At 70.5% G+C, this 110,388-nt stretch carries 103 protein-coding genes, 2 tRNA genes and 1 pseudogene (2 of these 106 running past the window's edge); 49 read left to right on the plus strand and 57 right to left on the minus strand.

All coding sequences use genetic code 11. The features are described 5' to 3' along the window. Nucleotides 1-405, minus strand: the 5' portion of a protein-coding gene (gene queG / locus GNT64_RS07880) for a tRNA epoxyqueuosine(34) reductase QueG (RefSeq protein ID WP_156679032.1). 744 nt of this gene lie to the left of the window's left edge; 405 of the gene's 1,149 nt are visible here — the first part of the coding sequence; the start codon lies at nucleotides 403-405; its stop codon lies off the left edge, out of view. Nucleotides 406-442: 37 nt separating this feature from the next. On the opposite strand from queG, the gene GNT64_RS07885 reads away from it, so the two are divergent. Genes GNT64_RS07885 through msrB form a run of 3 tightly spaced genes read left to right on the plus strand, consistent with a single transcriptional unit; the run spans nucleotide 443 to nucleotide 3,141 of the window. After that, on the plus strand, nucleotides 443-1,381 hold the full coding sequence (locus tag GNT64_RS07885; protein WP_422396625.1) for an ABC transporter ATP-binding protein: 939 nt from the start codon (nucleotides 443-445) through the stop codon (nucleotides 1,379-1,381). Further along, the gene (locus GNT64_RS07890) at nucleotides 1,378-2,586 is read left to right on the plus strand and encodes an ABC transporter permease (protein WP_156679034.1); all 1,209 of its coding nucleotides are present in this window, start codon (nucleotides 1,378-1,380) and stop codon (nucleotides 2,584-2,586) included. Before GNT64_RS07885 ends, GNT64_RS07890 begins: the two co-directional genes overlap by 4 nt. Before the next feature lie 51 nt (nucleotides 2,587-2,637). Continuing rightward, nucleotides 2,638-3,141, plus strand: coding sequence for a peptide-methionine (R)-S-oxide reductase MsrB (gene msrB, locus GNT64_RS07895; RefSeq protein ID WP_156679035.1), 504 nt, complete (start codon nucleotides 2,638-2,640; stop codon nucleotides 3,139-3,141). 58 nt (nucleotides 3,142-3,199) lie between these two features. Here the strand turns inward: msrB and GNT64_RS07900 are convergent, their stop codons facing one another. From GNT64_RS07900 to GNT64_RS07910, 3 genes are all read right to left on the minus strand, one after another. Further along, entirely contained in the window at nucleotides 3,200-4,003 is an 804-nt protein-coding gene (locus tag GNT64_RS07900) for a LytR/AlgR family response regulator transcription factor (RefSeq protein ID WP_156679036.1), read from the minus strand. Further along, complete coding sequence (locus tag GNT64_RS07905; RefSeq protein ID WP_156679037.1) at nucleotides 4,000-5,094, minus strand: sensor histidine kinase; 1,095 nt, start codon at nucleotides 5,092-5,094, stop codon at nucleotides 4,000-4,002. The genes GNT64_RS07900 and GNT64_RS07905 overlap by 4 nt, the downstream gene beginning before the upstream one ends. Before the next feature lie 65 nt (nucleotides 5,095-5,159). Beyond that, nucleotides 5,160-7,469, minus strand: coding sequence for a putative bifunctional diguanylate cyclase/phosphodiesterase (locus GNT64_RS07910; protein WP_156679038.1), 2,310 nt, complete (start codon nucleotides 7,467-7,469; stop codon nucleotides 5,160-5,162). Nucleotides 7,470-7,644: 175 nt separating this feature from the next. Here GNT64_RS07910 and GNT64_RS07915 point away from each other — a divergent pair, with 175 nt between their 5' ends. After that, on the plus strand, nucleotides 7,645-8,331 hold the full coding sequence (locus tag GNT64_RS07915; protein ID WP_156679039.1) for a Crp/Fnr family transcriptional regulator: 687 nt from the start codon (nucleotides 7,645-7,647) through the stop codon (nucleotides 8,329-8,331). A gap of 248 nt (nucleotides 8,332-8,579) precedes the next feature. Here GNT64_RS07915 and GNT64_RS07920 read toward each other — a convergent pair whose 3' ends face one another. From GNT64_RS07920 to GNT64_RS07950, 7 genes are all read right to left on the minus strand, one after another. Then, nucleotides 8,580-11,207 (minus strand): EAL domain-containing protein, encoded by a 2,628-nt coding sequence (locus GNT64_RS07920; RefSeq protein ID WP_156679040.1) that lies wholly within the window; start codon nucleotides 11,205-11,207, stop codon nucleotides 8,580-8,582. A 53-nt stretch (nucleotides 11,208-11,260) separates the two neighbouring features. Then, on the minus strand, nucleotides 11,261-12,124 hold the full coding sequence (locus tag GNT64_RS07925; RefSeq protein WP_156679041.1) for a class I SAM-dependent methyltransferase: 864 nt from the start codon (nucleotides 12,122-12,124) through the stop codon (nucleotides 11,261-11,263). Between the two features lie 212 nt (nucleotides 12,125-12,336). Next, nucleotides 12,337-14,367 carry a TonB-dependent receptor gene (locus tag GNT64_RS07930; RefSeq protein WP_156679042.1) on the minus strand — a complete coding sequence of 677 codons (2,031 nt, stop codon included), beginning with the start codon at nucleotides 14,365-14,367 and terminating at the stop codon, nucleotides 12,337-12,339. A 57-nt stretch (nucleotides 14,368-14,424) separates the two neighbouring features. Continuing rightward, a complete protein-coding gene (locus tag GNT64_RS07935; RefSeq protein WP_156679043.1) occupies nucleotides 14,425-15,177 on the minus strand; it encodes a molybdopterin-dependent oxidoreductase in 753 nt (250 codons plus the stop codon). Beyond that, complete coding sequence (locus GNT64_RS07940; protein WP_156679044.1) at nucleotides 15,174-16,013, minus strand: cytochrome b/b6 domain-containing protein; 840 nt, start codon at nucleotides 16,011-16,013, stop codon at nucleotides 15,174-15,176. Before GNT64_RS07940 ends, GNT64_RS07935 begins: the two co-directional genes overlap by 4 nt. A gap of 59 nt (nucleotides 16,014-16,072) precedes the next feature. Continuing rightward, nucleotides 16,073-16,720: a maleylacetoacetate isomerase gene (gene maiA, locus GNT64_RS07945; protein ID WP_156679045.1), complete on the minus strand. Its 648-nt coding sequence runs from the start codon at nucleotides 16,718-16,720 to the stop codon at nucleotides 16,073-16,075. A gap of 105 nt (nucleotides 16,721-16,825) precedes the next feature. Next, nucleotides 16,826-17,059, minus strand: a complete 234-nt coding sequence (locus GNT64_RS07950) for a ubiquitin-conjugating enzyme family protein (RefSeq protein ID WP_156679046.1) — start codon at nucleotides 17,057-17,059, stop codon at nucleotides 16,826-16,828. Between the two features lie 177 nt (nucleotides 17,060-17,236). Here GNT64_RS07950 and GNT64_RS07955 point away from each other — a divergent pair, with 177 nt between their 5' ends. After that, entirely contained in the window at nucleotides 17,237-18,865 is a 1,629-nt protein-coding gene (locus tag GNT64_RS07955) for an alpha-D-glucose phosphate-specific phosphoglucomutase (protein ID WP_156679047.1), read from the plus strand. A gap of 233 nt (nucleotides 18,866-19,098) precedes the next feature. Here the strand turns inward: GNT64_RS07955 and rpoZ are convergent, their stop codons facing one another. After that, nucleotides 19,099-19,440, minus strand: a complete 342-nt coding sequence (rpoZ, locus tag GNT64_RS07960) for a DNA-directed RNA polymerase subunit omega (protein WP_156679048.1) — start codon at nucleotides 19,438-19,440, stop codon at nucleotides 19,099-19,101. Between the two features lie 116 nt (nucleotides 19,441-19,556). On the opposite strand from rpoZ, the gene GNT64_RS07965 reads away from it, so the two are divergent. From GNT64_RS07965 to GNT64_RS07975, 3 genes are all read left to right on the plus strand, one after another. Continuing rightward, a complete protein-coding gene (locus tag GNT64_RS07965) occupies nucleotides 19,557-20,714 on the plus strand; it encodes a phospholipase D-like domain-containing protein (protein ID WP_156679049.1) in 1,158 nt (385 codons plus the stop codon). 96 nt (nucleotides 20,715-20,810) lie between these two features. Further along, entirely contained in the window at nucleotides 20,811-20,996 is a 186-nt protein-coding gene (locus GNT64_RS07970) for a hypothetical protein (RefSeq protein WP_156679050.1), read from the plus strand. A 228-nt stretch (nucleotides 20,997-21,224) separates the two neighbouring features. After that, the gene (locus tag GNT64_RS07975) at nucleotides 21,225-22,490 is read left to right on the plus strand and encodes a peroxiredoxin family protein (protein ID WP_156679051.1); all 1,266 of its coding nucleotides are present in this window, start codon (nucleotides 21,225-21,227) and stop codon (nucleotides 22,488-22,490) included. 13 nt (nucleotides 22,491-22,503) lie between these two features. Here GNT64_RS07975 and GNT64_RS07980 read toward each other — a convergent pair whose 3' ends face one another. Both GNT64_RS07980 and GNT64_RS07985 read right to left on the minus strand, forming a co-directional pair. Continuing rightward, entirely contained in the window at nucleotides 22,504-23,667 is a 1,164-nt protein-coding gene (locus GNT64_RS07980; RefSeq protein ID WP_156679052.1) for a glycosyltransferase, read from the minus strand. 8 nt (nucleotides 23,668-23,675) lie between these two features. Continuing rightward, complete coding sequence (locus GNT64_RS07985; protein WP_422396626.1) at nucleotides 23,676-24,434, minus strand: competence/damage-inducible protein A; 759 nt, start codon at nucleotides 24,432-24,434, stop codon at nucleotides 23,676-23,678. 65 nt (nucleotides 24,435-24,499) lie between these two features. Here GNT64_RS07985 and map point away from each other — a divergent pair, with 65 nt between their 5' ends. The 5 genes from map to GNT64_RS08010 all read left to right on the plus strand — a co-directional run bounded on the left by map (nucleotide 24,500) and on the right by GNT64_RS08010 (nucleotide 29,333). Further along, entirely contained in the window at nucleotides 24,500-25,327 is an 828-nt protein-coding gene (gene map, locus GNT64_RS07990; protein WP_156679054.1) for a type I methionyl aminopeptidase, read from the plus strand. Nucleotides 25,328-25,399: 72 nt separating this feature from the next. Further along, entirely contained in the window at nucleotides 25,400-25,861 is a 462-nt protein-coding gene (locus tag GNT64_RS07995; protein ID WP_156679055.1) for a hypothetical protein, read from the plus strand. Between the two features lie 196 nt (nucleotides 25,862-26,057). Continuing rightward, on the plus strand, nucleotides 26,058-26,396 hold the full coding sequence (locus GNT64_RS08000) for a P-II family nitrogen regulator (RefSeq protein ID WP_156679056.1): 339 nt from the start codon (nucleotides 26,058-26,060) through the stop codon (nucleotides 26,394-26,396). A gap of 103 nt (nucleotides 26,397-26,499) precedes the next feature. Then, nucleotides 26,500-27,912 (plus strand): type I glutamate--ammonia ligase, encoded by a 1,413-nt coding sequence (gene glnA / locus GNT64_RS08005; RefSeq protein ID WP_156679057.1) that lies wholly within the window; start codon nucleotides 26,500-26,502, stop codon nucleotides 27,910-27,912. A 143-nt stretch (nucleotides 27,913-28,055) separates the two neighbouring features. Beyond that, on the plus strand, nucleotides 28,056-29,333 hold the full coding sequence (locus GNT64_RS08010) for a multidrug effflux MFS transporter (RefSeq protein WP_156679058.1): 1,278 nt from the start codon (nucleotides 28,056-28,058) through the stop codon (nucleotides 29,331-29,333). 52 nt (nucleotides 29,334-29,385) lie between these two features. On the opposite strand, the gene GNT64_RS08015 is transcribed toward GNT64_RS08010, so the two are convergent. Genes GNT64_RS08015 through hslV form a run of 3 tightly spaced genes read right to left on the minus strand, consistent with a single transcriptional unit; the run spans nucleotide 29,386 to nucleotide 31,997 of the window. Further along, the gene (locus GNT64_RS08015; protein WP_156679059.1) at nucleotides 29,386-30,099 is read right to left on the minus strand and encodes an alpha/beta fold hydrolase; all 714 of its coding nucleotides are present in this window, start codon (nucleotides 30,097-30,099) and stop codon (nucleotides 29,386-29,388) included. Between the two features lie 26 nt (nucleotides 30,100-30,125). Then, the gene (hslU, locus tag GNT64_RS08020; RefSeq protein ID WP_156679060.1) at nucleotides 30,126-31,424 is read right to left on the minus strand and encodes an ATP-dependent protease ATPase subunit HslU; all 1,299 of its coding nucleotides are present in this window, start codon (nucleotides 31,422-31,424) and stop codon (nucleotides 30,126-30,128) included. A 21-nt stretch (nucleotides 31,425-31,445) separates the two neighbouring features. Next, entirely contained in the window at nucleotides 31,446-31,997 is a 552-nt protein-coding gene (gene hslV / locus GNT64_RS08025) for an ATP-dependent protease subunit HslV (RefSeq protein WP_156679061.1), read from the minus strand. A 334-nt stretch (nucleotides 31,998-32,331) separates the two neighbouring features. On the opposite strand from hslV, the gene GNT64_RS08030 reads away from it, so the two are divergent. Next, nucleotides 32,332-32,964, plus strand: a complete 633-nt coding sequence (locus GNT64_RS08030; protein ID WP_156679062.1) for an outer membrane protein — start codon at nucleotides 32,332-32,334, stop codon at nucleotides 32,962-32,964. A 154-nt stretch (nucleotides 32,965-33,118) separates the two neighbouring features. On the opposite strand, the gene GNT64_RS08035 is transcribed toward GNT64_RS08030, so the two are convergent. Then, nucleotides 33,119-33,195 (minus strand) — tRNA-Pro (locus GNT64_RS08035). Between the two features lie 164 nt (nucleotides 33,196-33,359). On the opposite strand from GNT64_RS08035, the gene yajC reads away from it, so the two are divergent. The 5 genes from yajC to GNT64_RS08060 all read left to right on the plus strand — a co-directional run bounded on the left by yajC (nucleotide 33,360) and on the right by GNT64_RS08060 (nucleotide 37,548). Continuing rightward, nucleotides 33,360-33,701, plus strand: coding sequence for a preprotein translocase subunit YajC (gene yajC / locus GNT64_RS08040; RefSeq protein ID WP_156679063.1), 342 nt, complete (start codon nucleotides 33,360-33,362; stop codon nucleotides 33,699-33,701). Between the two features lie 8 nt (nucleotides 33,702-33,709). Beyond that, nucleotides 33,710-35,311: a protein translocase subunit SecD gene (secD, locus tag GNT64_RS08045; RefSeq protein WP_156679064.1), complete on the plus strand. Its 1,602-nt coding sequence runs from the start codon at nucleotides 33,710-33,712 to the stop codon at nucleotides 35,309-35,311. A 10-nt stretch (nucleotides 35,312-35,321) separates the two neighbouring features. Continuing rightward, the gene (secF, locus tag GNT64_RS08050; RefSeq protein WP_156679065.1) at nucleotides 35,322-36,299 is read left to right on the plus strand and encodes a protein translocase subunit SecF; all 978 of its coding nucleotides are present in this window, start codon (nucleotides 35,322-35,324) and stop codon (nucleotides 36,297-36,299) included. Next, a complete protein-coding gene (locus tag GNT64_RS08055; RefSeq protein WP_156679066.1) occupies nucleotides 36,299-36,673 on the plus strand; it encodes an Mth938-like domain-containing protein in 375 nt (124 codons plus the stop codon). The genes secF and GNT64_RS08055 overlap by 1 nt, the downstream gene beginning before the upstream one ends. A 242-nt stretch (nucleotides 36,674-36,915) precedes the next feature. Then, nucleotides 36,916-37,548: a trimeric intracellular cation channel family protein gene (locus GNT64_RS08060; protein ID WP_156679067.1), complete on the plus strand. Its 633-nt coding sequence runs from the start codon at nucleotides 36,916-36,918 to the stop codon at nucleotides 37,546-37,548. 20 nt (nucleotides 37,549-37,568) lie between these two features. Here the strand turns inward: GNT64_RS08060 and GNT64_RS08065 are convergent, their stop codons facing one another. Continuing rightward, a complete protein-coding gene (locus tag GNT64_RS08065; RefSeq protein ID WP_156679068.1) occupies nucleotides 37,569-38,735 on the minus strand; it encodes a glycosyltransferase in 1,167 nt (388 codons plus the stop codon). A 118-nt stretch (nucleotides 38,736-38,853) separates the two neighbouring features. On the opposite strand from GNT64_RS08065, the gene GNT64_RS08070 reads away from it, so the two are divergent. From GNT64_RS08070 to GNT64_RS08090, 5 genes are all read left to right on the plus strand, one after another. Continuing rightward, entirely contained in the window at nucleotides 38,854-39,621 is a 768-nt protein-coding gene (locus GNT64_RS08070) for an outer membrane protein assembly factor BamD (RefSeq protein ID WP_156681501.1), read from the plus strand. Nucleotides 39,622-39,755: 134 nt separating this feature from the next. Beyond that, nucleotides 39,756-41,417 carry a DNA repair protein RecN gene (recN, locus tag GNT64_RS08075; RefSeq protein ID WP_156679069.1) on the plus strand — a complete coding sequence of 554 codons (1,662 nt, stop codon included), beginning with the start codon at nucleotides 39,756-39,758 and terminating at the stop codon, nucleotides 41,415-41,417. Between the two features lie 107 nt (nucleotides 41,418-41,524). Continuing rightward, nucleotides 41,525-42,142 (plus strand): hypothetical protein, encoded by a 618-nt coding sequence (locus GNT64_RS08080; RefSeq protein ID WP_156679070.1) that lies wholly within the window; start codon nucleotides 41,525-41,527, stop codon nucleotides 42,140-42,142. A gap of 47 nt (nucleotides 42,143-42,189) precedes the next feature. Then, nucleotides 42,190-44,313, plus strand: coding sequence for an NAD-dependent DNA ligase LigA (gene ligA, locus GNT64_RS08085; protein WP_156679071.1), 2,124 nt, complete (start codon nucleotides 42,190-42,192; stop codon nucleotides 44,311-44,313). Between the two features lie 69 nt (nucleotides 44,314-44,382). After that, nucleotides 44,383-46,239, plus strand: a complete 1,857-nt coding sequence (locus tag GNT64_RS08090) for a CHASE3 domain-containing protein (RefSeq protein WP_231639368.1) — start codon at nucleotides 44,383-44,385, stop codon at nucleotides 46,237-46,239. Between the two features lie 198 nt (nucleotides 46,240-46,437). On the opposite strand, the gene GNT64_RS08095 is transcribed toward GNT64_RS08090, so the two are convergent. Further along, nucleotides 46,438-47,352 carry a DUF6065 family protein gene (locus GNT64_RS08095; protein ID WP_197277317.1) on the minus strand — a complete coding sequence of 305 codons (915 nt, stop codon included), beginning with the start codon at nucleotides 47,350-47,352 and terminating at the stop codon, nucleotides 46,438-46,440. Nucleotides 47,353-47,540: 188 nt separating this feature from the next. On the opposite strand from GNT64_RS08095, the gene GNT64_RS08100 reads away from it, so the two are divergent. Then, a complete protein-coding gene (locus GNT64_RS08100; RefSeq protein WP_156679073.1) occupies nucleotides 47,541-47,996 on the plus strand; it encodes a vgr related protein in 456 nt (151 codons plus the stop codon). 21 nt (nucleotides 47,997-48,017) lie between these two features. On the opposite strand, the gene GNT64_RS08105 is transcribed toward GNT64_RS08100, so the two are convergent. After that, nucleotides 48,018-48,725 carry a hypothetical protein gene (locus tag GNT64_RS08105; protein ID WP_156679074.1) on the minus strand — a complete coding sequence of 236 codons (708 nt, stop codon included), beginning with the start codon at nucleotides 48,723-48,725 and terminating at the stop codon, nucleotides 48,018-48,020. Between the two features lie 140 nt (nucleotides 48,726-48,865). After that, nucleotides 48,866-49,957, minus strand: a complete 1,092-nt coding sequence (locus tag GNT64_RS08110; protein ID WP_156679075.1) for a Gfo/Idh/MocA family protein — start codon at nucleotides 49,955-49,957, stop codon at nucleotides 48,866-48,868. Nucleotides 49,958-50,079: 122 nt separating this feature from the next. Between GNT64_RS08110 and GNT64_RS08115 the strand changes: the two genes are divergently transcribed. Together GNT64_RS08115 and trpD are read left to right on the plus strand one after the other, a co-directional pair. Beyond that, nucleotides 50,080-50,673, plus strand: coding sequence for an anthranilate synthase component II (locus GNT64_RS08115; RefSeq protein ID WP_156679076.1), 594 nt, complete (start codon nucleotides 50,080-50,082; stop codon nucleotides 50,671-50,673). Next, complete coding sequence (gene trpD, locus GNT64_RS08120; protein ID WP_156679077.1) at nucleotides 50,670-51,665, plus strand: anthranilate phosphoribosyltransferase; 996 nt, start codon at nucleotides 50,670-50,672, stop codon at nucleotides 51,663-51,665. The genes GNT64_RS08115 and trpD overlap by 4 nt, the downstream gene beginning before the upstream one ends. A gap of 194 nt (nucleotides 51,666-51,859) precedes the next feature. Here trpD and GNT64_RS08125 read toward each other — a convergent pair whose 3' ends face one another. The 5 genes from GNT64_RS08125 to GNT64_RS08145 all read right to left on the minus strand — a co-directional run bounded on the left by GNT64_RS08125 (nucleotide 51,860) and on the right by GNT64_RS08145 (nucleotide 56,511). Next, a complete protein-coding gene (locus tag GNT64_RS08125) occupies nucleotides 51,860-52,900 on the minus strand; it encodes a glycosyltransferase family 2 protein (RefSeq protein WP_156679078.1) in 1,041 nt (346 codons plus the stop codon). A 108-nt stretch (nucleotides 52,901-53,008) separates the two neighbouring features. Continuing rightward, a complete protein-coding gene (gene hppD, locus GNT64_RS08130) occupies nucleotides 53,009-54,085 on the minus strand; it encodes a 4-hydroxyphenylpyruvate dioxygenase (protein ID WP_156679079.1) in 1,077 nt (358 codons plus the stop codon). Further along, nucleotides 54,082-54,942, minus strand: a complete 861-nt coding sequence (gene phhA, locus GNT64_RS08135) for a phenylalanine 4-monooxygenase (RefSeq protein WP_422396636.1) — start codon at nucleotides 54,940-54,942, stop codon at nucleotides 54,082-54,084. The genes hppD and phhA overlap by 4 nt, the downstream gene beginning before the upstream one ends. A gap of 64 nt (nucleotides 54,943-55,006) precedes the next feature. After that, entirely contained in the window at nucleotides 55,007-55,843 is an 837-nt protein-coding gene (dapD, locus tag GNT64_RS08140; protein WP_156679081.1) for a 2,3,4,5-tetrahydropyridine-2,6-dicarboxylate N-succinyltransferase, read from the minus strand. Continuing rightward, nucleotides 55,840-56,511, minus strand: a complete 672-nt coding sequence (locus GNT64_RS08145) for a pyrimidine 5'-nucleotidase (protein ID WP_156679082.1) — start codon at nucleotides 56,509-56,511, stop codon at nucleotides 55,840-55,842. Before GNT64_RS08145 ends, dapD begins: the two co-directional genes overlap by 4 nt. 104 nt (nucleotides 56,512-56,615) lie before the next feature. Here GNT64_RS08145 and GNT64_RS08150 point away from each other — a divergent pair, with 104 nt between their 5' ends. After that, nucleotides 56,616-58,970 carry a S8 family peptidase gene (locus GNT64_RS08150; protein WP_156679083.1) on the plus strand — a complete coding sequence of 785 codons (2,355 nt, stop codon included), beginning with the start codon at nucleotides 56,616-56,618 and terminating at the stop codon, nucleotides 58,968-58,970. Nucleotides 58,971-58,979: 9 nt separating this feature from the next. Here the strand turns inward: GNT64_RS08150 and GNT64_RS21830 are convergent, their stop codons facing one another. Together GNT64_RS21830 and GNT64_RS08155 are read right to left on the minus strand one after the other, a co-directional pair. Next, nucleotides 58,980-59,222 (minus strand): hypothetical protein, encoded by a 243-nt coding sequence (locus tag GNT64_RS21830; RefSeq protein WP_231639370.1) that lies wholly within the window; start codon nucleotides 59,220-59,222, stop codon nucleotides 58,980-58,982. A 12-nt stretch (nucleotides 59,223-59,234) separates the two neighbouring features. Next, on the minus strand, nucleotides 59,235-59,948 hold the full coding sequence (locus tag GNT64_RS08155; RefSeq protein ID WP_231639372.1) for a class I SAM-dependent methyltransferase: 714 nt from the start codon (nucleotides 59,946-59,948) through the stop codon (nucleotides 59,235-59,237). Nucleotides 59,949-60,206: 258 nt separating this feature from the next. Between GNT64_RS08155 and rfbD the strand changes: the two genes are divergently transcribed. From rfbD to GNT64_RS08185, 6 genes are all read left to right on the plus strand, one after another. Continuing rightward, nucleotides 60,207-61,100 carry a dTDP-4-dehydrorhamnose reductase gene (rfbD, locus tag GNT64_RS08160; protein ID WP_156679084.1) on the plus strand — a complete coding sequence of 298 codons (894 nt, stop codon included), beginning with the start codon at nucleotides 60,207-60,209 and terminating at the stop codon, nucleotides 61,098-61,100. A 51-nt stretch (nucleotides 61,101-61,151) separates the two neighbouring features. Next, complete coding sequence (locus GNT64_RS08165; protein WP_156679085.1) at nucleotides 61,152-65,591, plus strand: rhamnan synthesis F family protein; 4,440 nt, start codon at nucleotides 61,152-61,154, stop codon at nucleotides 65,589-65,591. A gap of 109 nt (nucleotides 65,592-65,700) precedes the next feature. Continuing rightward, nucleotides 65,701-66,477: a glutathione S-transferase family protein gene (locus GNT64_RS08170; RefSeq protein ID WP_231639374.1), complete on the plus strand. Its 777-nt coding sequence runs from the start codon at nucleotides 65,701-65,703 to the stop codon at nucleotides 66,475-66,477. Nucleotide 66,478: 1 nt separating this feature from the next. Next, nucleotides 66,479-67,171 carry a glutathione S-transferase family protein gene (locus tag GNT64_RS08175; protein WP_156679087.1) on the plus strand — a complete coding sequence of 231 codons (693 nt, stop codon included), beginning with the start codon at nucleotides 66,479-66,481 and terminating at the stop codon, nucleotides 67,169-67,171. Between the two features lie 15 nt (nucleotides 67,172-67,186). Continuing rightward, nucleotides 67,187-67,378: a hypothetical protein gene (locus GNT64_RS08180; RefSeq protein ID WP_156679088.1), complete on the plus strand. Its 192-nt coding sequence runs from the start codon at nucleotides 67,187-67,189 to the stop codon at nucleotides 67,376-67,378. Nucleotides 67,379-67,479: 101 nt separating this feature from the next. Then, nucleotides 67,480-67,782 (plus strand): hypothetical protein, encoded by a 303-nt coding sequence (locus tag GNT64_RS08185; protein ID WP_156679089.1) that lies wholly within the window; start codon nucleotides 67,480-67,482, stop codon nucleotides 67,780-67,782. A gap of 10 nt (nucleotides 67,783-67,792) precedes the next feature. Here the strand turns inward: GNT64_RS08185 and GNT64_RS08190 are convergent, their stop codons facing one another. The 3 genes from GNT64_RS08190 to GNT64_RS08200 are packed head-to-tail and all read right to left on the minus strand — an operon-like array spanning nucleotide 67,793 to nucleotide 68,772. Continuing rightward, complete coding sequence (locus tag GNT64_RS08190; RefSeq protein ID WP_156679090.1) at nucleotides 67,793-68,245, minus strand: nucleoside deaminase; 453 nt, start codon at nucleotides 68,243-68,245, stop codon at nucleotides 67,793-67,795. A gap of 52 nt (nucleotides 68,246-68,297) precedes the next feature. Beyond that, the gene (locus tag GNT64_RS08195) at nucleotides 68,298-68,513 is read right to left on the minus strand and encodes a YqaE/Pmp3 family membrane protein (RefSeq protein ID WP_156679091.1); all 216 of its coding nucleotides are present in this window, start codon (nucleotides 68,511-68,513) and stop codon (nucleotides 68,298-68,300) included. Continuing rightward, complete coding sequence (locus GNT64_RS08200) at nucleotides 68,503-68,772, minus strand: hypothetical protein (protein ID WP_156679092.1); 270 nt, start codon at nucleotides 68,770-68,772, stop codon at nucleotides 68,503-68,505. Before GNT64_RS08200 ends, GNT64_RS08195 begins: the two co-directional genes overlap by 11 nt. Before the next feature lie 152 nt (nucleotides 68,773-68,924). Between GNT64_RS08200 and rpmB the strand changes: the two genes are divergently transcribed. Then, nucleotides 68,925-69,209, plus strand: a complete 285-nt coding sequence (rpmB, locus tag GNT64_RS08205; RefSeq protein ID WP_156679093.1) for a 50S ribosomal protein L28 — start codon at nucleotides 68,925-68,927, stop codon at nucleotides 69,207-69,209. A 91-nt stretch (nucleotides 69,210-69,300) separates the two neighbouring features. Here rpmB and GNT64_RS08210 read toward each other — a convergent pair whose 3' ends face one another. Continuing rightward, the gene (locus tag GNT64_RS08210) at nucleotides 69,301-70,287 is read right to left on the minus strand and encodes an esterase-like activity of phytase family protein (protein WP_156679094.1); all 987 of its coding nucleotides are present in this window, start codon (nucleotides 70,285-70,287) and stop codon (nucleotides 69,301-69,303) included. Nucleotides 70,288-70,485: 198 nt separating this feature from the next. Here GNT64_RS08210 and GNT64_RS08215 point away from each other — a divergent pair, with 198 nt between their 5' ends. From GNT64_RS08215 to GNT64_RS08230, 4 genes are all read left to right on the plus strand, one after another. Then, nucleotides 70,486-70,989 carry a glycine zipper 2TM domain-containing protein gene (locus GNT64_RS08215; RefSeq protein ID WP_422396627.1) on the plus strand — a complete coding sequence of 168 codons (504 nt, stop codon included), beginning with the start codon at nucleotides 70,486-70,488 and terminating at the stop codon, nucleotides 70,987-70,989. A gap of 209 nt (nucleotides 70,990-71,198) precedes the next feature. Then, a complete protein-coding gene (locus GNT64_RS08220; protein ID WP_231639376.1) occupies nucleotides 71,199-71,897 on the plus strand; it encodes an ABC transporter ATP-binding protein in 699 nt (232 codons plus the stop codon). Beyond that, the gene (locus GNT64_RS08225) at nucleotides 71,887-74,406 is read left to right on the plus strand and encodes an ABC transporter permease (protein ID WP_156679096.1); all 2,520 of its coding nucleotides are present in this window, start codon (nucleotides 71,887-71,889) and stop codon (nucleotides 74,404-74,406) included. The genes GNT64_RS08220 and GNT64_RS08225 overlap by 11 nt, the downstream gene beginning before the upstream one ends. Further along, entirely contained in the window at nucleotides 74,406-75,482 is a 1,077-nt protein-coding gene (locus tag GNT64_RS08230; RefSeq protein WP_156679097.1) for a lipocalin-like domain-containing protein, read from the plus strand. The genes GNT64_RS08225 and GNT64_RS08230 overlap by 1 nt, the downstream gene beginning before the upstream one ends. A gap of 177 nt (nucleotides 75,483-75,659) precedes the next feature. On the opposite strand, the gene GNT64_RS08235 is transcribed toward GNT64_RS08230, so the two are convergent. Further along, nucleotides 75,660-76,877 carry a polyhydroxyalkanoate depolymerase gene (locus tag GNT64_RS08235; protein WP_156679098.1) on the minus strand — a complete coding sequence of 406 codons (1,218 nt, stop codon included), beginning with the start codon at nucleotides 76,875-76,877 and terminating at the stop codon, nucleotides 75,660-75,662. 118 nt (nucleotides 76,878-76,995) lie between these two features. On the opposite strand from GNT64_RS08235, the gene GNT64_RS08240 reads away from it, so the two are divergent. Beyond that, nucleotides 76,996-77,652 (plus strand): glutathione S-transferase, encoded by a 657-nt coding sequence (locus tag GNT64_RS08240; protein WP_156679099.1) that lies wholly within the window; start codon nucleotides 76,996-76,998, stop codon nucleotides 77,650-77,652. A 21-nt stretch (nucleotides 77,653-77,673) separates the two neighbouring features. On the opposite strand, the gene GNT64_RS08245 is transcribed toward GNT64_RS08240, so the two are convergent. The 8 genes and pseudogenes from GNT64_RS08245 to argH form a co-directional block, all read right to left on the minus strand. Further along, on the minus strand, nucleotides 77,674-78,453 hold the full coding sequence (locus GNT64_RS08245; protein ID WP_197277318.1) for a glycosyltransferase family 2 protein: 780 nt from the start codon (nucleotides 78,451-78,453) through the stop codon (nucleotides 77,674-77,676). A gap of 46 nt (nucleotides 78,454-78,499) precedes the next feature. Next, nucleotides 78,500-79,747, minus strand: a complete 1,248-nt coding sequence (locus tag GNT64_RS08250) for an FAD-dependent monooxygenase (RefSeq protein ID WP_231639378.1) — start codon at nucleotides 79,745-79,747, stop codon at nucleotides 78,500-78,502. 31 nt (nucleotides 79,748-79,778) lie between these two features. Further along, a complete protein-coding gene (locus GNT64_RS08255) occupies nucleotides 79,779-80,744 on the minus strand; it encodes a zinc transporter ZntB (protein WP_156679101.1) in 966 nt (321 codons plus the stop codon). Next, nucleotides 80,741-81,492: pseudogene (locus GNT64_RS08260) on the minus strand (precorrin-2 dehydrogenase/sirohydrochlorin ferrochelatase family protein). Before GNT64_RS08260 ends, GNT64_RS08255 begins: the two are co-directional and overlap by 4 nt. Nucleotides 81,493-81,590: 98 nt before the next feature. Continuing rightward, nucleotides 81,591-82,454, minus strand: a complete 864-nt coding sequence (gene galU / locus GNT64_RS08265) for a UTP--glucose-1-phosphate uridylyltransferase GalU (protein ID WP_156679102.1) — start codon at nucleotides 82,452-82,454, stop codon at nucleotides 81,591-81,593. Beyond that, nucleotides 82,451-83,731, minus strand: a complete 1,281-nt coding sequence (gene lysA / locus GNT64_RS08270) for a diaminopimelate decarboxylase (RefSeq protein WP_156679103.1) — start codon at nucleotides 83,729-83,731, stop codon at nucleotides 82,451-82,453. Before lysA ends, galU begins: the two co-directional genes overlap by 4 nt. Before the next feature lie 6 nt (nucleotides 83,732-83,737). Next, nucleotides 83,738-83,989, minus strand: coding sequence for a lipoprotein (locus GNT64_RS08275; protein ID WP_156679104.1), 252 nt, complete (start codon nucleotides 83,987-83,989; stop codon nucleotides 83,738-83,740). Next, entirely contained in the window at nucleotides 83,986-85,362 is a 1,377-nt protein-coding gene (argH, locus tag GNT64_RS08280) for an argininosuccinate lyase (RefSeq protein WP_156679105.1), read from the minus strand. Before argH ends, GNT64_RS08275 begins: the two co-directional genes overlap by 4 nt. Before the next feature lie 16 nt (nucleotides 85,363-85,378). Between argH and GNT64_RS08285 the strand changes: the two genes are divergently transcribed. The 4 genes from GNT64_RS08285 (at nucleotide 85,379) to leuB (ending at nucleotide 90,353) form a co-directional block, all read left to right on the plus strand. After that, nucleotides 85,379-85,945 (plus strand): TlpA family protein disulfide reductase, encoded by a 567-nt coding sequence (locus GNT64_RS08285; RefSeq protein WP_231639380.1) that lies wholly within the window; start codon nucleotides 85,379-85,381, stop codon nucleotides 85,943-85,945. Beyond that, nucleotides 85,945-86,376, plus strand: coding sequence for a VOC family protein (locus GNT64_RS08290; RefSeq protein ID WP_156679107.1), 432 nt, complete (start codon nucleotides 85,945-85,947; stop codon nucleotides 86,374-86,376). Before GNT64_RS08285 ends, GNT64_RS08290 begins: the two co-directional genes overlap by 1 nt. A gap of 255 nt (nucleotides 86,377-86,631) precedes the next feature. Further along, nucleotides 86,632-89,079 carry a TonB-dependent receptor gene (locus tag GNT64_RS08295; RefSeq protein ID WP_156681504.1) on the plus strand — a complete coding sequence of 816 codons (2,448 nt, stop codon included), beginning with the start codon at nucleotides 86,632-86,634 and terminating at the stop codon, nucleotides 89,077-89,079. A gap of 200 nt (nucleotides 89,080-89,279) precedes the next feature. Next, nucleotides 89,280-90,353, plus strand: coding sequence for a 3-isopropylmalate dehydrogenase (gene leuB / locus GNT64_RS08300; RefSeq protein WP_156679108.1), 1,074 nt, complete (start codon nucleotides 89,280-89,282; stop codon nucleotides 90,351-90,353). Between the two features lie 84 nt (nucleotides 90,354-90,437). On the opposite strand, the gene GNT64_RS08305 is transcribed toward leuB, so the two are convergent. The 6 genes from GNT64_RS08305 to GNT64_RS08330 form a co-directional block, all read right to left on the minus strand. Continuing rightward, a complete protein-coding gene (locus GNT64_RS08305; protein ID WP_197277319.1) occupies nucleotides 90,438-91,196 on the minus strand; it encodes a 3'(2'),5'-bisphosphate nucleotidase CysQ in 759 nt (252 codons plus the stop codon). Continuing rightward, nucleotides 91,193-93,106 (minus strand): sulfate adenylyltransferase subunit CysN, encoded by a 1,914-nt coding sequence (gene cysN / locus GNT64_RS08310; protein ID WP_156679109.1) that lies wholly within the window; start codon nucleotides 93,104-93,106, stop codon nucleotides 91,193-91,195. Before cysN ends, GNT64_RS08305 begins: the two co-directional genes overlap by 4 nt. A 1-nt stretch (nucleotide 93,107) precedes the next feature. Beyond that, complete coding sequence (locus GNT64_RS08315) at nucleotides 93,108-93,302, minus strand: hypothetical protein (protein WP_156679110.1); 195 nt, start codon at nucleotides 93,300-93,302, stop codon at nucleotides 93,108-93,110. After that, complete coding sequence (gene cysD, locus GNT64_RS08320) at nucleotides 93,302-94,240, minus strand: sulfate adenylyltransferase subunit CysD (RefSeq protein ID WP_156679111.1); 939 nt, start codon at nucleotides 94,238-94,240, stop codon at nucleotides 93,302-93,304. Before cysD ends, GNT64_RS08315 begins: the two co-directional genes overlap by 1 nt. Before the next feature lie 108 nt (nucleotides 94,241-94,348). After that, a complete protein-coding gene (locus GNT64_RS08325) occupies nucleotides 94,349-95,899 on the minus strand; it encodes an amidase (RefSeq protein WP_156679112.1) in 1,551 nt (516 codons plus the stop codon). A 23-nt stretch (nucleotides 95,900-95,922) separates the two neighbouring features. Further along, nucleotides 95,923-96,414, minus strand: coding sequence for a flavin reductase family protein (locus tag GNT64_RS08330; RefSeq protein ID WP_156679113.1), 492 nt, complete (start codon nucleotides 96,412-96,414; stop codon nucleotides 95,923-95,925). Between the two features lie 110 nt (nucleotides 96,415-96,524). On the opposite strand from GNT64_RS08330, the gene GNT64_RS08335 reads away from it, so the two are divergent. After that, entirely contained in the window at nucleotides 96,525-96,686 is a 162-nt protein-coding gene (locus GNT64_RS08335; RefSeq protein ID WP_156679114.1) for a Flp family type IVb pilin, read from the plus strand. Between the two features lie 20 nt (nucleotides 96,687-96,706). On the opposite strand, the gene GNT64_RS08340 is transcribed toward GNT64_RS08335, so the two are convergent. Then, the gene (locus tag GNT64_RS08340; RefSeq protein ID WP_156679115.1) at nucleotides 96,707-98,353 is read right to left on the minus strand and encodes a M28 family metallopeptidase; all 1,647 of its coding nucleotides are present in this window, start codon (nucleotides 98,351-98,353) and stop codon (nucleotides 96,707-96,709) included. 221 nt (nucleotides 98,354-98,574) lie between these two features. On the opposite strand from GNT64_RS08340, the gene GNT64_RS08345 reads away from it, so the two are divergent. Further along, the gene (locus tag GNT64_RS08345; RefSeq protein WP_197277320.1) at nucleotides 98,575-98,955 is read left to right on the plus strand and encodes a UrcA family protein; all 381 of its coding nucleotides are present in this window, start codon (nucleotides 98,575-98,577) and stop codon (nucleotides 98,953-98,955) included. Between the two features lie 45 nt (nucleotides 98,956-99,000). Here the strand turns inward: GNT64_RS08345 and GNT64_RS08350 are convergent, their stop codons facing one another. The 5 genes from GNT64_RS08350 to GNT64_RS08370 all read right to left on the minus strand — a co-directional run bounded on the left by GNT64_RS08350 (nucleotide 99,001) and on the right by GNT64_RS08370 (nucleotide 104,984). Next, a complete protein-coding gene (locus tag GNT64_RS08350; RefSeq protein WP_156679117.1) occupies nucleotides 99,001-99,531 on the minus strand; it encodes a RidA family protein in 531 nt (176 codons plus the stop codon). 62 nt (nucleotides 99,532-99,593) lie between these two features. After that, the gene (locus tag GNT64_RS08355; protein ID WP_231639382.1) at nucleotides 99,594-102,158 is read right to left on the minus strand and encodes a TonB-dependent receptor plug domain-containing protein; all 2,565 of its coding nucleotides are present in this window, start codon (nucleotides 102,156-102,158) and stop codon (nucleotides 99,594-99,596) included. Nucleotides 102,159-102,431: 273 nt separating this feature from the next. Further along, nucleotides 102,432-104,036, minus strand: coding sequence for a flavin monoamine oxidase family protein (locus GNT64_RS08360; protein ID WP_156679118.1), 1,605 nt, complete (start codon nucleotides 104,034-104,036; stop codon nucleotides 102,432-102,434). A gap of 251 nt (nucleotides 104,037-104,287) precedes the next feature. Continuing rightward, nucleotides 104,288-104,818 carry a GNAT family N-acetyltransferase gene (locus GNT64_RS08365; protein ID WP_156679119.1) on the minus strand — a complete coding sequence of 177 codons (531 nt, stop codon included), beginning with the start codon at nucleotides 104,816-104,818 and terminating at the stop codon, nucleotides 104,288-104,290. An 80-nt stretch (nucleotides 104,819-104,898) separates the two neighbouring features. Continuing rightward, nucleotides 104,899-104,984: transfer RNA gene (locus GNT64_RS08370), tRNA-Tyr, on the minus strand. An 82-nt stretch (nucleotides 104,985-105,066) separates the two neighbouring features. On the opposite strand from GNT64_RS08370, the gene GNT64_RS08375 reads away from it, so the two are divergent. After that, entirely contained in the window at nucleotides 105,067-105,819 is a 753-nt protein-coding gene (locus GNT64_RS08375; protein ID WP_156679120.1) for a TrmH family RNA methyltransferase, read from the plus strand. A 10-nt stretch (nucleotides 105,820-105,829) separates the two neighbouring features. On the opposite strand, the gene GNT64_RS21835 is transcribed toward GNT64_RS08375, so the two are convergent. Next, nucleotides 105,830-106,396, minus strand: a complete 567-nt coding sequence (locus GNT64_RS21835; protein WP_231639384.1) for a PEPxxWA-CTERM sorting domain-containing protein — start codon at nucleotides 106,394-106,396, stop codon at nucleotides 105,830-105,832. Between the two features lie 91 nt (nucleotides 106,397-106,487). Further along, nucleotides 106,488-108,977: an ATP-dependent helicase HrpB gene (hrpB, locus tag GNT64_RS08385; RefSeq protein ID WP_156679121.1), complete on the minus strand. Its 2,490-nt coding sequence runs from the start codon at nucleotides 108,975-108,977 to the stop codon at nucleotides 106,488-106,490. A gap of 114 nt (nucleotides 108,978-109,091) precedes the next feature. Here hrpB and GNT64_RS21525 point away from each other — a divergent pair, with 114 nt between their 5' ends. Both GNT64_RS21525 and GNT64_RS08390 read left to right on the plus strand, forming a co-directional pair. Continuing rightward, complete coding sequence (locus GNT64_RS21525; RefSeq protein WP_197277321.1) at nucleotides 109,092-109,262, plus strand: hypothetical protein; 171 nt, start codon at nucleotides 109,092-109,094, stop codon at nucleotides 109,260-109,262. A 91-nt stretch (nucleotides 109,263-109,353) separates the two neighbouring features. After that, complete coding sequence (locus GNT64_RS08390; RefSeq protein ID WP_156679122.1) at nucleotides 109,354-109,848, plus strand: hypothetical protein; 495 nt, start codon at nucleotides 109,354-109,356, stop codon at nucleotides 109,846-109,848. 15 nt (nucleotides 109,849-109,863) lie between these two features. On the opposite strand, the gene GNT64_RS08395 is transcribed toward GNT64_RS08390, so the two are convergent. Then, on the minus strand, nucleotides 109,864-110,388 hold the 3' portion of the coding sequence (locus GNT64_RS08395; RefSeq protein WP_156679123.1) for a polyprenyl synthetase family protein. Its footprint extends 489 nt past the window's final position; the window shows 525 of its 1,014 coding nt (coding positions 490-1,014); its start codon lies beyond the right edge, outside the window; it ends in the stop codon at nucleotides 109,864-109,866.

Genomic DNA, 110,388 nt, shown 5'->3' on the forward strand with positions numbered 1-110,388 from the left:
GTCGCCGCCGCCATGATCCACCAGCCAGCGGGCGAGCGCCTTCAGCGCTTTCTTGACGACGTCGTGATAGTCCTGCCCCTGCGCGTAGGTGGAGATGCGGCCTATATCGTGCGCCGCCGCCAGCCGCAGCGGATCCTCCCTCGGCGCGTAGCTCATGCCGAGCATCACCACGCTGCGCGCCTCCGGCCACAGATCGGCGGGCGAGCGGCGCTGGTCGGCCCGCGCCGCCATCCAGCCCATCTCGCCGTGCGCGCCGCTCTCCAGCCACTCGGCCAGGCGGGCGCCGGCCTGCGGTATGGCGTCCACCCGCGCCACGCCGCACGCGGCGAAGCCCAGCGCCGCCGCCTGCGCCTTCAGGGCGCGCGTCAACGCTTCGTTGGGGCTGGCGTGCGATGGCGGGATCATGGCATCGCCCGTCTAGGCGATCGCGCGAAGGATGAGAATGAGCGGACTGGCGATCGAGGCGGTGGGGCTGGTCAAGGATTTCGGCGCCACCCGCGCGGTGGAAGGGATCGATCTCGCCGTGCCGGCGGGCGCGATCTACGGCGTGCTCGGCCCCAACGGCGCCGGCAAGACGACCACCCTGCGCATGCTGCTGGGCATCATCGATCCCGATGCCGGCCACCGCACCCTGCTGGGCGAGGCGCAGCCGCTGCGCGCGGCCCCGCGCGTGGGCTACCTGCCGGAGGAGCGCGGGCTCTACCCGGCGATGAACCCGCGCGAGGCGATCGCCTTCATGGGCGCGCTGCGCGGCCTGCCCCTGGCCGAGGGCCGCGCCCGCGCCGACGCGTTGCTGGCCGCACACGATCTGGCGCATGCGGCCAAGCGGCCGATCCGCACTCTCTCCAAGGGCATGGCGCAGACGGTGCAGCTGCTCGGCACCCTCGTCCACCACCCGCGCCTGATCGTGCTGGACGAGCCCTTTTCCGGCCTGGACGCGCTGAACCAGCAGCGGCTGGAGGGGCTGATCCGGGCGCAGGCGGCGGACGGCGTGACGATCCTGTTCTCCACCCACGTGATCGCCCATGCCGAGCGGCTGTGCGAGCGGATCGCGATCATCGCCGGCGGCCGGGTGCGGTTCGAAGGCGCGGTGGAGGCGGCACGCAACCGCCTGCGCCCGCAGGTGCGGCTGGGCACGCGGCGGCAGACGGGCGCGTGGCGGGCGGCGCTGCCGGGCGATGCGCGGCTGGACGGCGGCGTCTGGCGTTTCGAGCTGCCGGAGGGCGGGGTGGAGCCGCTGCTGAAGGGGCTGATCGATGGCGGCGCCGGCATCGACACGCTCTCGATCGAGCGGCCCGGCCTGCACGACGCGTTCGTCGCGATCGCCGGCGAGGCGGCCGCGCGCGAGATGGCGAAACCCGATGCGGAGCCGGCGGCGTGAACCAGATCCTGCGCGCCGCCCTCGTCATCGCCCGGCGGGACTATGTCGCGAGCGTCTGGTCCAGAACGTTCCTGCTGTTCCTCGTCGGCCCGCTGCTGCCGATCGCCGCCGGGCTGTTCTTCGGCACGATCGGGTCGGGCAGCGATCGCCAGGCGACCCACCCGCGCGTCGCCGTGATCGCGGCGGGACAGGATGCGCGGTTGATCGGCACCGCCCGCCACGCGCTTGCCGCGCGGCTGGGGGCGGATGCGCTGCCCGATCTCAGCTTCGCCTCACCCGAACGCGATGCGGAGCGCCAGACGCGCGCGCTGCTGCGCGAGGGCGGCGCTTTCGCCGTGCTCCGCGGCGGGCTCGATAAGCCGCTGCTGCTCGGCCCGCGCGGGCAGCTCGCCGAGAATGGCCGCACCGTGGCGCTGATCCTCGATCAGGCGCGGATGCTGCGCGCGCTGGGCGCCGCCGCGCCGCCGCCGGTGCCGCTGATGGCGCGGGCGATCGGCGCCGCCCCGCGCGACGACGCGCAGGCGCGCATGCTCACCGCGCGCATGGGGCAGTTGCTGCTGATGCTGCTGACGATGATCCTGGCCGGCATGCTGCTCTCCAACCTGATCGAGGAGAAATCGAACAAGGTGATCGAGGTGCTGGCCGCCGCCGTGCCGGTGGACGCGATCTTCATCGGCAAGCTGCTGGCGATGCTGGCGATGTCGCTGACCGGCATCGCCGTGTGGGGCGGCGCGGCGACGGTGGCGCTGTTCGCCTTCGCGCCGCAGGCCGCCGCCGCGCTGCCGGCCCCGGCGGTGGGCTGGCCGGCCTTCCTGATGCTCGGCACGCTCTACTTCGTGATGTGCTACCTGCTGCTCGGTTCCCTGTTCCTCGGCATCGGCGCGCAGGCCGCCACCGTGCGGGAGGTGCAGACGCTCTCGATGCCGGTGACGATGGCGCAGATGGGCGTGGTCGGCCTCGCCTCCACCGCCGTGGCGGATCCCGGCGGCACGCTGGCGATGACGGCGATGGCCTTTCCGTGGAGCTCTCCCTTCGCGATGCTGGCGCGCGCCGCGCAGGCGCCGCAGCTGTGGCCGCACCTGCTGGCGTTCGGCTGGCAGGCCCTGTGGGTGGCGGCGATCATCCGCATCGCCGCCGGCCGCTTCCGCCGGCTGGTGCTGAAATCCGGCGCCCCGCGAAAGCGACTCTTCGCGCGCGGCCGCTGAAACCGCTAGGCTGCGGCCCGCGTATCTGCGGAACTGGAGACGGAGAGCGAGATGGGGTTCACACGACGCGAGATCATCGGCACCGGCACCGGCGTGGCGGGCATCGCCTTGCTCGGCGGCCTCGGCATGGCGTGGCCGGCGACGGCGGCGGAGGGCAAGTTCCCGCTCACCCTCACCGATGCGCAGTGGCGCAAGAAGCTGGGCACCGGCGACACCTATGCCGTGCTGCGCCACGAGGCGACCGAGACGCCGGGATCGAGCAAGCTGCTGAAGGAGCATCGCGCCGGCATCTTCGCCTGCGCCGGCTGCGCCCAGCCCGCTTTCTCGTCCAAGACCAAATATGACAGCGGCACCGGCTGGCCGAGTTTCTGGGCGCCGCTGCCGAACGCCGTCGGCACCAGCAGCGACAGCACCATCGGTTACGTCCGCACGGAGGTGCATTGCAGCCGCTGCGGCGGCCATCTGGGCCACGTGTTCGATGACGGGCCAAAGCCCACCGGCAAGCGCTACTGCATGAACGGCGTGGCCCTGCGCTTCACGCCCGGCGCGGCGTGACGCCGCACCCGGCGGCGATCGCCGCCGGGTGCGGCACGCCGCTAGGATGTCCCGTCGCTCAGTGGACGAAGCGGGCCACCACGTCGCGGTAGCTGCGGCTCACCTTCACCTGCGCGCCCGAATCGAGCACCAGAAAGCACTCGCCGTTGGTGTGCGGCTTCACCTGCTTGACCAGATCGAGGTTCACGATCGTGGAGCGGTGGACGCGTTGGAAGCGGCGCGGATCGAGCCGCTTCTCCAGATCCTTCATCGTCTCGCGCAGGATCAGCGTGTTGTCGCCGGTGTAGATGCACATATAGTCGCCGGCGGCGTCGATCCGCTCGATGGTATCAACGTCCACGCGGAAGATCTGGCCGCGATCCTTGATGTTGATGAGCTTCTCGAAGCGGTTGGAGGCGGGCGCGTCGCTCATCCCGTCGGGCATCGCGCCGGCGGCCTCGGGCGCATGCTCGGCCAGCACCTCCTTCAGCCGGCCCGCTTCCTCGGCGCCGCGCTTCTCGGCCAGGCGCTGGCGCACGCGATCCAGCGTCTCGGCCAGCCGCTCCGGCTCCACCGGCTTCATCAGATAGTCGAGCGCGTCGGCCTGGAAGGCGCGCACGGCATGATCCATGTAGGCGGTGACGAACACGATCAGCGGCGGCTCCACCTCCATCAGCCCCTGCACGACGGAGAAGCCGTCGAAGCCGGGCATCTGGATGTCGAGGAAAACGAGGTCGGGCTTGTGGGTCTTGATCGCGCGGATGGCCTCGCGGCCGTTCGTGCAGGTCTCGATGATGTCGACGTCCTCGTGCGGTTCGAGCCTCAGCTGCAATCCCTGGATCGCGAGCGACTCGTCGTCGACGAGGATGGTACGGATGGTCATGCGGGCTCCCTGGCCTCTTCGGTCTGGAATGGTATTTCGATCATGACACCGAACCCGCCCCCGCGGCTCGACTGGATCTCGAACCGCTGCTCGTTGCCATAGGCCTGGGACAATCGCTCACGTATGTTGGCGAGCCCCACGCCCGTGGATGAAGTGGACCTCGGGCCGGCTTCGTTCAAGCCCGGTCCGTTGTCCGACACGGTGATCTGCACCCGGTCCCCGGCCAGCCGCGCCTCCACCACGATCTCGGCCCCCTCCTCCTGCGGCGTGACGGCATATTTGATCGCATTCTCGACCAGCGGCTGCAGCAGCAGCGACGGCATCCGCGCCATCGCCGCGGCCGGATCCACCTCGAACCGCGTCTGCAGGCGATCCTCGAAGCGCATTTTCTCGATCTCCAGATACAGCTTCAGCGTCTCCACTTCCTGCGTCACAGACACCTGGCCGGAAGGCTCGTTGACCAGCGTGTAGCGCAGGAAGGACGACAGGCGGGAGAGCATCGCGTTCGCCCGGTCGGTCTGCTTCAGCAGCACCAGGGTGGAGATGGAGTTCAGCGTGTTGAACAGGAAGTGCGGGTTCAGCTGGTAGCGCAGCATGGCCAGCTGGGCGGAGGACGCCTGATGCTCCAGCCGCTGGAGCTGATCGGCCTGCTCCTCCAGCAGCAGGTAGAAGTTGATGCCGTAGTAGAGGCCGGACCACGCCGCCAGCACCGCGAAATCGAGCAGGATCGCGCCGAGGAACTCGATTCCGCTCGGCATGGCGCCCGGCCGGTAGAAGGTGGCGTGGCTCCACACCTCGATCGTCGAGAACACGGCCGAGGACATGATGAGGATCACGATCGAGCTGCCCCAGGTGAGCAGCGGCGCCCGGTGGATCAGCCGGCGGAAGATCGACGCCATCAGAAGGGTGAGCGAGTAGCCCGTCGCCGTGGAGAGCGCCGTCGGCACGATGAACAGCAGGCCCATCGCGTTGGCCAGGCCGCCCAGCGAGCGCAGCACGAAATAGCCGGCCCAGCCGGCCGACTGGAGCATCCAGAAGGCGCGGTTCTTGTCCTCGAAGAACGGTTTCGCCTGCGGTCCGAACATCGCCATGCCGGCGCCTTACCGGATAAGCGCCGCCGGATGAAGCCGTGGCGGCGGCTCGGCCCGCGCCGGGACTACTCCGCCGCCCGCGTGTCGGCCGGCAGCAGCAGCGCCGTCGCCTGCGCACGCGGCGCCGGGCGGCCGAACAGATAGCCCTGCACCCGCTTGCAGCCGAGGTCCTTCATCCGCGCGAAATCCTCGAACGACTCGATGCCCTCGGCCGTCACGTCCATGCGGAACGTCTTGGCGAGCGCCACGATCGCGCGGATCACCGCCAGCGTCTCGCTCTTGTGCGCGGCATCGCGGACGAACGATCCGTCCAGCTTTAGCGTGTGGAAGATCGTGCGGTTGAGATAGCCGAGCGAGGAATAGCCGCTGCCGAAATCGTCGAGCGCGATGCCCACGCCCAGCGCGCGGAGCCGGCGCAGCACGTCCAGCGGCCCGGCGCTCTCGCCCTGGAACACGTTCTCCGTCACCTCCAGCTCCAGCCGCGCCGGTTGCAGCCGGGTCGCCACCAGCGCCTCGCCCACCACCGATGGCAGGCCCGGCAGCTCCAGCTGCACGCGGCTGACGTTCACCGAGACGAAGATCGATCCGGGCCAGCTCGCCGCATCGGTGCAGGCGGTGCGGATCACCCACTCGCCGATGCCGGCGATCAGGCCGCACTCCTCCGCGATCGGCACGAAGATCGCCGGCGGCACCAGCCCGCGCTCCGGATGCGCCCAGCGGATCAGCGCCTCGAAGCCCACGATCGCCTGCGTCTCCACGTCGATCACCGGCTGATATTCGATCTTCAGCTGGTCGCGTGCCAGCGCCTGGCGCAGGTCGCGCTCCAGCAGCACCCGCTCCTCGGCGTCGCGCTGCATCGTCTTGTCGAACAGGGTCAGCCGCCCGCGCCCGCGCGATTTGGCCTGGTAGAGCGCGATGTCGGCCTTCACCAGCAGCTCGTCCACGCTGCCGCCGTCGGTCGGCGCGAACACGCAGCCGATGCTGAGGCCCACCTGCAGGGCGCCGCTGCCGAAGTCCACCGGCTCCGCCACCGCCTTGATGAGCCTGTGGCCGAGCGCCTCGGCCATCTCGCGCGAATCGCACTGCGCCATCACGATGGCGAACTCGTCGCCGCCCAGCCGGCCCACCTGCCCCTGCGTGCCCGCCACCCGGGCCAGCCGCTCCGCCACCGCGCGCAGCGCCGCATCGCCGGCGGCGTGGCCGAAGCGGTCGTTCACCGCCTTGAACCCGTCGAGATCGGCGAACAGCAGCGCGGCGCGGCTGCCGCGCCGCTCGGCATAGGCAATCGCTTCCGTCACCAGCCCACGGACCTGCTGGCGGTTCGGCAGGCCGGTGAGATCGTCCATCAGGGCGACGCGGCGGATCCGGTCCTGCGCGCGGCGCACCTCGGTCACGTCCGATCCCAGGCCGCGAAACCCCTCGAACTCGCCGCCCACGCCGAAGATCGGACTGGCGGAGAGCGACATCCAGCACTCCCCCATGGCGGCGGCGATGGGCAGCTCCACGCCGGCGAACGGCACGCGCGCGGCCAGCGCCTGGCCCAGCTTCGCGTCGCAGCCGAGCAGCACCGGCAGCGAGTGGCCGAGCAGCTGCGCCGTCGATCGGCCCAGCCGGTCGCAGATGCGCGGCGACACGTAGGTCAGCTGATGATGCGCATCCGTCTGCCACAGCCAGCCGGCGCCCTGTTCCTCATATTCGCGCAGCAGCAGGCCGATCGCCTCGCCCCGCTCCCGCTCGTCGTGCGCCACGCCCACCTGCCGGGCAAGCAGCCGCTCAATCGTGAGGCAGCCGGCGATCACCACGGCGGAGAAGACGGAGAGCAGCACGATGCCGCTCGCCAGCGTCTCGCCGCCCTGCGCGTGCAGCGCCCAGACGAAGGCGATCGCGATGGCGAGCACCCAGGCGGTGGCGGCCAGCGGCACGATCGCCAGCAGGAAGGCGCCCGCCATCATCGTGCCCATCGCAGCACCCAGCAGCGCCTGCGTGGCGGCCGGCTGGCCGGCGAACACGGCGGCGGGCAGCGTGCTCCACAGCGCGGCATGGCCGGCGGCTTCGGCGATCGGCCGCCAGCCCGACCGGGCGGGGCCGGATGCGGTGGGATCGGCGGCGCGGCGGCGCGCCCGCAGCATCGCCGCATTCACCGCCACCACCAGCACCCCCCACCCGCCGAGCAGCGGCGCCGGCACCCGCCCGACGAGCGACCACAAAGCGACGAGCGCGCAGCACAGGCTGAGCCCGGCGAGGAACGGCGCCGTCCGCCAGAGCGCCTCAGCGCGATGATCCACGGCCCCGCGCGCGCGCAGCAGCGCGGAAGGATGCCTGCCGGCGGTGGAGGTGGCCGCCGGGACCGGCGCCTTGATCGACATATGGAGCATGGTGCATCCGAGAGCAGGAATGACTGCCGATCCGTAGCGAGGGCTGGTAAGCGTCCGGTTAACCTCGCCGCGCACCGACAGAAAAACGTCGCCTCGCGCGCGGGCTTGGCGCTATGAAGCGCTGCACGATCGCAGCCCGGCGCGCGCCGGAACGTCGCAGATGGGGGTTGTTCCGATGACTGCCGAAGAACTCGCAGCGCTTCTCACGCCCAAGTCGATCCTGTCCGTCTGCACGCCGGAGGAGCTGACCGACCTGCTCTCCATCGCCTCCGTCTGCAAGATGAAGAGCGGCGAGGAGGTGCTGGCCCAGGGCGAGGAAGGCAACGCCCTGGTCGTGGTGCTCCAGGGCGTCATGCGGGTCAGCATGATCGCGCCGAACGGGCACGAGATCGTGCTCGATTATGCCGAGCCCGGCGCCGTGCTGGGCGAGATCGCGATGCTGGACGGGCGGCCGCGCACCGCCTCCGCCACCGCGATGTACGCCGGCCGCTACCTGAAGGTGAGCCGCACCGCGACCGAGGGCTTCATCGAGCGGCACCCCAAGGTGGCGCTGGCGATGATGCGCGATCTCGCCCGCCGCCTGCGCGAGACGGACACCACGATCGAGAGCGACCGCGCCTTTGCCGCCGGCCCCCGCCTCGCCCGCTTTCTGAAGCGGCTGACCGAGCAGAAGACGGCCGGGCACAAGCTGGCCGGCGATCTCAGCCAGGGCGAGCTCGGCAACTTCGTTGGCATGAGCCGGGAGAATATCAACCGCCAGCTCGCCTCCTGGTCCGAACAGGGCGTGATCGAGCTGGCCCACGGCAAGATCCGGATCATCGACAGCCAGTATCTCGCCAGCATCGCCGAATCCGCCGACTGAGGGCGCACGAGGCCGGATCGTCACCGTCGTCCCAGGTCGGATCTACATTCAGCTCGACATTCGGCTTATGCATGTCCGCTCATCCTGAGGATGGGCTGAGCGGAGGCGAAGACCCGTCTCGAAGGATCCTTCGAGACGCCATTTCGACAGGCTCAATGGCTCCTCAGGATGAGCGGTGTGCACAAACGCCAAGTCAAACCGGCTTCATTCGCTCAAGGTCGATATGTCCTGATTCGACGGCGAGCGGCCTATCCCAGCCTCGCCGCGCGCGGCACCGTGGCGATGCGCGTGCTCAGCGCGTCAAGATCGATCGCGCGGTCGAAGGTCATGCCGATGCGGCCGTCGCGGGTCCACTTGACAGTGCCGCCGTGGCGGCGGCCGTCCGGCAGCTCGATGTCCACCGGCGTGCCCGGATCGATGAGGCTGGCGCTCTCCACCATCGCGCCGCCGGCGGAGATGTTGCGCAGCCGCGCCGAATGGGGCCGCTCGCCCACCCGCACCACCGTGGATCGCAGCATCTGCACGCGCGGCGAACGGCTGGCGAGGAAGCCGGAGGGGTTCAGCGTCGCCGTGCCCTTCACCTGCTCCATCGTCTCCTCCAGCGGCATCGGCCGGCCGAAGACATAGCCCTGGATGTGACTGCAGCCGAGCGAGCGGATCAGCTCCAGTTCGTCCAGCGTCTCGGCGCCCTCGGCTGTGGTGTCCATGTCCAGGCTGGTCGCCAGCGCGACGATCGCGCGCACGATCGCGGCGTTGCGGTTGCCGGGGATGGCCGCGCCGCGCACGAAGCTCTGGTCGATCTTGATCTTGTTGAACGGTGCCTTCTTCAGATAGCCGAGCGACGAGTAGCCGGTGCCGAAATCGTCCAGAGCGAAGCGGACGCCAATCTTCTTCAGGCGCTCGAACATCGCATCGGTGGCGGCGCCGTCACCCATGAACACGCCTTCGGTGATCTCCAGCTCCAGCCGGTTGGCCGGCAGGTCCGCCGCCGCCAGCGCATTCAGCACGATGCCGGGCAGCGCCGGGCTGGCGAACTGGATCGGCGAGACGTTGACGGCGACGCGGATATGCTCCGGCCACTTGGCGGCGGCGAGGCAAGCGGTGCGGATCACCCACTCGCCGATCTGCGGGATCAGCCCGATCTCCTCGGCGATGGGGATGAAGAAGTCCGGCCGCACCGGCCCGCGGGTCGGGTGGTTCCAGCGGATCAGCGCCTCGAAGCCGACGATCCGCTCGTCCCCGGCGTTCACCACCGGCTGGTAGACGAGGTGGAGGCCGCCGTCCGACAGCACCGTGCGCAGGTCCATCTCCAGCAGGCGACGGTCCTTGGCGTTGGCGTGCATCTCCTGCTCGTAGAAGCGGTGGATGCCCTTGCCGTCCGCCTTGGCGGCGTAGAGCGCCAGATCGGCGTTGCGCACCAGCGCCTCGGCCGTCGCGCCGTCCTCGGGCGCCACGGCGATGCCGATCGAGGCGCCGATCGAAACGTGATGGCCCTCGATCGTATAGGGCGCGGACAGCCGCTCGATCACGTGGCGCGCCAGCGTCGCCAGGCGCTGGCGGTCGCTCGCGTCGGGCAGCACCACCTTGAACTCGTCGCCGCCCAGCCGGCCCACCTGCCCGCCGTCGCCGATCGCGCCGCGCAGCCGCTCCGCCACCTGACGCAGCAGCACGTCGCCGATCGGGTGGCCGAGCGTGTCGTTGACCGACTTGAAGCGATCGAGATCGAGCAGGAACACCGCGCACGGCTTGATCCGCTCGCCCACGCCCGCCAGCGCCGCCTCCAGCGTCTGGTTCATCACCGTGCGGTTCGGCAGGCCGGTGAGCGCATCGGATTTGGCGAGCGTGCTGATCTCGCGCTCGCTGCGGCGGCGTTCCGTCAGATCGGTGCCGTTGCCGCGAAAGCCCAGGAAATTGCCGAAATCGTCGTTCGCCGGCCGGCCGGAGAGCGACCACCAGCGATCCCCCTCCACCGCCGCGCGCACCTGCACCTCGCTGAACGGCAGGCGGGTGGACAGATGAAAGCCCAGCGTCCGCTGCTCGCGCGGGCCGGGATGGCTGTCGTCGCCCTCGTTGCGCACGAGATCGGCGAAGGGGCGGCCGAGCAGATCGGCCGGATCGCGCCCGATCGCCTCGGCCAGCTGGCGCGATATGTAGGTGAGGCAGCCGCGCGGGTCGGTCTCCCAGAACCAGCCGCGGCGATTCTCCTCGAACTCGGCGAGCAGTTGCCCGGCCTTGCGCATCGATCGCTCGGCGGCGATGCGCCCGGCGGCGGCGCTGCGGCCGCGTCGGGCGGCCGCCAGCAGCGAGGTGCCGACGCAGGCGGCGGTCGCCACCAGCACGGCGCCGAGCAGCGGATCCTGCCCGCGCACCCCGATCGCCGCCAGCACCGGCAACGCGGCCAGGATGGTGGCCGCCGGGATCGGCGCCAGCATCAGCGCCAGCGCCGTCATGCCGCCGATCTGCGCGGCCACCGCCACGCCGGAGGGCGGCAGCAATGCGGCGAAGGCGGCGAAGACCATGCCGCAGCCGAGACCATAGGCGGCCGTCACGCGCGCCAGCAGCACGGGCGAGGTGGTGTCGGCGAAGGCGAGCAGCGCGAACAGGGCGGCGTCCAGCACCAGCAGCACAGCGCCCGGCGCCAGCAGCAGCAGCCCGGAAGCCCCCTCGCCCGCGCCCGCCAGCATCAGCGCGGCCAGCGCGACGATGTGGGCAAGGCCGGTCCACACCAGCGCGCGGCGGATCTCGCGCAACTTCTCGGCCGTGGCCTGCAGGTCCGCCGGGACGAGCGTGTCGCGCAGGCCGAACGCATCGAGCCAGGTGGCGTTCGGCGCCGGTGTGTCCACCTGTGCCGGCCGTCGCAGTCGTCGCTCGCCCATGTCGTCCCCGTGATCGCCCACGACCGCGATACGGCCGAGCGCTTTAGCCGAGGTTAAGACGCCCCCGGAATGTCGGGCCGGACGAGGGTGAAGATGCCGTAGCGCATCGCCCCGGTGCGATAGGCGATCGCCAGGCGCGGCAGGGTGGCGACGAAGATGCGGTTGCCCGCCCGCGCATCGCGCAGGAAGGCGCGGTAGCGGGCGGAGGTCGCCACCCGGCGGGCGACATCGGCGACGATGATGTCCCACGTCCGCCGCACCTGCCGGCTGACGTCGGCGAAGCCGGCCACGGTGAAGCCGGCGGCCTCGGCCATCGCGCGATACTCGCTCTCGCTGCCCATCGAGGGCAGCCGCCCCTCGCGGCAGATCGGCTCCAGCAGGTGGCGCACCGCCCAGCCGCTCGACCGTTCCGCCGCCAGCCAGGCGCACACCACCAGCCGCCCGCCGGGCCGCAGGGTGCGCCACGCCTCGGCGAAGAAGCGCTGCTTGTCGACCATGTGCTCCGAGCTCTCGATCGCATAGGCGCCGTCGAACGCGGCGTCGGGCAGCCCGTTCGCCAGCCAGTCGCGGTGCAGAATCGTCACGTGTCCCGCCGCGCCCGCCGCCGTGCCGGCATGGTCCGCCTGCGCCTTCGCCACGGTGAAGCCCGTCACCGCCGCGCCGAAGCGGCCGGCGAACAGCCGCGCCGTCGCGCCATAGCCGCAGCCGATGTCGATCAGCCGCGCGCCCGCCCGCAACGCCAGCCGGTCGGCCACCGCCAGCGACAGCGCCTCCACCGCCTGCGCCCGCGTCTCCCGGCCGCTGGTCCACAGGCCGTGGTGGACATGCTCGCCCCACACCTCGCGGTAGAAGGGATCGAGTTCGTCATAATGATCGGCGACGGCGCGCGCGTCCTGCGGGATGTCCGGCAGGATCATGCGGGCGCGATCAGCTCTTGAGCAGGGTGCCCTTGGTCGAAGGATTGGCGGCGATCACCTTCTTCACCTCCTTCTTCGGCTTCTTGGCTTCCTTGTTGCTCTTCATCTGACCCTTGGCCACGGCGCTCTCCCTTCGGCGGTTCGCGAGACGGCATAGCAGTTCCTCTCCCGCACGGGGAGTGGCACCGTCCGCAGGATGGTGGCGCAGCAGGTCAACCGCCGAAGCGCACGCCGATCCACAGGGTGCGCGGGGCGGCCCGCTCGTACACGCCGTTCGACACGGCCGTCTCGATCCGCCGGTCGCCGAGATTCTCGGCCCGCGCCTCCACGCTGATGCCGTGACGCACGGGCAGGCTGACGGTGGCGTCCACCGTCAGCGCGTCGGCCAGCGTGCGCATATTCTGGTCGTCCTCATACTGGCCGGAGACGTAGCGCATGGTGGCGGAGGCGCGGAACGCATCCGCCCGGCCGTAGGCCAGCGTGGCGGATGCCTGGTGCTTGGGCGTCTGCGCCGGCCGCAGCCCGTCCAGCGGCGCCGCCTGCCCCTCCGCGCGCACCCGCGCATCGACATAGGCGTAGGAGCCGGTGAGGCTCCACGCGCCATAGGTCAGCCCCGCCTCCACCTCCGCCCCCTTGGCGACGATCGCGTCGAGATTGCGGCGGACGCGGGTGGCGGCGCCGGTGGCCGACACGCTGGTCGTCACGTTGGCGATCGCATCGTCCAGCCGGTTGTAGAACAGGGTCGCGCTCAGCCGCACCGCCGGCAGGGGGCGGAAATCGACGCCGCCGTCCACGCCGCGCAGCCGCTCCGGCTTCAGCAGCGGGTTGGCCTGCGTCAGGTCCGCGCCGACCCGGAACGGGCGGTAGAGCTCGTTCAGGGTCGGCAGACGCCAGCCGAGATAGCCCGCGCCGCGCACGGTGACGGCGCCCGCCGGCTTCCACGCGATGCCGGCGCGGCCGGTCGGCTCCCAGCCGGCGCGATCGGCGAAGCGGGTGTTGGTGATCGCGCCGGCGCCGCTCAGCGGCCGCTCCACCAGCCGGCCGTCGACGATCCGCCAGCGGTCGATCCGCGCGCCGCCGGTCAGCGTCAGCACATCGCTCGCGGTCAGCGTCGCCTCGGCGAAGGCGCCGTAGGTCTCGTTGCGGCCGCCCGCCTCGCGCCCGCGCGTGGGCCGGGCGTTGGCGAAGCTGAACAGCTCGCGCGTCTCGCCATCGGTGATGCGCGTGTCGGCGCCCAGCCGCAGCTCGATCGCCTCGGCCAGCGGCGGCCGCACCTCGATGCGGCCGCCCGCCCCCGTCGCCGGCACGGCATATTGATCGAGCGTGGCGGTGGCGAGCGTGCGGCCCGCGTTCACGCTGGCGAAACCGGACGAGAATTGCCGCATCTGCAGATACGCCAGCGCCTCCCACCCCCAGCGGCCGCGGCCGACGAGGCGCAGGCTAGCATCGCCGCCGATGTTGCGGTTGGGCGTGAAGGCCAGCCCGCGCGTCCTGCGGTCCAGCAGCAGCAGGCTGCCGGCCTGCAATTCCGTATCCTCGCCCACCGGGATCACGGCGCGGGCGGCGAGGCTGGCCTGCTCGTAGCGGGCGGGCATGTCGGCTGTGCCGCGATCCTCCTTCACGATCGGCGTGAAGCCGTCGCCGCGCGCGTAGGCGGCCGAGAGACTGGCGAAGCCGCCGCCCAGCGAGCCGGAGAGGCCGGCATCCGCATCCACCGAGTCGCGGCTGCCATAGGCGATCCCGGCCGAGACCGGCTTCAGCTCGCCCGGCCCGGCGCTCATCAGCTCGATCGTGCCGGCCAGCGCGCCCGGTCCGTAGGCGCCGGTGCCGCCGCCGCGCGTCACCCGCACCAGCCCCAGCCGGCGCGGATCGAAGGCAGCGAAGCTCACCCAGCCGCCGAACGGATCGATCTGCGGTACGCCATCGAGCAGGATCAGCGCCCGGCTGGAGGCATTGCCGCCGAGCCCGCGCAGGGTGGCGCCCTGCGCGGTGGGGTGGGCGGAGCGGGAATCGGCGCGGCGAAACTGCTGGAAGCCCGCGGCATCGCGCAGCACATCCTCCAGCCGCCCGCTGGCGACGCTCGCCAGGCGATCCCGATCGATCGTGGTGACGTCGTAGGCGGCATCGCCCGCACCCGCGCCCAGCCCGTTGCCGGTCACGACGATATCCGCCTGCGGCGCCTCCGCTTGCGCGGTGGTGGCGAGCAGCAGGGCGAGCAGGGCGGCGGGCGCGAAGCGGGTCATGCCCGCTCCATAGAACAGGATCGCCCCCGGCGAACCGGATCTTTCGCTCAGCGGGCGCTAAACCCCCGCATACCATTCATAATCGTTGGTATCCTCCCAGTAGCCGCCGCGCCCGCCGCCCACGCCGGCCAGGCTCGCCACCGCCTCGATCCGCTCGACATATTTGGCGTGCTTGTAGCCCAGCATCCGCTCCACCCGCAGGCGCAGCGGCGCGCCATTCTCCACCGGCAGGCGACGGCCGTTCAGCCCCCACGCCAGGATCGTCTGCGGATGGAAGGCATCGACGAGGTCGATCGACTCATAGTAGCGGCCGGCGCCGTAATCGTCGGCGCAGTGGAACACGATGTAGCGCGCGTCCGGCCGCAGCCCCGCCTGATCGAGCAGCAGCTTCAGCGGCACGCCGGTCCACTGGCCGATCGCGCTCCACCCCTCGACGCAATCGTGGCGGGTGATCTGCGTGCGTGCGGGCATCGTGCCGATCTGCGCCAGCGAGAAATTCTGCGGCCGGGCGACGCGGCCGTCCACCGCCAGCCGCCAGTCGGCGAAGTTCGCGGCGGCGTGGGCGGCATAGGCCGGCGATGACGGGCGCCGCGTGCCGTTGGCGCGAAACACCGGCGATCGTTGCGCGGCATCGAACTCCGGCGCCAGCGCGCCCCGGTTCGTCACCAGCCGCTGCGCCCGCATCGTCAGCGCCTCGCCGGCGCGCAGCCCGTCGCGGAAGGTGGGGCTGGCGGTCAGCCGGTCGCAGCCGGAGAGCATCAGCCCGCCGGCGCCGGCGCCCATGCCGATCAGCGCGCGGCGCGAGATCATGGCCGGTCCTCCGGTACGCGGTAGCGGCCCGTCAGCATCGATCGCACCTCGTTGATCGGCCCGGCCAGCACCACCATGACGAGATGGACGACGATGAAGGCCACGAAGCCCGCCATGCACAGGAAGTGGATCGACCGGGCGGACTGGCGCCCGCCGAACAGCTCCAGCAGCCACGGCCACGTCGCGTCGAGCGCCGGCGACATGGCGAAGCCGGTCATCACCGCCAGCGGCAGCAGCACAAACAGCACGCCCAGATAAGCGAGCTTCTGGAGGATGTTGTAGCGCGTCGCCGCGTCTCCGGTGGGGAAGCGCAGGCGGGCATGATCCTTGATGTCGTGCCACAGATGGCGCGGCCGCAACTCCTCGCGCGTGGGCGCCAGGTCACGCTGCACGTGGCGGTTGGCGAAGCTCCACAGCCAGTAGAGCAGCCCCGGCACAACCAGCGCCCAGGCGAAGGCCAGATGCCAGCGGCGCGCGGCGGAGAGGCTGTACCCGCTCGGGATCGTCGCCCACCATGGGAAGGCGCGGGTGGAGACGCTGCCGTCCGGCGCCGTCCAGCGGCCGAGCACACCCGTTGTCGGGATCGTCAGCCCGCCCACGCGCAGCAGCCCCTGCGTCGGCGTGGATCCGATCTCCAGCCAGGCATGGTCCAGGTTGGCGCCGTAGCGCCCCCAGTAGAGGCGCGGATGGGCGTTGAAGATCATCAGCCCGCTCATGATCATCACGAAGATCACCAGGGCATTGAACCAGTGCCACAGCCGCGTGGACAGGCGGTGGCGGAAGATGGTGCGCGGGGCGCCGGCACCGGGCCGGCCTTCGATCGGAACGCTCGCCATCCATGCCTCTCCCGCCAGATGCCGGGATCATAGCCGACTTGGCAACATTCGCGAAACGCCTAGACCGCCACGGCATCCGGCTGGACCGCGGGATGGGCGGCGGCGAAGGCCGGCAGCGCCGCCGCCGCTTCCGCCGCCGCGCGCACGTGCGGAAAGCGGGAGAGATCGACGTCGAACCGGCCGGCCGTGTAGATTTGCGGCGCCAGATAGCAATCGGCCAGGGTCGGCGTGTCGCCGAAGGCGAAGCCGCGGCCGTGCCGGGCGATCATGTCGTCCATCGCGGTCAGCCCCTCGGCGATCCAGTGCGCCGCCCAGTCGTCCCGCTGCTCCTGCGTGGCGCCGAACGCCTGCTTCAGCTGCCGGAACACGCGCAGATTGTGCAGCGGGTGGATGTCGCAGCCGATCGCCGCCGCCATGCCGCGCACGATCGCCCGGCCGGTCGCGTCGGCGGGCAGCAGCGGGGGCTCCGGCCAGGTCTCCTCGATCCATTCCAGGATCGCCGGGCTCTGGACCAGCACCGTCCCGTCCAGCTCCAGCGCCGGCACCAGCCCCTGCGGCTGCAACGCGCGATAGCCGGCCTCGTGCTGGCCGCCGGCGAGCAGATCGACGGGCACCGGCTCCCACGCCACGCCCTTCAGGTTCAGCGCGATGCGCACGCGATAGGTGGTGCCGGAGCGCCAGTAGCCGTGGAGGAGGAGCTTGCTCATGCCCCGATCCTACCGCCGCCGCCAACGCCGGCAAGCATGATCGGCGCGGGGGGCAGTGGCGACGGCGGGCAGTGGCGACAGCGGACGGACGCGACGCCGGCGAGGTCAGCCGATCGCCAGCTCCGCGAGCGTGCCGATGCCGATCCACAGCCAGGCGGAGGCGAGCAGGATCACGGCGATCCGCCAGCGCGGGCTCCACTTGGCGCCGTCCGCCGGCGCGAGCGCTATCTCGCCGATCAGCCGCTCGGGCCGGCCGTCGATGCGGGGATGGATCGGAGGATGGATGGGCCGGTGGATCGTCACCCGCGGATCATAAGCGGCCGTCCACCGCCGCCGCACCGCGCATCCGATCGGTTCCGGAGGAATCGCCCGGTAATCCGATCGCGAGCGGATGATTAGCGCGGCTTTATCAATCCTCGCTCCCTCACGAGGCGATTCGCGGTCGCGCGGCGGCGCGCGCTATGCCAACCTGTCCCGGCACCTGACTGAACCCAGCACCGACAGAAGCGAGGCCCGATGATCCGGACGGTCGAGACGACGCCCTATGCCGACCAGAAGCCCGGCACATCCGGCCTGCGCAAGAAGGTACGGGTGTTCACCCAGCCGAACTATCTGGAGAATTTCGTCCAGTCGATCTTCGACAGCCTGGAGGGGTTCGCCGGCCGGGCGCTGGTGGTGGGCGGAGACGGCCGCTACTGGAACCGCCAGGCGATCCAGACGGTGCTGAAGATGGCGGCGGCCGCCGGCTTCGGCCGCGTGATCGTCGGTCGCGGCGGCATCCTCTCCACCCCGGCCGCCTCGCACCTGATCCGGCTGAACCGGGCCTATGGCGGAATCATCCTCTCCGCCAGCCACAATCCCGGCGGGCCGGACGAGGATTTCGGCATCAAGTACAATATCGGCAATGGCGGCCCCGCGCCGGAGCGGATCACCGACGCGATCCACGCCCGCACCAAGGCGATCGACGCCTACCGCATCGCCGATGCGCCCGACGCGGATCTCGACACGGACGGCGAGCAGTCGATCGGCGACATGGTGGTGCAGGTGGTCGATCCGGTGGCGGACTATGCCGCGCTGATGGAGGGGCTGTTCGATTTCGCCGCCATCCGCGCGCTGTTCGCCGGCGGCTTCCGCATCTCGTTCGACGCGATGCACGCCGTCACCGGCCCCTATGCCACGGAAATCCTCGAACGGCGGCTCGGCGCGCCGGCGGGATCGGTGGTGAACGGCAGCCCCAGCGAGGATTTTGGCGGCCATCATCCGGACCCCAACCTCGTCCACGCGCACGAGCTGCACGGCCGCATGATGGCGGCGAACGCGCCCGATTTCGGCGCCGCGTCCGACGGCGACGGCGACCGCAACCTCATCATCGGGCGCGGCTGCTTCGTCACGCCTTCCGATTCGCTGGCGGTGCTGGCGGCCAATGCCCATCTCGCGCCCGGCTATGCCGGCGGCCTCAACGGCATCGCCCGATCGATGCCGACCAGCGGCGCGGCCGATCGCGTCGCCGAGGCGCTCGGCATCGCCCTGTTCGAGACGCCGACCGGGTGGAAGTTCTTCGGCAACCTGCTCGATGCCGGCCGCGCGACGATCTGCGGCGAGGAGAGCGCCGGCACCGGATCCGATCACGTCCGCGAGAAGGACGGGCTGTGGGCCGTGCTGCTGTGGCTCAACATCCTGGCGGTGCGCCGGCAGAGCGTGATGGAGATCATGAGCGACCACTGGTCCCGCTACGGCCGCAATTATTATGCGCGACACGATTATGAGGGAGTGGAGAGCGCCGCCGCCGACGCGCTGATCGCCGCGTTGCGCGTGCGCATTCCCGGCCTGCCGGGGCTGAGCATCGGCGGCCAGCGCATCGTGGCGGCGGACGACTTCTCCTACCACGATCCGATCGACGACAGCAGCAGCCACGGCCAGGGCGTGCGCATCCTGTTCGATGGCGGATCGCGCATCGTGTTCCGCCTCTCCGGCACCGGCACCAGCGGCGCCACCCTGCGCGTGTACCTGGAACGCTACGAGGCCCCGGACGGCGAGCTGAACCGGACGACCGCCGATGCCCTCGCCCGCCTGATCGCGGCGGCGGAGGCGGTCGCCGGCATCACCGAGCGCACCGGACGGGATGAGCCGAGCGTGGTGACGTGAGCGCGTCGACCGACCGCTGCGTCGTCGCGCCTCGTTAGCGGACTACATGTTCGGGCGGAATGTCTGCCCGATTATCTTACGGCCCACAGTCTTCGGCGGCCAGACGCTCAGACCAACCAGCCGCCGCGCCGACATCCTATGTCGCGCGAGGTGGATGCTGGAACGCGTTCAGCATGACGATGCCTATCGGCGGAAACGAGCCGCGAACACGCTTCCGCAAACGTCGCGACTGACTACTCGTAGTCGCCGCCGACATTCTGGTTGCGCGGCGGGGCGGCTGCGGTGAGGCGCAGCGCCTCGGCGGACGCCGCCAGCGAGCCGATCTCGTCCGGCGCGTCGTCGTCGTCCACCCGCACCTTCTGCAGGTTGGAGACGGCCGCTTCCTGCAGGCCGGCGGGCGTGACGGTCTCGTCGGCGATCTCGCGCAGGGCGACGACGGGGTTCTTGTCGCGATCGCGATCGATCGTCAGCTCGGCTCCGCCCGATATCTGGCGCGCGCGCTGGGCCGCCAGCAGCACCAGATCGAAGCGGTTGGGGATCTTGTCGACGCAATCTTCGACGGTGACGCGCGCCATATGAACGCTCCGTTCTCTTGGAACATGGATCGGGAAAGCGGGGCGGCTAGCAGCGGGCGCCCGATCTGTCAACGAAACGACGCCGCTTGCCACGGCGCGCGCCAGCCCCGAAAGGGATGCGGGTGGACGGGCAGGACAGTTTCACGGTCGCGGGCAACCGCCTGTCTCTCCTGGTCGAGGGGCCGGAGCGGCTCGACGCGCTGATCGCGCTGATCGACGGCGCCGGCCGCACCCTGCGGCTGCTCTTCTACATCTACGCCGACGATGCGTCGGGCGTGCGCGTGCGCGACGCGCTGGATCGCGCCGTGCGTCGCGGCGTGGCCGTCACCCTCGTCATCGACGCGTTCGGCAGCACGGCGGACGACGAATTCTTCGCCGGACTGGTGGCGCACGGCGCGGTCGTCTGCCGCTTCCGCCCGCGCTTCGGCCGCCGCTACCTGCTGCGCAACCACCAGAAGCTGGCCCTGGCGGACGAGGCGCGGGTAATGATCGGCGGCTTCAACGTGGAGGACGATTATTTCGGCACCGCCGAGGATCAGGCGTGGCGCGACCTGGGCCTGCTGGTGGAGGGCGAGGCGGCCGGCCGACTGGTCGGCTATTTCGACGCGCTCGCGGCCTGGACGACGAGCCGCAAGGTGCGCAGCCGCCCCCTGCGCGGCGCACTGGATCGCTGGAGCGAGACGACGGGGCCGGTCCGCTGGCTGCTCGGCGGGCCGGCGCGGCGGCTGAGCCCCTGGGCGGAAAGCGTGCGGGCGGACATGAAGCGGGCGCGGCGGCTGGACATGATCGCCGCCTATTTCGCCCCCAATCCGCGCATGCTCCGCCGCCTCGAATCGATCCCCCGGCGCGGTGGCGCGGCGCGCGTGCTGACGGCTGCCAAGTCGGACAACACCGCCACGATCGGCGCCGCCCGCCACTGCTACCGCCGGCTTCTGCGCCGGGGCGTGGCGGTGTTCGAATATCAGCCGACCAAGCTTCACACCAAATTGTACGTGGTGGACGATGTCGTCCACATCGGCTCGGCCAATTTCGACATGCGCAGCCTCTATCTGAACCTGGAGCTGATGCTGCGGATCGAGGATGCCGCCTTCGCCGCCCGGATGCGCGCCTATGTGGCGGGCGAACTGGCGCGATCGGCCGAGATCACGCGAGAGGCGCACCGCGCGCGCAGCACCGTGCTGGAGCGGATCCGCTGGGGGCTGGCCTATTTCGTCGTCGCCATCGTCGATTACGGCGTCAGCCGCCGGCTGAACTTCGGCATCGAGGTCGATTGAGCCCGGCGGGGTCGCGTCGGCTGAACGCCGCTTAAACACGCGCTCAAGCCACCGTTAACCAGTGCGGGCGCAGGGTTGCGCGGCTGGAGGTGTGGCATGATCCTGATCCCTGTGGACGCGAGCGAGCGGGCGATGACGATCGACTGGTTCCTCGAGGCGATGAACCACGGCCGCCTGACGATCTTCGACGCGGACGACATGCTCGGCCAGCTGCGGCTGGCGGGTGACGTGGTCAACCTCGAACGCCTTTCCCGCGCTCTCGCCGCCCGCGGCTGCGCCTGATCGCACGCGCGCGATCCCGTCCCCCACGCTTTTCGGGCGGGGGTTGAAGGATGAGAAGAGATTATCTACTTACTTGGTAGTGTTACCGCACGTCCGGCAGACTCCCCCTGTGGGCCGGCCGCGCGGCAGGATCGCGGATGGCGATCCCCTCTGCTGGGCCCGGCCGCTTCCCCCCGGCGGCCGGGCTCTCTTTGACTCCGGCGCCGCGCGGCGCGAGACAGGAGCGTGATGATGCGCAGGCCCGCCCCGCTCCTTCTCCTCGGCATCGCCGCCGTCGCCATTTTGCTGGCGGCGACGATCTGGTGGCTGCGCCCGCCGCATCGCGCGGCCGGCGGCGACGTGGCGTTCGGCACCTATCGGCTGGAGCTGACGAACTTCCCCGGCGGCGGCCTGCCGCTGGGGCTGGAGATCGTGCGCGAGGCCGGCGGGCCGGCCGCCTATCTCGTGAACGGCGCCAACCGGGTGCGCGCGGAGCGGACGACGATCGCCGGGCGCAACCTGACCATGGCCTTCCCATCCTACGAATCGAGCCTGATCGCGGAGGCGCTGCCCGACGGATCGCTGAGCGGCATCGCCCGCCTGCGCCGCCGCACCGGCCCGGTCGAGCTCGGCCTGCGCGCCGTGCCGGGGCCGATGTGGCGCTTCCACCAGAGGCCCGCCGCACCCGCCGCGAACCTCTCCGGCGAGTGGCTGCTGGAAACGAAGGGCGAGGATGGCGAACGCGGCCTCGCCCTGATCCGCCAGAACGGCAACGTGCTGGAGGGTACGGTGCAATTCCCCACCGGCGACGTGCGCTTCCTGGCCGGCGACATCTCCGGCGGGGAGTTCGCACTCTCCACCTTCGACGGCAATCAGGGATCGGTGTGGCGCGGGCGGCGGCTGGCGGACGGCACGCTGGCCGGCGAGAGCTTCGGCGCCACCTCGAAGGCGGGCACGCCGTTCGTCGCCCGGCCCAGGGCGGCCGGCGATGCCGTGGTCGTGATCGCCGAGGAGAAGCCGCCAGTCGATCGCATCGCCTTCACCTTCCCCGACACCGCCGGCACGCCGGTGTCGCTGTCCGACCCGCGCTTCGCCGGCAAGGTGGTGGTGATCGCCATCGGCGGCACCTGGTGCCCGAACTGCCACGACGAGGCGGCCTTCCTCGCCCCCTACGCGAAGAAGCGGCGGCCGGAGGGGCTGGAGGTGATCGGCCTCCAGTTCGAATATGGCGACGATGCCGCCCGCGCCGCCCGCCAGAGCCAGCGTTTCGCCGCCCGCTACGGCATCGACTATCCGATGCTGATCGCCGGCTCCGCCACGCCGGAGGGCAGCAGGAAGGCGCTGCCGCAGATCGGCGGCGTGAAGATCTATCCGACGACATTGTTCGTCGATCGCAAGGGCAGGCTGCGCGCGATCCACACCGGCTATGCCGGCCCGGCCACCGGCGCGCTGAACCGGGCGGCGATCGCGGAGTTCGACGCGCTCGTCTCGAAGCTGCTGGCGGAGCCGGCCTGAGCCGGGCGCGGCGCTAGCCCAGCATCTCCTCGATCGTGTCGGCGGTCTGCTGCTCGCAGCTGCGTGTCATGCGGGCGCGGAAGCCGGGGGCGGCGGCGCGGGCGCGTGCGCCAAGGGCGGCGTCGTGGAACGTCTCGCGCAGCGCGGCGGCCAGGCGAGGCGCGTCGACACGCTCGAAATCCAGCCGCACGCCGAGACCGATCTCGGCAACCGAGGCCGAGACCATGCGCTTCTCGATGTCGAACGGCACCAGCACGGTGGGCAGGCCGGCCAGCAGCGCCGAGGCGGCCATGCCGAGCCCGCCGTGCGACATCGCGATGCGCGATCGCGCGACGATGCGATCGAACGGCACCGGCCCGCGCTCCACGATCATGCCGTGCGCCTCCAGCGTGCGGGCGTCCGCCTCGATCAGGCGCGGATCGTAGACGCGCGCCTTCAGCCCGGAATCGAGGATGCCCTGCCAGAAGCCGTTCGGCCAGTGCTTCAGCCCGTTCATGTAGACGAACAGCTCGTCGCCGGTGCCGTCCGATATTTCCGGCACCGGCATGACGGAGGGTGCGCCGTGCATCGATCGGCGCCACTCGCGATAGGGATCGATCTCCCGGAACACGGCGGCGATCTCCCGATCGGCGAGGAAGATCTGCGGCAGGCGATCGAGCGGCTGGCGGCCGTTGGCGGCGAGCGCGGCGTTCACCCCTTCCAGCAGGCGCTGCTCGTCATGCGCCGCCGGCTTGCCGGTGAGGCTGGCGAAGCGCGGCAGGTGCGCCGGCGGCAGCGAGAAGCCGGTGCCGAGCGACAGCACCGGCACCCGCCCCCGCGCGGCCATCATCAGCCCCGGCGCATATTCGGCCAGCACCAGATCGGGGCGGACGGCGGCGAGGATGGCATCCCACGCCGCCAGCATCGCCCGCATCGCGGCCACGTCGTCCAGCCCCAGCACGGCCAGGATGTCGCCTAGGGTGGCCGGCGCCGTCTCCGCCGTGCGCGCCAGGGTGGCGAGCTGGGCGGGCCAGAGCGGCGCCTGCCACACGGGGTGGCCGGGCGGCGCCGGTGCGATCTGCTGGAGCGCGAAGACCGGCTGGTGCCCGCGGGCGACCAGCTCGCGCGCGATATCGCGCAGCTTCACCGTATGTCCGGTATTGGCGCCGAGTTCCCAGCCGATCAGGATCCGCGCCATGCCGCGCGTCAGATGCCGTCCGCCACCACGGCATGCCCCATCGCCTCCAGCTGACGGACGAGATCCGCCACGCAGGCATCGACCACGGCTACATCGGTGGAGCGGACGACGAAGTTCGCGCCCACCCGCCCCTCGCGAAAGAAGGGATAGCTGCCGATCTGCGCGCCCTCGTGCGCGCGCTCGGTGGCGCCCAGCATGTCGGCGATCTCGCTCTCGGGCACCCAGCAGCCGATGGTGCGGGAGACGACCGGCAGGCCGCCCTCCAGCGTGCCGGTCAGCGCATCCAGCATCAGCGCGGCGATGTGCGGCACGCCGGCGAGGATGAACACGTTGCCCAGGCGGATGCCCGGCGCGCCGGACATCGCATTCTCGATCAGGTCCGCGCCATCCGGCACGCGCGCCATGCGCAGCCGCGCCTCCGTCACGCCGCCGCGAGTCGCATAGTGGCGCTCCAGCATGGCCCGCGCGGTCGGGTGGATCACCACGGGCACACCGTGCGCCGCGGCGATCGCATCCACGGTGATGTCGTCGTGCGTCGGGCCGATGCCGCCGGTGGTGAACAGATAGTCGTTGCGTGCGCGGAGAGCGTTCACCGCCTCCACGATCGTGGCCTGCACGTCCGCCACCACGCGCACCTCGGCCAGGCGGATGCCCTGCACGTTCAGCCACGCGGCGGTCTGCGCGATGTTGCGGTCCTGCGTGCGGCCGGAGAGGATTTCGTCGCCGATCACCAGCAGGGCGGCGGTCCATGTGCGGGAAGATGCCATCATCGCCCCGCATAGAACATCATCGCCCCGCTCGCAAAGCCGGTGCGGCATGCTATATTGCGGCCATGGATACCTACGTCACGGTCGCCGAGGGCGACAGCGTCGCCCGCACCGGCGCGATCAAGCTCTACGGCCCCGATGGTTTCGCGGGCATGCGCCGCGCCGGCCGGCTGGCGGCGGAGGCGCTGGACGAGCTGGTGCCCCATGTCGTGCCTGGCGTCGAGACGCAGGAGCTGGACCGCATCGCGCGCGAGGCGATGCTGCGCGGTGGCGGCATACCGGCGACGCTCAACTATCGCGGCTTCACCCACAGCTGCTGCACCTCGATCAACCATGTCGTGTGCCACGGCATCCCCGGCCCGAAGACGCTGAAGTCCGGCGACATCGTCAATATCGACGTGACGGTGATCCTGGATGGCTGGCATGGCGACACCAGCCGCATGTTCCTGGTCGGCGACGTGCCGATCAAGGCGCGGCGACTGGTGGACGTGACGTACGAGGCGATGATGCTGGGCATAGCGCAGGCGAAGCCCGGCAACCGGCTGGGCGACGTGGCCCATGCGATCCAGAGCTTCGCCGAGAGGCATCGCTACGGCGTGGTGCGCGATTTCTGCGGCCACGGCCTCGGCCGCGTGTTCCACGATGCGCCGGAGGTCGTCCACGTCGGGCGGCCGGGCACCGGGCCGGAGTTGCGGCCGGGCATGTTCATGACGATCGAGCCGATGATCAACATCGGCCGGCCCGATGTGAAGATGCTGGACGACGGCTGGACGGCAGTGACGCGCGACCGCTCCCTCTCCGCCCAGTTCGAACACTCGGTGGGGATTACCGAGACCGGGTGCGAGATCTTCACCGCCAGCCCGCGGGGTCTCGATCGTCCGCCCTATAGCTGAGCGCCGGCGATATTGACTTGTAAAGCGTGACGAAAGCATGCCTTCTCCGCCTGCTAACAGGGGAGACATGCCATGCGATCTTTCGTCACCGCCTCGATCGCGATCGCGATCGCTGCCGCCGCGTTCGTCGGCCCGGCGGCCCAGGCCGAACAGTATAAGGACTATACGCCGCAGAAGGGCGCGTGGAGCATCCAGGCGATCGAGGTCGATCCCAACCACATCGACGATTACCTCACCGGCATCCGCAAGTCGCTGATCGTGGGCTTCGACCTGATAAAGAAGCGCGGCATGATCGACGATTACTGGGTGATGACGCGGATGGGCTATGTGAAGGACAGCCCGACCGTGCTGATCGGCGTCCACTATCCCAGCCTCGCCACGCTGGAGCCCGACAAGGCCCGCGACGAGGCGCTGAACAAGGAGGTCTTCGCCGTGTTCAGCAAGGAGATGGGCGAGAAGGCGGTGAAGGGGTACGAGACGTACCGCAAGTTCATCGACGACGCCCTCTACAACGTCGTCGATTTCGCGAAGTGAGCCGGATGGGGCGCCGGCCGCACAGGCGCTCCATCGCACCGCCTGCCTCTTTTTCGCGCACTCGTTCACCGTCTGCCAACTTTTGCGGCACCGCAGCGTGAATGTGCGCGGCGCCCCGCCTGCCGCCTTGCGCCCGCTCGCTTGGCACGCTTATTGAAGCACGCGCGACAAGCGTTCGGCGGAGGGAGCGCGACACATGAAGAAAATCGAAGCGATCATCAAACCGTTCAAGCTCGACGAGGTGAAGGAGGCGCTGCACGACGTCGGTGCCTCGGGCATCACCGTCACCGAGGCGAAGGGCTTCGGCCGGCAGAAGGGCCATACGGAGCTCTATCGCGGCGCCGAATATGTCGTGGACTTCCTGCCGAAGGTGAAGCTGGAGGTCGTCGTGGACGACGCGCTGGCGGATCGGGTGGTGGAGGCGATCCAGGCGGCGGCGCAGACGGGGCGGATCGGCGACGGCAAGATCTTCGTCATCCCGGTCGAGACCGCCCTGCGCATCCGCACCGGAGAGCGCGGATCGGACGCGATCTGATGGCGCGGCTCCAGTGACCGGAGCCGGATGACACGGGCGTAGGTGGCGGCTTGCGGGGAAGTCGCCTTGGTTTTTGCGGATTACTCACGGGGAAGGCTTCAACATGGCCAACAAGGCGTCAGACGTTCTCAAGCTGATCAAGGACAAGGAGATCGAGTGGGTCGATCTCCGCTTCACCGATCCCAAGGGTGTCTGGCAGCACCTGACGATGTGCCAGAACGTCGTCGGCGAGGACGAGCTTTCGGACGGCTTCATGTTCGACGGCTCCTCGATCGAGGGCTGGAAGGCGATCAACGAGAGCGACATGATCCTGAAGCCGGATCTGGACGCGGTCTACGTCGATCCCTTCTCGGCGACGCCGATGCTGATCCTGTTCTGCGACATCGTCGATCCGGTCTCCGGTGAGCTCTACGCGCGCGATCCGCGCTCCACCGGCAAGCGGGCCGAGGCCTATGTCAAGAGCCTGGGCATCGGCGACACCGTATATGTCGGCCCAGAGGCCGAGTTCTTCATGTTCGACGACGTGAGGTTCGACAACACCTACTCGTCCAGCTACTACATGCTCGACGATATCGAGCTGCCGACCAACACCGGCAAGGAATATGAAGGCGGCAATCTGGGCCACCGCCCGCGCGCCAAGGGCGGCTACTTCCCGGTCGCCCCGGTCGATGCCTGCGTCGACATCCGCGGCGAGATGGTGTCGACCATGCTCGAGATGGGCCTACCGATGGACAAGCACCACCATGAGGTGGCGGCCGCCCAGCACGAGTTGGGCCTCACCTTCGGTACGCTGACGACCACCGCCGATCGCATGCAGATCTACAAATATGTCGTCCGCCAGGTGGCGCAGGCCTATGGCAAGTCGGCCACCTTCATGCCCAAGCCGATCAAGATGGACAATGGCTCCGGCATGCACACCCACCTGTCGATCTGGAACGGCAAGGAGCCGCTGTTCGCCGGCAACGGCTATGCCGGCCTCTCCGATCTGGCGCTCTACTTCATCGGCGGCATCATCAAGCACGCCAAGGCCTGCAACGCCTTCACCAACCCCTCCACCAACAGCTACAAGCGGCTGGTGCCGGGCTATGAGGCGCCGGTGCTGCTCGCTTATTCCGCGCGCAACCGCTCGGCCTCCTGCCGCATTCCCTATGGCGCGGGCTCCAAGGCCAAGCGGGTCGAGGTGCGCTTCCCCGATGCGACGGCGAACCCCTATCTCTGCTACGCGGCGCTGCTGATGGCGGGGCTGGACGGGATCGAGAACAAGATCCACCCGGGCGAGGCCATGGACAAGAACCTGTACGACCTGCCGCCCGAGGAGCTGAAGGAAGTGCCCACCGTCTGCGGCTCGCTGCGCGAGGCGCTGGAGTCGCTGGACAAGGGCCGCGCCTTCCTCACCAAGGGCGGCGTGTTCACCGACGACCAGATCGACAGCTATATCGAGCTGAAATATGCCGACGTCGCCCGCTGGGAGATGACGCCGAGCCCGGTCGAGTTCGACATGTACTATTCGATCTGATCCCTGCTCCGATCGCGGCGCGGGCGCCGGAGGCGAGAGCTTCGGGCGCCCGTTTCGTTCGCGCGAGGCTGGACTTCCGGCACCTGCCCGCCCATGTTGCAGCGCAACCAGAACGCCGGTCGCGCGTTCGGCGGACAAGGTTCATGATGCACGCACCCCTCTCCCCTGCGGCCGCGCGGCCGGAGTTCGCGATCGGCTTCCGGGAGTTCGTCGGCATCGTGGCGGCGCTGATGGCGGTGAATGCGCTTGGCATCGACATGATGCTGCCCGCTCTGCCCGCGATGGGCCACTCGCTGGGCATCGCCGAGGAGAATCAGCGGCAGTGGATCATCGCCGCCTACGTGCTGGGCTTCGGCTCCTGCCAGCTCGTCTACGGTCCGCTCGTCGATCGCTTCGGCCGCAAGCCGGTGCTCACGATCAGCCTCACGCTCTCCGCCCTCGCCTGCGTCGCGGCGGCAGCGCTGGCGCATGATTTCACCACCGTCGTCGCGGCCCGCCTGCTGCAGGGCATGACGGCGGCGGGATCTCGCGTGCTGGCCGTCTCGATCGTGCGCGATCGCTATTCGGGGCGGCAGATGGCGCGGGTGATGTCGCTGTCGTTCATCGTCTTCCTCGCGGTGCCGATCCTGGCTCCGAGCCTCGGTCAGCTCGTCATGCTGGTCATGCCATGGCCGGGTATCTTCTACAGCCTCGCCGCGTTCGCGATGGCGGTCGTGCTGTGGGCCAATCTGCGCCTGCCGGAAACGCTGCGCCCGCAGGATCGGCGGCCGATCTCGCCGCGCTCGATCATGGCCGCCACGCGGATGGTGCTCACCACCCCAATGTCGATCGGCTACACCGTCGCCGCGACCCTGCTGTTCGGCGGGCTGATGGGCTATATCAACTCGGCCCAGCAGATCTTCACCGACGTGTTTCACGAGGAGCGACTGTTCACCATCGCCTTTGCCGGCTGCGCGGCCGCCATGGGCTTCTCCTCGCTGCTGAACTCGCGGATCGTCGAGCGGCTGGGCACCCGGCTCGTCTCGCACAGCGCGCTTGTCGCCTATGTGGCGATCACCGGCGTGCACGCGCTTACCGCCGGCCGTGGACATGAGGACATCTGGACCTTCTGCGCTTTCCAGGCGGCGACGATGGCGACGTTCAGCCTCGCCAGCTCCAACTTCAACGCGATGGCGATGGAGCCGGTCGGCCACATCGCCGGCACGGCCGCCTCGGTGCAGGGCACGATCTCCACGCTGGGCGGCGCGCTGCTGGGCATCCTGATCGGCCAGGCGTTCGATGGATCGACCGCGCCAGTGGCGATCGGCCTGTTCCTGCTGGGGCTGATCGCCCTGGCGATCGTGCTGCTGACGGAGCGCGGCCGGCTGTTCCGGCCGCAGCATGCCGCGCCGATCGTGGCGCCGCTCACCCCGGCGGACTGATCGGTTCCGACGTCGGCAGCCGATCGCGCCGGCCTCGGCACATGCCGTGCGCCTAAGCGCGCTCCAGCGCCGCCACGTCGCCGATGAAGCCGGCGGTCGCGGTGGCGATGTCGTCCAGCGGGGTCTGGTGGAACGGGTGCGCGCTTCCCTCGAACAGGCCCAGCCGCCATGTGGGAAACAAGGCGGCCAGCGCCCGCGTCTCCTCCTCCGGCACCAGCGGATCGGCAGTGCCGTTCAGCACCAGCACCGGCACGGCGATCGCGCGCAGGTCCGCCTCGCTGAGCGGCGGCGCCTCGCCCAGCCGGGCGAACAGCATCCGGTTGGCGGCGTTCACCCGCCGCCAGTCGGTCGGATGGTGGATCGCCGCCAGCTCCGCCGCGCGCGGGTTGCCCGGCCGCATCAGCCGCTCCGGCGTGGCGAGATGGACCAGGTGGGCGACACCGCGGGCGTGCCACAGGTGCCGCGTCGCCAGCGTGACGATGCCGCGTACCCGCTCCGGATAGCGATGCGCCAGCACCAGAGCGGCGTAACCGCCGATGCTGTAGCCGAACAGGAAGCAGCGATCGATCCGCCGGCGATCCAGCGACAGGGCGAGATCGTCGACGATCGCGTCCATGCCGTAATCCTCGTCGGGAGCCGGCCGGCCGCCATGGCCCAGCCAGTCCGGCGCGAACGTATCGATGCCCGGCGGCAGGCGCCGCGCCAGCGGCTCCGTCTCCGCACCGGAGCCGTTGGTGCCGTGGATCAGGACGAGGGTCTCGGCCATCCGCCCCGCCCGAAGTTCAGCGAACCTCAGAGCACATATTTGCTGAGATCGGTGTTGCGCGCGATCGCCTGCAACTGCGCCTCCACATAGGCGCGGTCGACCGTCAGCGCCTCGCCGCCGCGATCCTCGGCGTCGAAGCTCACCTCTTCCAGCAGTTTCTCCATCACCGTGGACAGGCGGCGGGCGCCGATATTCTCCACCTGCCCGTTCACCTCGGCGGCGATGCGGGCGATGGCGGCGATGCCGTCCTCGGTGAACGTCACCGTCACGCCCTCGGTGCCGATCAGCGCGCGATACTGTTCCGTCAGGCTGGCCCGCGTGGCGGAGAGGATGCGGACGAAATCGGCTTCGGTCAGCGCCTTCAGTTCCACCCGGATCGGCAGGCGGCCCTGCAGTTCCGGCAGCAGATCGGATGGCTTGGCGACGTGGAAGGCGCCGCTGGCGATGAACAGGATATGGTCCGTCTTCATCGGGCCGTATTTGGTGGCGACGGTGGTGCCCTCGATCAGCGGCAGCAGATCGCGCTGCACACCCTCCCGGCTCACCGATCCGCCACGCACGTCGGACACGGCGATCTTGTCGATCTCGTCCAGGAAGACGATGCCGTTCGCCTCGGCGTCGGCCAGCGCGGTGCGGCTCACCTCGTCCTGGTCCAGCCGCTTGTCCGCTTCCTCCTCGGTCAGCTTGGCCCAGGCGGCGGGCACCGGCAGCCGGCGCCGCTTGGTGCGTCCGCCGGCCAGCTTGCCCATCATGTCGCCCAGGTTGATCATGCCCACCTGGCCGCCCATGCCGGGGATCTCCAGCGGCATGCCGCCGCTCTCCTCAACCTCGATCTCCACCTCCTTGTCGTCGAGGTGGCCGTCGCGGAACCGCTGGCGGAAGGCGCTGCGCGTCGCCTCGCTCGCATCCTTGCCGGTCAGCGCGTCCAGCAGGCGCGCCATCGCCGCCTCCTCCGCCTTGTCGCGCACGGCGGCGCGGCGGCGCTCCTTCTCCAGCCGCACCGCCTCCTCCACCAGATCGCGGGCGATCTGCTCGACGTCGCGGCCGACATAGCCCACCTCCGTGAACTTCGTCGCCTCCACCTTCACGAACGGCGCGTCGGCCAGCTTGGCCAGGCGACGGCTGATCTCCGTCTTGCCGCAGCCTGTCGGCCCGATCATCAGGATGTTCTTGGGCGTCACCTCCTCGCGCAGGCCCTCCGGCAGTTTCTGCCGGCGCCAGCGATTGCGCAGCGCCACCGCGACGGCGCGCTTGGCATCGGTCTGCCCGATGATGTGCGCGTCCAGCGCGGCCACGATGGCCTTGGGGGTCAGGGCGTCGTTCATCTGCATCTCTCTCGGAACAGGTCAGTTGGTCGCGTCGAGCGCCTCGACGGTCAGGTTGCCGTTGGTGAACACGCACACCTCCGCCGCGATCGCCATCGCCTTGCGCGCGATCGTCTCGGCATCGGCCTCATAGTCCACCAGCGCGCGGGCGGCGGCCAGCGCGTAATTGCCGCCGGAGCCGATCGCAGCGATACCGGCCTCCGGCTCCAGCACGTCGCCATTGCCGGTCAGGATCAGGGTGGCGTCCTTGTCGGCGACGATCATCATCGCCTCCAGGTTGCGCAAATACTTGTCGGTGCGCCAGTCCTTGGCCAGCTCCACAGCCGATCGCAGCAGCTGGCCGTTATGCTGCTCCAGCTTGCGCTCCAGCCGCTCGAACAGGGTGAAGGCGTCTGCCGTGGCGCCGGCGAAGCCGCCGATCACCGATCCGTCACCCAGCCGGCGCACCTTGCGCGCATTGGGCTTGATCACCGTGTTGCCGAGCGAGACCTGCCCGTCCCCGGCCACGATCACCCGGTTGTTCCTGCGCACGGACAATATCGTCGTGCCGTGCCATCCGATCTTGTCGCTCATTCTTTCCCCGCTCATCCGTGCGGCCGATATGGGGAGCAGGCACGGGCGCTGCAATCGCCGCCCGGCCGGACAGAATTTGATCCATGAAAAATCACGGCTGCAATATTACGGTTTGTTAATCAAGTTGTTCTGAATGTGACGGCCGTCATGTCATGAAACCCGATGCGTTTAGATCGTTCATGAGCCATTCATTGGCCGAACACGTATGAACCGCCGCGCCGGTGATGCAGCTTCGACACAGTATATCGCATTCAGCATTGACGCAGACGGCCCCGGAACCTCCCGCGCGCCCGTCTATTCAGCCGGTGCTTTCGAGCCGATAGGGAATAGTAGCATGAAGAAGATCCTCCTCACCGCCGTCACCGCCGCCCTCGCCGCGACCGCCGCCCAGGCCCAGACCGACAGCGTCGGCACCGCCGCCACCAGCCCGACCAGCGGCACCAGCTTTCGCGGCTTCCGCGCCGAGGGGCAGGTCGGCCTCGATCGCTTCCAGTCGCAGGGCCAGCACAACGACAAGCTCGGCTATGGCGGCGCTATCGGCTTCGACGGCCAGATCGGCGACCGCATCGTGATCGGCCCGGAGGCGAGCTACTGGCGCGCCAACGAGTGGAACTCGAACCAGACGGCCGGCGTGCGCGGCGGCCTGATCGACCACAAGTCTTTCGAGGAATGGGGTGCGGCGGTGCGCGCGGGCTATCTGGTGACGCCGCAGATCCTCGTCTACGGCAAGGCCGGCTATGTCAGCAACGAGTTCCGCAAGAGCTTCGTGCCCGCCGCCGGCACCGGCGAGACCGGCTACTACAATCACGGCCGCAGCGACGGCTATCAGGTGGGCGGCGGCGTCGAATATTCGCTGACCGACCGCTTCTACGTGAACGGCGAGTATAAATATTCGAACTACGCCAACGACACCGCCCGCCAGCGCGCGCTGATCGGCTTCGGCGTCCGCCTCAACCCGGGCCTGTAAGCCCGATCGCATCGGCCCGACGGCCGGCCTTCCTGTACGGAGGGCCGGCCGTCGGCATGTCCGAAGAAGATGACGGCCAGCCGCATGACGACCGCACGCGCGAGAGAGGCCGGTAGCCGAACCGTTCCGTGACGCTGGGGGAGATGGGTCTAGCTGGTCGGGGCGACAGGATTCGAACCTGCGACCCCCAGACCCCCAGTCTGATGCGCTACCAGGCTGCGCTACGCCCCGACCTAGACGGCGGCCTTTAGGCGGCCATCCCACACTTGGCAAGCGGCGCCGGCGTCGCCGCCGGCCGCGGCGCAGCAGCGCCATTGCGCGAGGCGGACCGATCGTGATAGGCGCCCGCGATCTTCGGCCACCCGGTCAGCCGCTTCCAGGAAGCTCTTTTTCCCATGTTCATCACTCCCGCATTCGCCCAGGCCGCCGGCGCAGCCCAGCCGGGCGGCTTCTCCGCGATCATCATGCAGATGGCGCCGCTGCTGCTGATCTTCGTCGGCTTCTACTTCCTGATCCTCCGCCCGCAGCAGCAGCGCGCCAAGGCGCATCGCGAGAAGCTGCTGGCGGTGAAGAAGGGCGATCAGGTCGTCACCGGCGGCGGCCTGCTCGGCAAGGTGACGCGTGTGGAAGAGGATGCGGTTGAGGTTGAGCTCGCCCCCAACGTCCGCGTCAAGGCGCTCAAGTCGACGCTCAGCGACGTGAGCGGCGTCGGCACGTCCAAGCCCGCGAACGACTGAGCGCGGCGATGCTCGATTTCCCGCGCTGGAAGATCTGGTCGATCTGCCTCACGCTGCTCCTGGGCGTGCTGTTCGCCATCCCCAGCTTCCTGCCGGAAGCGACGGTGGCGCGGTTCCCGCCTGGCGTGCCCAGCGCGCGGTTCAACCTGGGCCTCGATCTCTCCGGCGGCAGCCACATCCTGCTGGAGGCGGATACCGTCGATCTCGCCCGCCAGACGCTCGCCAAGATGGAGGAGACCGTCCGCACCGAGATGCGGCGCGGCGACCCCCGCGTGGAGATCGGCGACATCTCGACGACGGGCGGCCGCCTCTCCTTCTTCGTGCGTGACGTGGCGCAGCTGGACGCGGCGGTGGAGCGGGCGCGGGGTCTCACCCAGGCGGTGGGGGTCACGGGGCAGCGCGACTGGGACGTGGCGGTCGTCGATTCGACGCGCATCGTGATGACGCCGACGAAGGCCGGCCTTGCCAACGAGACAGACTCGGCGATGAAGGTGGCGACGGAGGTCGTCCGCAAGCGCATCGACGAGCTCGGCACGCGCGAGCCGACGATCATCCGCCAGGGCGACGATCGCATCGTGGTGCAGGTGCCGGGCTTGCAGAACCCGGCGGCGCTGAAGGCGCTGCTCGGCAAAACGGCCAAGCTGGAGTTCAAGCTCGTCGATCTCGCCGCCGATCCGGCGGCGGTGGCGCAGGGGCGCGCGGGCGTGGGCAGCCAGGTGCTGCCCTACCCGACCAGCAACGGCGGCCCCGGCCGCATCGCCGTGCAGCGCCGCGCCATCCTCTCCGGCGACGAGCTGATCGATGCGCAGGTGGCGCGCGATCAGGATGGCCGGCCGGTCGTGTCGATCACCTTCAACTCGGTCGGCGGGCGCAAGTTCGCGCGGGTGACGCAGGAGAATACCGGCAAGCCGTTCGCGATGATCCTCGACAACGTCGTGCTCTCCGCGCCGAACATCAACGAGCCGATCCTGGGCGGCAAGGCGCAGATCAGCGGCAACTTCACCGCGGAAAGCGCAAACCAGCTCGCCATCTCGCTGCGCTCGGGCAAGCTGCCGGTGGCGTTGAAGGTGATCGAGGAGCGGACCGTCGGCCCCGATCTGGGCGCCGATTCGATCCGCTCGGGCGCGATCGCCGGCATCATCGCCACCCTGGCGGTGATCACCTTCATGATCCTCACCTACGGCCGCTTCGGCATCTATGCGACGTGCGCCGTCGTCATCAACGTGTTCGTCATCCTCGGCATCATGGCGATCATCAACGCCACCCTCACGCTGCCCGGCATCGCCGGCTTCGTGCTCACCATCGGCGCGGCGGTGGACGCCAACGTGCTGATCAACGAGCGCATCCGCGAGGAGCAGAGGCGCGGCCGCAGCGTGATGCAGTCGGTGGAGATCGGCTACAAGGAAGCCAGCCGCACCATCTTCGACGCCAACGTCACCAACCTGATCGCCGCGATCATCATGATCGTGTTCGGCTCCGGGCCGGTGAAGGGCTTCGCCGTGGTGCTGACGATCGGCATCGCCACCTCGGTGTTCACCGCCGTCACCTTCACCCGCATGCTGGTGGCGCTGTGGCTCCGCCGCGCCCGCCCGACGCACCTGAACATTTGAGGGGGCATCCATGCGCCTGCTGAGAATCGTCCCCGACAATACCAATATCGGCTTCGTCCGGCTGCGCTGGATCGCCTTTGCCTTCACCATCCTGCTCACGCTCGGCTCGATCGGCCTGCTCGCCACGCGCGGGCTGAACCTGGGCGTCGATTTCGTCGGCGGGCTGATGATTGAGGCGGGCTTTACCGGCCCCGCCCCGCTCGACGATCTGCGCGAGACGGTGAACCGATTGAACGTGGGCGAAACGAAGCTGCAGCAGTTCGGCGGGCCGAACAACGTGGCGATCCGCCTGCCGCTGCCGCCCGGTGACGAGACGGCGAGCCAGGCGGTGGTGAAGCGGGTGCAGGCGGCGATCAAGGCGCAGCATCCGGACGTGAGCTTCCGCCGGGTCGATACCGTCTCCGGTCGCGTCTCGGGCGAACTGATCCAGAACGGCATTCTCGCCGTGCTGCTCGCCGTGCTCGGCATCGCGGTGTTCACCTGGGCGCGGTTCGAGTGGCATTTTGGCGTCTCCACCCTCGTCGCCCTGTTCCACGACGTGACGGTGACGCTAGGCTTCTTCGCGCTGACCCGGCTGGAGTTCGACCTGAACGTAGTCGCCGCGATCCTAACCATCGTCGGCTACTCGCTGAACGACAAGATCGTGATCGACGATCGCATTCGCGAGAATCTGCGCAAGTACCGCCAGATGGAGATCGGCGCGCTGATCGACCTCTCGGTAAACGAGACGCTGCCGCGCACGGTAATGACCACCCTGTCGATGGTGCTGGCGCTCGGCTCGCTGCTGCTGTTCGGCGGCGAGGTGATCCGCGGCTTCACCGCCGCGATGCTGCTCGGCATCATCATCGGCACCTACTCGTCGATCTACGTCTCCTCCTCGCTGCTGATCTCGCTCGGCATCGATCGCTCCACCCTCGCCAAGCGCGCCACGCCCGCGCTGACGCCGACGAGCAACGCCGAGCGCGTCACCCGCCGCGAAAAGCCCTGATGCCGGCGCTGGAGCGGGAGCCGCCCGCCGGCGGGCCGATCGTGCGGGGCTTCGCCGGGCGCGGCTTTCGCCTGGGCGACGACGCGATCTACCCGGACGGCCTGCTGATGACGTGGGAACGCGCGACGGCCTGGACGGCGCCGCCGCTGGACGCGCTCACGGAGGCGGATGTCGCCGCGCTGCTGGTGCCGCCGCCCGAGTTCCTGCTGCTCGGAACGGGTCCGTCCCTCCGCCGACCGCCCGCCGCCTTCACCGCCGCGCTGGAAGCACGGGACGTCGGCGTGGAGGTGATGGACAGCCGCGCCGCCGCGCGCCTGTGGGGGGTGCTGCGCGGCGAGGGCCGGCAGATCGTGGCGGCCCTGCTGCCGCTCTAGCCGGATCGACATCGATCAGATCAAGCCGGTTCAACTTGCCTCTAGGCAGACCGCTCATCCTGAGGAGCCATTGAGCCTGTCGAAGTGGCGTCTCGAAGGATCCTTCGAGACGAGTCTTCGCCTCCGCTCAGCCCCTCCTCAGGATGAGCGGACACGTGAAAAGCTGGATGTCGATACGCTTTAGGCGGCAGCCGATCGAGGTGCGGGCGTGACGCCGGCCGGTCGCCTGTCTATGCGGCCGCATGCCTCTGCCGCTTATGCCTGTTCCGATCGAGACCGTGCTGCCGTGGCTGGATATCGCCGGCATCGCCGTGTTTGCCGCCTCCGGCGCGCTCGCCGCGGCGCGCAAGCGGCTCGATTTCATCGGCACCTGCTTCTTCGCGCTTATCACCGCCACCGGCGGCGGCACGCTGCGCGACCTGCTGATCGGCGCGCCGATCTTCTGGATGCGCGATCCGGCGCCCGTGATTCTGTGCGTCGCGGTCGCCGTGGCGGTGTGGGCGGTCCCGCTGCGCTGGTGGCCCGATCGCGCGCTCGACTGGCTCGATGCCGCCGGCCTCTCCGCCTACGCGGTCTACGGTGCCGGCAAGGCGCTGCACTTCGGCATACCGGCGATCGCGGCGATCGCCGCCGGCGTGATCACCGCCTGCCTGGGCGGCATCATCCGGGACATCACGGCAGGCGTGCCCTCCATCCTGCTGCGGCAGGACATCTACGTGACGGCGGCCTTGTGCGCGGCGGCGCTGTTCGTGATCCTCACCGTCGCCGGCGCCGCCGCGCCTTGGCCGTCGGTGCTGGGCTGCGCCTTCGGCTTCGCGATCCGGGCGATCGCGATCCGCTGGGGGGTGCGGATGCCGGCGCATCGCGGCCGCTGAGCGCGCGGTCGCCGCCGGCCTCAGCCGGCGCGCAGGCGATCGAGGTGAGCGTGGAGCGCGGCGGTGTTCGCTTCCCAGGTGAACCCCGCCACGGCCGCCAGCACCTCGGCCACGGCCGGCGGATCGCGCAGGATGCCGTTCGCCGCCGCCGCGATCGCCGCCGGATCGAGCGGGACGAGACGCCCCGCCGCCGGCCGGTTCACCACCTCGCGCGCGCCGCCGACGTCCGCCGTGATCACCGGCGTGCCGCAGGCCAGCGCCTCCACCCACACGTTCGCCAGCCCTTCGGAGGAGGAGGGCAACACCATGATGTCGGCGGCGGCCAGCAAAGGCGGCAAGGCGGCATGCGGCAGCGGGCCGAGCATGCGCACGCGATCGCCGAGGCCCAGCGCCGCGATTCCCGCCTCCAGCTCGGCCTTCGCCGGTCCGTCGCCCACGATCAGCAGGGTCGCGCCGGGGATGGCCGGTATTGCCTCGATCGCCAGCCGCTGGCCCTTGCGCTCGATCAGATAGCCGATGCTCACCAGCAACGGCCCGGCCACGCCGAGCGCCGCCTTTTCCGCCGCCCGGTCGCGCGGGTGGAACAGGCCGGGGTCGACGCCGGTGTGGTGCACGCGGATGCGATCCGCCGGCATGCCGAGCGCGATCATGTCCTGCCGCAGAGGTCCGCTCACCGCCAGCAGCCCGTCGGCGGCGCGGCCCGCCGCCACGATCTGCCGCCGGCAGCCCGGCCGCTCCGACCAATAGTGGATGTCGCTGCCGCGCGCCTTGATCGACACCGGCACCCGCAGCGCCCGCCCCAGCGCCACCGCCGCCGGCCCGTCCGGGTAGAAGAATTCCGCGTCGATCACGTCGAACGGGAAGTCGCGGCGGATGCGGCGCAGCAGCGGCAGCAGCGCGCGCGCCATCAGCCGGGGGGAGAGCGGACCGCCGATCGCCGGCACGATCGGGAAGCGCGGGCGATGCACCGTCAACCCCTGCCACGTCTCGCGCGGCGGCAGTGCTGCAAGTGCGGCGTAGCGCGCGTGGCGGGAGAGCGGCCATGGCGGCAGGCCCAACGGCGCGACCACCTGCAGCGTCACGTCGGGGTGCGCCGCCAGCGCCATCGTCTGCTTGGCCACGAAGCCGCCGAAGGTGGGCCGCGCCGCATCGGGGAACAGGCTGGAAAGGGTCAGCACGCGCAGCATCGCGCCAGTCTCTAGCGTGGTCGGGTTAACCGGCGGTAGTCCGCCCGCTTTGCCCCATTGGCGGCGCCCCCGCGCTCGGCTAAGGCTCCCGCTTATGCGTAGCTCCCCCCGTCCGCCGATGCGCCGCTCCCGCTGGGGCGCCGTGATGATCGCCGCCGCCCTCGTCTCGCCCCTCGCCGGCTGCGCCACGGGCAAGAACAAGACGGACACCAAGTACGTCGCGCGCGATGTGGACACGCTCTACAACAGCGCGAAGGACCGGCTCGATCGCCGCCAGTACAAGATCGCCGCCCAGCTGTTCGACGAGGTGGAGCGCCAGCATCCCTATTCGGTGTGGGCGCGCCGGGCGCAGCTGATGAGCGCGTTCAGCTATTATCTGGCGCGGGACTATACGGCCTCCATCTCCTCGGCGCAGCGTTTCCTCTCGATCCATCCGGGCAACAAGGATGCGCCCTACGCGCTCTACCTGATCGCGGTGGACTATTACGAGCAGATCCAGGACGTCACGCGCGATCAGAAGATCACGCAGCAGGCGCTCGACTCGCTGGGCGAGCTGATCCGCCGCTACCCCGACACCGCCTATGCGGCCGACGCGCGGCTGAAGACCGATCTCGTGCGCGATCATCTGGCCGGCAAGGAGATGGAGATCGGCCGCTTCTACCAGCGCCGGGGCGAGTGGCTCGCCTCCGTGCTGCGCTTCCGCAACGTGGTGGACACCTACCAGACGACGACGCACGTGCCGGAGGCGCTGATGCGGCTGACCGAGGGCTATCTGGCGCTCGGCATCCCGGAGGAGGCGCAGAAGGCGGCGGCGGTGCTCGGCGCGAACTATCCCGGCACCAAATGGTACGAGCATGCGTACCAGCTGATGAACAAGAAGACCTGAGCGACCGGCCTCGCTTCGATCAGGCTTTCAATGGCTTCCCGACCCGCCCAAGGAAGTACGCCGCGTCGCTATGACGCGTGCCCGCTCCCGAATAGCCGTTCAATCCGCCCCGCCGATGCCCTACATGGCGGGGGATGCTGACCGCCCTTTCCATTCGCGACGTGGTGCTGATCGAGGCGCTGGACCTGCGCTTCGGCGCGGGTCTGGGCGCGCTGACCGGGGAGACCGGCGCGGGCAAGTCGATCCTGCTCGATGCGCTGGGCCTCGCGCTCGGCATGCGGGCGGATAGCGGACTCGTGCGGCAGGGGGCGGCGCAGGCCGTCGTCACCGCCAGCTTCGAGGTGCCGGCCGATCACCCCGCCCTCGCCGTGCTGGCCGAGAACGGGCTGGAGCAGGAGCCCGGCGAGCCGCTGCTGATCCGCCGGCTGGTGAAGGCGGACGGCGGCAGCCGCGCGACGGTGAACGACCAGCCCGCCTCCGCCGGCCTGCTGCGCGAACTCGGCGCGCATCTGGTGGAGATACACGGCCAGCACGACGATCGCGGCCTGCTGAACGCCAGGGGCCACCGCGCGCTGCTCGATACGTTCGGGCGGATAGAGACGGGCGCCGTCGCCGCCGCCTATCGCGCATGGGCGGCCGCCGAGGCGCGCCTGCAGGCCGCCACCGCCGAGCTGGAGACGGCCGCGCGCGATCGCGAGTGGCTGGAGCATGCCGTCGCCGAACTCACCGCCCTCGCCGCCGAGGAGGGCGAGGAGGAGGCGCTGGCCGGGGAGCGGACGGGCATGCAGAAGGGCGCGCGCCTGGCCGACGATCTGGCGACGGTGGGCGCGCATCTGGACGGTTCGGCCGGTGCCTCCGCCCAGCTGCGCCAGGCGGCGCGGCGGCTGGAGCGGATGGCCGGCGAGCATCCGCTGCTAGGCGAGGCGATGGAGTCGCTCGATCGCGCGCTGATCGAGCTTGGCGAAGCGGAGGACAGGCTCGCCGCCGCCAACGATGCGCTGGCCTTCGATCCGGCGCGGCTGGATGCGGTGGAGACGCGGCTGTTCGATCTGCGCGCCCTCGCCCGCAAGCACCGCGTCACGGCCGACGCCCTGCCCGCGCTCGCCGCCGAGCTGGCCGGGCGGCTGGAGCGGATCGATTCGGGCGACGCCGGCCTCGCCCGTTTGGGCAAGGAGGCGGCCGCCGCGCGCGCCGCCTATGTGGACGCCGCGCAGACGGTGCGCGCCCGCCGCGAACTCGCCGCCGCCCGACTGGACAAGGCGGTGGCGGCGGAGCTGGCGCCGCTGCGGCTGGAGGCGGCGCGGTTCCGCACCGTCGTCGATCCGCTGGCGGAGGCGCAGTGGAACGCCGCCGGGCAGGATCGCGTGGAGTTCGAGATCTCGACCAACCCGGGCGCACCCTTCGCGCCGCTGGTGAAGATCGCCAGCGGCGGCGAACTCTCCCGCTTCATCCTGGCGCTGAAGGTGGCGCTGGCGGAGGAAGGCGGCGCCGCGACGATGATCTTCGACGAAATCGATCGCGGCGTCGGCGGCGCGGTGGCGAGCGCGATCGGCGAACGGCTGGCCCGGCTGGCGGGCACGGCGCAGCTGCTGGTCGTCACGCACAGCCCGCAGGTGGCGGCGCGGGCGGGCCGCCACTGGCTGATCGCCAAGGCGCATGACGGCCTGGTCACGCGCACCGGCGTCCGCGCGCTGGACGCTGCGGAGCGGCGCGAGGAGATCGCGCGCATGCTCTCCGGCGCGGAGGTGACGGCGGAGGCGCGGGCGCAGGCGGCGCGGTTGCTGGAAGCGGCGTGAGCCTGCGCGGTTAGCCTATTGTAAACCGCCCTCTTTTACATTCCTCTCAGCCTGCGTCGCCATGATGCGCCTGTGCCCGATTGGGGGCGTTTCGAGGCGGGGGCTTCATGACATTCGTGCGTCGCGTGGCGGCATGCTGCGCTTTCCTGGGCATGATCGGCGCGGTGCCGGCCAACGCCGCCTGCTGGGCGGACCGCACCCGCGAGGCGGTGAACGTGCGCGAGCTGCAGACGATGCTGATGGTCGCCTCGCTGCGCTGCCACGCCGCCGGCATCGACATACTGGCCGACTATAACGGCTTCATGCAGGCGTCGCGCGGCGCGATCGAGGCGGCCAATCTGGAGATAAAGGGGCATTTCGCGGCGGAGGGCGGTGGCCAGGCGGATTATGACCGCTTCACCACCCTGCTGGCCAACAGCTATGGCGACGACGCGACCGATCCCGCCGCCTGCGCCGAGGCGGCCGGCACCGCGCACGAGATCGCCGCCGCGCCCGATCAGCTGCACAGGCTGGCGAGCGCCCGCATCTTCCCGCGCCTGCTGCCCGGCGGCGCATGCGGCGTGCCGGCGCGCGGGGCGGAAATGGCGGTGATCGCCGCGCCCAAGGCGGTCGTCCGCTTACCCGAGGATGTCGCCGCGGCACTCGCCGTGATGGCGCGGTACGGCGGCGGCGCGCCGGCGGTATCGCCCTCGCCGCCGACCCGGCTCGCCGCCGTCGCGCCTTGAGCGGAAGTCCCTTTCCGTACCCCCCGGACTCGCTCTAACGGTGCGGCATGACCGCGCCCGACGATCCCGATCCCGCCGCCGCCGCCGCCGAGTTGGCGTCGCTCGCCGCCGAGATCGCCCGGCACAACGCGCTCTACCACGCGCAGGATGCGCCCGAGATCAGCGACGCGGACTATGACGCGCTCGTCCGCCGCAACGCCGAACTGGAAGCGGCCTTCCCCGATCTGGTGCGGGCGGACAGCCCGAGCCGGCTGATCGGCGCGGCGCCCTCCGGCCATCTCGCCAAGGTGGCGCATGCGCGGCCGATGCTCAGCCTGGACAACGCCTTCTCCGACGAGGAGGTGGCCGAGTTCGTCGCCCGCGTCCGCCGCTTCCTGAGCCTGCCCGAGAGCGAGCCTGTGGCGCTGACCGCCGAGCCGAAGATCGACGGCCTCTCCTGCTCGCTGCGCTACGAGGAGGGCGTGCTGGTGCAGGCGCTGACCCGTGGCGACGGCCAGACCGGCGAGAACGTGACCGCCAACGTCGCGACGATCGGCGACATCCCCCAGCGGATCGAGGATGCGCCGGCGGTGTTCGAGATCCGCGGCGAGGTCTATATGGACAAGGCCGATTTCGCCGCGCTCAACGCCCGGCTGCTGGCCGAGGCGGTCGATCCGGAAAAGGCCCGCCAGTTCGCCAACCCGCGCAACGCGGCCGCCGGATCGCTGCGGCAGAAGGATGCGGCGATCACCGCCGCCCGCCCGTTGCGCTTCCTGGCCCATGGCTGGGGCGAGGCGAGCGCCGTGCCCGGCGACACGCAGGCGGCGGTGATGGCGGCGATCGCCGGCTGGGGCGTGCCGGTGTCGGACCGGCTGACGCGCGTGGACGACGTCGCCGACGCGCTGGCGCAGTATCGCGCGATCGAGGCGGCGCGCGCCGATCTGCCGTTCGACATAGACGGCGTCGTCTACAAGCTCGATCGGCTCGACTGGCAGCGCCGGCTCGGTCAGGTCGGTCGCGCGCCGCGCTGGGCGATCGCGCACAAGTTCCCGGCGCAGAAGGCGCAGACCACCCTGCGCGCGATCGACATCCAGGTCGGCCGCACCGGCAAGCTCACCCCCGTCGCCCGGCTGGAGCCGGTGACGGTGGGCGGCGTCGTCGTCACCAACGCCACCCTGCACAATGCCGACGAGATCGGGCGGCTGAACGTGTGGCCCGGCGACCGCGTGATCCTGCAACGCGCCGGCGACGTGATCCCGCAGATCGTCGAGAACCTGTCGCGGGACGAGGCGCGCGGCGCCTGGCCGTTCCCTGCCGCCTGCCCCGAATGCGGTTCCGCCGCCGAGCGGGAGATCGGCGAGGTGGACATACGCTGCACCGGCGGCCTGATCTGTCCGGCCCAGCGGGTGGAGCGGCTGCGCCACTTCGCCTCCCGCCACGCGCTGGATATCGAGGGGCTCGGCATCACCAATGTCGAGAGCTTCTTCCGCGACGGCCTGATCCAGTCTCCGGCCGACATCTTCCGGCTGACGAAGGAGACGCTGCTGGCGCGCGAGCGGTGGGCCGAAGTCTCTGCCGGCAACCTGATCGACGCGATCGACGCCAAGCGCGCGCCACCGCTCGACCGCTTCCTGTTCGCGCTCGGCATCCGCCACGTCGGCGAGATCACCGCGCGCGATCTGGCGCGGCGCTACGTCTCCATGCGAGGATTGGCGGTGATGATCCGCCATGCCCTTGCCATCCGGCGCCGCACGGCGCCAGCGCCGGCGGAGACCGACCGCAAGTTCGAGATCCGGCGCCAGAAAGCGGTGGTGGCGGCGCTCGACACGCCCGGCATCGGACCGGAAGTGGCCGAGGCGATCCTCGACTTCGCCGCCGAGGCGCATAATCGCGCTGTCGTGTTTGACCTGCTCCGGCAGGTCGCGCCGCAGGATGTTGTCCACGAGACCCGCGCCTCGCCAGTAACCGGCAAGACGGTGGTGTTCACCGGCCGGCTGGAGACCCTGTCGCGCGACGAGGCGAAGGCGCAGGCCGACGCGCTGGGCGCCAAGGTGGCGAGCGCGGTCTCCGGCAAGACGGATCTCGTGGTGGTCGGCGCCGATGCAGGCGCCAAGCGGCGCAAGGCCGAGGAACTGGGCATAACCGTGATCGACGAAGCGGGCTGGGCCGATATCGTTGCACGCGCGCACTGACTCCCCCTTGCGCTGGCCCGTCCGACCTTTCAGAACGCCGCCATGCCTGCGGCACTGACCTTTCGGCGCATGCCGTTCCTGCCGCTCGCCGGCATGATCCTGGTCATGCTGAGCGTGATCGGCAGCATCATGCTGGCTCGCGCGCAGGCGAGCGCGAACGACTGGGTGCGCCACACGCTGGAGGTGGAGGTGCGGATCGGCGAGGTGCTGGAGCTTGTCCGCACCGTCGAATCCAATCATCGCGGCTTCCTGATCGCCGGCAATCGCAGCTTTACCGAGGATATGGAGACGACGATCGCCAAGCTGCGGGGCGCGGTGGCCGCCCTGCACCGGCAGACGATCGACAATCCGGCGCAGCAGCGGTCGCTCGTGCGGCTCGATGCGCTGATCGCCAGCAAGATCGCCTTCGCCCGCACCGGCGCCGAACTCGTCCTGCGCGATCGCCGCGGCGATGCGATCCGGCTCGTTGATCTCGGCAGCGGGCAGGCGCTGATGCGATCGATCGACGCGCTGCTGCTGAAGATGAAGACGGTGGAGCAGCGGCTGCTGGAGCGGCGCATCGCCAACGTGCAACTGGCCGTGTGGTGGCTGGTCGCCGGGCAGGTCGCGGCGATCCTGCTGGTGCTGCTGGTGGCGGCGCTGATCATCCGCGAGGCGCGCATCCGCTTCGTCGCGGTCGAGGCCGCGCGCGACGAGGCGACCGCCGCCGCCGAGGCGACCACGCGCGAGATGGCCGCGCGCGAGACGGCCGAGGGGCAGCTCCGCCAGCTCCAGAAGATGGAGTCTATCGGCCAGCTGACCGGCGGCATCGCGCACGATTTCAACAATATGCTGGCGATCGTGATCGGCAGCCTGGACATGGCGAAGCGCCGCTCCGACGATCATGAGCGCGTGGCCAAGTGCATCGACAATGCGCGCGAGGGGGCGGAGCGGGCGGCCGCCCTCACCGCCCGGCTGCTCGCTTTCTCGCGGCAGCAGCCGCTGGCGCCGGTGCCGATCGATGCGAACAAGCTCGTCTCCGGCATGTCGGATCTGCTGCGGCGGACGCTGGGGGAGCAGATCTCCGTCGAGACGGTGCTCTCCGGCGGGCTGTGGCGCACCTATGCCGATCCGTCGCAGCTGGAAAATGCGGTGCTGAACCTGGCGGTGAACGCACGCGACGCGATCGTCTCCACCGGCCAGGAAGGCGGCCGGCTGACCATCGAGACGAACAACGCCCATCTCGACGACGATTATGCGCGCGACCGCAACGAGGTGGAGCCCGGCCAGTATGTGCTGATCTGCGTCAGCGACACCGGCGGCGGCATGACGCCGGACATTATCGAGCGCGCCTTCGATCCCTTCTTCACCACCAAGGAGGTCGGCAAGGGCACGGGCCTGGGGCTCAGCCAGGTGTTCGGCTTCGTCAAGCAGTCCGGCGGGCACATCGCCATCTACTCGGAGCCGGGCGAGGGCACGACGGTGAAGCTCTACCTGCCGCGCTTCACCGGCCCGGTGATCGGGCCGCGCGCGGCGACCCCGGTCGAGGCGATGCCGGAAGGCCGCGCCGACGAGATCATCCTGGTGGTGGAGGACGAGCAGCGCGTGCGCCACTTCTCCGTCGATGCCCTGCGGGAGCTCGGCTACACCGCGATGTCCGCCGCCAACGGGCAGGAGGCGCTGCGGCTGCTGGCCGAGAACCCCTCGATCCTGCTGCTGTTCACCGATGTGGTGATGCCCGAGATGAACGGCCGAAGGCTGGCGGAGGAGGCGCGCGCGATCCGCCCCGGCCTGCCGGTGCTCTACACCACCGGCTATACGCGCAACGCCGTAGTGCATAACGGCATGCTCGATACCGGCGTCGCCTTCCTGCCGAAACCGTTCACGATCGAGCAGCTGGCCCGCAAGGTGCGCGAGGTGATCGACGGCGGCGGCGCGAATCGCTAGGCCGGATCGACGTTCAGTTTTCTTGCATCTCCGCTCATCCTGAGGAGGGGCTGAGCGGAGGCGAAGACCCGTCTCGAAGGATCCTTCGAGACGCCATTTCGACAGGCTCAATGGCTCCTCAGGATGAGCGGCTTGGTCATATCCGAGTAGGGATCAGCTTGATCCGCTCGACGTCGATCCGGCCTGTTCCGGCCGCGCCTATTTCTTCGGCTTCGCCGTGTCCGGCTTGAAGCGCATCTGGTTCAGGGTCATCCGCATCACCTCGTCCGGCAGCGGCCCGCGCGCCGCGCCCAGGATGGCGGCGAGGTCCGGCTCGGCCGGTTTCGGGGCCGGCGCGCCGTGCGGCACCGGACACGCCGCGGCGCCCTCCCCGCCATCGGCGCGGGTGAAGGGGTTCAGCCGCAGCTTGGCGGCGTGATCGTCCGGGCCGGGCGTGCCATCGGGCGCGATGCCGCGATAATAGAGCTTCTGCCACTGGTCGGCCGGCGCGGTCGGCTGCGTCTGGCGGACCCAGGCCTGGAAGTCGGCGCGCGATCTGCTCCAGCTGTCGAACGCCGCCTTCAGCTCGGGCGCCTCCTCCACCGGGCGGATCACCGGCTGCACGTCCATGATCGGCTGGCGCTGCACCGGGAAGAAGAAGCAGAACGGCTCGTCCTCCTCGAAGCGGATCCAGTGGTTCTTGCGGGTGAAGCGCCAGTTCATCGTGAAGCTGTAGGGCGACCAGTCCGTCTCGATCACGCCGCCAAGCGGCGCGATCCCGTCCTTGGCGGCGTTGGGCGATCCGCCGACCCACAGGTTCCATCCCGGCGGCGTGCGGAACAGGCCCTCGACATGGAAGGTGATCGTCGCCGATCCGAACAGCGATGTCGGCGCCTCCCGCCCCTCCATGCCGGGATCGAGCCTGATCTCCACCGCGTCCGCGCCCGATCCGCCGCGCCACCGCGCCTTGAAGCCGACCGGGCTCAGCAGCTCCCAGCCATGCGCGTTGGCGATGGCGAGCGGCAGGCAGCGATAGGCGAAGCGATCCGGGCTCTCCTCCATCCAGTCCCGCCGCGGGGTGGCGGGGCGGATGCGCGGCTTCCAGTTCGGGTAGACGTAGCAGGTGAGTTCCATATCGGCCGTTCGCTCCGCTCGGGGCGCCGCCAGTGTAGAGCGGTTTCGCCGCAGGTGGAATCGCCTGGCACTGGAAAAGGCGGGCGCTGGTACGACCACGCCACGGATGGTAGGCCGGCGCCTCCACGGGACGGAGCGGACAACGCGATGCAAGGGCTGCGGCCACATGGCCGGATCGTCGCGCCGCGATGACCCGCCGGCTGACGGATGGCGAGCGGCGTCTCGCCGGATCGATCTACCGCGATGCGATCGATCTCGACCGGGTGGAGATACGGCGGCGCAAATGGTTCCCGTTCCAGCCGCGCGAGACGGCGATGGCGCCGATGGGCCACATCCACTTCCACCCGGCGGGCGACCTCTACCGGGACGATTTCGCCAGTGCCGATCTCGCCTTGCAGGGGCTGTTCCTGCACGAGATGGCGCATGTGTGGCAGGCGCAGCGTGGCGGCCGCTTCTACCTGCCGCTGATGCGCCACCCCTTCTGCCGCTATCGCTACACCTTCGAAGAAGGCAAGCCGTTCCACCGCTACGGCATCGAGCAGCAGGCCGAGATCGTCCGTCACGCCTTTCTGCTGCGGCAGGGGCGCACCGTGCCGGGCAAGCCGCCGCTGACCGCCTATAAGGCGATCCTGCCGTTCGGCTGAGACGGAGCCCGCCGCCGCCGGTCAGTGGGTGGCGCCGCTCTCCGTATAGGTGATGCGGATGCTCACCCAAGCACCGATCACGCGCTTGTCACCGATGCGCGGCGGGCGCACGCGGAACTGCCAGGCCGCCTGCCGCACCGCGCCGGACAGGCCCGATCCCGGCGGCGACTGGCCGATCTCGACGCAGTCCTCCACCCGGTAGTTCGCCACCGTGCGGCACGCGATCTCGCCCCAGCCGTAGCGGCGGCCCGTCTTCGGCAGGTAGAAAGCGAGCTCGGCGTCGGTCGGCTCGCGATACCATTCGGCGGCGTACATCTGCTCCCCGTTGGGCGCCTTGCCCACGCCGGGCGAGCCACCGCCCGCCGCGCCGGCGTCCGCGCTCTGCGCGCCGCTGTCGCCGCCCTCATGCTTCGTCCGCATCGCGCTGTCGGTGGCGTCCAGCACGTCCTTGCTGACGATCATCATGTTCAGCGCCGGCACCGGCTGCGGAACGATGGGGGCGACCGGCGCCGCCGGCGGCGCCTTCGGCCGCTGCACGGCCTTTGCCGTCGCCGTGCGCTTCTGCTGCGTGGTCGCCTTGGCACGCGTCGTATCCGCCTCCCGCTCCCGCGTCAGCGCGAAGACGGAGGGTTCGCGATCGGTGGGCGGCGGATGCGAGACGCGCGGCGCCAGGGTGAGCAGCATCAGCAGCAGCAGCAGATTCGCCGCGACCGCGAGCACGAAGCCCATCGCCCGCCGGCGAAGGGAAATGGGCTGCGTGAAGGAAGACTCGAACGGCGCCGGCGGCATCGGCCGCCCGCCTACAGCGCGCGATCAGCCGCCGCAATCGGGGCGACGTGCGGATCGTCGCATGGCGGGCGCGGCGCGCGTCAGCCCGGCACCGCCGTCCGCCGGCCGGAGGCGTCCGCCGCCTCCACCGCCGCGATCAGGCGGTGCAGCGGGACGGCATCGGCGAAGCGCGGCGCGGTGCGCGTGCCATCCCGCAGATCGGCCGCCATCGCCCGATAGACGCGCGCGACGTTGCCGGCGACGGGATCGGCCGGCAGGCCGTCGTGCTCAGCCACGTCCACCTCCGTCAGCGCCTCGCCGGTGCGCCCGGCCGAGAGGGTGAGCGGCACGAGCTGGCTGTGACCGCCCGGCCCGCTCACCCGGATCGTGCCCGCGGTGCCCTCGATCTCCCAGAGCAGGCCGGTGCCGCCGGGCGTGCCGCCGCGATAGTGGATCGCGATCGGCGCGCCGCCGGCGAGCACGCCCTGCACCAGCACCTGGTCGGGCGCGTCCATCGCGATCTCCGCTCCCATGTCGCCGTTGCGCACCACCGGCCGCCGCGTGGCGAGCGTGGCGGAGAGTTCCGCCACCGGCCCCAGCACATCGCGCACGGCGGCCATGGTGTGGCCGAACGGGATCGTCAGCATCGTCGCGCCGTTCGCCCGATCGGCCAGGTAGGCGTTGCGCGGTTCCAGCACCGGCCCCCAGGACAGGCCGGTCGCGACCAGCGTGGTGGAGAGCAGCTCCCCCAGATAGCCCTCGGCCACCATCCGCCCCGCCGCGACGATCGCCGGCGCCAGCCGCGCCTGCGTGCCGATCACGCCCAGCACGCCCGCCGCATCCGCCTGCGCGGCCAGATCCTCCGCCTCGGCCAGGCCGTTGCCCAGCGGCCACTCGCAATAGACATGCTTGCCGGCCGCGATCGCCATGGCCACCAGCGCGTGGTGGTGCGGCACCTTCACCGTCACCGCGACGATATCCACATCCGGGGCGGCCACCAGCGCCGCCGCATCGGCGAAGGCGCGGCCCGCATCGCACGCCGCCACCGCCGCCTCCGCGCTGCCGGCGCTGCTGTTGGCCACGCCGACGATCGCGAAATCGTCCGCCAGCGCGCGCAGCGCCGGCAGGTGCGCCGCCGCCGCCCAGCTCGCACCCGGCTGCAACCCGATGATGCCCACGCCATATCGCTTCATGTCGCTCTCCCGCAGCGTCGCCGGCGCCGCTCTGCCCGTGGCTGCGGATCGGCGCACCTCTCCTTACGGCAGGGTCGCGGGCGCCGCTTGCACGCGCCCGCCCATCGGTTAAAGCCGCCGGCATGATCCTTGTCATCGACAATTATGACAGCTTCACCTGGAACCTCGTCCACTATCTCCAGCAGCTGGGGGCGGAGGTGGAGGTGGTGCGCAACGATGCGATCGCCGCCGGCCAGGCGCTGTCGTCCGGCGCGGAGGCGTTCCTGATCTCGCCCGGCCCCTGCACGCCGAACGAGGCGGGCGTCTCGCTCGATCTGGTCGCCGCCGCCGCCGATGCCGGGCGGCCGCTGCTGGGCGTGTGCCTGGGCCACCAGGCGATCGGCCAGCATTTCGGCGGGCGGGTGGAGCGCGCGCCGAGCCTGATGCACGGCAAGACGAGCCCGATCCTGCACGACGGCACCGGCGTGTTTGCGGCCCTCCCCTCACCCTTCACCGCCACCCGCTACCATTCGCTGACGGTGCCGGAGGAGAGCGTGCCCGCCACGCTGCTGGTCAACGCCCGCACCGCTGATGGTGTCGTGATGGGCCTGCGCCACGCGACCCTGCCGATCCACGGCGTGCAGTTCCATCCGGAGAGCATCGCCACCGAACATGGCCATGCCCTGCTCGCCAACTTCATGCGCGTGGCCGGGCTGAAGGTGCGCGAGATCGCATGACCACCCTGGCGCTGCTGCCCGATCCGTCCACCCCGCTCGACCATGCGACGGCGCACGCCGCCTTCGCCGACATGCTGGACGGCAAGGTGGCGGACGCGGATGTCGCCACCTTCCTGACGGTGATGGCCGAGCGCGACGAGACCAGCATCGAGATCGCCGCCGCCGCGCTGGCGCTGCGCGAACGCATGATCCCGATCGCGGCGCCGGAGGGCGCGATCGACGTGTGCGGCACCGGCGGAGACGGCGCGCACAGCCTCAACGTATCGACCGCCGTCGCCATCGTCGTGGCGGCGTGCGGCGTGCCGGTCGCCAAGCACGGCAATCGCGCCGCCTCGTCGCGGGCGGGTGCTGCCGACACGCTGGAGGCGCTGGGCCTCGATCTCGCCCGCGCCTCGGCCCGGGCGGAGGCGAGCCTCGCCGATCTCGGCATCGCCTTCCTGTTCGCCCAGTCGCACCATCCCGCGCTCGGCCGCCTGGCGCCGGTGCGCCGCGCGATCGGCCGGCGGACGATCTTCAACCTGACCGGCCCGATCGCCAATCCCGCGCGCGTCACGCGCCAGCTCGTCGGCGTCGCCCGGCCCGATTACCTGCGCACCTATGTGGAGGCGCTGCGCCTGCTCGGCAGCGAGTCGGCGATGATCGTGGCGGGCGACGAGCCGCTGGACGAGCTTTCGATCGCCGGCCCCTCCAGCCTGATCCGGCTGGGCGCCTGCGGTGACACGGAGGAGCGGATCGTGTCCGAGGATGCCGGCCTCGCCCGCCATCCGATCGCGGCGCTGCGCGGCGGCGACGCCGCCTACAACGCCGCCGCGCTGCACGCGCTGCTGCAAGGAGAGCCGGGCGCCTATCGCGACGCGGTGCTGCTGAACGCCGCCGCCGCGCTTATCGTGGCCGACGCCGCCGACGGCTGGCACGAGGGCGTGGAGGAAGCCGCCGAGGCGATCGACCGCGGCCTCGCCAAGGCGCTGCTCGACTGCTGGGTGGCGTTCTAGGGCGTCTAGACAGCCAGCCTTTGCACGTCCGCTGATCCTGAGGAGCGGCTGAGCGGAGGCGAAGACGCCATTTCGACACGCTCAATGGCTCCTCAGGATGAGCGGTTTGCACAAGATGCAGGTCAAACCGGCTTCATCCGCTCAATGTCGATATGCCCTGGAACCTTCGGAAGAGGCGTTCCGAAACGGCGAGATCAGGCCCCGGCCCGATCTGCCACGGCGAGCCCGCCGGGCGTCATCGCCCGCGCCCGCGCCGCGCCGGATCGGCTGCCGTACCGCTTGTAGAGGGAACGGGCGTGGCGGATGATCCACTTCGGCGCGAACAGCGTCGGCAACCCGCGCGTCCAGAACCGCGGCATGGCGCCATAGGGGCCGAACAGATAGCCAGCCGCCCGCCACACAGAGGGCGTGCGCCCCGGCGCCGTCTTGGCGTTGTTGATGCGGGCCATCACATGCGTGTCGAACACGCGGTGGCGCATCGCCGCATGGGCCGCCGGATCGTCGGCGAGCAGGGCGTCGGCCAGCTGGTCATAGGCCGCCACGTCGATCCTCAGCCGCTGGAACCAGCCGAACTTCACCTCGAACTGGTCGTTGCCGGTGCGGAAGCCGACGCATGGCTCCTGCACCACGCCCCAGCCGCCGTCCCGCCCCACGATGCGGCCGACCAGATAGACCTGAATATAGTAGTTCTCGAACGCGCGGGCAGACGGGTCCGCCGCCATCCGCCGCCAATGTTCGCGGTCCACCACCAGGGCGGACATGAAACCGAGCAGGTCGGCCAGTTCGCCGAACACCTGGCCCACGCCCGTCAGCCGCTGCGTCGGCGGGGTCGCCCGCAGCCCTGCCGGCCGCTCCATCGTGACGTCATAGTCGATCACGCCAAGGGTGAGCCCGTGCACGTCCGGCCAGCGACGCAGCGCATCCAGCACGCGGCGGGCGCCGCCGGGCTCCAGCCGGTCATCGTCGCCCATCAGCCAGATGTAATCGCCGGTCGCCGCCTCCACCACCGCCAGGAAATTGCGGTCCAGCCCGATGTTCACCGGCTGGGAGAGGAAGGTTAAGCGCGCGATCCGCCCGCGATACCGCTCCGCCACCGCCACCGTATCGTCCGGCGAGGCATCGTCGCTGACGACCACCTCGATCTCCGGCAGATCCTGCGCGATGATGCTGTCGAGCAGTTCGGCCAGGCAGCGCGAGCGGTTATAGGTGGGAATGCAGATCGACAGCGTGGGCATGGCGGTTCGGCTCCCCGGCGGAGCCCCGCCATGCGGCCGCCGCTGCTGCGCTGCAACACGACTTAAAACCGTTCCGGTCCTTGTACGCCGGTCGCTTTCCGGCCGGGGTCAAGACTGCGCGGGGATAACGCCGCGGCGAATCTGGTCCAGCTCGATGCTCTCGAACAGCGCCTTGAAATTGCCCTCGCCAAAGCCCTGATTGCCCTTGCGCTGGATGATCTCAAAGAAGATCGGGCCGACCATGTTCTCGGTGAAAATCTGCAGCAGCAGCCCCTCGCCGGTCTCCGGCGATCCGTCGATCAGGATGCGGCGGCGGCGCATCTCGTCCACGCTGTGCCCGTGGCCGGGCAGGCGCTGGTCGATCAGGTCGAAATAGGTCTCCGGACTGTCCTGAAAGCGGATGCCGTTGGCGCGCAGCGCGTCCACCGTGGCGAAGATGTCGTCGGTCGCCAGCGCCAGATGCTGGATGCCCTCGCCTTTATACTCGCGCAGAAACTCCTCGATCTGGCTGTGCTCGTCCTGGCTCTCGTTCAGCGGGATGCGGATCTTGTCGTCCGGCGCGGTCATCGCCCGGCTCAGCAGCGCGGTGGCCTTGCCCTCGATGTCGAAGTAGCGGATCTCGCGAAAGTTGAAGATGCGCTCGTAGAACTGCGCCCAGTGATTCATCCGCCCGCGATTCACATTGTGGGTCAGATGGTCCAGCGTGTGCAGGCCGACGGAGCGGTCGTCCCGCTTGGCGCCGGGCACCGCGCGGAAATCCACATCGTATATCTCCTCCGCTCCGTAGCGATCGACGAGGTAGAGGTTCGATCCGCCGATGCCCTCGATCGCCGGGATGTTCAGCTCCATCGGGCCGACCGGGCCGGTGATCGGCGTCGCCCCCCGCTCCACGGCGAGCGCGAACGCCTTCGCCGCATCGTGGACGCGGAAGGCCATGGCGTTGGCGGAAGGGCCGTGGGCGTTGCGGAACTCGGCCGCCTGTCCCGCCGTCTCCATGTTCAGGATGAAGTTGATGTCGCCCTGCACGTAGCGGCGCACGTTCTTCGATCGGTGGGTGGCGACATGGGTGAAGCCCATCGCCTCGAACAGGGCCGCCAGCGCATCCGGGTCCGGCCCGGTGAACTCGACGAACTCGAACCCGTCCAGGCCCAGCGGGTTGTCGTGCGGCGTCGTGGGTTCGGTCATCGCGCGTCCTTTCGGGCATGGGCCTGCGTGCCGCGGGTGATCACCCGGTCGCTCGGCAGGATCGTATCGGGTTCCAGGTCGCTCAGCGTCTCCAGCTCGGCATAGAGCGGGGCGAAATCGGTCTCCAGCGTCTGGCGCAGCAGATCGTCGAAGCTGTCGATCACGAAGTAGTTCTGCTGATAGTCGTCGATGCGGTAGCGGCTGCGCATAACCCGCTTCAGGTCGAAGGCGATGCGGTTGGGCGAGGGATCGTCCAGCGCGAAGATCGACTCGCCGAAGGAGGAGACGATGCCGGCGCCGTACAGCCGCAGCGCATCGCCGTCGCGGATCAGCCCGAACTCCACCGTGTACCAGTAGAGCCGCGCCAGCTTCCCGATCGATCCGAGCCCGCCGGCGCGGCGGCCGCCCTCGCCATAGGCCTGCATGTAATCGGCGAACACCGGGTTGGCGAGCAGCGGCACATGGCCGAACACGTCGTGGAAGACGTCCGGCTCCTCCAGATAGTCGAGCTGGTCGGGCCGGCGGATGAACCGCCCGGCGACGAAGCGGCGGTTGGCGAGATGATCGAAGAACACGTCCTCCGGCACCAGCCCCGGCACCGCCACCACGCTCCAGCCGGTGGCGTCGGTCAGCCGGGCGGAGAGTTCGGCGAAATCCGGAATGCCGGGCCTGGAGAGGCGCAGCACGTCCAGCCCGGCCAGGAACTCCGGCGTCGCCCGGCCCGACAGCATCGCCGTCTGCCGGGCGAACAGCCGGTCCCACGTGTCATGCTCGGCCCGCGTGTAATCGGACCAGCGCTGCGGGATGGTCCAATCCTCAGCGGCCTCACGCGGGCGGGCGGGTGACTCGGCGTCCATCATCGCCTTATCCCACGAACGAGCGGGAAAGTCGTTCCGTCACGGGCGGCGGGGGCGCCGCCGCTCAGTCCCGCAGCAGCTCGTTGATGCCGGTCTTGGCGCGTGTCCTGGCGTCCACCCGCTTCACGATCACCGCGCAGTAGAGCGACGGGCCGGGCGTACCGTCCGGCAGCGGCTTGCCCGGCAGCGCGCCCGGCACCACCACCGCATAGGCCGGCACCCGACCCATGAAGACCTCGCCGCTCGCCCGATCGACGATCTTGGTCGACGCGCCGAGATAGACGCCCATGGAGAGCACCGCGCCCTCCTCCACGATCACGCCCTCCGCCACCTCGGCGCGCGCGCCGATGAAGGCGCCGTCCTCGATCACCACCGGATTCGCCTGCAGCGGCTCCAGCACGCCGCCGATGCCGACCCCGCCGGAAAGATGGACTTTGCGGCCGATCTGGGCGCAGCTGCCCACCGTCGCCCAGGTGTCCACCATCGTCCCCTCGCCGACATGGGCGCCGATGTTGACGAAGCTGGGCATCAGCACCACGCCCTTGGAGATGTGCGCGCCCGCCCGCACCACGGCCCCCGGCACCGCGCGGAAGCCACCGGCGCGGAACTCCGCCTCGCCCCAGCCGGCGAATTTGGAGGGCACCTTGTCCCACCCCGGCGCGCCGGCCGCGCCGCCCGCCACCAGCGCATTGTCGTTGAGCCGGAAAGACAGCAGCACCGCCTTCTTCAGCCACTGGTGCACGACCCATGCGCCGTCGATCTTCTCGGCCACGCGCACGCGGCCCGCGTCCAGATCGGCCAGCGCCTGCGTCACCGCCTCGCGTACCGTGCCGGTCGTGCCGGGGCCGATGCCGTCGCGCGCGTCCCACGCCTGATCGATCACCGCCTCAAGGTCGCTCATTCCGGATCCCCCGCTATCTCGTCCAGCCACGCGCCGACGTCGTCCGTCTCATAATCGATGCTGTCGGCGTGCCGCTCGGCCGTCGCCTGATCGGATCCGTTGTTGACCCAGACCGTCGTCATGCCCAGCGCCTTGGCCGGCACCAGGTTGCGGGCCATGTCCTCCACGAACAGCGCCGTCGTCGGCTCCACCCGCAGCGCGGCGCACATCGCGGCATAGGCGGCCGGGTTGGGCTTGGGCTGGTAGGCGCAGGCGTGGATGTCGTGGATCGCCTCGAAGCTCTCCGACAAACCGAGCCGGGCCAGCACCTTGCGGGCATAGGGCTCGTCGCCGTTGGTGAAGATCAGCTTGCGCCCCGGCAGCCGCGCCAGCGCCGCCAGCAGCCGCCGGTCCTCGGCCAGCACGTCCATCTCGATATCGTGGACGAAGCCGAGGAACTCGTGCGGATCGATCGCGTGCGTGCGCATCAGGCCGGACAGGGTGGTGCCATGTTCATGGAACAGCGCCTTCTGGATGGCCCGCGCCGCCACCGCGTCCACACCCTTCAGCCGCGCCACGTAATCGGTCATGCGCTGGTCGATCAGCCCGAAAAGGTCGCTGGACGCCGGGTACAGCGTATTGTCCAGATCGAAGATCCAGGTGTCGATATGGCGAAGCGCGTCGAGCATTGCGGGCGGGCTCTAGCGGGGGCATGAAGGCACGGCAACCGGGGCGCGGAGATCGGCGTGATCGCCGTGCGCGCGGGGCGGGTATGCCGGGGGGAATGTTGGCGATGTCGTTCCGTGCGATCGGCGTGCTGCGCACCACCACCGCTTTGTCGCTGCTCGCTCTGGCGGCCTGCGGCGGCGGTGGCGGTGGCGTCAATTCCACGCCGACCCCGACACCGACGACGCCCACCACACCCACGACGCCCACCGTGCCGAGCACGCCGCCGCCCACGCAGACGGAACCGCCCGTCACCACGACGCCGACGACGCCGACGACACCCACCACCCCCTCCACCCCGACCAATTTCGACACCAGCGAATATCGCGGCTCGGCCGGCCTCGTGCAGGCCAACGCGCTCACCGCCTACAATGCCGGTTACAGCGGCCGCGGCGTCACCGCGGCGATCATCGATGGCGGCATCGATGTCTCCACCGGCGATTTCACCGGCCGCATCAGCGCGGCCTCTGCCGATGTCGGCGGGTCGCGCGGCACCATCCAGGATACAGGCGGCCACGGCACCGCGGTGGCGGGCGTGCTCGGCGCCTCGCGCAACGACAGCGGCCCGCTGGGCATGGCGTTCGAGGCGACGCTGCTGATCGCCAAATCCGATACGCCCGGCAGCTGCGCCAGCAGCGACGGGTGCAAGCATCTCGACACGGCGATCGCCCGCGGCGTCGATCTCGCCACCGCCAACGGCGCGCGCGTCATCAACATCTCGCTCGGCGGGTCGACGGCGGAGAGCGTGCTCGCGCAGGCGATCGGCCGGGCGACGGCGGCGGGCATCATCGTGGTGATCGCCGGCGGCAACGATGCCTCGGCCAACCCCGATCCGCTCGCCCTGATCGCCAATGTCGATGCGCAGGCGCGCGGCCTCGTCATCATCGCGGGCGCGACGAACCTGGCGGGGGACATCGCCACCTTCAGCAACCGCGCCGGCAGCGGGGCCGACCATTATCTGATGGCGCTGGGCGAACGGGTGCGCAGCTACGACCAGAACGGCCAGCAATTCCTGTTCAACGGCACGTCCTTCTCCGCACCGCTCATCTCCGGCGCTGTGGCGCTGCTGGCGCAGGCCTTTCCCAACCTCACCGCCCAGCAGATCGTGCAGCTGCTCTACTCCACTGCCACCGATCTCGGCGCCAGCGGGGTGGACGCCACCTACGGGCGCGGCGTGCTGAACCTCGCCCGCGCCTTCCAGCCGCAGGGGCAGACGATGCTCGCCGGCTCCGCCGTGGCGGTGTCGCTGGCGGGCAACGGCACCCTCTCGGCGCCGATGGGCGATGCGCTGGCGAAGGGCGGCGCCTCGGCGGTGATCGTCGACGGCTACGGCCGGGCCTATGATTATGCGATCGGCGCCACCCTCGCCCGCCCCGCCCCGGCGCTGAAGCTCGCGCCCGCGCTGGCCGGTGGCCTGCGCAGCGTGAACGCGGCGGACGGGCGGACGAGCGTCGCCTTCTCCGTCACCGCCAGCGGCAGCGAGGCGGCGGTGGAACGGCTGATGCTGGCGCCCGGCGAGGCGCGGCGGGCGCGCGCGGTCGCCGGCATGGCGGCCACCCGGCTGGGGCCGAGCATGGCGATGGCGTTCGGCTTCGCGCAGGGCGGCGGCGCGCTCGGCCAGGCTCTGCGCGGCGCGGCGGGAGACGCCTTCCTGGTCGCCGGCGATCCGCTGTCGACGCCGGGGTTCGAGCGGCGGCCCGGCAACAGCATGGCGCTGCGCCGGGCGATCGGCCGCCTGGGCGTGACGATGACGGCGGAGGCGGGCGACGCGCTGGTCGGCGATCCCGCCGAGCAGGATCGCCGGCGCCGTGACGCCGCCCGGCAGCCTTATGCCACCATCGGCGTCGCGGTCGATCGCCGGTTCGGCCCGCTCGCCATCGTCGCCGGCGTCAGCCGCATGCGGGAGCGGGAGACGGTGCTCGGCGCGCGCTTCGGCAGCGCGTTCGGCGGGGCCGGCGCCACCACCGACTTCGCCGATCTGCGCGCCACCCTGTCGCCCGCCGCCGACTGGTCGATCGGCGCCAACCTGCGACGCGGGTGGACGCGCATGGCGGCGGGCGGCGCCGCCATCGGCGGCAGCCTGCGGAGCGGCGGCTACGCGCTCGATCTCACCCGCCGCGGCCTGTTCGCCGCCGGCGATCGCCTCGCCTTCCGCTTCGCCCAGCCGCTCCGCGTGTCGTCCGGCGGCTACGCCCTCAGCCTGCCGGTCGCCTATGACTATGCGACGGGCACCGCCACCTATGCCGACAGCCGCCTGAGCCTGGCCCCCGCCGGGCGGGAGCGGGATGCCGAGGCGAGCTGGTCGGCGCCGCTGCTCGGCGGCTGGATGACGACGAACCTCTACTGGCGGCGCGACCCCGGCCACAACGCCGCCCTGCCCGACGATATCGGCGGCGCGCTGCGCTTCGGCCTGGCCTTCTGATCGCCTGCCTCAGAGCCTGCGGGCGACCAGCGAGTTGCCGCAGGCCAGCATGTTCGCCGTCGCGGGCGGCGTCGCGGCGTCGATCCGCATCCAGAAGTCGCCGCGCGGCGGCTGCGCGATCAGATCGCCCACCGTCATGCCGAGCAGTTCGTCGCGCACCAGCGGGTCGGTCAGCCCGTCCGCCAGCGCCCGCATGATCCACGCTATCGTGAAGTCGGGCGTCTGGTTCGGCAGCGTATCCAGCAGCAGCACCTCGAACCCGTCCTAGAACATCCGTCGCAGGCCCTCGCGCGTCGCATTATAATAATGCGAGGGGTAGCCGTGCACCGGCTGCAGGAACGGCCAGTCGACGAACAGCTTGCCGCCGGGCTTCAGCATGCGGCGAAACTCCTCCGCCACGCGCCACGGCTCCGTCACATGCTCCAGCACGGCGAAGCAGCCGATGCCGTCCAGCGAACCGCTCCTGATCGGATAGGTGCAGGCCGGCTGCATGATGATGTCTGCGCTCAGCGAGGGATAGACTTCGAGGTACAGGCAATTCGGCTGCGAATAGTTGCGCCGCCCGCAGCCGATATCGATGTAGCGGCGATCGGGATTGTCCTCCATCTCGCGCACGAAGGCCGGATAGGCGGGATTGGCCGATTCCGCCGCATAGTCGCTGATGCGGTGGCTCTCGTCGCCGTAGCCGACGGGAAAGGCATCCTCCTCCGCCAGGAAGCGGAATGTGCCGCCGTCGCCCGCCTCCGCATCCAGCACATCGCAAAAGCGCGCGAGCTTCTCGCGTCGCAGCCGGGCGCCCAGCCCCGCCACCTGCCTGCGTCCCTCCAGCCGGCCAAACCGCTCGAAATGCTGGCGGGCGTCGCCGCCGCGGCGAACATAGTCCAGCAGATCCGGATTTGCGGCAATATAGGCGATCTCGTCGAACGTATCGCTGGTCGCCAGCGACAATTCTGCGTCTATCGGCACCGCGATCTGCATGTCCGGCCGCTAGACCACGCCTTCCGACGGGTCAAATGGTGGACTTGGCGTCACCAACATTGAACGATAACGGAGGTTTATCGCTGGATGTTGCAGCCAATACGGGTTGATTTGTCCCGATCCGTAGCCTTTACTGCGCTGCGGCGATATCATTGGCCGGCGATAGGCGCCGGATGCCGGCCTGTGACAAGCGGACGATGACGCACTATCATCGCCCGCGGTGGTCGCGAGACCGGGATATGGCCGTGGGGGTATGGTTTGCCTGATCTTCTTGTAGTCGGCGGCGGCGGGCAGCTGGGGCGGGCGCTGGCGCGCACCCGCTTCGCGGACGGGTTGACACCGCACCTGGCGGATCGGGCGGAGGTGGACCTCGCCCGCCCGGAAAGCATCGCCGACGCCCTGGCGGCACGGCCTTATGTCGCCGTCATCAACGCCGCCGCCTATACGGCGGTGGACGCGGCGGAGAATGACGTGGCGGCCGCCTTCGCCGCCAACGCGACCGGCCCGGCGCTGCTGGCCGACGCCACCCGCCGCGCCGGGTTGCCGCTGATCCACGTCTCCACCGACTATGTGTTCGACGGCACCAAGGCCGGCGCCTATGACGAGGGCGATCCCGTCGCCCCGCTCGGCGTGTACGGCGCCAGCAAGCTCGCCGGCGAATATGCCGTCCTCTCCGGCAATCCGCGCGCGGTGGTGCTGCGCACGGCGTGGGTGGTCAGCCCGTTCCGGAGCAATTTCGTGAAGACCATGCTGCGCCTGGCGGCCGAGCGGCCGCTGCTGCGCGTGGTGGACGATCAGCGCGGCTGTCCCACCTCGGCCGACGACATCGCCGCCACGATCGCCACGATCACGGCGCGGATGGTGGCGGACGCGGCGGCGCCCGCCGGCGTCTACCATTTCGTGAATGCCGGCGAGGGCAGCTGGTGCGATCTCGCCCGCGCGGTGATGGCGGCGAGCGGCGCGCGCGGCGGCCCCGCCGTGCCGGTCGAGCCGATCGCCACCAGCGACTTCCCGACGCCGGCGCGCCGCCCGGCCAATTCCCGCCTCGCCACCGCCAGGCTCACCCGCGACTATGGCGTCAGCCCGCGCGACTGGCGCCTCGCCATCGGCGAGATCGTCGCGGAACTCGTGACCGGCACGGCCGCGCGATGACCGTCGGCTCACGCCTCGCTACGGGCCCGCAAACCGGAGAATGACGTCTCGATGACCCCGTTCCTCGTGAAGCTGCTCGCCTCCGCCGCGCGGAAGGAGGGCAACGCCGCGCGGGACCGGCGGGACTGGCGCGGCGCCGCGCTTGCCTACCGGCGCGTGCTGGCGTTGCGGCCGGAGGCGACGCCGATCCACGTCCAGCTTGGCCACATGCTGAAGGAGAGCGGCGACGCGAACGGCGCGGTCGCCGCCTACGAGGCCGCGTGCCGGCTCGATCCGGCCGATGCCGAAACCCTGCGGTGGCTGGGCGACCTGCACCGGCGGGAAGGCCGCCTCGGCCAGGCATGCGACGCCTTCGCCGCAAGCCACGCGATCGACGGCAACGCCGCCGCCGCTAGCGATCTGGAGGCCACGCGCGCCCTGATCCCGGCGACCGAAGCCGGAATGGCCGAGCCGGCGCTGGCCGACGCCGCCAGCGCCGCCGAGCCGGAAGCGGCCGACCTCGCCATTCCCGACCCCAACGCTACCGACCTCGAGGCGTTCGAGCCGGAGCCGGCCGAGCCGGAGGCGCACGTGTCCGCTGCACCAGGACTCGAAGATCGCGATACCCTGCCGACGAAGGAGAAGCCGGGCATGCCCGCCGACGATCCGCATCCTATCGTCGAGCCGCCCACCCCCTCGACCGAGCCGGAGCATGCGCCCGCGCACCGCCAGATCGGCCACATCGACGCGCTGAAGGGCGAACTCGTCTCCGGCTGGGCTATGGAGCCCGATCGGCCCGGCTCGCCGGTGGATGTCGAGTTCCACGCCGGCGACAATCTCGTCGGCACCGCGACGGCTGATCTGGTGCGCGCCGATCTGGCGGCGATCGGCGGCCACGGCTTCCGCACCCAACTCGATCTCACCGGGCTGGACGGGCAGGTGTGGATCTCCGCACGCCTGCGTCACACCGGCGAGGAGCTGGCCGATTCGCCCTTCCTCGTCGATCGTAGCGGCGGCAGCCTCGCCCCCCTCGCCTCCACCGCCTTGTTCGAGGTGGCCAAGCCGCTGACCTTCGCCGCCGGTGGCGAGCTGGCGCTGTTCGTCACCCACTCCCGCACCGGCGCGATCAAGCCGCACGTGCTGGCGCATGTCCGCGCACTGGCGGCGGAGGGCATCGCCACGCTGCTGATCGCGGTGGGCGATCGGCCGATCGACATCGACGGACCGCTGCTGGACGCGGTGGCCGGCGCGATCGTGCGGGAGAATCGCGGCTATGACTTCGCCTGCTGGGCGCACGCGCTGCGGATCTATCCGCAGGCCTACGCCGCCTCGCTGCTCTACCTGACGAACGACAGCGTCTTCGGCCCGGTCGATCCGCCGCGCTTCGCCGCCACGATCGCGCGGGTGCGGGCCAGCGCGGCGGACCTCGTCGGCCTCACGGAATCGCACGAGCATCGCTGGCACGTGCAGAGCTATTTCGTGGCGATCAAGCCGCGCCTGCTCTCCAGCCTCGCGCTGCACCGCTTCTTCGACGATACGCGCATGTTCGCCGCCAAGGACGACGTGATCCAGACGTCGGAGATCATGCTGGCGCCGGTGATGGAGGCGGCGGGCTTCACCACGGAGGTGCTGTTTCCCAGCCACGCCGTGCGCAACCCCACTTTGTTCGGCTGGCGCGAGCTGCTGGACGCCGGCTTCCCCTATGTGAAGATGCTGCTGCTGCGCGGCGAGTTCCCGACGATCGACACGGCCGGCTGGCGCGAGCTGCTGGACGCGCACGGCTTCGATCTGCCGCTGCTCGATGCCGCACTCGCCGCCGGCATGGAGGGTTGGGGTCCGGTGCAGAGCTACCCGCTGCTCGCCCGCCCGCGCCGCCACATGCCGGCACCGCGCCCGCTCAAGATCGCCTTCTTCGGCCCGTGGAATTACGACAACGGTCTGGGCGCCGCCTCGCGCGGGCTGATCGCGGCGATCCGCCGGTGCGACGTGCTGCTGAACCTGCACCCGATCCAGAAGCCGTTCCACGTCCACAAGTCGCTGGTGCCGCCGGTGCCGATCACCGACTTCGTCGGGCCGGCCGATATCGCCGTGGTCCACCTCAACCCCGATTCCTGGCATTTGCTGACGGACGATCAGCGCGCGCTGATCGGCGCCGCGCGCAAGCGGATCGGCCACTGGGTGTGGGAGATGGCGCACATCCCGCCCGCGTGGCGCCACGATTTCTCCTCGGTCGATCGCATCTGGGCGCCGAGCGGCTACTGCGCCCGGCTGTTCGAGGGCGAGGGCGAAGCGCCGGTGGACGTGGTGCCCTACACCGTGCCGCTGCCCGAGACTCGCCTGACGGAGGAGGACCGCGCCCGGCTGCGCACCGCCTTCGGCGTGCCGGCCGATCGCCGCATCATCCTCTACGCGTTCGACGGATCGAGCTACCTCATCCGCAAGAACCCGATGGCGCTGGTGCGCGCCTTCGCCGCCTCCGGCCTGGCCGATAGCGGGTGGACGCTGATCCTGAAGACCAAGCATCTGTTCGATCGCGCCGAGGAGGGGCGCGCGCTGGAGCGGCTGGCCGGCGACACCGCCGGCGTGGTGCTGATCAACGCCTCCATGTCCGCCGGCGAGATGGCGAACCTGGCCGCGCTGTGCGACATCTACGCCTCGCCGCACTGCTCCGAAGGGTTCGGCCTCACGATCGCCGAGGCGATGGCCGCCGGCAAGCCGGTGGTGGCGACGGATTTCGGCGGCAGCACGCAGTTCCTCGATGCGAGCTGCGGCTATCCGGTCCGCGCCCATCCGTGGCGGCTGGAGGATGATTTCGGCCACTATACCAAGGGCGGCGAGTGGGCGCGCATCGACGAGCCGGCGCTGGCGGCGGCCCTGCGCCACGCCGCCGAGGCGATCGACGCCGGCGACACCCGCGTGGGCGACAGCGCGCGCCGGCGGGTGGCGGAGACGCTCTCCTACGATGCCATCGGCGGGCTGATCGACGCCAGCTTCGATGCCGTTCTGGCCGACGACGTGCCGATCAGCCGCCCCACGCCGCGCATCCACTCCGATCTCGCCATCGGCATGCGCTTCGATCGCACGAGCTTTGGCGACATGCTGATCGCCGTGCCGCTCGCCGCCGATCTCTCCCCGCCGCCGGCCGAGACGCTGGCCGATCTGCCCACCGATCGCGACCGCTGGATCGTCTTCGCGCCCGGCGACGCCTATGTCTCGCCGCTGTTCCGCCGCATGGTGAGCGATCTCTGCACTGCCCGGCTGGACGCGGACATCGTGTATGCCGACGATCTCGCCTTGGGCGAGCAGCGGCTGGGCGACCAGCTGCGCCTGAAGCCGGCGTTCGACGTCACCCTGCTGGCCGCCAAGGATGCGATCGGGCCGCCGCTCGTCGTGCGCGCCTCCGCCTTCGCCCGCCTGGGCGGCTTCGCGGCGGAGGCGGGCGCCGCCGCGCTGGACGATCTGCTGTTCCGCGCCCACGCGCTCGGCATGTCGATCGTCGGCCTGCCGGAGACGCTGCTCGCCTGGAAGGGGGAGCGCCCGATAGTGCCCCGCGAGGTACGGCGGGCGATGCTGGCCCGGCTGCCCGCCTTCGCCGGCCACGACATCGTCGACGGCCTGGCGGACGACACGCTGGAGATCCGCCGACGCTTCGCCGGCGACGACGACGCGCCCGAGGTGACGATCGTCATCCCCACCCGCCGCTGCCCGCTGCCCGATGGCGACGGCACCTATCTGGAACGCCTGCTGGCCGCACTCGCCCGCGCCGACTGGCCGATGGCGCGCCTGCGCGTGATGATCGGCGACGATATCGCCGGCGAGCCTGCCTGGGCGACCGCCGAGTGGCCCTTCGCGCTGGAGCGGATCGAGACGCCGCGCCCGGCGGGCGAGCCGTTCAACTATGCGGCCAAGATGAACCGCCTGTGGCGTGCCGCCGGCACCGATCATCTGGTGCTGATGAACGACGATGTCGTGCCGCGCGGCACCGGCTGGCTGCGCGCGCTGATGACGTTCGCGGTGGACGAGAGCGTCGGCGGCGTCGGTGCGCGCCTTCTGTACGAGGATGGCCGGCTGCAGCATGCCGGCGTGGTGCCGATCTTCGATCTGGTCGCCCACGCCTGGCAGCATCACCGCGCCGACATGCCGACCTATCAGGATTGGGCGATCGTCCAGCGCGAATGGTCGATGGTGACGGGCGCGGTGTTCGCCACGCGCCGCGCCCTGCTGGATCAGGTCAACGGGTTCGAGGAGCGTTTTTCGCTCGAATATAACGACATCGATCTCTGCCTGCGGCTCCGCGCGCTCGGCTACCGCATCGTCTACACGCCGCATGCCGAATTGTGCCACGCCGAGAAGGTGTCGCGCGGGGAGACGCTGCCGCCGGGGCAGGACCTCGCTCTGTTCCTGGAACGGTGGCACGAGTGGCTGCAGCAGGATCCCTCCTACCACCCGCACCTGCGCCGCGACCGGGTGGATATCGAGCCTCGTTCGGACCCCACCGCCTGGTATCTCTGACCCCATATCTCCGACCCCGCACCTCCGACCCTGGCATCTCTGACAGGCGCGGCACCGTCGCCAGACGATCGCCGGCTTGCTAGAAGCGTCCGCCACAGGCGGGAGAGGCATGATGGACTATGTATCGGTCGCCGAGGCACGGGCCATGGCCGGGCTGCGGCTGGCGCTCTCCGTCGGCGTGCCCGGGCCGTGGGGGGAATCGGCGAAGGCGGTGCTGCGGGCGCGCCGCGTGCCGTTCGTCGCGGTGGCGCAGACGCCGCTCGCCGAGAATGCGGAGCTTCTCGCCTGGACCGGCGTGCGCAACGCACCCGTCGCGGTGCTGGACGACGAGCCGGCGGCCTGCGGCTGGCGCGATATCCTGATGCTCGCCGAACGCCTGGGCAGCGGCCCCTCGCTGCTGCCGGACGATGCCGGCGATCGCGCCGCCTGCCTGGCGCTCGCCCACGATATCTGCGGCGAGGACGGGATCGGGTGGAACCGTCGCCTCTCGATCATGGCCGCCGTCGATCGCGGCCAGCCGGCCGCGGAGATGCCTGCCTACCTGCGGGCGATGCGCGCCGGCTACGGCGCCGGCATCCAGCCGGCGGAGGCGGCGCCGGCGCGGATCGCCGCGATCCTGCACGCCATCGCCGCCCGCCTGCACGCGCAGCAGGCGCAGGGCCGCACCTATCTGTTCGGCGATCGCCTGAGCGCGGCCGATCTCTACTGGGCCTGCTTCTCGCAGATGATCGTGCCCTTGCCGCAGGAGGTGAACCCGATGCCCGCCTATCTCCGCCCGCTATACGAGACGATCGAGCCGGAGATCGCCGCCGCGATCGATCCGATCCTGCTCACCCATCGCGACCGGATCTATCGCGACCATATCGGCCTGCCGCTGGATTACTGACATGATCGATTTCTACCACTTCCCGTCGCCCAACACCTGGAAGGTGGCGATCATGCTCGAGGAGTGCGGCCTGCCCTACCGGGTGCGCATCGTCGATATCGCCGCCGATCAGCAGTTCGCCCCCGACTTCCTGGCGATCTCGCCGAACAACCGGGTGCCCGCGATCGTCGATCACGATGCGCCGGGCGGCCCCCGGTCGGTGTTCGAATCGGGCGCGATCCTGGTCTATCTGGCGGAGAAGACCGGCCGCTTCCTCGCCGCCGAAGGGCCGGCGCGGACGGAGGCGTTCGAGTGGCTGTTCTGGCAGCATGGCGGGCTCGGCCCGATGGCCGGGCAGGCGCACCATTTCGCCCGCGCGGCACCGCCCGGCAACGACTATGCCGCCGCCCGCTACGTGGCGGAGGCGGCGCGGCTCTACGGCGTGCTCGACCGGCGGCTGGCCGGGCGCGCGTGGATCGCCGGCGACTACGGCGTCGCCGACATCGCCTGCTGGGGCTGGGTGTGGTTCCACCGCATGCACGGCCAGTCCCTCGCCGATTTCCCGCAGGTGCGCCGCTGGTTCAACGCGATGGCGGCGCGGCCGGCGGTGGCACGCGGCCGCGCCGTCGGCGTTGCCGACCTGTCGGTGGAGCGGCAGGCGATTTACGACGGACCCTATTACGCGGCCGCCGACGATCCCGCGCGGGACAGCTGAGCGGCGCGCGGCAGCGTGGCGCTCGATCCGTTGTCGCGCGGCGATCGCGCCGCCACTCTCGCGGCGGTCGCGGGTTTCGGCCTGCTCGTGTTCGAGCGGATATGGCTGGCCAGCGACATCGCCTTCCTGATCGCGCTCGCCTTGCTGTTCGCCGCTGCCGCCCACTTCGCGCTCGCCACCACCCGGATGCGGCGGGACGATGGCTGAGACTTGGGGCTGAGACTTGGGGCTGAGGCCTGAGACCGAGGCTTGGTGCCGGCCCGCTTGCTCTGATATCATCGACGCGGCAGGCAGGCGGAGGAAGGGGAATGACCGACGACGAGCGATCGCGCGCCACCGCGCAGGCGCATGTCGCGCTGTACCACGTCACCACCCTGATCCTGGCCGCGCTCGTCGATCGCGGCGTGCTGGCGCCGGCCGAGGCGGCCGGCATCGTCCGCGATGCGGCGCACACGCTGGAACCGATCGGGCAGGACAGCGAGTTGCTGATGCTCTGGCGCGAACGCTACGAACAGGTGGCGGAAGAACTGGCGGCGGCCCCGCCGGGCAAGCCGTTGCAGCCGAGCCCCTTCCCGTCCTACGCGCTGCAATGGGGCCGCAAGCCGGCCTGAACCACCCGCCTCACCGGCGCGCGCCGAAGAAGGCGCGCAGCATGGCCGCCGACTCCGGCTCGCCGATGCCGCAGTAGATTTCGGGACGGTGATGGCAGGTCGGCTGGGCGAACAGCCGCGGGCCGTGCGCTACGGCGCCGCCCTTGGGATCGGCCGCGCCATAATAGAGCCGGGCGATGCGGGCGTGGGCGATGGCGCCGGCGCACATCGCGCAAGGCTCAAGCGTCACCCACAGGTCGCAGTCGACCAGGCGTTCCGCTTCGAGTGCCTCGGCGGCACGGCGGATGGCGATCATCTCGGCGTGGGCGGTCGGGTCGCGCAGGCTGCGCATCGCGTTGGCGGACGTTGCGACAACCGCCTGCCCGCGCATCACCACCGCACCGACGGGTACTTCCCCCGCCAGCGCTGCCTCTCGCGCGAGATCGAGCGCGAGGCGCATCGGCGATGGCAGCGGGAACGGCATCGAACCACCTAAACCGATCCCGCATCGTACGGAACCGGATAAGGCGAAGGCGCTAGGCGGTCCGTGCCCGTCGGATAAAGTCCGGCCGCAGCACCATTACCAGCGCGAATACGACTCCCGGCAGAAATCCCACGCAGGTGAGCGCCGCGGCGATCCAGAACGGCGCGCCCAATCCGTGCATCAGGTACACGCCGAGCGGCGGCAGCAGGAGCGCGGCGACGATGGCCGCCGCGCTCGCAGTTGCAGGAGTGGACGGCTTACTTGCCATCGGCCTTCTGCACGCCCACCACCGGAACGTCGATGCTCTCCTTCTTGGTGCCGACCTCGACCTTCGGCACGTCAACCGACGTCTCCTTGGTGCCGACCACCACCTTGCCCACGTCCGCATCGACGGACGGCGCGCGGCCACCCTCGACCGACACCTCCGGCAGCTTGCCGGCGTCGCCGCTGAGGTTGACGAAACCGGTCGCGACCGCGACGATGGCAAGCAACACGACGATGACGAGTGCGATGAGCGCTGCGCGCATATTATGCCCTTTCAGATTATGACGTGGCCTGAACGTACTCGCCCCGTAACGGTTGCACGTGTACCATGCATTCCGGCGGTCAGTTGACGAATCGTGCCCCTGACGTTATCCGCCGCGTCTTTCCGGGCAACCGAATAGCAGGACGATAAAGCATGGCGCGCATCTGCGAGCTGACCGGCAAGGGCCGGCAGGTGGGTCACAACGTATCCCACGCGAACAACAAGACGAAGCGGACGTTTTTGCCCAACCTGCAGAACGTCACCCTGCTGTCCGATGCGCTGGGCACCGGCGTGAAGCTGCGCGTGTCGACCCACGGCCTGCGCTCGGTCGAGCATGTCGGCGGGCTCGACAACTGGCTGCTGAAGACCTCGGATACCGATCTCTCGCTGCGTGCGCGTCGCCTGAAGCGCGATATCGCCAAGAAGATCGCCGCCTGATCGCCACCCCGGCCGCGGCCGGGGTGCATGACGGCAGAGAGCCGGCCGACGCCCGTGCGTCGGCCGGCTCTCTGCGTCGCGGTCGGTCGCGTCACCGATCCGGGTGCTCCGGGCCGAGATCGGCCGGCAGGGCAAACTTCATCAGCAGGGTCCGTTGCAGCGGGCTGAAATTGTCGTCGGAGGCGATCCACAGGATCAGCCGGCCGCCCTCGCGCGAAACCGCCATCGCCTCCATATTGTCCACCGTCAGCGGCGGCACCAGCTGCGCGATCTCCACGGCGGCGGATGCGTGGCCGGCGCGGATCGTCGCCGGATCGAACAGGCCGACGATCGCCGTCAGGCCCTGCATCAGACTAACGCGCCTATGCAGCAGCAGCAGCCGGCCGTCCGGCAGCTCGGTCGCGTCCGTCACCTTGTAGCCGGCCGGCGCGCGATAGCCGGCCAGGATCGGCGGCGGCCCGGCCTCCACCGGGTCGTGCCCGAACAGCAGCAGGGCGGTCGATCGCTCCGGCCCGGCGCCGCCTTCCGAGAAGATCAGGAAGCGGCCGTCGCGCAGGCGCACCATCGCCTCCGGCCCCTCATTCTGCGGCCAGCCGCGCATCGCCGCCGGCTCGGCATGGGCCTGCGCGCGCACCGCGCCGGCATCGTAGCGCCAAACGGCATTGTGATATTCGAAGCCGATCCAGATGCGGCCGGTCGCCGGATCGCGGGTCATCGATTCGGCGTCGCGATCCGATTTGCCCAGGCCGTCGCCCGGGCCGGCCGGCAGCGGCCCGCGCACCCGCCCCATCGGCACGCCACGCGCGAAGCCGATGTCGAACAGCGTTCCGGCATCGCTCGTCGCCAGCAGCCGCCCGTCGTTCCACACCATCGCGGAGAGGCCGCCGAAGCGGCTGTCGCTGCTCGCCAGCTCCCATCCGCCCAAATACCGCAGCCGTCCCACCCGCACCCTGGCCGGATCGGCGCGATCGAGCGCCACCGCCGTCGCCCGGATCGCCGGCGAGCTCAGCGGCGCCGAGGCGGAGGCGAGCACCACGAGCAGGCACAGGCCCACGATCGACAGGCAGATTGAACGCATGCCGCCCCCTTAGCGTTGATCGCCCACGATGCCCAACCTGAACGCCGGACATCTACCGCTTTGTGAACGGCGGCTAAATTCGGCGTTCAGCACGGGCTCACGCGAATCGCTGCAGAAGGGCGCCATGCCGAGGAGGTCTCGGTGCCGCCACGCGGCGGCCGCGACCCACGGGAACGGCTTTCGAGTCAGGAGACAGTCATGCTGGGCAAGACCATCACCCTTTCCGCCATCGCCGCCATGGCCGCCGCCGGCATGGTGCCGGCCGCAGCGCAGGCGCGGCCCTGGGATGGCGGCTACGCATCGGGCGGCTACGTGCAGCCGGTTCGCGGCGACCGCTATTATGGTCGCGGCGGCTATGGCGGGCGCGGCTACTACGGCGGCGATCGCGGCTATTACGGGCGCGGCTACGGCGGCGGCTATTATGGCGGGCGCGGCTACTATGACGGCCGGGGCTATTATGGCGGACGCGGCGGCTACTATGCCGATCGCGGCTATTACGGGCGCGGGCGGGGCTCTTACGGTCGCGGCTATCGCTGCCGCGACAACGGCACCGGCGGCACGATCATCGGCGCCATCGCTGGCGGCCTGCTCGGCAACGAGATCGGCCAGGGCCGCTACAATCGCGGCGACGGCACCACCGGCGCGATCCTTGGCGCCGGCGTCGGCGCGCTCGCCGGCCGCGCGATCGATCGCAACTGCTGAGGCTTCGCTCACGTATCTCAAGGATCCCTCGGGTGGCGTAACGAGGGCGGGGGTCGGTGCCTGCGAGGGCGCCGGCCCCCAAATGCGTGCACGCCACGGCGCCACCGATGCCGGCATGGAACCGAGCGCCGCCCGCCGCGCTTCACCGATTGCGAGCGGATGGAGGCGCGCATGACCCGCCTGCCCCGCCCCGAAACGCCCGATCGCCGGTGAGCCTCTCGCCGTCCGCGCCACTGCTTCAGGTGTCCGCCCTTACCAAGTCGGTGCCGGGCGGGCGGATGCTGTTCAGCGGGCTGAATCTGACGCTGGCCGGCGGCGCGCTGATCGCGATCGTGGGGGAGAGCGGCGTCGGCAAGTCGACCCTGCTCAACATCCTGGCCGGGCTCGACCGGCCGGATGCCGGCACCGTCGCCATCGAGGGCTGCGTGCTGGGCACGTTGGACGAAGGCGCGCTCACCCGGCTCAGGCGGGCGCGGGTCGGCTTCGTCTTCCAGGCCTTCCACATCCTGCCCTACCTCACGCTGCGGCAGAACGTCGCGCTGCCGCTGGCGCTCGTCTCGGCCGATCGCGCGATGGTGGCGGCGCGGGCGCAGGCGATGCTGGAGCGCGTCGGCCTCGGCGATCGGGGCGACGGCTATGCGCGCGATCTCTCCGGCGGCGAGCTGCAGCGCGTGGCGATCGCGCGGGCGCTGGTCCACCGCCCGGCGGTGATCCTGGCCGACGAGCCGACCGGCAACCTCGATCCGGAGACGGCCGGCCGCATCCTCGCCCTGTTCGCCGAGGCGGTGCGCGAACAGGGCGTGGCTGCCATCATCGTCACCCACTCGGCGGCGGCGGCGGCAATCGCCGATCGCACGCTCACCCTCACCGCCGCCGGCCTCGTTCCCGCGTCGCCCGATGCGGGCTGAGGCGGGCGGCCTGCTCGGCGCGCGGCTGGCGCTCGGCTGGCTGATCGGCGGGGAGTGGCGCGCCCATCCCGCCCGGCTGGCGCTGACGGCGGTGGCCATCGCCATCGGCGTCGCGCTCGGCTTCGCGGTCCACCTGGTCAACGGCTCGGCGCTGGCCTCGTTCGAGGGCGCGCTGAACACGGTGAACGGCGCGGCCGATCTGCAGGTGGCAGCCACCAGCCCGCTCGGCTTCGACGAGGCGCTCTATCCGCGCATCGCCGGAGCCGCCGGCGTCGGCGATGCCAGTCCGGTCGTCAGCCTCGCCGCGCGCGCGGGCAAGGCGGGCTTCACCCTGCTGGGGCTTGACGTGATCCGTGCCGCGCAGGTCACGCCGTCGCTCGTCGGCACCGCCCCCGCCGGCGTCGATCGCCGTGGCGACGCCGCCTTCGCCGAGGATGCGCTGTTCCTCTCCGCCGCCGCGATGCGGGCGCTCGCCGCCGGGCCTGGCGCGCGGGTGCGGGTGGTGGCGAACGGCCGCGCCGTGCCGCTGCGTGTCGCCGGCACCCTGCCCGGCGTGGCGGAGGGGCAGGCGATCGGCGTGATCGATATCGCCACCGCCCAGTGGCGCTTCGGCCGCCTCGGCCGGCTCGATCGCATCGACGTGAAGGCGGCGGGCACGCCGGATTTCGCCGCGCTGCTGCCGCCGGACGCCGTTCTCGCCACCGCCGCCAGCGCCGGCGCGCGCAGCGACGCGCTCTCCCGCGCGTACCGCGTCAATCTGGACATGCTGGCGCTCGTCGCTTTGCTCACCGGCGGCTTCCTCGTCTTCTCGGCCCAGTCGCTGTCGGTGGCGCGGCGGATGCGGGCGTTCGCGCTGCTCCGCACGCTCGGCCTGCCGCGCGGCGGCATCGTCGCGGCGGTGGCGCTGGAAGGTGCCGCGATCGGCATCGTCGGCGCGCTGCTGGGCCTTGGCGTCGGCTACGCGCTGGCCTCGGTGGCGCTCGATCGCTTCGGCGGCGATCTCGGCGCCGGCTACTTCGCCGGCGGATCGGTGCGGCTCGCCTTCGCGCCGTGGGCGGCGGCCGGCTTCTTCGCCCTGGGCCTCGCCGCAGCCGTGGCCGGCAGCGCGATCCCCGCCCGCCTTGCGGCCCGCGCCGCCCCGGCGGCGGCGCTGCGCAACACCGGCGACATCGTCGATCCGCGCGTGCCCGTGCCGTGGAAAGCGGCGGCGTCGCTGATCGTGGCGGGCGGGTTGGCGGCGCTGCTGCCGGCGGTGGGCGGCCTGCCGCTGTTCGGCTTCGTCAGCATCGCCCTGATCCTGGCGGGCGGCATCGCGGCGATGCCGTGGCTCGCCCGCGCCCTGCTCGGCCCCCTGGCGCGGCGCGGCCGTGGCGCGGTGCCGATGGCGCTCGCTTTGCGCCACCTGCACGGCGCGCCGGGGCAAGCGGCGACGGCGCTCTGCGGCATCGTCGCCAGCACCGCGCTGATGATCGCGATGGCGGTGATGGTCACGAGCTTTCGCGGCGCGGTGGACGACTGGCTGGGCCAGATCCTCTCGGCCGATCTCTATCTGCGGGCAGAGGGCGAGTCCGGCTTCGATCCGGCGGCGCAGGCGCGGCTGGCGGCCACCGCCGGCGTCGCCCGCATCGCCTTCAGCCGGCAGGTGCCGCTCGTCCTGGCGGCGGATCGCCCGCCGGTCACGCTGATCGCCCGGCCGGTGGCCACAGACGGCGCCGACCTCGCGCTGATCGATCGCGCGGCGATGCCGCCGGCGATCGAGGCAGGCAGCCTGCCCGTCTGGGTGTCCGAGCCGGCCGCCCGCCTCTATCGCTGGCGGGTGGGGCAGCGGATCGCGCTGCCGATCGGCGGACGCGCCGTGATCGCGGGCATCTGGCGCGATTACGCCCGGCAGCAGGGTGCGATCGTGATGCGCGACGCCGATTACGCCCGCGCCACCGGCGACGCCACGCGCAACGAGGCGGCGGTCACGCTGCGCCCCGGCGCCGATCCCGCCCGCGTCGGCGCAGGTCTGGTCGCACGCGTGCCGCCCGTGCTGGCGGGGCTGGTCACGGTGGCGCAGCCGGCTACGCTGCGGCGCTACGCGCTCGATCTGTTCGATCGCAGCTTCGCCGTCACCTATCTGCTGGAGGCGGTGGCGATCCTCGTCGGCCTCGCCGGCGTGGCCGCCACCATGTCCGCGCAGACGATCGCCCGCACGCGCGAGTTCGGCATGCTGCGCCACGTCGGCGTCTCGCGCCCGCAGATCGTGGCGATGCTGGCGAGCGAGGGCGCGCTGCTCGGCGCGATCGGCGGCGTCGCCGGCATCGCGCTGGGCGGCGGGCTGGCGGTGGTGCTGGTGCACGTCATCAACCCGCAGTCGTTCAACTGGACGATGGACCTGCGCGTGCCGTGGGGCACCGTCGGCTCGGTCGCGGCCGCGCTGGCGGTCGCCGCCGCCGGCACCGCCACGGTCGCCGGCCGCCGCGCGATCGCCGCCGATGCGGTGCGCATGGTGCGGGAGGATTGGTGATGCGGCGCGCGCTGCTGCCGCTCGCCGCCTTGGCGCTCTGCGGGGCGATGCCGCCGGCCTCCTATCCGCCGGCCTCCTATCCGGTGGTCCGCCCAGGCATCGCGTTGCGCTTCCCCGCCGATCATGGCGCCCACCCGGCCTTCCGCACCGAATGGTGGTACGTCACCGGCCTGCTGCGCACGGCGAACGGGCGCGACGTGGGGTTCCAGATCACCTTCTTCCGCACGCGACCGCAGACCGACGCCGCCAATCCCAGCCGCTTCGCCGCCGGACAGGTGCTGTTCGCTCACGCCGCCCTCTCCGATCCCGCGATCGGCCGGCTGCTGCACGCGGAGCGCGCCGCCCGCGCCGGCTTCGGCCTGGCCGCCGCTCGTATCGGCGACACCGACGTGCGCCTGCGCGACTGGCGGATGCGGCGGCTGGCCGATGGCCGCTTCGTCGCCACCGTCTCCTCGGCCGAGTTCGCGCTGTCGCTCACCCTCAACCCGCGCCAGCCGCCGCTGCCGCAGGGTGAGGGCGGCTACAGCCGCAAGGGGCCCGATCCGCGACAGGCGAGCTACTACTACTCGATCCCGCATCTGGCGGTGGCCGGCACGCTCACGCGGAACGGCCGCGCCGTGCCGGTCTTCGGCCGGGCCTGGCTCGATCGCGAATGGTCGTCGGACTATCTCGGCGGCGCCGCCGTGGGGTGGGACTGGACCGGCCTGAACCTGAACGACGGCGGCGCACTGATGGCCTTCCGCATCCGCGACAAGGCCGGTCGCGCGCTGTGGGCCGGCGGATCCTACCGCGGGCGCGACGGCCGCGTCGTTCGCCTGACGCCGGGCGACGTGCGCTTCACGCCCCTCACCCGCTGGCGCTCGCGCCGCACGGGCGCGGTCTATCCGGTGGCGCAGATGCTCAGCGTGCGCCTGCCCGGCGGCGTCCGCCACTATCGCCTGACACCCCTGTTCGCCGATCAGGAGCTGGACGGCCGGCGCAGCGGCATGCCGGTCTACTGGGAAGGCGCCGTCCGCACCGATGGCGGCAGCGGCTATCTGGAGCTGACCGGCTACGCCGCCCCGCTGAGCCTGTAGCGCAGCGTCGATTCTTGCATGCCGAACCGCTCATGCTGAGGAGGGGCTGAGCGAAGACGAAGACCCGTCTCGAAGCGCATGTCCCGAGGGTGCTTCGAGACGCCGCTTCGCCATGCTCAGCGGCCCTCAGCATGAGCGGCAAGTTTTAGATCCGCCTCGCTGAGCCTGTAGCACCGCTCACGCCATCGCCAGCACCAGGTTGCGGACCTGCGGATAGACCTGCGTGTCCCACCTGCGGCCGGCGAACACGCCATAGTGGCCGACGCCGGGTTGCAGGTGGTGCCGCTTCAGGTGCGGCCGCAGGCTGGAACACAGGCCATGTGCCGCCGCCGTCTGCCCCACCGCGCAGATGTCGTCGCGCTCCCCCTCCACCGTCAGCAGGGCGGTGCGCTGGATCGCCGCCGGGTTCACCGGGCGGCCGCGATGCGTCATCTCGCCCTTAGCCAGCAGCGCGCGCTGGAACACGATGTCCACCGTCTCCAGGTAGAATTCGGCGGTGAGATCCAGCACCGCATAATATTCCTCGTAGAAGTCCCTGATCTTCGCGGCCTCCACCAGCTCGCCATCGGCCAGGTGCTGGTAGAGCAGGCGGTGCTGGTCGCCGTGCCGCGCCATGTTCATCGACATGAAGGCGATCAGCTGGAGGAAGCCCGGATAGACCCGCCGCCCCCGCCCCTCGTAGCGCCACGGCACGCGCGAAATCAGCTGTCGCTCGAACCAGTCGAGCGGCTTGGAGGTGGCGAGATCGTTGACGACGGTGGGGGAGACGCGCACGTCCACCGGCCCGCCCATCAAGGTCATCGTGCGCGGCTGGGCGGGGTTCCTGTCCTCCGCCATGATGGCGACCGCGGCCAGGGTCGGCACGCACGGCTGGCACACCGCCAGCACGTTCGATCGCGGCCCCAGCCGCTCCAGGAAATCGATGATGTAGTCGGTATAATCGGCGAAGCCGAAGCGCCCGGCGGAGAGCGGCACGTCGCGCGCATTCTTCCAGTCGGTGATGTAGACGTCGTGGTCGCGCAGCAGGGTGCGCACCGTCTCGCGCAGCAGGGTGGCATAGTGGCCGGAGAGCGGCGCCACCACGAGCATCTTGGGCTGCGGCGCGGCGATGCCGTCCTTCGCGAAGTGCAGCAGGTCGCCGAACGGCAGGCTGGCCGCCACCTCCTCCCGCACCGGCACCGCCATGTTACCGGAGAGCACGGTGCCGATGCCGTAGCCGGGCCGGGCATGGGTGAAGCGCGTCTCCGCCACCATCTCGGCAAAGGCGAAGCCGCTCTGCATCACCGGCAGTTCGGCCACCGGCCCCAGCGTGTCCTTCAGCGAGAGCGCCGCCCGCGCCGCCAGCCGCAGCGGCTCCAGCGCGTCCTGCATGCCCTGATACACGCCGTACAACATGCGCATCCCCCGCACCGAACCGGAGCCTTCCCCTCGGCGCCGAATTCATGCACGCTACGCTGCGCTGCATCATGATCGAAAGCAAGCCGGTCGGAAACGATGGCGCGAAAGGGGACATATGGCGCGGGCTGAGCTTACCCTGTCGAGCCGAACCTACTCGGCCTGGTCGCTGCGCGGCTGGCTGCTCTGCCGCCTCGCCGGGCTTGAGGTTGACGAGAAGGCGGTGCCGATCAACGATCCCGCCAACCGGGCGGAGCTGCTGCTGCTCTCCCCTTCCGTCCTCGTGCCGCGGCTGACGCACGAAGGCGCCAGCGTGTGGGATACGCTGGCGATCGCCGAATATCTGCACGAGCTCTATCCCGATGCCGGCATGTACCCGGCGGACCGCATCGTCCGCGCGCACTGCCGCTCGGTCTCGGGCGAGATCCACTCAGGCTTCTCGAACCTGCGATCGGCCCTGCCGATGAACCTCAAGGTGAAGCATGATCGCTTTCCGATCTTCTCCGGCGCGAAACCGGATATCGAGCGGATCGAGGCGATCTGGCAGGATTGCCTGGCGCGCTACGGCGGCCCATTCCTGTTCGGCGACCGGCCAACGGTGGCGGACGCGATGTACGCGCCGGTGACGCAACGCTTCGTCGGCTATGCGGTGGCCGTGTCGGACGGGGCGGCGGCCTATTGCCGCACGATCGGCGCGTGGCCACCCATGGCCGAGTGGCTGGCCGCCGCTCTGGCAGAGCCGGAGGAGATGGAGGAGCTGGAGGTGGAGTTCTAGCGCGGCTCTAGCGCGCGCGCTTCAGCAGCCGATCACCACCCGCCCCGGCCCCAGCAAGGTCTGCCGGTCTATCGCCGGCGCCGCTTGGTGGAGCAGGCGGGAGGCATCGGCCAGCGCGGCCGGAAAGGTCGCCCGGTCCAGCGGGCGGAGATGCTCGATCGGCGTCGCGTCGATCACCCCGATCGGCCAGCCCTCGCGACGCGCCCGATCGGCCCACAGGATGTCGACGCCCCAGCCGTGCATCGTCTCCGGCACCGGCAGGATCGTGCGCGACAGCCCGGCGCGGATCGCCACCACCGGGCCGATCTCGACATAGCAGGTCCGTCGCGCCAGCGACGCGGCCCGGCGCTGCGTCACCGCGTAGGAGGCATAGGAGTGCATGCGGTGCGCCGGCTGCGCGAGCAGGAAGCCGGCCGCCTCGGCGGTGGCGATGAAGCGATCGACGAAGCCGGGCGGCAGCGCCACGTCGTCGTCGCAGACCAGCAGCCAGTCGCGGCCGCTCGCGGCGGCGGCCGCCTCGTTCAGCTTCACGCTGCGCCACAGTGCGCGATCGTCGACCCGCACCTCGATCCGGTGGCGGCACCGTTCCAGTTCGGCGACGATCGGAGCCACCGCCTGCGGGCGGGCGGGATCGGACGGCACCAGCACCACGATCGCGCGACCCGGGGGCTCCGGCGGCGACGCGCATGCGGAGAGCGCCGCGTCCAGCGCCAGATCGATGGCGCGCGCCCGCGCGGGATCGCGGAAGCGGATCGGATCGGCATAGCCGAAATCGCCGGCGAATAGCTCGTGCCGGGTCACGCCGCCACCTGCCGTCCGATACCCGGACAGAACCGCGGCGCCCCGCCTACGCCGCCATTCCCTGCAACAGCTTGGGCAGCGTGCCGGTCTCGCCCCGCGCCTCGGCCATGAAGCGACGCTTCAACGGGCCGATCCGCTCGACCGCGCCCAGGCCGAACCGCCGGGCCGCCGCCGCCGTCCGCCCCTTCACGCCGAACAGCCGGGTCAGCCCGTCCGTCGCCGCCGCCACCATGAAGGTATCGAGCGCGCGCCAGCGTTCGTAGCGCGCCAGCCCCTGCGCGTCGCCGGCATCCAGCCCCAGCCGGGCGCCGTCCACCAGCACCTCCACCAGCGCCGCCACGTCGCGGAAGCCCAGGTTCAGCCCCTGCCCGGCGATCGGATGGATGCCGTGGGCGGCATCGCCCACCAGCGCCAGCCGCGTGGCCGTGATCCGCGCCGCATGGTGGAAGCCGAGCGGATAGCTGCCGCGCGCGGACGGTGCCGAGATCGTGCCGAGCAGCCCGCCCATCCGCGCCTCCGCCTCCGCCGCGAAACCGCGGTCGCCCAGCGCCAACATGCCGGCCGCGTCGCCGCCCGCCACCGTCCACACCACGGCGGAGCGATGATGTCCCTCCTCATCGTCGATCAGCGGCAGGATGGCGAAGGGGCCGCTGGGATAGAATATCTCGTGGGCGATGCCGCCGTGCGGCCGCTCGTGCCGCACCGAGGCGATGATCGCGGCATGATCGTAGCGCCACTGCGCGACGTTGATGCCGGCGGCGGCCCGCGTCGGCGAGTTGCGCCCCTCCGCCCCCACCAGCAGCCGCGCGCCGATCGTGCGCCCGTCCGCCAGCGTCACCCGCACGCCGGCGGCGTCGCGCGTCACCGCATCCGGCCGCGCCGGCGTCAGCAGGGTGACGCCCGCCGCCGCTTCCGCCGCCGCGCGCAGGGCGGCGCGCAGCCGGCGATTCTCGAACATGATGCCCACGGCGCCGTCGTCCGCCGCGGGATCGAACATCAGCCCGCCCGGCGCCAGCCCGTCGCTCACCCGGATCGCGGCGATCGGGCAGCCCTGCCCGGCCAGCCGATCGCCCACGCCGATCGCCTCCAGCATCCGCCATGGCGCGCTCGCCACGGCGGAGGCGCGCCCGTCGAACCCGCTCGCCAGCATCGCCTGCGGATCGGCCGGATCGATCACCGCCGCCGACAGGCCGTGCGCATCCAGCGCGATGGCGAGCGTCAGGCCGACGAGGCCGCCGCCCAGGATGATCACGTCGTGCGTGCTTTCGATCATGCTGTCCATGTGCGCCGTCATGCCCGCCACGCCCCGGCGCCGCAACCGCGCGCTACTTCGCCAGCCAGTGCGCCCGCACGAAATAGGCGCTGATCACGGCCGCCAGCGCCATGCAGATCAGCACCAGGGCCTCGAACCCGTGCGGGTTGTTGGCGAAGGGTATGCCGCCCACGTTCATCCCGAACAGGCCGGTGATGAAGGTGAGCGGCAGGAAGATCAGCGCCACGATCGACAGCAGCAGCGCCCGCGTCTCGATCATCTCGGATCTGAGGTCGGTCAGCTGCTCGTGCAGCAGCGCCGATCGCTCGCGCACCGCCTCCAGCTCCTCGCCCATGCGGGCGAAGCGGTCGGCCGCGTCGCGCAGGTGCAGGCGGTCGTCATCCTCCAGCCAGCCGGCCTTCAGCGCCGCCAGCCGCTCCAGCGCCTGGCGCTGCGGCACCACGAAGCGGCGATAGTTGATCGCCAAGCTGCGCGCCCGGCCGATCTCCCGCCGGTTGCGCCACGCCCGGTCGGTGTCCAGCGTCTCCTCGCAAGCGTCGATCGAATCGCCCAGCGCGACGATCTCCGGATCGAGGCCCTCGGTGATCGCCACCGCGAAGGACGAGACGATGTCGCCGGGATCGCGGATGTCGCCCGCATCCATCCGCGCGCGCACATGCCCCATCGCCGCCAGCGACCGGTAGCTGAGCGAGATCACCCGCCCCCGCTCGGCCCACAGGCGGATGGAGACGAGCGGATCGGGGTCGTCCTCCGGCGTGTCGCTCAAGCCGCGCAGGTTGATGAGCGCACCGTCCTCGATCGCCTCGCAGCGCGGCCGCGTCTCCACCGCCGTCAGCGCATGCACCACCGGGTGGGAGAGGCCGGCCTCCTCCTCCAGCCAGCGTTTCTGCTCCTCGTCGCGCCCGTCGACGTGACACCAGACGAAGCAGTCCGGCGCGTCGGCCGGCGCCGCGCCCGCCTGCGCGTCGTTCCAGCCGACCCCGCCGTCGCTCTCCCGCCGCGCGCACCAGCTCTTCATCGCCGCTCCCAATCCACGTCGATCGTCAGCCCCTCACCCGTATAGACCGGCGGCGCGTCGCAGGCGATGCGAACCGCATCGGCCCGCGCGCGATCCAGAATGGCGGGCGGAACGTCGCTGCGGTGGTAGATCCGGTCCGCCTGCCCCAGCAGCCGCGCCGCCCGCAGGCTGAGCTCGTCCGGATCGGGCGAGCGCAGGCGGATCGTCTCGCGGCCGGTGCGCTGCGTTCCGCCAGCGTTCAGCCACGCGGCGACATCGGCCTCGTTCCCGTCGCAGAAGGGATCGAGGGGACCGCCCTCCGCCAGCGCCGCATCGATCGCCCGCCGCCGGTCGGCCGCCGCCGGCCACCGCGCGCGGACGGCCGGGCGGGCGGCGAACAGGCGCGCGGCCAGCGCGCCCAGGCCCGCCGGCAGCATCGCCTCCAGCCGCTGGCGCAATGCCTTGGCGAGCCCGGCGGAGGCGCCGCCGGTGCCGATCGCGATCAGCACCGGATCGCGATCGACGATCGCCGGCAGGGTGAAGTCGCACAGGTCCGGCCGGTCGACCGCGTTGACCAGGATGCCGCGCGCCCGCAGCCGCGCCACCGCCGCCTCGGGATCGTCGATCGCCACGATCGCCAGCGCGGCGTCGCCGTCCTCGCCCAGGATCACACCGCCGGCCCGCTCCAGCAGCCGCCGCTTGGCGGCGCCGCCTCGCCGTCGCCCAGCAGGATGACCGCGCGACCGTTCAGGCGCAGGAAGATCGGCAGGCTATGCGTGGCGCCCTCCTGTCCCGTCGTCGAAGCCGGCCGCTACCCGATCACCTCTTTGATACCGCTCGGTCCGGCCGGCCGGTCGCGGCGGTGGATCACAGTCCCGCGATGAACGCCCGCACCTCGTCGGCGATGTCCGCCCGTTCAAGCGAGAGCGCGATGTTCGCCTGGATGAAGCCGGCCTTGTCGCCGCAATCGTGGCGCATGCCGTCAAAGGTCTGCGCGTGAAACGGCTGTTGGCCGATCAGCTTGGCCATCGCGTCGGTCAGCTGGATCTCGTTGCCGGCGCCGCGCTCGCCCTTGCCGAGCAGCTCGAACACCTCGGGCTGCAGGATGTAGCGGCCGACCGCCGCCAGGCGGGATGGCGGGTTCGCCTTCGGCTTCTCCACCAGCCCGCGCACCTCCGTCACCGGCCCGTCGACGGCACCCGGATCGACGATGCCGAAGCGGCTGGTGTGCGCCTCCGGCACCTCCAGCACCGCGATCACGTTGCCGCCCTTCGCCTCGTAGGTGCGGGCCATCTGGGCCAGGCATGGCGATGCCGGGTTCCACAGCAGCTCGTCCGGCAGCAGCACGGCGAACGGCTCGTCGCCGATCAGGTCGCGCGCGCACCACACGGCGTGGCCCAGGCCCAGCGGCTCCTGCTGGCGCACAAAGGCGGCGTTGCCGGGGGCAAGGCGGCTGTCCTCGAGCAGTTCGAGGATGTCGTGCTTGTTCTTCTCCTTCAAGGTCGCGCAGAGCTCGTAGGGGATGTCGAAATAGTCCTCGATCGCGTTCTTGCCGCGGCCGGTCACGAAGATCATCTGCTCGATGCCGGCGGCGCGCGCCTCGTCCACGGCATATTGGATCAGCGGCTTGTCGACGACGGGCAGCATCTCCTTGGGCACCGCCTTGGTGGCGGGCAGGAAGCGGGTGCCCATGCCGGCAACCGGAAAGACGGCCTTGCGAACAGGTTTCATGCGGTCTCCTCAGCAACGAGCCACGGCGGCAGATTATCCGCCGCGATCAATGCCTCCAGTGGCTGCCTCGCCCGCACTATCGACCATTTGTTACCGGATACGATAACCTCCGGCGTCAACGGTCGGCTATTATACGTTCCCGCCATCGTCGCGCCATAGGCGCCGGCGGTCATGAAGGCGATCAGGTCGCCGGCCGCCACATGCTCCATCGGGCGGTGCATGGCGAAGGTGTCGCCGCTCTCGCACACCGGCCCCACCACGTTGGCGGTGAAGCGCCGGCCGTCCGGCGCCACCGCGCGGATATCGTGCCACGCATCGTAGAGGCTCGGCCGCATCAGGTCGTTCATCGCCGCGTCCACGATCACGAACGGCTCGGCCACGCCCTGCTTCACGCGGATTACCCGCGTCAACAGCACGCCGGCATTGGCGACGATCAGCCGCCCGGGCTCGAACACCAGCCGCGCGTCCCACCCGGCCGTGATCCGCGCCACCATCTCGCCATAGGCGGCCGGGCTCGGCGGCACCGGCTGCGCCGGATCGTAGGGCACGCCCAGCCCGCCGCCCAGATCGGCGACGCGGATCGGATGGCCGGCGCGCCTGAGCGATTCGATCAGCGTACCGATCTTGCCGAATGCCGCTTCCAGCGGCTTCAGATCGGTCAGCTGGCTGCCGATGTGGACGGCCACGCCGCGTATCGAGAGGCCGGGCAGCCCCCGCGCCAGCGCATAGGCGGCGTGGGCGCGATCATAGGCCACGCCGAACTTGTTCTCCGACTTGCCGGTGGAGATCTTCGCGTGGGTGCCGGCATCAACGTCCGGGTTGATGCGGAAGGCGATCGGCGCCGTCGTGCCCATGCCGTGCGCCACGGCGGAGAGCATCTCCACCTCCGGCTCCGATTCCACGTTGAACTGGAAGATGCCGTGGCGCAGCGCCAGCGCCATCTCCTCGGCCGTCTTGCCCACGCCGGAGAAGACGATCCGGTCAGGCGCGATCCCCGCGTTGAGCGCGCGCAGCAGCTCGCCGCCGGAGACCACGTCCGCGCCCAGCCCGGCGCGGGCCAGGGTGGCGAGCACGGCGGCGTTCGGGTTCGCCTTTACCGCATAGGCGACGAGCGGCGGCTGCGGCAGCGCCGCCAGCGCCTCGCGGAACACGCGCGCGTGCCGCTCCATCGTCGCCGTCGCATAGACATATACCGGCGTGCCGACCGCCTCGGCGATGGCGGGCAGGGCCACGTCCTCGGCGTGCATCACGCCGTCGCGCAGATCGAAATGGTCCATGGCGCGTCAGCCCGGCGGCGGCAGGTCGAAGCGGTCGTCCGGCCGTTCCTGCGATTTGGTCAGCAGCTCCTCGCTGCGATCCGGCGCCTCCTCGGTGCGGCGGGTCAGCAGATCGTCCGCCGTCGGCTGGGTGGCGGCGAAGGCCGGCTTCGGCGGCAGCGCGGCGCCCTCCGGCGGCTGCAACCCGTTGCGCTGGCCGCATGCCGCCAAGGACAGCGCCATCAGCGGGATGGCGGAGATCGCGATCGTCCGGTTCATGCGTCCATCCTCAGCGCGGCGCGCGCCTCCGCCACCCGCGCGCGTACCTGATCGGGCGCGGTGCCGCCGTGGCTGGTCCGGCTGGCGACGGAGGCGTCGACGCTCAGCGCCGCGAACAGCCGCGCGTCGATCCGCTCGTCTATCTCGCGCAGCTTGTCCAGCGGCACCCGATCCAGCGCCACGCCCAGCCGCTCGGCCAGCCGCACGGCCATGCCGGTGATGTGATGCGCCTCGCGGAACGGGATGTCCGCCACCCGCACCAGCCAGTCGGCCAGGTCGGTCGCGGTGGCGAACCCCATCTCGGCCGCCGCCCGCATCCGCGCGGAGCTGAACGTCGCCGTCTCCACCATGCCCGTCATCGCCGCGATGGAGAGGGCGAGCAGGTCGTGCGCCTCGAACACCGGCGGCTTGTCGTCCTGCATGTCCTTCGAATAAGCGAGCGGCAGCCCCTTCATCGTCATGGTGAGGGCCATCATGCAGCCGGCGATCCGTCCGCTATGGCCGCGCACCAGCTCCGCCGCATCGGGGTTACGCTTCTGCGGCATGATCGAGGATCCGGTGGAGTAAGCGTCCGGCAGCGCGACGAAGCCGAACGGCTGGCTCGCCCAGATGATGAACTCCTCCGCCAGGCGGGAGAGGTGCAGGCCGCACTGCGTCGCCGCCATCAGATAATCGAGCGCGAAATCGCGATCGGACACCGAATCGAGCGAGTTGGCCGTCGGCCCCTCGAAGCCCAGGGCGGCCGCCGTCGCGTCGCGATCGATCGGAAAGCCCGTGCCCGCCAGCGCCGCCGCGCCCAGCGGGCAGCGGTTCAGCCGCACGCGCGCATCGGCGAAGCGGCTGCGATCGCGGGCGATCATCTCGTAATAGGCCATCAGGTGGTGGCCCAGCGTCACCGGCTGCGCCACCTGCAGGTGGGTGAAGCCCGGCATCACCGATGCCGCATGCTCGCCCGCCCGCTTCACCAGCGCCTTCTGCAAGCCGGCGAGCCCGGCCGCCACCGCGTCGATCGCGTCGCGCACCCACAGGCGGAAGTCGGTGGCGACCTGGTCGTTGCGCGATCGCGCCGTGTGCAGCCGCCCCGCCGCCGGGCCGATCAGGCTGGCGAGCCGGCTCTCGGTCGCCATGTGGATGTCTTCCAGCGCCAGATCCTCGGGCACGCCGGCCTCGGCATATTCGCCCTCGATCCGCGTCAGCCCGTCGGCGATCGCGGCCGCATCCTCGGCGGAAACGATGCCCTGCCGCGCCAGCATCGCGACATGCGCCTGCGATCCGGCTATGTCCTGCCGCCAGAGTCGCTTATCGAAGGGGATCGAGGCATTGATCTCGCGCATCACCGCGGCCGGGCCTTCGGCGAAGCGCCCGCCCCACATCGAATTGGAGCTTTCCGTGCGGTCTTCGATTGCCCTGGTCCTTCTCGCCCTGCTCGCGGCTTGCGATAAGCAACAGCCGCAGGCACCGCAAGGCACCGTCGCCGAAACGAGCGAGAGCATCGGCAAGGTCGATATCGCCAGCGCCGGCAAGGCGGCGCCGGCCGTGCCCTTCGCCGATCCGCACGGCGGCCCGGCCACGCTCGCCACCTTCCGCGGCAAGCCGCTGCTGGTGAACCTCTGGGCGACATGGTGCGGCCCCTGCGTGCGCGAGATGCCGACCCTGGACGCGCTGGCCGAGCGCGAGGGCGATCGCTTCCGCACGATCGTCGTCAGCCAGGATCTGCAGGGCCAGCAGGTCGTCGCGCCCTTCTTCGCCAAGCAGGGGTTCAAGGCGCTGCAACCCTATGTCGATACGAAGAACGTGCTGATGACGGCGCTGGAGACGGACACGCTGCCGACGACGATCTTCTACGACGCCAAGGGCCGGGAGCAGTGGCGCGTGATGGGCGCGATGGACTGGTCGGGCGAGCGCGCGAAGAAGCTGATCGAGGGCGCGCTGAACCCGCCCGGCGGCACCGGCTGATGATCCCGCCGCGCATCACCCTCGTCACCCTGGGGGTCGCCGATCTCGCCCGCGCGACCGCCTTCTACGAGGCGCTGGGCTGGCCGCGCCGGCTGCGGGAGGCGGACGGGGTCGCCTTCTTCCAGCTCGGCCCGCTCGGCCTCAGCCTGTATCCGGACGCCGATCTGGCCGTGGACGCAAAGGTGCGCCCGCGCGAAGGCCAGGGCTTTCGCGGCATGAGCCTGGCGCAGAACCTGCCCGGCCGGGCGGACGTGGATGCGGCGATCGCCGCGCTGCTCGCCGCCGGCGCCACGCTGCTGGCGGCGGCGGAGGAGAAGGCGTGGGGCGGCTATGGCGGCTACGTCGCCGATCCGGACGGCCATGCGTGGGAGATCGCCTGGAACCCCGGCTTCCCGCTCGCCGACGATGGCGCGATGACGATCCCGGAATAGATCGGGCCAATCGCCCGTCGCGAAAGCGGCGCTAGGCACCCGACAAACATTCCTTGGTTCCCTGCGCCGGTCTCGGCGATATCTCTACCGGAACAATAGAGATCTAGCAGCGCACGCCACCGGCGGGCGCCGGCTGGGATACGCGGCCGACTGCCGCGACGGTGCGACCGGCGCTTGCCGGTGCGCCGCGCCTGAACCTGCCTGGGGGAATTGATGATCGCACGCACCGTACCCGCCACCGACCGCTCCATCCGGATGCGGTCGGCGCGCCGCATGCTGGCGCTGCTCGCCGGCACTACCATGCTCGCCGCGCCGGCCCTCGCGGAGGGCCCGGCCGATGCCGCCGAGGCGGCGGCCGATGCGGTGGACGTCGGCGGCAGCGGCACCGGCGAGATCCTCGTCACCGCGCGCCGCCGGCAGGAGGCGATCCAGGACGTGCCGCTCGCCATCTCGGTCGTCGATGCGCGGGCGATCGAGGCGACGGGCAGCTTCAACGTCAACAAGCTCACCCAATTGCAGCCCAGCCTGCAATTCTACTCGACCAACCCGCGCAATTCCGCCGCCAACATCCGCGGCCTCGGCGCGCCGTTCGGCCTGACGAACGACGGTATCGAGCAGGGCGTCGGCATCTATGTCGACCAGGTCTATTACAGCCGCATCGCCTCGGCCACGTTCGACTTCATCGACGTGGAGCGGATCGAGGTGCTGCGCGGTCCGCAGGGCACGCTCTACGGCAAGAACACCACCGCCGGGGCGATCAACATCACCACCCGCGCGCCCAGCTTCTCGCCGGAAGGGCGGGCGGAGGTGACGATCGGCAATCTCGGGCTGGTGCAGGCCAAGGCGTCCGTCTCCGGCCCGCTGGTCGACGACAAGGTCGCGATCCGCCTCGCCGGCTCCTCCACCCACCGACGCGGCACGATCTTCAACGTGACGAGCGGCAACCATGTGAACGAGCTGGATAATCTCGGCCTGCGCGGCCAGGTGCTGGTGAAGGCGACGGACACGCTCGACCTCACCTTCGCCGGCGACTACAACCGCCAGAACCCGGAATGCTGCGCGCAGATCTACGTGCGCACCGGCGCCACCCAGCGCCCGCTGAACCGCCAGTTCGCCGCCCTCGCCGCCGCCTTCAACTACGCCCCGCCCAGCACCAACGCGTTCGATCGGCTGACCGACCTCGATACCGATCTGCGCGCGAAGCAGGTGATCGGCGGCGCCTCTCTGCGCGCCGAGTGGGAGCTTGGCTCGGGCTCGCTCACCTCCGTCACGGCCTGGCGGTTCTGGGACTGGGATCCCTCGAACGATCGCGACTTCACCGGCCTGCCGATCACCACCGTCTCGGCCAACCCGTCCAAGCAGGATCAGTATACGCAGGAACTGCGCTACGCCGGCACCACCGGCCGGTTCGACTATGTGATCGGCGCGTTCGCCTTCCACCAGAAGATCCACACCGACGGGCTCCAGGTACAGGGTTCGGCCGCCAGCCGCTTCCTGCTGAACCCCGGCAACGTGCCCGCCGGCTCCAGCGGATGCGCCACGCCGACCACCAATGCCTGCAACCCGGCGGTGCTGAACGGCCTCAGGGCGGTGAACGACATCGATTTCAAGAATACCAGCGCCGCCGTGTTCGGCCAGCTGACATGGCGCGTCACCGATCGCCTGCGCCTCCAGCCCGGCGTGCGGGTGAACTACGACAAGAAGTCCGGCTCCTATATCTCCACCGTCACCACCGGCGCCGGCAGCACGACGCTGAACAACGATCAGCGCGGCGTCCTCGCCCCGCAGAGCTATTCGCCGAAGTTCAGCGACTGGAACCTTTCCTACGATTTCACCGCCTCGTTCGACGTGACGCGCGACGTGCTGGCCTACGCCACCTATGCGCGCAGCTTTAAATCGGGCGGCATCAACCTTTCCGGGCTGCCGCTGGATGCGGGCAACAACCCGATCCTCAGCGCCGGCAGCGTGAAGCCGGAGAAGGTCAACCATTACGAGATCGGCCTTAAGACCCAGTTCTTCGATCGCCGGGCGACCCTGAACCTGTCCGGCTTCTGGACCGAGATCAGCGACTATCAGGCCACCGTCACCAACGGCCAGCTCGGCGTGCTGCGCGGCTACCTGGCCAATGCCGACAAGGTGCGCGTGCGCGGCTTCGAGGCGGACTTCTCCGCGCGGCCGGTCGACGGTCTCAGCCTCTATGCCAGCGGCACCTTCAACGATCACGAATATGTGAAGTTCACCGATGCGCCCTGCCCGCCCGAGCTTTCCGGCGGATCGACCGGCGCCACGCCCAGCGCGCCCGGCACCCCCGGCGGCGTCAGCCCGGCCAATTGCAACATCTCCGGCCAGTGGCTGCCGGGCATCTCTAGGTGGGCGGCCTCGTTCGGCGGCGAATATGCGCTGCCCACCCGCCTGGTCGGCGCGGACGGCGAGGCGTATCTCGGCATTGACGGCAGCTACCGCTCCAAATTCTCGTCCAATCCTTCGCGCTCCGCCTATACCGACGTCGCCGGCTACGCGCTGGCCAACGTGCGCGCCGGCTTCCGCGTGCAGGATGGCTGGGATCTGTTCGGCTGGGTGCGCAACGTGTTCGACAAGAACTACTATGAGCTGCTCGCCACGCAATCCGGCAACACCGGCCTGATCGTCGGCCAGCCGGCCGATCCGCGCACCTACGGCGCCACCCTGAAGGTGACGTTCTAGACGGCGGCCTTGTTCCGAGCGCGGCAGAGCGCCTTGTCCCGAGCGCAGTCGAGGGACGACGTCGACGGGAGAGGCGTGCCTCGACTTCGCTCGACACAAGGAAGACGCGCGGCGCGCCGGCATGGCCGTGGCGAAAGCGGGTGGCGCGCGCCCGCGCGAGCGCATAAGTCGCCCCCGACCAGAGGCCGACGGGGACGACGATGAAGACGCTGCTGCTGCTGCCGGGAGACGGGATCGGACCGGAAGTGACCGCCGAGGTGCGGCGCGTGGTCGCCTGGCTCGCCGATCATGCCGGGCTGCGGCTGGAAGTGGCCGAGGCGGCGTTCGGCGGCGCCTCGATCGACGCGCACGGCGTGCCGCTGACGGATGCGGCGCGCGACGCGGCGCTCGCCAGCGATGCGGTGCTGATGGGTGCTGTCGGCGGGCCGCGATGGTCCGGCGTCGCCCGCGCGATCCGCCCGGAGGCCGGCCTGCTCGGCCTGCGCACGGCGATGCAGGTGTTCGCCAACCTGCGCCCGGTGCAGTGCTTCGATGCGCTGATCGACGCCTCGACGCTGAAGCCGGAGGTCGTCCGCGGGCTTGACATCATGATCGTGCGGGAGCTGACCGGCGGCGTCTATTTCGGCCAGCCCAAGGGCATCGAGACCCTGCCAGACGGCAGCCGGCGCGGCATAGACACCCAGGTCTACACCACCGCCGAGATCGAGCGCGTCGCCCGCACCGCCTTCGATCTCGCCCGCCGGCGCGGCAACCGCGTCTGCTCGGCCGAGAAGTCGAACGTGATGGACAGCGGCCTGCTGTGGCGCGAGGTCGTCACCGATCTTCACGCGCGCGACTATGCCGACGTGGCGCTGAGCCACATGCTGGCGGACAATGTGGCGATGCAGCTCGTCCACAATCCCCGCCAGTTCGACGTGCTGCTGACCGACAACCTGTTCGGCGACATCCTCTCCGACGAGGCCGGGATGCTCAGCGGCTCGATCGGCATGCTCGCCTCCGCCGCGCTCGGCGCGCCCGGCACGCCGGGGCTCTACGAGCCGATCCACGGCTCCGCGCCCGATATCGCCGGAAAGGGGGTGGCGAACCCGCTCGCCGCAATCATGTCGCTGGCAATGGCGCTGCAATTGTCGCTCGACGAGGCCGATCTCGCCGCGCGCCTGGTGGCCGCGGTGTCGGCGGCGCTCGACGGCGGCGCCCGCACGCGCGACCTGGGCGGCACCATCGGCACGCGGGAGATGGGCGACGCGGTGATCGCCGCGCTGGCCGCCGGCTGACCGCCGGGCGCGCTCAGGCCGGCGATTTACTTTGTTTGTCGCGGTTTCCGAGCCGGCAGGTGATCGCACCTGCCGGGAAACCGCTCAGCCGATCGCGGCGAGCGCCTCCCGCACCCGCTGCACCAGATGCTGTGGGCAGATCAGCAGGTCCGGCAGGTAGGTATCCGGCCGGTTATACTCCAGCGGCGAGCCGTCCATGCGGCTGACGTGCAGGCCCGCGGCCTGGGCGACGGCGACGGGGGCGCAATTGTCCCACTCATACTGGCCGCCGGTGTGGAGGTAGATGTCGGCCTCGCCGCGCACCACCGCCATCGCCTTGGCGCCGGCCGACCCCATCGGCACCAGCTCCGCGCCCAGCGCCTCGGCCACCGCCACCGCCTCCTTCGCGGGCCGGGTGCGGCTGACGAGCATGCGCAGGCGCGGCGGCGTCTCCGGCACGGGCGGGCACCGCCCTGAGCAGAGCGTGAGCCCCAGAGCCGGCAGCGCCACCGCGCCCAGCGTGGCCGCGCCGTCCACCGCCAGCGCCACATGCACCGCCCAGTCGCTGCGTCCCTCGCCATATTCGCGCGTGCCGTCCAGCGGATCGACGATCCACACGCGCCGGGCGGAAAGCCGCGCCTCGCTGTCCTTCTCCTCTTCCGAGAGGATCGCGTCCTCGTGCCGCCGCGCCTTCAGCGCCTCGACGATGAAGGCGTTGGCGACACGATCGCCCGCCTGGCCCAGCGCGCGGCCGGCGAACAGGCCGGATCGCCGCAGCGTCAGCAGGATCTCGCCAGCCGTCTCGGCGACATGGCGGGCGAGCGCGGTATCGTCGTCCAGGTCGGGCACGGTCGCCTCGCTCACGGGATCAGCCGCGCGACGATCGCGTCGGCCGCCTGCTCGGGCGTCATCGCGGTGGTGTCGATGCGGATCTCGGGATCCTCGGGCGCCTCATAGGGGCTGTCGATGCCGGTGAAGTTGGCGAGCGCGCCGGCGCGCGCCTTCTTGTAGAGCCCCTTCACGTCGCGCCGCTCCGCCTCGGCCAGCGGGGTATCGATGTGGATCTCGATGAACTCGCCCGGCTGCATCATCGCCCGCACCATGCCGCGCTCGGCACGGAAAGGCGAGATGAAGGCGGTGATCACGATCAGCCCGGCATCGGTCATCAGCTTCGCCACCTCACCCACCCGGCGAATATTCTCCACGCGGTCGGCATCGGTGAAGCCGAGATCCTTGTTCAGCCCGTGGCGGACATTGTCGCCGTCCAGCAGGAAGGTGTGGCGGTTCATCCGCACCAGCTTCTTCTCGACGAGATTCGCGATGGTCGACTTGCCCGCGCCCGACAGGCCGGTGAACCAAAGCACCGCCGGCTTCTGGTTCTTCAGGTCGGCATGCGTCTCCCGGTCCACATCCAGCGCCTGCCAGTGGACGTTCTGCGATCGGCGAAGCGAGAAATGCAGCAGCCCGGCGGCGACGGTGGCGTTGGTCAGCTTGTCGACGAGGATGAAGCCGCCAAGCGTGCGGCTCTCGGCATAGGGCGCGAACACGATCGGCCGGTCGGTGGCGACCGTCGCCACGCCGATGCCGTTCAGCTCCAGCGTCTTGGCCGCCAGATGCTCCATCGTGTTGACGTTGACGGCATATTTCGGCTCCTGCACCGTTGCCGACACCGTCTGCGTGGCAAGCTTCAGCCAGTAGGCGCGGCCCGGCAGCAGCGGCTCGTCCGCCATCCACACGATCGTCGCCTCGAACTGGTCGGCCACTTCCGGCGGCGCATCGGCGGCGGCGATCACGTCCCCGCGCGAGCAGTCGACCTCGTCGGCAAGAGTGAGGGTGACGGACTGGCCGGCCACCGCCGCGTCCAGGTCGCCGTCCAGCGTGACGATCCGCGCGACGCTGCTCGTCCGGCCGGAAGGCAGGATGCGCACCGCGTCGCCCGGCCGCACCGTGCCGCCGGCGATCAGCCCGGCGAAGCCGCGAAAATCCAGGTTCGGCCGGTTGACCCACTGCACCGGCATGCGGAACGGCCGCGCGCGATCGGCCTGGCCGGCGACCTCCACCGTCTCCAGATGCGCCATCAAGGTCGGCCCGTCATACCAGGGCGTGTTGACGCTCGCGCTCGTGATGTTGTCGCCCTTGAAGCCGGAGATCGGCATGGGCGTGAAGCCGGCGATACCGATGCTCTGCGCGAAGGCGGTGTAGTCCGCCACGATCTCCTCGTAGCGCGCCCGGTCGTAGCCGATCAGGTCCATCTTGTTCACCGCCAGCACCAGATGGCGGATGCCGAGCAGGTGGGCGAGGTAGCTGTGCCGCCGCGTCTGCGTCAGCACCCCCTTGCGCGCGTCGATCAGGATCACGGCGAGGTCGGCGGTGGAGGCGCCCGTCACCATGTTGCGGGTATATTGCTCGTGCCCCGGCGTGTCGGCGACGATGAACTTGCGCGTGCTCGTCGCGAAGAAGCGGTAGGCGACGTCGATCGTAATGCCCTGCTCGCGCTCGGCGGCCAGCCCGTCCACCAGCAGCGCGAAGTCGATCTCCTGCCCCTGCGTGCCGACCCGCCGGCTGTCCGCCTCCAGCGCCGCCAGCTGATCCTCGAAGATCATCTTCGAATCGTACAGCAGCCGGCCGATCAGCGTGGACTTGCCGTCGTCCACCGATCCGCAGGTGATGAAGCGCAACATGCTCTTGTGCTGGTGCTGCACCAGATAGGCGTCGATATCCTCGGCGACGAGGGTATCGACTTCATACGCGGAGGGGGTGACGATGTCGGACATGTCAGGCGCGATCCGCCACGGTCAGCGGCAGAAATGCGCGCAGAGACGCGGAGACGCAGAGACGATCGGCGCGCGGCGAAGCCGCAACCGGATTCTTGAGCCTTTCCACGTGGTGGTTGCGGCAGGGTCGCAATGCCTGCGGCGCGGAAGATCCCCTCTGCGCCTCCGCGTCTCTGCGCGAATTCATCAGGCCCATCAGAAATATCCCTCCTGCTTCTTCTTCTCCATGCCCGCGCCGCCGGCATCCTTGTCGATCGCGCGGCCCTGCCGCTCGCTGGTGGTGGTCAGCAGCATCTCCTGGATCACCTCCGGCAGGGTAGCCGCCGCGCTCTCCACCGCACCCGTCAGCGGATAGCAGCCGAGCGTGCGGAAGCGGATCGATCGTTCCACCGGCACCTCGCCCGGCGCCAGCGGGAAGCGATCGTCGTCCACCATCAGCAGCATCCCGTCGCGCTCCACCGTAGGCCGCGGCGCCGCGAAGTAGAGCGGCACGATCGGGATGCCCTCCAGATGGATGTACTGCCAGATGTCGAGCTCGGTCCAGTTCGAGATCGGGAAGACGCGGATGCTCTCCCCCCTCGCCTTGCGGGCATTGTAGAGGTTCCACAGCTCCGGCCGCTGGTTCTTCGGATCCCAGCCATGGGCGGCCGACCGGAACGAGAAGATGCGCTCCTTCGCGCGGCTCTTCTCCTCGTCGCGCCGCGCGCCGCCGAACGCGGCGTCGAAGCCGTATTTGTCCAGCGCCTGCTTCAGCCCCTCGGTCTTCCACATGTCGGTATGCACCGCGCCATGATCGAACGGGTTGATCCCCAGCCGCTCGGCCTCCGGGTTGCGATAGACGATCAGCTCCATCCCCGCCTCGGCCGCGGCCTTGTCGCGCAGTTCGTACATCGCCCGGAACTTCCACGTCGTGTCGACATGCAGCAGCGGAAACGGCGGCGGCGCGGGGTAGAAGGCCTTGCGCGCCAGATGCAGCATCACCGCGCTGTCCTTGCCCACGCTGTAGAGCATCACCGGCCGCTCCGCCTCCGCCACCACCTCCCGCAGGATGTGGATGCTCTCCGCCTCCAGCCGCTGGAGGTGGGTGAGCGGGGCGGACGGCACGGGCGTCGCGGATTCCGGCGAATGGATCATGCCCCGCCATGTCGTCGCTCCGCCGCAAGGGCGGAAGGCAGATGTAGCTTTGCCGTCTAAAGGCCCGCTTTCGACGCCGCCTGTCTTTGGAGGAGACCCATCCCCCGCTCAGTCGGGCGTGAGCGTCTTCAGATAATGCGGCGGCGTGCGGGCGTGGCTCGCCTGCTCATAGGCGTAGCCGGCCGCCAGCAGGTCCGCCTCGCCATAAGCCGGGCCGATGAACGAGAGGCCCACCGGCAGCCCGCGCACCAGCCCCATCGGCACGGTGAGGTGCGGATAGCCGGCGATCGCGGGCAGCTGGCTGGCGCTCGGCCCGTCATACTGATCGCCATAGACGGGATCGCTGGGCCACGCCGGCCCGTAGCTCGGCTGGACGATGATCGTGGCGCCCGCGCGCCGCAGCATCGCGTCGATCCCCTCCGCGCCGGCCCGCCGCAGCGATGCCGCGCGCGCCGCCCGGTAGGCGGGATCGTCCGTGCCCTTCGTCCTGGCCGCCTCCTCGAACACGTCCTGCCCGAAATAGGGCATCTCGCGCGCCGCCTCGGCGACGTTGAAGGCGATCAGCGCCTCCAGCGTGCGCGCCGTCACCGCCGGTGGGGTCGTCGCCAGATAGGCGGCGAGATCGGTCTTCAGCTCGGTCTGCAGCACCAGCGTCTCGGCATCGCCCAGGCCGGTGCGGGCCGGCGGTGCGACCTCGACCAGGGTCGCCCCCTGCGCGCGCAGCACGCCCAGCGCGGCCTCGAAGCGGTTGGCGAGTTCCGCCGGCATCTTCGGCCGCACCACGCCGATGCGCCGGCCCCTCAGCGCGTCCAGCCGCAGCGCGGCGACATGATCGCGGGCGTGCGCGCCGGCCTGCGCGGTCGCCGGATCGGCCGGGTCGCTGCCGATCATCGCTGAGAACAGGATCGCCACGTCGCGCACGCTGCGCGCCATCGGCCCCGGCGTGTCCTGGCTGTGGCTGATCGGCACGACCCCCGTGCGGCTGACCAGGCCGACGGTGGGCTTCAGCCCCACGAGCCCGTTCATCGATGCCGGGCAGATCACCGACCCGTCCGTCTCCGTGCCCAGCGCCGCCGCCGCGAAGCTGGCCGCGACGGCCGCGCCCGACCCGCTGGACGAACCGCAGGCGGTGCGATCGAGCACATAGGGGTTGCGCACCAACCCGCCGACCGCGCTCCACCCGCTCATCGATGCGGTCGAGCGGATGTTCGCCCATTCGGAGAGGTTGGTCTTGCCCAGGATCACCGCGCCCGCCCGCCGCAGCCGTGCCACCACCGGCGCATCGCGGCGGGGGACGTTGCCGGCCAAAGCGAGGCTGCCGGCGGTGGTCGCGGTGCCGTCCGCCGTCTCGATATTGTCCTTCACTAGGATCGGCACGCCGTCCAGCGGGCCGATCGGCCGGCCGGCGCGGCGCCGCGCATCGCTGGCCCGCGCCTCCGCCAACGCCGAGGGGTTTATCGCGATCACCGCGTGCAGCGCCGGGCCGCGCCGGTCCATCGCCGCGATCCGCGACAGATAGGCCCGCGTGATCGCCGTGCTGGAGGTGCCGGCCGCCATCTGCGCGGCGAGGTCGGCGATGGAACGCTCCGCCACCGGCGGCGCGGCGGCCGCCCCGCACGCGGTTGCGGCCAGCAGCAGGCTCGCGATCGGCCGCCGCATCGCCACCCTGCCGCCGGCCCGCCTCAGGCGAGCGCCCTTGCCGACGCGAAGCCGCCATCCACCCAGATCAGCGGATCGATCGTCGGATGGTTGCAGACGGAGAGCACCTCGCCGATGAAGAGCGTGTGGGTCGCCACCTCCAGGGTCAAGGTCGTCTGGCATTCCAGGCTGGCGACGGCGTCCGGCAGCACCGGCAGGCCGTTGGCCGAGGCCACCCAGCCGCCATCCTCGAAGCGGGCGAGCCCCTTCTTCTTGCCGCTGAACACGCCGACCAGATCGGCATGCCGCTCCGCCAGCAGGTTCACGCAGAAACGGCGATCGGCAGACAGCACCGGCGATATGCTGGCATTGCGGTTCACCGCGACAAGGATCGTCGGCGGATCGGCGGTGACGGAGGTGACGGCGGTCGCCGCCATGCCCGTCCAGTCGTCGCCAGTGCCGCCGGTGATGATCGCGATCGTGGTCGCCAGTCGCCGCATGGCGAGCTTGAAGTCGGTATCCACCGTGTCCGTCATCGGAACTCCCGCTTGTTCGTGCCAGATTGTAAAATCATCTGTTCATTATCTTTCAAGACCTGTCCACGATAAGCCACGGCCGGGGCAAATACAGCGGTCAGGACGGATATATGCATCATATTCTCACGTTGTTACGTGACAATCGCGCCGCGACGGCCATCGAATATGGTCTCGTCGCCGCCCTGATCGCCGTCGCCGCGATCAGCACCATGTCCGCGCTCGGCACGCAGTTGCGCAAGACGTTCAACAACGTGACCCAGAACATGAAGTAGCGCACCGGACCGACCGACCGCTACCGCCGCTGCGCCGCCGTCCTCGCACGCGCGGCGGCGAACTCGGAATCGGCGCTCCAGCCCGGCCAGGCGCGTCCGTCCGCCAGGCTGCGGCCCAGATCGTAGAGCAGGGTCAGGTCGGGCGTCACGCCGCCCATGTCCCAGTCGGCGCTCCACTCGTCGGCGGGCTGGTGGTAGCGATCGCGCGTATAGGCCTCGGCCAGCGCCTTGCCTCGCGCGACGCCGCCCTGCGCCAGATCGCGCCCGTTGCCGAACGAGATCGCCGGCACGCCCTGCTTGGCGAAGGAGAAATGATCCGATCGGTAGAAGCTGCCCTCGCCGGCGCGCGGATCGGGCGTGTAGCTGCGGCCCAGCCGCTTGCCTTCCGCCACCAGCATGTCCAGCAGATCGAGCTTCGCGACGCCCGATATCGTGAAGTCGCGGGCGGGGCCGTAGCCGATCGTCGAATCCATGTTGATCACGCCCGCCGTCGTCGCCAGCGGGTAGACCGGGTTCGCCGCATAATATTCCGATCCCAGCAGCCCCTTCTCCTCCGCCGTCACCGCCAGGAAGGCGATCGAGCGATCGGTGCGCGGTGCGGCGGCAAAGGCGCGGCCAAGCTCCAGCAGCATCGCGATGCCTGAGGCATTGTCCCTCGCGCCATTGTAGATGCGGTCGCCCCGCGCGTCCGGCTGGCCGATGCCCAGATGATCCCAGTGGGCCGAGTACATCACCGTCTCGTCCGGGTGCTTCGCGCCGGGCAGGCGGCCGATCACGTTGTGCGAGACGATCCGCTCCGGCTTCACCGCATAATCGGCGGAGAGAGTGGTGCCGAGCGGGACGGGCTTGAAGTCGCGCCGCTTCGCCGCCTGCTTCGCCGCCTCGAAATCCAGCCCGGCCGCGCGGAACAGATCGACCGCCAGATCGCGCTGGATCCACGCCTCCAGCGGCGCGTGCGCCGCCTTGGGATCGGCGCGGACGATGTCGAACATCGTGTTGCCGTTCGAATTGGCCACGGTGGCCCAGCCGTAGGAGGCGGGCTCATATTCGTGGATCACGAGCACGCCCGCGGCGCCCTGGCGCGCGCCTTCCTCATATTTGTACGTCCAGCGGCCATAATAGGTCATCGCCTTGCCGCCGAAATCGCCCTCGCCGCCCTCGAAATCGGGATCGTTGACCAGCACGACCATGATCTTGCCGCGCAGGTCGACACCCTTGAAGTCGTCCCACCGGCGCTCGGGCGCCTTCACGCCGTAGCCCACGAACACCAGCGGCGCGTCCTTGATCGCCACCCGCGTATCGCCGGTGAGCGCCGCGCGCACGGCGATCTCCTGCCCGCGCGTCAGCGGCCGCGTGGCGCCCTTCGTGGTCAGGCTGATCCGCGCGTCGCCGGCGATGTCCGACTTGAGCAGCGGCACGTCCTGCGTCCAGCCGCGCGCCTTGCCGGCCATGTCGCCGCCGGGCTGGAGGCCGGCGGCCTTCATCCGCGCGACCAGATAGTCGATCGTGCGGGTCTCCGCCGGGGTCGCCGGGGCCCGCCCCTCGAACGCGTCGCTGGAGAGAGTGCGCACATCCTCGCTCACGCGGGCGGTGTCGAACGCCGGCGGCGCCGCGACGGCCGGGGCCAGCATCGCGACACCGGTCAGCAGAGCGAGCGTTTTCAACATGCCAAGTACACCTCCTGCCGTCCGGCCCGATCCGCCGGCATCCCGCCTTCTCGGCCAGGTGACGCCGGATGGCAATCCGCCTCGCCCGCCCGCGCGCGTTGCACCGGCGGGGGCACGGGCGTAGAAGCGACGCGCCCGTCGGCAGGAGAAAACCCTCCGCCGCCGGGTGGAACAACGATCCCGGTTGCCGCTGCGGTGGCCGGGCGCGCAGGAGAATGATGATGTCCTATTCGATGACGGCGGCGCGCCTGCGCCGGCCGGCCCGGCTCGTCGCCGGGCTGATCGTGGCGGCCGGTCTCGCCACGGCGGCGCAGGCCGATCCGCAGATCCAGGTGCGCGGCGCGGCCGCTCAGGGCCTCGAGACCCAGTCCCGCCTGCTGCGGTTCGGCGATCTCGATCTCGCCTCCGCCCAGGGCCGCGACAGGCTGGAGAACCGGCTGAAAGTGGCGGCCGGCACGGTGTGCGGCAAGCGTTCGCTGTGGACGGTGCGTCCGCCGGCCGATTATGGCCGCTGCTACGATCGCGCGCTCACCGATGCCCGCATCCAGATCGACCAGCGCCTCGCCGCCGGCGAGACCGCGATCCGCGTCGTCGGATCGTGAGCGACCGGCGGGCGGGGGCGATACCGCCACCCGCCCGCCGCGTCCTCACTTCACCTTGGCGGCGATCGCCTCGATCTCGATCAGGAAGTTCGGGCCGGCCAGCGCCGCCACCTGCACCGTCGATCGCGCGACCGTGTTCGGATTGTCGGCGGTGCCGAAGAACATCTTGAACCCGTCGTTGAAGCCGGCGAAGTCCATCTTGCCGCTCATCTTCGGATCGGCCGCCACGAACACCGTCAGCTTGATGATGTCCGACATGGCATAGCCCTGCGCGGCCAATATGCCCTTTATCTTCGTGAAGATGCTGATCGTCTGCGTCTTGGTGTCGCCGAAATCGTCCATCGTCAGCGATGCCGGCGGCTTCGCCTTCGATGCTTCCATCGGCGAGGCGAGCTGGCCGGAGAGGTAGAGCGTCTCGGTGCCGGCGGGCACGGTGACGCCCTGCAGGATCAACCCCGGCGGCGTGTTGGCGTGGCGGACGATCGCGCCGGGCGCCTTGGCCGGCGCGGCGGCAGCGGGCGCCGCCAGCGCGAAGGCGAGCGGCAGCACCGCGGCGAGGAAACAGGTGCGGGTCATGGCAGTCTCTCCGGTGGACGGGCGAACGGGGCGAGCCGGCCGGCCCGCCCCGCATGCGCCTCTTAGAACGAGAAGTTCACGCGTGCATAATAATAGCCGCCGTTGATGCCGTAGGGGCTGAACGTCAGCGGCGCATCGAGCTGGTTGCCGCCGTTGACGAGGGTGAAGTTGGTCGTGCCCGGCACCAGCTTCACTGTCGGCGGCCGCTTGTTGAACACGTTGTTCGCGCCGGCAGACAGTTCGAAGTTGCTCGTCAGCTTGTAGTTCAGCTCGATATCGCCGATGAACGCCGTCTTGATCTTCTGCTCGTAGAAGGTGCCGCCGTCCGGGCTCGCCAGGTTCGAGCTCTTGCCGTAGACCGTGCCGCGCAACGTCGCCGAGAACTTGTCCAGCGTGTAGAAGGCGGAGGCGATGAACTTCACCTTCGGCGACGCGTCCTCCAGGTTGCTGATCGAGATGGCGTCGAACAGGGCGATCGGCGCCGTGACGGTGGCTCCGGTGGAGGCGACGACGCCGGTCAGCGTCGGGCCGGTGCCGATCCTGCGCACCGTCGTCTTGTTATAGTTGCCGGACAGGGTCCAGTTGACGGTACCGGCATCGCCGAAATCGGTGAGGTAGCTGGCGACGAGATCGATGCCGCGCGTGCGGGTGGTCGCGCCGTTGGTGAACAGGTTCACGCCGGTTTGCGTCACCTGCGGATCCAGCACGTTGCCGTTGGCGACGATCGCCTGACGGACGAGATCGTAGTTGGTCGCGCCGCCGCCGCTGTAGATGGTGCCCGAACCCAGGATGCGGTTGCGGATACGGATCTGGTAGGCGTCGATCGTAACGGTGAGGCGGTCGACCGGGCGGATCACCGTGCCAAGGCTGAAGTTTGTCGACTTCTCCGGCCGCAAATTGTTGAAGCCGAGCAGCTTGGCCGCCGCCGAGTTGGCCGGCAGCTGGACGAAGGCCGTGGTCGGGCCGACGTTGGTCGCCGAGTAGAAGCCCTCCGCCAGCGTGGGTGCGCGGAAGCCGGTGGCCACCGTGCCGCGCAGGGCGAACATGTCCGAGAAGTCGTAGCGTGCGGTGCCCTTGTAGTTGGTCGTCCCGCCGAAGTCCGAATAATGCTCGTAGCGGACGGCGCCGTCCACCTTCAGGCCCTCGATCGGCAGCGCCGCGATGTCGAGATACACCGCCTCGTTGTTGCGCGTGTTGCGGCCGGCGTCCGACGGGCGGAAGCCCGGATAGGATTGGCCGCCCTCCTTATAGTAGGATAGCGGGTCGCCCGAGCCGATCTGGTAGGTGTTCTTGCGGTGCTCGTAGCCCGCCGCCACGTTCAGCGACCCGGCCATGCCGACGTCGAACTCCTTGCTGAAGTCCGCGTTCACGGTCCACTCGGTCGCGCGGAAGAAGCCGTCGTAGAAGTTTCGCGGCGTCAGCCCGGTATCGGCGTATAGCGAGGCGTTGGCAGAATCCACCGTGAAGATCGAGTTCTTGTCCTCGCCATAGGTGTAGCTCAGGTCGTAGCGGATGCCGCTGATCTCGCCCTTGACGCCGCCGGTGCCGGAATAATCCTCCTCGCGGATCTTCTCGCGCGGGTTGAAGCCGTTCGGGAAGGGATAGATCGTGACCCCGTTGACGACGCGGGACACGCGGGTCGGCACGCGGACATTCTCGTAGGCGCTGGCGATGCGGCGGCTGTACGAACCGAAGCTGTAGAGCTGGATGTCGCCGAAATCATAGCCGGCGTTATACTGCGCGTTCGTCAGGTGCGAGCGGGCGTCGCCGCTGATCCGGTTGACGAACGGAAAGCCGGGGATGCCCGGATAGAGCGCCCGCTGGGTGGCGTTGATACCGTAGAGGCCGGGTGCCGCGAGCGGCAGCAGCGTGCCGCTCGTATCCGTGACGCGCCGGTCGAGACCACCGACCTGGGTGAAATCGTGGAAGCGGTGGAAGGCGGTGACGTTCACGAACCCGCCCTCGCCCAGCTTGGTGGCCAGGTGGATGGTGCCGGCATAGGTATCGCCGCCCACCTTGTAGTTCTTGCCGGCGGTGGCGTAGCCGCTGGCGCCCTCGTCATCGTCCTTCAGGATGATGTTGATGACACCCGCGATGGCATCGGAGCCATATTGCGCGGCGGCGCCGTCCTCCAGCACCTCGATGCGCGAGATGGAGGAAGGCGAGATCAGATCGAGATCGGCCGTGGCCGCGCCCTGATACGGTCCGCCGAGCACGGCGAGGTTCGCGGTGCCGTGGCGCCGCTTGCCGTTCACCAGCACCAGCGTGTGGTTCGGGCTGAGGCCGCGCAGCCGGGCGGAGAGCGTCAGGTTCGCGGTGTCGCCGCCGAAGGCCTGCGCGGTGAACGACGGCACCAGCTGGGTCAACACCTGGTTGAGGTTCGGCTGGCCGACATGCTGCAGCGTCTCGGCGCCGAGCACCTTGATCGGCGCCGCGCTCTCGGCGGCGGTGATGCCGGTTGCGCGGGTGCCGGTGACGATGATCTCACTGCCGTCCGGCTCGACCGAGGCCGCCGCCGGCGCGGCGGAACTGCTGTCGACCTGCATCTCGGCCGCATGTGCGGCGTGGCTGCCGACCAGGCACGCCACGGCGAGCGCGCCATAGGAAATCGTCTTGCTGTTAATCATGTGGCCCCCTTATGTTATCGCCTAGAGGAGCCTCTCCCGATCCTTATGGTTGCAATTTCGCGTGAGTAGAATGCAGACGCAGTACGAACGTCGCGTGATATTCGAGCGCAAAGCACCCTGCCTTACGGACGATCGCCCAACTATCCCGATCACAAATGCGCTACACTGACTGGAACTGGATGGTGTTTGTCTTGAGTGATTCTATCAATCCAGATGAATATACTTTACAGTTTTAATTCGTAAGCGCGTCATTCTTGCAACAGGATCGCCGAACTAGGCCGCCGCGCGCCGAGCCCCCGGCTCCGCCAGCGCCTGCGCCGCCACCCTGTCCGACAGCATCTTCACGGCCTGATGGGCGGACTGGATGCCGCCCTCCTGCCAGCCCGGCGTCTGGCTTAGCGCGGCGCTGGCGAAGTAGACGCGGTTGTCGGGCGTGTTCAGCAGGCGGAAGGCGGGCGTATCGATATGGCCTTCCTGCCGCCCGTTGGCGCTGCCGGCGTTCCAGTCCGGCCACGGCCCCATGCTGTAGGGCACCTTGCTCCAGTTCACGGCGACGCCGTTGACCAGATCGGCGCCATGCCCCGGATGCAGCTTCTCCACCACCGATCGGGCGAACTCGATCTGCTCGGCGATCGGCCGCTTCTGGAAGTCGGCCGATCGCTGGCCGGAGCTGTAGCAGGCGAGCAGCATGCCGCGATCGCTGTGCAGCCCGGCGGAGGGATACCAGATCAGCGAGGTCGGCCCGCCGACGAACGAGATGCCGCCGTAGATCTGCTCCTTCTCCCAGAAGCGCGGGCTCTCGAACGCCACCTTGGTGGAGTTGTCGTAGACCACGGCGGCGATCGCCTGCGCGTATTTGCGCGAGAAATTGTTGTCGATCTTGGCGAGCACGTTGAACGGGATCGTGCAGACCATGTAATCGGCCGCCACGCTGGTCGCCGCGCCGCTGACGCTGTCGACATAGCCGACCTCGACGCCCTTGGCGGTCTGGCGGATCTGGCGCACCACGGCGTTGCGGATCGCCGGCCGCCGCAGGTGGCGATCGAAACCGGCATGGATGCGGTCCATGCCGCCCACCGGCTCGAACATCGTCGCCTGCATGTAGAGATTGTCTTCGAACAGGGTGAAGGGCAGCTGCTCGTTGGCCAGCAACTGCTCCAGCGGCAGCGCCGATCCCGGCGCGGCGAAGGTGACGCCGGCGCCCGGCGCCTGGCCGAAGCCCGATCGCTCGGTGCCCTTGAACGCCATCTGCTCGTCCAGATCGCCGTACAGCTTCAGGAACGGCATCAGCTTGGCCTTGTCCGCCGCCGTGATCGTCTGGTCCAGCGCGCCCTGGTTCATCGCCTTGACCAGCAGCTCGGCGATGTGGCCGCGCATGTCGTTGATCGCCGTGCGCATCCGCAGCTTGCTGCCATTGTCGGCCATCACATAAGCGGAGCGGCTGGAATTGACCTCCACCTCCAAGGGCACCTGGAAGCGGTCGGCATAGCCGAGCAGGCCGGTGTGGAAGCTGGGGATGCGCGCCGGCCCGGCGTTGAAGTAGATGCCGTCGGAGAAGCGCGCCGTCTGCGTCGCCTCGCCCACCATCTCGATCGGGTCGCCGTCCCGCACCGTCCAGGCCCGCCCGCCCACGCGCCCGCGCGCTTCCAGCAGGGTGACGAGGAAGCCGGCCTGCTCCAGCTCATAGGCGCTCACCAGGCCAGCGATGCCCGCGCCCAGCACCACCACGTGGCGTCCCTTGCCGATGCCGGCGGGCAGCGCGAAGCCGCTGTCGGCGCGGGCCTCGCTCATCAGGCCCAGCGTCTGCATGGCGGTGAAGGTGGCGCCCAGCCCGGCGGTCATGCCGATACGATGCAACAGGGTGCGACGGGTGATCATGCATGCCCTTTCAGTCCGCGCCACCCCTCCCAGGGCGGCTCAACCGAACCGCGCGCCGCTCGCGGCGGCACGCGTGTCTCGGGCCTTGGCATCTTCCCCTTTTTCGGTGCGCGGCGCCGTGCGCCATGCCTGCTCGTTGCCCGTATTCAGGCGGGAAACGGCCGGTAACGCAATGGTAATATCCTGTCGCGAACCGCCATCCGGGGTGTATGTTCAACGTATTGACGGCGGCTTAGGCCGGGGATCGCAGATCAGGCGATCGCCTTGCCCATGCGGATCAGCGGCACTGGCACGTCGCCCACCAGGTTCGTCACCGGCTCGATCTCGCGATAGCCGGCGGCGTGGTACAGCGGCACGCCCGCCATCGTCGCCATCAGCTCCATCCGCGTGAAGCCCTCGGCCGCCGCGGCCGCCTCGCACCGCGCCAGGATCAGCCGGCCGATGCCGCGCCGGGTGAAGGCCGGGTGGGTGTACATGGCCCTGGTCCGCGCCGGATCGCGCGCCGGATCGAGCAGCGCGTCGTCGCGCAGCGCCGTCGAGTGATCGCCGCCATACAAGGTGGCGCGCCGGCTCCAGCCGCCGCAGCCGGCCAGCGTGCCGCCCTCCTCCACCGCGAAATAGGTGCCGTCGCGCACCAGCTGCGAATCGAGGCCCATCACCGCCCGGCTGGCCACCACCTGCGCGGCCGTGAGGAAATCCTGCTGCAGCACGTCGATCGCCAGTGCCATCAGCGCCTTCATCGCCGGCAGATCGGCTTCGGTGGCGATGCGGATGGCGGGCATAGGCGGCTCCTGTTCGGCTCCCGCAGCCCGCTTGCCCCACAGCTGGGTGTGGCCGCTGCGGCGCGGCTCCTGATGGGTCTTGGTGGACAGGGCTGGATTCGAACCAGCGTACGCTTGCACGGGCAGATTTACAGTCTGCTGCCTTTAACCACTCGGCCACCTGTCCAAAGGGAGCCTCGCCGAAGCGAGGCGGCTCAATGGCGAATGGCCGCTTGCCTGTCAACGTCCGGCATGGATAAGGCGCGGCCATGCGCAAAGGCCAGAGACCATCGTCACGCCCGTCCGCCCCGGCGGGCAATCGCCCGCGCTTCTGGGGCCGCCACCCGGTGATCGCCGCGCTCGCCAACCCGGCCCGCACGGTGCGCCGGATGTGGGGCACGCGGGAGGCGCTGGCGGCGCTCGATCTGCCGCCGGCCCTGCCCGTCACCTTCGCCGATGTCGCGGATCTCGGCCGGCTGGTGCCGCACGACGCGCCGCACCAGGGGCTGGTGATCGAGGTGGATCCCCTGCCCGACATGTGGCTGGGCGATCTCATCGATCTGGGGCGGGACGATCGCCGGCCGCTGCTGGTGCTGGATCAGGTGACGGATCCGCACAATGTCGGCGCCGTGCTGCGCTCGGCGGCGGCGTTCGACGCGCTTGGCATCGTCACGCAGGATCGCCACGCGCCGCCGGAATCGGGCGCGCTCGCCCGCGCGGCGTCCGGCGCGCTGGAGGTGGTGCCGTGGGTGCGCGTGGTGAACCTGGCCCGCGCGCTGGACGAGATCGGCGAGGCCGGCTTCTGGCGCATCGGCCTCACCGGCACGGCTCCCCGCACCCTCGGCGCGACCCTGGGCGAGACGCGACCGGCGCTGGTGCTGGGCGCCGAGGGCGAGGGCATGCGCGCCAACACCGAGGCGCATTGCGACGAGCTGGCCAAGCTGCCGATCAGCCCGAAGGTGGAGAGCCTGAACGTGTCGAACGCGGCGGCGATCGCGCTCTATGCGGCGGCGGTGCGCTGACCCGGCGGGATCAGGCGAGCGCGCGCACCGGCCGCCGGCGCAGCATCGCGCCGATCAGGCCGAAGCCGGCCAGCATCATCGCCCAGGTCGCGGTCTCCGGCACCGCCGCTACCGACACCACCGCGTCGCTGGCGAGGAAGGCGACGCTCCTGTCGGCGTCGGTGAAGCTCAGCATCGCCGGGGTCGGCCCGGTCGCGCTCGCATCGAACGAGAAGAAGAAGTCGTTGGTGCGGTTCACCAGCACGTTGGTGCCGTTGAGCGCGCCGCCGAGCACGAGGCGCGGGAAGGTGGAGAAGGCGTTCGGCTGGAAATAGCCGAAGGCGGGCGCCGCCGAGAAGGCGCCGGCGTTGAGCTGGCCGTCCGTCACCGCCGCGAACCGATCCGGCGCGCCGACGAAGCCGTTGCCCGTGTCGTCATAGGAGACGGTGAAGTCCACGCGAAGCTGGCCGAACGGCGGCGTCTCGCCGAAGAAATTGGCGAAGCGCGTCGCCGTGAGCGCGAAGGAGCGCATCACCACCGCCGACTCGGCCTGCCCCGCCAGCAGCATGGCCGCCACGAATGCCACGATATGCTTCATGCTCCGCTCCCCCGCAATGTAACTAGCAATCGGTAGCGAGAACAAAGGGATGCGGCAATCCGCCGTCTCGGCCGTCCCGAAGCGGGACGGTTCAGCCGCGCTGTGCCGCCTTCTTCGTGCGCAAGGTCGGGTCGGCCGCCGCCGGATCGTCCGGCCAGGGGTGCCGCGGATAGCGTCCGCGCATCTCCTTCGCCACGGCCGCCCAGCTGCCCGCCCAGAAGCCCGGCAGGTCGCGCGTCGTCTGGATCGGGCGGCCGGCGGGGGAGGTGAGGCGCAGCACCAGCGGAACGCGCCCGCCCGCCACCGTCGGGTGGGCGGAGAGGCCGAACAGGGCCTGCGGGCGCAGCTCCACCGCCGGGCCGCCCTCCGCCGCATAGTCGATCGCGTGGCTGCTGCCGGCGGGCGAGGCGAAGCGCGCCGGCGCCAGTCGGTCGAGCGCCTGCCGCCCGTCCCAGCCGAGCATCGCGTCCAGTGCCCCCGCCAGTGCCCCCGGCTCCACGTCGCCCAGCCGGCGGCGGCCGGCGAGCAGCGGCGGCAGCCACCCGGCCGCCGACTCCGCCAGCGCCGCGTCGGAGATGTCGGGCACCGCGCCGCCATGCGCGGCGGCGAAGGCGGCGCGGGCCTGCGTCGCGCGCGCCTCCTCTGGCCAGGGCAGCAGGCCCATGCCGCCCGCCGCCACCCCGCCGAGCAGCGCTGCGACGATCGCCGCCGCGTCGGGTGCGTCGTCCGGCCCGCCGGAGAGGCGCACCGCGCCCAGCCGCCGCTCGCGCCGGGCGATCGCCCCGCCGGTCGCCGGATCGAAGGAGACGCTGCGCACCGCCGCCACCCGATCGGTCAGCAGCCGCTCCACCAGCGCCTGATCGATCGACACCGCCGAGAGGATGCGGGCGCGCGCCGCCACCCCTTGCGTCTCGGCCACCGCCAGCCACTCGGCGCGTGCCAGTGGCGAGGCGGGGTCGAGACGGAAGCCGCGCCCGCCGACCGAGATCCAGTCCTCGCCCGCCGCATCGCGCCGGCGCGCCACGCGATCAGGAAAGGCGAGCGCGACGCAGCCGGCGATCGCCTCCGCGTCCCCCGCCCCGCCCCCCGCCCCGCCCCCTGGCGCACCCGCGCCCGCCGCTCCACCGACCAGCCCGCGCCAGCGCCGCGCCAGCGCGCGGGCGGCATCCGCCCGCTTGCCCCGCTCCGATCGCCAGCGGCGGACGCGCGTCTCGATATCGGCATCGCCGCCGCCCAGGCCGCGTTCGGAGAGCAGCACCGCCACCTCCGCCGCCGCGCCGGCCCACCCCAGCGCCGCCGCCATAACCAGCATGTGGCCCAGGCGCGGCGGCAGCGGCAGCGCGGCGATGGCGTGGCCGTGCGGCGTCGGCCGCCCGTCCGCGTCGATCGCGCCGAGCGCCGCCAGCCGCGTCCGCGCCTCGGCGATGGCGGCGGGTGGCGGCGGATCGAGCCAGCGCAGGCTCGCCGGATCGGTGACGCCCCACAGGGCGCAATCGAGCAGCAGGGCGGAGAGGTCCGCCTCCAGTATCTCGGGCGGATCGTAGGGCGGCAGGCTGGCCATCGCCGCCGCCTCCCACAGCCGATAGGCGATGCCCGACCCCTGCCGCGCGGCGCGCCCGGCCCGCTGCGTCGCCGCCGCCTGCGAGACGCGCTCGGTGGATAGGCGGGTGAGGCCGGCGGCGCGATCGTAGCGCGGCCGGCGCGCCAGACCGGAATCGATCACGATGCGCACGCCCTCCAGGGTCAGGCTCGTCTCGGCGATGCTGGTGGCCAGCACGATCTTGCGCACGCCCGTCGGCGGCGCGGCGATCGCGGCGCGCTGCTCGGCCGGATCGAGGCTGCCGTGCAGGCGGTGGATGGCGATGTGCGGCGGCAGGCCGGCGATCCGCTCGGCCGTGCGCTCGATCTCGCCGACGCCGGGCAGGAAGGCCAGCACATCGCCCTCCGCCTCGTCCGCCAGCGCCGCGCGGATGGCGGAGGCCACCGCATCCTCGATCCGCGTCTCGGCGGCGCGACCGATGTGGCGCAAGGTGAGGGGGTGGCTGCGCCCGGCGCTCTCGATCACCGGCGCCGCGCCCAGCAGGGCGGCGAAGCGCGCGCCGTCCAGCGTGGCGGACATGGCGAGGACGCGCAGGTCCGGCCGCAGCCCGCCCTGCGCGTCCAGCGCCAGCGCCAGCCCGAAGTCGCTGTCCAGGCTGCGCTCGTGCACCTCGTCGAACAGCACGGCTGATATGCCGGCGAGTTCGGGATCGGCCTGGATGCGGTTGCGGAAGATGCCCTCCGTCAGCACCAGCACGCGGGTGGCGCGCGACTGCTTCGTGTCGAGCCGGGTCGCATAGCCGATCGTGCCGCCCACCGCCTCGCCGGCCAGCGCCGCCATCCGCTCGGCCGCCGCCCGCGCCGCCAGCCGGCGCGGCGAGAGCAGCAGCACCTGCCCGCCGCACCACGGCTCGGCGAGGAGCGCCGGCGCCACGGCCGTGGTCTTGCCCGCGCCCGGCGGGGCGACCAGCACGGCGTTCGGCCCGGCGCGCAGGGCGGCGAGCAGATCGGGCAACACGGCATGGATCGGCAGGTCGGTCACGCCTGCCCTCCTAGCCACTTAGGCGCGTCCGCCCAAGGCGGCGACCGCTTCGCCCATCGTGACGGGCGGCACAGTGCGGTGGCCTGTGCAGGCGGGCCGTGCGAAAGTCCGGTCATGCGCACGCGCCTCAGCATCTGCCGCCGGAAGATGCGCTTCGCTTCGGAAGCGGCGGCGCTGTCGACGGCCGCCCGCACAGGCCTGCCGCTCCGGCCGTATCGCTGCGATCGCTGCCGCTGCATCCACCTGACCAGCCGCACGAAGGGCAAGCGCGTGCCGCCAGCCTAGCGGGAAGCGGCCAGTTCCGCGTCGAAGATATCGCGTTCGGTCTCAATATGGTCCATCATCGGCGCCGATCGGCCGACGGATGGAGGCAAGCATGATCTTCAAGCCCTTCACCTTCTCGGACGTCTCGATGATCCTCTGGGGTTCGAAGGATCGGCCGAACCCGGACGGAAAAGGCGTCGGCCATGCCATCACCAAACACGCCAGCATCACGAACGACAAATTGATGGATCGGATGCGCTTCGAGAAGGCGACCGTGGACAAGAGCATCCCAGTCTACACCTCGTTCATCGATGCTACCGCGCAGGTGCACGCGGTGCTGGAACTCCTCACCGCGGACATCACGGCCGCGCAGATCAACGCCTTCTATCGCCGGACGACGGATCGGCTGGCGCCGCCGGTGTTCAAGCTGTCCGCACCCGTTCAGATCCGCGTCGCCACCGGCGGTGGGGTCGTCACGCGGTGGGATTCCTATCTGGCCTTCACCGCCGTCTGGCACGAGCGGGCGTATCGGAACATGCACGTCATCACCGCCATCCCGATGTTCGAGCCCGGCACGCTCGGCACCGACCGGCCGTCGCGTGCCTGACCGGCACGGCCGCGATCAATAGGCCCGCGCCACCGCGAACTCCACCGCCTCCACCAGCGCGGCCTTGGCCTTGCCGCCGCCGATGCCGCCCAGCGCGTCGATGGCGCGGCCGCCATAGTGGCGCGCGCGGGCCAGGGTGTCGTCGATCGCGCCTGTCTCGCGCAGCAGGCGGTTGGCGTGGGCGAGATCCTCGTCGGAGATGCGGCGGCCCTCGATCGCGTCCTTCCAGAAACGCTGGTCCTCCGCGCTGCCCCGCGCATTGGCCAGGATCACCGGCAGCGTGACCTTGCCGTCGCGGAAATCGTCGCCGGCATCCTTGCCCATCGTCGCGCCGTCGGAGGCATAGTCGATCGCGTCGTCGACCAGCTGGAAGGCGATGCCCAGGTTGCGGCCATAGGCGTCCAGCGCCTGTTCCACCGCATCCTCCCGCTCGGCGACGACGGCGGCGATGCGGCAGGCGGCGGCGAACAGGGCGGCCGTCTTGGCGCCGATGATGTCCAGATAGCGCGCCTCGCCGGTGTCGATCCGGCGCTGCGCGGT

Origin of the sequence: Sphingomonas profundi (genome assembly GCF_009739515.1) — a bacterium.
GTDB classification, from domain to species: domain Bacteria; phylum Pseudomonadota; class Alphaproteobacteria; order Sphingomonadales; family Sphingomonadaceae; genus Alterirhizorhabdus; species Alterirhizorhabdus profundi.

What these genes read in the sequence shown, in the direction of transcription:
- GNT64_RS07885 (WP_422396625.1), top strand. Translation starts at nt 443, where the DNA reads ATGAGCGGACTGGCGATCGAGGCGGTGGGGCTGGTCAAGGATTTCGGC.
- msrB (WP_156679035.1), top strand. Translation starts at nt 2,638, where the DNA reads ATGGGGTTCACACGACGCGAGATCATCGGCACCGGCACCGGCGTGGCG.
- GNT64_RS07900 (WP_156679036.1), bottom strand. Translation starts at nt 4,003, where the DNA reads ATGACCATCCGTACCATCCTCGTCGACGACGAGTCGCTCGCGATCCAG.
- GNT64_RS07905 (WP_156679037.1), bottom strand. Translation starts at nt 5,094, where the DNA reads ATGGCGATGTTCGGACCGCAGGCGAAACCGTTCTTCGAGGACAAGAAC.
- GNT64_RS07910 (WP_156679038.1), bottom strand. Translation starts at nt 7,469, where the DNA reads ATGCTCCATATGTCGATCAAGGCGCCGGTCCCGGCGGCCACCTCCACC.
- GNT64_RS07915 (WP_156679039.1), top strand. Translation starts at nt 7,645, where the DNA reads ATGACTGCCGAAGAACTCGCAGCGCTTCTCACGCCCAAGTCGATCCTG.
- GNT64_RS07920 (WP_156679040.1), bottom strand. Translation starts at nt 11,207, where the DNA reads ATGGGCGAGCGACGACTGCGACGGCCGGCACAGGTGGACACACCGGCG.
- GNT64_RS07925 (WP_156679041.1), bottom strand. Translation starts at nt 12,124, where the DNA reads ATGATCCTGCCGGACATCCCGCAGGACGCGCGCGCCGTCGCCGATCAT.
- GNT64_RS07930 (WP_156679042.1), bottom strand. Translation starts at nt 14,367, where the DNA reads ATGACCCGCTTCGCGCCCGCCGCCCTGCTCGCCCTGCTGCTCGCCACC.
- GNT64_RS07935 (WP_156679043.1), bottom strand. Translation starts at nt 15,177, where the DNA reads ATGATCTCGCGCCGCGCGCTGATCGGCATGGGCGCCGGCGCCGGCGGG.
- GNT64_RS07940 (WP_156679044.1), bottom strand. Translation starts at nt 16,013, where the DNA reads ATGGCGAGCGTTCCGATCGAAGGCCGGCCCGGTGCCGGCGCCCCGCGC.
- maiA (WP_156679045.1), bottom strand. Translation starts at nt 16,720, where the DNA reads ATGAGCAAGCTCCTCCTCCACGGCTACTGGCGCTCCGGCACCACCTAT.
- GNT64_RS07955 (WP_156679047.1), top strand. Translation starts at nt 17,237, where the DNA reads ATGATCCGGACGGTCGAGACGACGCCCTATGCCGACCAGAAGCCCGGC.
- rpoZ (WP_156679048.1), bottom strand. Translation starts at nt 19,440, where the DNA reads ATGGCGCGCGTCACCGTCGAAGATTGCGTCGACAAGATCCCCAACCGC.
- GNT64_RS07965 (WP_156679049.1), top strand. Translation starts at nt 19,557, where the DNA reads ATGCGGGTGGACGGGCAGGACAGTTTCACGGTCGCGGGCAACCGCCTG.
- GNT64_RS07970 (WP_156679050.1), top strand. Translation starts at nt 20,811, where the DNA reads ATGATCCTGATCCCTGTGGACGCGAGCGAGCGGGCGATGACGATCGAC.
- GNT64_RS07975 (WP_156679051.1), top strand. Translation starts at nt 21,225, where the DNA reads ATGATGCGCAGGCCCGCCCCGCTCCTTCTCCTCGGCATCGCCGCCGTC.
- GNT64_RS07980 (WP_156679052.1), bottom strand. Translation starts at nt 23,667, where the DNA reads ATGGCGCGGATCCTGATCGGCTGGGAACTCGGCGCCAATACCGGACAT.
- GNT64_RS07985 (WP_422396626.1), bottom strand. Translation starts at nt 24,434, where the DNA reads ATGGCATCTTCCCGCACATGGACCGCCGCCCTGCTGGTGATCGGCGAC.
- map (WP_156679054.1), top strand. Translation starts at nt 24,500, where the DNA reads ATGGATACCTACGTCACGGTCGCCGAGGGCGACAGCGTCGCCCGCACC.
- GNT64_RS07995 (WP_156679055.1), top strand. Translation starts at nt 25,400, where the DNA reads ATGCGATCTTTCGTCACCGCCTCGATCGCGATCGCGATCGCTGCCGCC.
- GNT64_RS08000 (WP_156679056.1), top strand. Translation starts at nt 26,058, where the DNA reads ATGAAGAAAATCGAAGCGATCATCAAACCGTTCAAGCTCGACGAGGTG.
- glnA (WP_156679057.1), top strand. Translation starts at nt 26,500, where the DNA reads ATGGCCAACAAGGCGTCAGACGTTCTCAAGCTGATCAAGGACAAGGAG.
- GNT64_RS08010 (WP_156679058.1), top strand. Translation starts at nt 28,056, where the DNA reads ATGATGCACGCACCCCTCTCCCCTGCGGCCGCGCGGCCGGAGTTCGCG.
- GNT64_RS08015 (WP_156679059.1), bottom strand. Translation starts at nt 30,099, where the DNA reads ATGGCCGAGACCCTCGTCCTGATCCACGGCACCAACGGCTCCGGTGCG.
- hslU (WP_156679060.1), bottom strand. Translation starts at nt 31,424, where the DNA reads ATGAACGACGCCCTGACCCCCAAGGCCATCGTGGCCGCGCTGGACGCG.
- hslV (WP_156679061.1), bottom strand. Translation starts at nt 31,997, where the DNA reads ATGAGCGACAAGATCGGATGGCACGGCACGACGATATTGTCCGTGCGC.
- GNT64_RS08030 (WP_156679062.1), top strand. Translation starts at nt 32,332, where the DNA reads ATGAAGAAGATCCTCCTCACCGCCGTCACCGCCGCCCTCGCCGCGACC.
- yajC (WP_156679063.1), top strand. Translation starts at nt 33,360, where the DNA reads ATGTTCATCACTCCCGCATTCGCCCAGGCCGCCGGCGCAGCCCAGCCG.
- secD (WP_156679064.1), top strand. Translation starts at nt 33,710, where the DNA reads ATGCTCGATTTCCCGCGCTGGAAGATCTGGTCGATCTGCCTCACGCTG.
- secF (WP_156679065.1), top strand. Translation starts at nt 35,322, where the DNA reads ATGCGCCTGCTGAGAATCGTCCCCGACAATACCAATATCGGCTTCGTC.
- GNT64_RS08055 (WP_156679066.1), top strand. Translation starts at nt 36,299, where the DNA reads ATGCCGGCGCTGGAGCGGGAGCCGCCCGCCGGCGGGCCGATCGTGCGG.
- GNT64_RS08060 (WP_156679067.1), top strand. Translation starts at nt 36,916, where the DNA reads ATGCCTCTGCCGCTTATGCCTGTTCCGATCGAGACCGTGCTGCCGTGG.
- GNT64_RS08065 (WP_156679068.1), bottom strand. Translation starts at nt 38,735, where the DNA reads ATGCTGCGCGTGCTGACCCTTTCCAGCCTGTTCCCCGATGCGGCGCGG.
- GNT64_RS08070 (WP_156681501.1), top strand. Translation starts at nt 38,854, where the DNA reads ATGCGCCGCTCCCGCTGGGGCGCCGTGATGATCGCCGCCGCCCTCGTC.
- recN (WP_156679069.1), top strand. Translation starts at nt 39,756, where the DNA reads ATGCTGACCGCCCTTTCCATTCGCGACGTGGTGCTGATCGAGGCGCTG.
- GNT64_RS08080 (WP_156679070.1), top strand. Translation starts at nt 41,525, where the DNA reads ATGACATTCGTGCGTCGCGTGGCGGCATGCTGCGCTTTCCTGGGCATG.
- ligA (WP_156679071.1), top strand. Translation starts at nt 42,190, where the DNA reads ATGACCGCGCCCGACGATCCCGATCCCGCCGCCGCCGCCGCCGAGTTG.
- GNT64_RS08090 (WP_231639368.1), top strand. Translation starts at nt 44,383, where the DNA reads ATGCCGTTCCTGCCGCTCGCCGGCATGATCCTGGTCATGCTGAGCGTG.
- GNT64_RS08095 (WP_197277317.1), bottom strand. Translation starts at nt 47,352, where the DNA reads ATGGAACTCACCTGCTACGTCTACCCGAACTGGAAGCCGCGCATCCGC.
- GNT64_RS08100 (WP_156679073.1), top strand. Translation starts at nt 47,541, where the DNA reads ATGACCCGCCGGCTGACGGATGGCGAGCGGCGTCTCGCCGGATCGATC.
- GNT64_RS08105 (WP_156679074.1), bottom strand. Translation starts at nt 48,725, where the DNA reads ATGGGCTTCGTGCTCGCGGTCGCGGCGAATCTGCTGCTGCTGCTGATG.
- GNT64_RS08110 (WP_156679075.1), bottom strand. Translation starts at nt 49,957, where the DNA reads ATGAAGCGATATGGCGTGGGCATCATCGGGTTGCAGCCGGGTGCGAGC.
- GNT64_RS08115 (WP_156679076.1), top strand. Translation starts at nt 50,080, where the DNA reads ATGATCCTTGTCATCGACAATTATGACAGCTTCACCTGGAACCTCGTC.
- trpD (WP_156679077.1), top strand. Translation starts at nt 50,670, where the DNA reads ATGACCACCCTGGCGCTGCTGCCCGATCCGTCCACCCCGCTCGACCAT.
- GNT64_RS08125 (WP_156679078.1), bottom strand. Translation starts at nt 52,900, where the DNA reads ATGCCCACGCTGTCGATCTGCATTCCCACCTATAACCGCTCGCGCTGC.
- hppD (WP_156679079.1), bottom strand. Translation starts at nt 54,085, where the DNA reads ATGACCGAACCCACGACGCCGCACGACAACCCGCTGGGCCTGGACGGG.
- phhA (WP_422396636.1), bottom strand. Translation starts at nt 54,942, where the DNA reads ATGGACGCCGAGTCACCCGCCCGCCCGCGTGAGGCCGCTGAGGATTGG.
- dapD (WP_156679081.1), bottom strand. Translation starts at nt 55,843, where the DNA reads ATGAGCGACCTTGAGGCGGTGATCGATCAGGCGTGGGACGCGCGCGAC.
- GNT64_RS08145 (WP_156679082.1), bottom strand. Translation starts at nt 56,511, where the DNA reads ATGCTCGACGCGCTTCGCCATATCGACACCTGGATCTTCGATCTGGAC.
- GNT64_RS08150 (WP_156679083.1), top strand. Translation starts at nt 56,616, where the DNA reads ATGTCGTTCCGTGCGATCGGCGTGCTGCGCACCACCACCGCTTTGTCG.
- GNT64_RS08155 (WP_231639372.1), bottom strand. Translation starts at nt 59,948, where the DNA reads ATGCAGATCGCGGTGCCGATAGACGCAGAATTGTCGCTGGCGACCAGC.
- GNT64_RS08165 (WP_156679085.1), top strand. Translation starts at nt 61,152, where the DNA reads ATGACCCCGTTCCTCGTGAAGCTGCTCGCCTCCGCCGCGCGGAAGGAG.
- GNT64_RS08170 (WP_231639374.1), top strand. Translation starts at nt 65,701, where the DNA reads ATGATGGACTATGTATCGGTCGCCGAGGCACGGGCCATGGCCGGGCTG.
- GNT64_RS08175 (WP_156679087.1), top strand. Translation starts at nt 66,479, where the DNA reads ATGATCGATTTCTACCACTTCCCGTCGCCCAACACCTGGAAGGTGGCG.
- GNT64_RS08185 (WP_156679089.1), top strand. Translation starts at nt 67,480, where the DNA reads ATGACCGACGACGAGCGATCGCGCGCCACCGCGCAGGCGCATGTCGCG.
- GNT64_RS08190 (WP_156679090.1), bottom strand. Translation starts at nt 68,245, where the DNA reads ATGCCGTTCCCGCTGCCATCGCCGATGCGCCTCGCGCTCGATCTCGCG.
- GNT64_RS08195 (WP_156679091.1), bottom strand. Translation starts at nt 68,513, where the DNA reads ATGGCAAGTAAGCCGTCCACTCCTGCAACTGCGAGCGCGGCGGCCATC.
- GNT64_RS08200 (WP_156679092.1), bottom strand. Translation starts at nt 68,772, where the DNA reads ATGCGCGCAGCGCTCATCGCACTCGTCATCGTCGTGTTGCTTGCCATC.
- rpmB (WP_156679093.1), top strand. Translation starts at nt 68,925, where the DNA reads ATGGCGCGCATCTGCGAGCTGACCGGCAAGGGCCGGCAGGTGGGTCAC.
- GNT64_RS08210 (WP_156679094.1), bottom strand. Translation starts at nt 70,287, where the DNA reads ATGCGTTCAATCTGCCTGTCGATCGTGGGCCTGTGCCTGCTCGTGGTG.
- GNT64_RS08215 (WP_422396627.1), top strand. Translation starts at nt 70,486, where the DNA reads ATGCTGGGCAAGACCATCACCCTTTCCGCCATCGCCGCCATGGCCGCC.
- GNT64_RS08225 (WP_156679096.1), top strand. Translation starts at nt 71,887, where the DNA reads ATGCGGGCTGAGGCGGGCGGCCTGCTCGGCGCGCGGCTGGCGCTCGGC.
- GNT64_RS08230 (WP_156679097.1), top strand. Translation starts at nt 74,406, where the DNA reads ATGCGGCGCGCGCTGCTGCCGCTCGCCGCCTTGGCGCTCTGCGGGGCG.
- GNT64_RS08235 (WP_156679098.1), bottom strand. Translation starts at nt 76,877, where the DNA reads ATGTTGTACGGCGTGTATCAGGGCATGCAGGACGCGCTGGAGCCGCTG.
- GNT64_RS08240 (WP_156679099.1), top strand. Translation starts at nt 76,996, where the DNA reads ATGGCGCGGGCTGAGCTTACCCTGTCGAGCCGAACCTACTCGGCCTGG.
- GNT64_RS08250 (WP_231639378.1), bottom strand. Translation starts at nt 79,747, where the DNA reads ATGACGGCGCACATGGACAGCATGATCGAAAGCACGCACGACGTGATC.
- GNT64_RS08255 (WP_156679101.1), bottom strand. Translation starts at nt 80,744, where the DNA reads ATGAAGAGCTGGTGCGCGCGGCGGGAGAGCGACGGCGGGGTCGGCTGG.
- galU (WP_156679102.1), bottom strand. Translation starts at nt 82,454, where the DNA reads ATGAAACCTGTTCGCAAGGCCGTCTTTCCGGTTGCCGGCATGGGCACC.
- lysA (WP_156679103.1), bottom strand. Translation starts at nt 83,731, where the DNA reads ATGGACCATTTCGATCTGCGCGACGGCGTGATGCACGCCGAGGACGTG.
- GNT64_RS08275 (WP_156679104.1), bottom strand. Translation starts at nt 83,989, where the DNA reads ATGAACCGGACGATCGCGATCTCCGCCATCCCGCTGATGGCGCTGTCC.
- argH (WP_156679105.1), bottom strand. Translation starts at nt 85,362, where the DNA reads ATGTGGGGCGGGCGCTTCGCCGAAGGCCCGGCCGCGGTGATGCGCGAG.
- GNT64_RS08290 (WP_156679107.1), top strand. Translation starts at nt 85,945, where the DNA reads ATGATCCCGCCGCGCATCACCCTCGTCACCCTGGGGGTCGCCGATCTC.
- GNT64_RS08295 (WP_156681504.1), top strand. Translation starts at nt 86,632, where the DNA reads ATGCGGTCGGCGCGCCGCATGCTGGCGCTGCTCGCCGGCACTACCATG.
- leuB (WP_156679108.1), top strand. Translation starts at nt 89,280, where the DNA reads ATGAAGACGCTGCTGCTGCTGCCGGGAGACGGGATCGGACCGGAAGTG.
- cysN (WP_156679109.1), bottom strand. Translation starts at nt 93,106, where the DNA reads ATGTCCGACATCGTCACCCCCTCCGCGTATGAAGTCGATACCCTCGTC.
- GNT64_RS08315 (WP_156679110.1), bottom strand. Translation starts at nt 93,302, where the DNA reads ATGGGCCTGATGAATTCGCGCAGAGACGCGGAGGCGCAGAGGGGATCT.
- cysD (WP_156679111.1), bottom strand. Translation starts at nt 94,240, where the DNA reads ATGATCCATTCGCCGGAATCCGCGACGCCCGTGCCGTCCGCCCCGCTC.
- GNT64_RS08325 (WP_156679112.1), bottom strand. Translation starts at nt 95,899, where the DNA reads ATGCGGCGGCCGATCGCGAGCCTGCTGCTGGCCGCAACCGCGTGCGGG.
- GNT64_RS08330 (WP_156679113.1), bottom strand. Translation starts at nt 96,414, where the DNA reads ATGACGGACACGGTGGATACCGACTTCAAGCTCGCCATGCGGCGACTG.
- GNT64_RS08335 (WP_156679114.1), top strand. Translation starts at nt 96,525, where the DNA reads ATGCATCATATTCTCACGTTGTTACGTGACAATCGCGCCGCGACGGCC.
- GNT64_RS08340 (WP_156679115.1), bottom strand. Translation starts at nt 98,353, where the DNA reads ATGTTGAAAACGCTCGCTCTGCTGACCGGTGTCGCGATGCTGGCCCCG.
- GNT64_RS08345 (WP_197277320.1), top strand. Translation starts at nt 98,575, where the DNA reads ATGTCCTATTCGATGACGGCGGCGCGCCTGCGCCGGCCGGCCCGGCTC.
- GNT64_RS08350 (WP_156679117.1), bottom strand. Translation starts at nt 99,531, where the DNA reads ATGACCCGCACCTGTTTCCTCGCCGCGGTGCTGCCGCTCGCCTTCGCG.
- GNT64_RS08355 (WP_231639382.1), bottom strand. Translation starts at nt 102,158, where the DNA reads ATGATTAACAGCAAGACGATTTCCTATGGCGCGCTCGCCGTGGCGTGC.
- GNT64_RS08360 (WP_156679118.1), bottom strand. Translation starts at nt 104,036, where the DNA reads ATGATCACCCGTCGCACCCTGTTGCATCGTATCGGCATGACCGCCGGG.
- GNT64_RS08365 (WP_156679119.1), bottom strand. Translation starts at nt 104,818, where the DNA reads ATGCCCGCCATCCGCATCGCCACCGAAGCCGATCTGCCGGCGATGAAG.
- GNT64_RS08375 (WP_156679120.1), top strand. Translation starts at nt 105,067, where the DNA reads ATGCGCAAAGGCCAGAGACCATCGTCACGCCCGTCCGCCCCGGCGGGC.
- GNT64_RS21835 (WP_231639384.1), bottom strand. Translation starts at nt 106,396, where the DNA reads ATGAAGCATATCGTGGCATTCGTGGCGGCCATGCTGCTGGCGGGGCAG.
- GNT64_RS21525 (WP_197277321.1), top strand. Translation starts at nt 109,092, where the DNA reads ATGCGCACGCGCCTCAGCATCTGCCGCCGGAAGATGCGCTTCGCTTCG.
- GNT64_RS08390 (WP_156679122.1), top strand. Translation starts at nt 109,354, where the DNA reads ATGATCTTCAAGCCCTTCACCTTCTCGGACGTCTCGATGATCCTCTGG.